The sequence below is a fragment of the Companilactobacillus furfuricola genome, from assembly GCF_003946325.1.
GTDB classification, from domain to species: Bacteria; Bacillota; Bacilli; order Lactobacillales; family Lactobacillaceae; genus Companilactobacillus; species Companilactobacillus furfuricola.
This window is the reverse complement of sequence record NZ_RHNT01000001.1, coordinates 1-115,343: the sequence shown is the minus strand read 5'-3', so window position 1 is coordinate 115,343 and position 115,343 is coordinate 1. Positions and strand designations below refer to the sequence as shown.

At 38.5% G+C, this 115,343-nt stretch carries 106 protein-coding genes and 1 pseudogene; 18 read left to right on the top strand and 89 right to left on the bottom strand.

What is annotated here, in order from left to right; translation table 11 throughout:
* Nucleotides 1–569: 569 nt before the first annotated feature.
* The 10 genes and pseudogenes from scpB to EKM78_RS00470 all read right to left on the bottom strand — a co-directional run bounded on the left by scpB (nucleotide 570) and on the right by EKM78_RS00470 (nucleotide 9,574).
* Complete coding sequence (scpB, locus tag EKM78_RS00515; RefSeq protein ID WP_125768125.1) at nucleotides 570–1,112, bottom strand: SMC-Scp complex subunit ScpB; 543 nt, start codon at nucleotides 1,110–1,112, stop codon at nucleotides 570–572.
* Nucleotides 1,113–1,133: 21 nt separating this feature from the next.
* The gene (locus EKM78_RS00510; protein ID WP_125767899.1) at nucleotides 1,134–1,859 is read right to left on the bottom strand and encodes a segregation and condensation protein A; all 726 of its coding nucleotides are present in this window, start codon (nucleotides 1,857–1,859) and stop codon (nucleotides 1,134–1,136) included.
* Entirely contained in the window at nucleotides 1,859–2,236 is a 378-nt protein-coding gene (locus EKM78_RS00505; RefSeq protein WP_125767897.1) for a RibT protein, read from the bottom strand. Before EKM78_RS00505 ends, EKM78_RS00510 begins: the two co-directional genes overlap by 1 nt.
* Nucleotides 2,237–2,245: 9 nt before the next feature.
* Nucleotides 2,246–3,133 (bottom strand): site-specific tyrosine recombinase XerD, encoded by an 888-nt coding sequence (xerD, locus tag EKM78_RS00500; protein WP_125768123.1) that lies wholly within the window; start codon nucleotides 3,131–3,133, stop codon nucleotides 2,246–2,248.
* Between the two features lie 51 nt (nucleotides 3,134–3,184).
* The gene (locus EKM78_RS00495) at nucleotides 3,185–4,045 is read right to left on the bottom strand and encodes a CvfB family protein (RefSeq protein ID WP_125767895.1); all 861 of its coding nucleotides are present in this window, start codon (nucleotides 4,043–4,045) and stop codon (nucleotides 3,185–3,187) included.
* 242 nt (nucleotides 4,046–4,287) lie between these two features.
* Nucleotides 4,288–5,121: a rhamnulose-1-phosphate aldolase gene (gene rhaD, locus EKM78_RS00490; RefSeq protein WP_125767893.1), complete on the bottom strand. Its 834-nt coding sequence runs from the start codon at nucleotides 5,119–5,121 to the stop codon at nucleotides 4,288–4,290.
* 39 nt (nucleotides 5,122–5,160) lie between these two features.
* Complete coding sequence (locus tag EKM78_RS00485; protein WP_125767891.1) at nucleotides 5,161–6,444, bottom strand: L-rhamnose isomerase; 1,284 nt, start codon at nucleotides 6,442–6,444, stop codon at nucleotides 5,161–5,163.
* Nucleotides 6,445–6,464: 20 nt separating this feature from the next.
* Nucleotides 6,465–6,779: pseudogene (gene rhaM, locus EKM78_RS00480) on the bottom strand (L-rhamnose mutarotase).
* Nucleotides 6,776–8,248 carry a rhamnulokinase gene (rhaB, locus tag EKM78_RS00475; protein ID WP_125767889.1) on the bottom strand — a complete coding sequence of 491 codons (1,473 nt, stop codon included), beginning with the start codon at nucleotides 8,246–8,248 and terminating at the stop codon, nucleotides 6,776–6,778. Before rhaB ends, rhaM begins: the two are co-directional and overlap by 4 nt.
* 3 nt (nucleotides 8,249–8,251) lie before the next feature.
* Nucleotides 8,252–9,574, bottom strand: a complete 1,323-nt coding sequence (locus tag EKM78_RS00470; protein ID WP_125767887.1) for an MFS transporter — start codon at nucleotides 9,572–9,574, stop codon at nucleotides 8,252–8,254.
* Nucleotides 9,575–9,708: 134 nt separating this feature from the next.
* Between EKM78_RS00470 and EKM78_RS00465 the strand changes: the two genes are divergently transcribed.
* Nucleotides 9,709–10,677, top strand: coding sequence for an AraC family transcriptional regulator (locus EKM78_RS00465; protein ID WP_125767885.1), 969 nt, complete (start codon nucleotides 9,709–9,711; stop codon nucleotides 10,675–10,677).
* 95 nt (nucleotides 10,678–10,772) lie between these two features.
* Entirely contained in the window at nucleotides 10,773–11,894 is a 1,122-nt protein-coding gene (locus EKM78_RS00460; RefSeq protein ID WP_125767883.1) for an NAD(P)-dependent alcohol dehydrogenase, read from the top strand.
* A gap of 388 nt (nucleotides 11,895–12,282) precedes the next feature.
* Here the strand turns inward: EKM78_RS00460 and abc-f are convergent, their stop codons facing one another.
* The 5 genes from abc-f to dnaE form a co-directional block, all read right to left on the bottom strand.
* The gene (gene abc-f / locus EKM78_RS00455) at nucleotides 12,283–13,749 is read right to left on the bottom strand and encodes a ribosomal protection-like ABC-F family protein (protein WP_125767881.1); all 1,467 of its coding nucleotides are present in this window, start codon (nucleotides 13,747–13,749) and stop codon (nucleotides 12,283–12,285) included.
* 732 nt (nucleotides 13,750–14,481) lie between these two features.
* On the bottom strand, nucleotides 14,482–15,270 hold the full coding sequence (locus EKM78_RS00450; RefSeq protein ID WP_125767879.1) for a DUF4931 domain-containing protein: 789 nt from the start codon (nucleotides 15,268–15,270) through the stop codon (nucleotides 14,482–14,484).
* 156 nt (nucleotides 15,271–15,426) lie between these two features.
* Entirely contained in the window at nucleotides 15,427–17,196 is a 1,770-nt protein-coding gene (gene pyk, locus EKM78_RS00445) for a pyruvate kinase (protein ID WP_125767877.1), read from the bottom strand.
* A 45-nt stretch (nucleotides 17,197–17,241) separates the two neighbouring features.
* Nucleotides 17,242–18,201, bottom strand: coding sequence for a 6-phosphofructokinase (gene pfkA / locus EKM78_RS00440; RefSeq protein WP_125767875.1), 960 nt, complete (start codon nucleotides 18,199–18,201; stop codon nucleotides 17,242–17,244).
* Nucleotides 18,202–18,301: 100 nt separating this feature from the next.
* Entirely contained in the window at nucleotides 18,302–21,625 is a 3,324-nt protein-coding gene (dnaE, locus tag EKM78_RS00435; protein WP_125767873.1) for a DNA polymerase III subunit alpha, read from the bottom strand.
* Nucleotides 21,626–21,727: 102 nt separating this feature from the next.
* Here dnaE and EKM78_RS00430 point away from each other — a divergent pair, with 102 nt between their 5' ends.
* Nucleotides 21,728–21,922: a YjzD family protein gene (locus EKM78_RS00430; RefSeq protein ID WP_125767871.1), complete on the top strand. Its 195-nt coding sequence runs from the start codon at nucleotides 21,728–21,730 to the stop codon at nucleotides 21,920–21,922.
* Between the two features lie 66 nt (nucleotides 21,923–21,988).
* Here the strand turns inward: EKM78_RS00430 and EKM78_RS00425 are convergent, their stop codons facing one another.
* The 7 genes from EKM78_RS00425 to obgE form a co-directional block, all read right to left on the bottom strand.
* Nucleotides 21,989–22,720, bottom strand: a complete 732-nt coding sequence (locus tag EKM78_RS00425; RefSeq protein ID WP_125767869.1) for a hypothetical protein — start codon at nucleotides 22,718–22,720, stop codon at nucleotides 21,989–21,991.
* A gap of 59 nt (nucleotides 22,721–22,779) precedes the next feature.
* Nucleotides 22,780–22,968, bottom strand: a complete 189-nt coding sequence (gene rpmF / locus EKM78_RS00420) for a 50S ribosomal protein L32 (RefSeq protein WP_125767867.1) — start codon at nucleotides 22,966–22,968, stop codon at nucleotides 22,780–22,782.
* A gap of 89 nt (nucleotides 22,969–23,057) precedes the next feature.
* Nucleotides 23,058–23,381 (bottom strand): LapA family protein, encoded by a 324-nt coding sequence (locus tag EKM78_RS00415; protein ID WP_164507117.1) that lies wholly within the window; start codon nucleotides 23,379–23,381, stop codon nucleotides 23,058–23,060.
* A gap of 12 nt (nucleotides 23,382–23,393) precedes the next feature.
* Nucleotides 23,394–24,191: an SDR family NAD(P)-dependent oxidoreductase gene (locus EKM78_RS00410; RefSeq protein WP_125767863.1), complete on the bottom strand. Its 798-nt coding sequence runs from the start codon at nucleotides 24,189–24,191 to the stop codon at nucleotides 23,394–23,396.
* Nucleotides 24,192–24,212: 21 nt separating this feature from the next.
* Nucleotides 24,213–25,139, bottom strand: a complete 927-nt coding sequence (gene rnz / locus EKM78_RS00405; protein ID WP_125767861.1) for a ribonuclease Z — start codon at nucleotides 25,137–25,139, stop codon at nucleotides 24,213–24,215.
* 16 nt (nucleotides 25,140–25,155) lie between these two features.
* Nucleotides 25,156–27,075 (bottom strand): acyltransferase family protein, encoded by a 1,920-nt coding sequence (locus EKM78_RS00400; protein ID WP_125767859.1) that lies wholly within the window; start codon nucleotides 27,073–27,075, stop codon nucleotides 25,156–25,158.
* 21 nt (nucleotides 27,076–27,096) lie between these two features.
* Nucleotides 27,097–28,371, bottom strand: a complete 1,275-nt coding sequence (gene obgE / locus EKM78_RS00395; protein ID WP_125767857.1) for a GTPase ObgE — start codon at nucleotides 28,369–28,371, stop codon at nucleotides 27,097–27,099.
* Nucleotides 28,372–28,582: 211 nt separating this feature from the next.
* On the opposite strand from obgE, the gene EKM78_RS00390 reads away from it, so the two are divergent.
* Genes EKM78_RS00390 through EKM78_RS00380 form a run of 3 tightly spaced genes read left to right on the top strand, consistent with a single transcriptional unit; the run spans nucleotide 28,583 to nucleotide 32,233 of the window.
* On the top strand, nucleotides 28,583–29,335 hold the full coding sequence (locus tag EKM78_RS00390) for a DeoR/GlpR family DNA-binding transcription regulator (protein WP_125767855.1): 753 nt from the start codon (nucleotides 28,583–28,585) through the stop codon (nucleotides 29,333–29,335).
* Nucleotides 29,336–30,259, top strand: coding sequence for a 1-phosphofructokinase (pfkB, locus tag EKM78_RS00385; RefSeq protein WP_125767853.1), 924 nt, complete (start codon nucleotides 29,336–29,338; stop codon nucleotides 30,257–30,259).
* Between the two features lie 12 nt (nucleotides 30,260–30,271).
* Complete coding sequence (locus tag EKM78_RS00380) at nucleotides 30,272–32,233, top strand: PTS fructose transporter subunit IIABC (protein WP_125767851.1); 1,962 nt, start codon at nucleotides 30,272–30,274, stop codon at nucleotides 32,231–32,233.
* A 51-nt stretch (nucleotides 32,234–32,284) separates the two neighbouring features.
* On the opposite strand, the gene uvrC is transcribed toward EKM78_RS00380, so the two are convergent.
* Entirely contained in the window at nucleotides 32,285–34,102 is a 1,818-nt protein-coding gene (gene uvrC, locus EKM78_RS00375) for an excinuclease ABC subunit UvrC (protein ID WP_125767849.1), read from the bottom strand.
* Nucleotides 34,103–34,254: 152 nt separating this feature from the next.
* Here uvrC and EKM78_RS12355 point away from each other — a divergent pair, with 152 nt between their 5' ends.
* Together EKM78_RS12355 and EKM78_RS00370 are read left to right on the top strand one after the other, a co-directional pair.
* Nucleotides 34,255–34,407: an SPJ_0845 family protein gene (locus EKM78_RS12355; protein WP_164507116.1), complete on the top strand. Its 153-nt coding sequence runs from the start codon at nucleotides 34,255–34,257 to the stop codon at nucleotides 34,405–34,407.
* 185 nt (nucleotides 34,408–34,592) lie between these two features.
* On the top strand, nucleotides 34,593–35,420 hold the full coding sequence (locus EKM78_RS00370) for an alpha/beta hydrolase (RefSeq protein WP_125767847.1): 828 nt from the start codon (nucleotides 34,593–34,595) through the stop codon (nucleotides 35,418–35,420).
* Nucleotides 35,421–35,493: 73 nt separating this feature from the next.
* On the opposite strand, the gene EKM78_RS00365 is transcribed toward EKM78_RS00370, so the two are convergent.
* The 4 genes from EKM78_RS00365 to EKM78_RS00350 form a co-directional block, all read right to left on the bottom strand.
* On the bottom strand, nucleotides 35,494–36,069 hold the full coding sequence (locus EKM78_RS00365; RefSeq protein ID WP_125767845.1) for a hypothetical protein: 576 nt from the start codon (nucleotides 36,067–36,069) through the stop codon (nucleotides 35,494–35,496).
* 31 nt (nucleotides 36,070–36,100) lie between these two features.
* The gene (locus EKM78_RS00360; protein ID WP_125767843.1) at nucleotides 36,101–36,808 is read right to left on the bottom strand and encodes an MgtC/SapB family protein; all 708 of its coding nucleotides are present in this window, start codon (nucleotides 36,806–36,808) and stop codon (nucleotides 36,101–36,103) included.
* Between the two features lie 73 nt (nucleotides 36,809–36,881).
* Entirely contained in the window at nucleotides 36,882–37,334 is a 453-nt protein-coding gene (locus EKM78_RS00355; protein ID WP_125767841.1) for a low molecular weight protein-tyrosine-phosphatase, read from the bottom strand.
* Between the two features lie 11 nt (nucleotides 37,335–37,345).
* Nucleotides 37,346–37,693: a helix-turn-helix domain-containing protein gene (locus tag EKM78_RS00350; RefSeq protein WP_125767839.1), complete on the bottom strand. Its 348-nt coding sequence runs from the start codon at nucleotides 37,691–37,693 to the stop codon at nucleotides 37,346–37,348.
* A 658-nt stretch (nucleotides 37,694–38,351) separates the two neighbouring features.
* Between EKM78_RS00350 and EKM78_RS00345 the strand changes: the two genes are divergently transcribed.
* Nucleotides 38,352–39,272: a LysR family transcriptional regulator gene (locus tag EKM78_RS00345; RefSeq protein ID WP_125767837.1), complete on the top strand. Its 921-nt coding sequence runs from the start codon at nucleotides 38,352–38,354 to the stop codon at nucleotides 39,270–39,272.
* A 443-nt stretch (nucleotides 39,273–39,715) separates the two neighbouring features.
* Here the strand turns inward: EKM78_RS00345 and EKM78_RS00340 are convergent, their stop codons facing one another.
* A complete protein-coding gene (locus EKM78_RS00340; RefSeq protein WP_125767835.1) occupies nucleotides 39,716–40,603 on the bottom strand; it encodes a LysR family transcriptional regulator in 888 nt (295 codons plus the stop codon).
* A gap of 101 nt (nucleotides 40,604–40,704) precedes the next feature.
* Between EKM78_RS00340 and EKM78_RS00335 the strand changes: the two genes are divergently transcribed.
* Nucleotides 40,705–42,327, top strand: coding sequence for a malolactic enzyme (locus EKM78_RS00335; protein ID WP_125767833.1), 1,623 nt, complete (start codon nucleotides 40,705–40,707; stop codon nucleotides 42,325–42,327).
* 22 nt (nucleotides 42,328–42,349) lie between these two features.
* The gene (locus EKM78_RS00330) at nucleotides 42,350–43,312 is read left to right on the top strand and encodes an AEC family transporter (RefSeq protein WP_125767831.1); all 963 of its coding nucleotides are present in this window, start codon (nucleotides 42,350–42,352) and stop codon (nucleotides 43,310–43,312) included.
* Between the two features lie 305 nt (nucleotides 43,313–43,617).
* On the opposite strand, the gene EKM78_RS00325 is transcribed toward EKM78_RS00330, so the two are convergent.
* From EKM78_RS00325 to EKM78_RS00315, 3 genes are all read right to left on the bottom strand, one after another.
* Complete coding sequence (locus EKM78_RS00325) at nucleotides 43,618–43,821, bottom strand: helix-turn-helix domain-containing protein (RefSeq protein WP_125767830.1); 204 nt, start codon at nucleotides 43,819–43,821, stop codon at nucleotides 43,618–43,620.
* Nucleotides 43,818–44,291, bottom strand: a complete 474-nt coding sequence (locus EKM78_RS00320; RefSeq protein ID WP_164507115.1) for a DUF2975 domain-containing protein — start codon at nucleotides 44,289–44,291, stop codon at nucleotides 43,818–43,820. Before EKM78_RS00320 ends, EKM78_RS00325 begins: the two co-directional genes overlap by 4 nt.
* Before the next feature lie 106 nt (nucleotides 44,292–44,397).
* Nucleotides 44,398–44,724 (bottom strand): DUF1828 domain-containing protein, encoded by a 327-nt coding sequence (locus tag EKM78_RS00315; RefSeq protein ID WP_164507114.1) that lies wholly within the window; start codon nucleotides 44,722–44,724, stop codon nucleotides 44,398–44,400.
* A 25-nt stretch (nucleotides 44,725–44,749) separates the two neighbouring features.
* Between EKM78_RS00315 and EKM78_RS00310 the strand changes: the two genes are divergently transcribed.
* Nucleotides 44,750–45,472, top strand: coding sequence for an alpha/beta hydrolase (locus tag EKM78_RS00310; RefSeq protein ID WP_125767824.1), 723 nt, complete (start codon nucleotides 44,750–44,752; stop codon nucleotides 45,470–45,472).
* Between the two features lie 303 nt (nucleotides 45,473–45,775).
* On the opposite strand, the gene EKM78_RS13210 is transcribed toward EKM78_RS00310, so the two are convergent.
* From EKM78_RS13210 to tyrS, 23 genes are all read right to left on the bottom strand, one after another.
* A complete protein-coding gene (locus EKM78_RS13210; protein ID WP_281273568.1) occupies nucleotides 45,776–45,898 on the bottom strand; it encodes a hypothetical protein in 123 nt (40 codons plus the stop codon).
* A 143-nt stretch (nucleotides 45,899–46,041) separates the two neighbouring features.
* Nucleotides 46,042–47,247 carry a NupC/NupG family nucleoside CNT transporter gene (locus EKM78_RS00305; protein WP_125768121.1) on the bottom strand — a complete coding sequence of 402 codons (1,206 nt, stop codon included), beginning with the start codon at nucleotides 47,245–47,247 and terminating at the stop codon, nucleotides 46,042–46,044.
* A gap of 153 nt (nucleotides 47,248–47,400) precedes the next feature.
* Entirely contained in the window at nucleotides 47,401–47,937 is a 537-nt protein-coding gene (citX, locus tag EKM78_RS00300) for a citrate lyase holo-[acyl-carrier protein] synthase (RefSeq protein ID WP_125767822.1), read from the bottom strand.
* A gap of 250 nt (nucleotides 47,938–48,187) precedes the next feature.
* A complete protein-coding gene (locus EKM78_RS00295; protein WP_125767820.1) occupies nucleotides 48,188–49,411 on the bottom strand; it encodes a lipase-like domain-containing protein in 1,224 nt (407 codons plus the stop codon).
* Between the two features lie 181 nt (nucleotides 49,412–49,592).
* Nucleotides 49,593–49,961 carry a dihydroxyacetone kinase phosphoryl donor subunit DhaM gene (dhaM, locus tag EKM78_RS00290; protein WP_125767818.1) on the bottom strand — a complete coding sequence of 123 codons (369 nt, stop codon included), beginning with the start codon at nucleotides 49,959–49,961 and terminating at the stop codon, nucleotides 49,593–49,595.
* 2 nt (nucleotides 49,962–49,963) lie between these two features.
* Entirely contained in the window at nucleotides 49,964–50,548 is a 585-nt protein-coding gene (gene dhaL / locus EKM78_RS00285; RefSeq protein WP_125767816.1) for a dihydroxyacetone kinase subunit DhaL, read from the bottom strand.
* A 7-nt stretch (nucleotides 50,549–50,555) separates the two neighbouring features.
* Nucleotides 50,556–51,548 (bottom strand): dihydroxyacetone kinase subunit DhaK, encoded by a 993-nt coding sequence (dhaK, locus tag EKM78_RS00280; RefSeq protein ID WP_125767814.1) that lies wholly within the window; start codon nucleotides 51,546–51,548, stop codon nucleotides 50,556–50,558.
* Nucleotides 51,549–51,666: 118 nt separating this feature from the next.
* Nucleotides 51,667–52,482, bottom strand: a complete 816-nt coding sequence (locus EKM78_RS00275; RefSeq protein ID WP_125767812.1) for a Cof-type HAD-IIB family hydrolase — start codon at nucleotides 52,480–52,482, stop codon at nucleotides 51,667–51,669.
* A gap of 68 nt (nucleotides 52,483–52,550) precedes the next feature.
* Entirely contained in the window at nucleotides 52,551–53,369 is an 819-nt protein-coding gene (gene menH / locus EKM78_RS00270; protein WP_125767810.1) for a 2-succinyl-6-hydroxy-2,4-cyclohexadiene-1-carboxylate synthase, read from the bottom strand.
* Nucleotides 53,344–55,038 carry a 2-succinyl-5-enolpyruvyl-6-hydroxy-3-cyclohexene-1-carboxylic-acid synthase gene (gene menD, locus EKM78_RS00265; protein ID WP_125767808.1) on the bottom strand — a complete coding sequence of 565 codons (1,695 nt, stop codon included), beginning with the start codon at nucleotides 55,036–55,038 and terminating at the stop codon, nucleotides 53,344–53,346. Before menD ends, menH begins: the two co-directional genes overlap by 26 nt.
* Nucleotides 55,038–56,330 carry an isochorismate synthase gene (locus EKM78_RS00260; protein ID WP_125767807.1) on the bottom strand — a complete coding sequence of 431 codons (1,293 nt, stop codon included), beginning with the start codon at nucleotides 56,328–56,330 and terminating at the stop codon, nucleotides 55,038–55,040. The genes menD and EKM78_RS00260 overlap by 1 nt, the downstream gene beginning before the upstream one ends.
* A gap of 106 nt (nucleotides 56,331–56,436) precedes the next feature.
* On the bottom strand, nucleotides 56,437–57,936 hold the full coding sequence (gene xylB, locus EKM78_RS00255; protein ID WP_125767805.1) for a xylulokinase: 1,500 nt from the start codon (nucleotides 57,934–57,936) through the stop codon (nucleotides 56,437–56,439).
* A 79-nt stretch (nucleotides 57,937–58,015) separates the two neighbouring features.
* Nucleotides 58,016–59,359, bottom strand: coding sequence for a Sapep family Mn(2+)-dependent dipeptidase (locus EKM78_RS00250; RefSeq protein WP_125767802.1), 1,344 nt, complete (start codon nucleotides 59,357–59,359; stop codon nucleotides 58,016–58,018).
* A 642-nt stretch (nucleotides 59,360–60,001) separates the two neighbouring features.
* Nucleotides 60,002–61,510, bottom strand: coding sequence for a YfcC family protein (locus EKM78_RS00245; protein WP_125767800.1), 1,509 nt, complete (start codon nucleotides 61,508–61,510; stop codon nucleotides 60,002–60,004).
* Nucleotides 61,511–61,683: 173 nt separating this feature from the next.
* On the bottom strand, nucleotides 61,684–62,184 hold the full coding sequence (locus EKM78_RS00240; protein ID WP_125767799.1) for an acyl-CoA thioesterase: 501 nt from the start codon (nucleotides 62,182–62,184) through the stop codon (nucleotides 61,684–61,686).
* A 4-nt stretch (nucleotides 62,185–62,188) separates the two neighbouring features.
* On the bottom strand, nucleotides 62,189–63,088 hold the full coding sequence (locus EKM78_RS00235; protein ID WP_125767797.1) for a DUF561 domain-containing protein: 900 nt from the start codon (nucleotides 63,086–63,088) through the stop codon (nucleotides 62,189–62,191).
* Nucleotides 63,089–63,497: 409 nt separating this feature from the next.
* Nucleotides 63,498–64,523, bottom strand: coding sequence for a quinone-dependent dihydroorotate dehydrogenase (locus EKM78_RS00230; RefSeq protein ID WP_125767795.1), 1,026 nt, complete (start codon nucleotides 64,521–64,523; stop codon nucleotides 63,498–63,500).
* On the bottom strand, nucleotides 64,523–65,161 hold the full coding sequence (gene pyrE, locus EKM78_RS00225) for an orotate phosphoribosyltransferase (protein ID WP_125767793.1): 639 nt from the start codon (nucleotides 65,159–65,161) through the stop codon (nucleotides 64,523–64,525). Before pyrE ends, EKM78_RS00230 begins: the two co-directional genes overlap by 1 nt.
* Nucleotides 65,161–65,850 (bottom strand): orotidine-5'-phosphate decarboxylase, encoded by a 690-nt coding sequence (gene pyrF / locus EKM78_RS00220; RefSeq protein ID WP_125767791.1) that lies wholly within the window; start codon nucleotides 65,848–65,850, stop codon nucleotides 65,161–65,163. Before pyrF ends, pyrE begins: the two co-directional genes overlap by 1 nt.
* 24 nt (nucleotides 65,851–65,874) lie before the next feature.
* The gene (locus EKM78_RS00215) at nucleotides 65,875–67,140 is read right to left on the bottom strand and encodes a dihydroorotase (RefSeq protein ID WP_125767789.1); all 1,266 of its coding nucleotides are present in this window, start codon (nucleotides 67,138–67,140) and stop codon (nucleotides 65,875–65,877) included.
* On the bottom strand, nucleotides 67,100–68,044 hold the full coding sequence (locus tag EKM78_RS00210) for an aspartate carbamoyltransferase catalytic subunit (RefSeq protein WP_125767787.1): 945 nt from the start codon (nucleotides 68,042–68,044) through the stop codon (nucleotides 67,100–67,102). The genes EKM78_RS00215 and EKM78_RS00210 overlap by 41 nt, the downstream gene beginning before the upstream one ends.
* Before the next feature lie 253 nt (nucleotides 68,045–68,297).
* Nucleotides 68,298–69,722: a Na+/H+ antiporter NhaC gene (gene nhaC, locus EKM78_RS00205; RefSeq protein WP_245994688.1), complete on the bottom strand. Its 1,425-nt coding sequence runs from the start codon at nucleotides 69,720–69,722 to the stop codon at nucleotides 68,298–68,300.
* Nucleotides 69,723–69,731: 9 nt separating this feature from the next.
* The gene (tyrS, locus tag EKM78_RS00200; RefSeq protein ID WP_125768119.1) at nucleotides 69,732–70,976 is read right to left on the bottom strand and encodes a tyrosine--tRNA ligase; all 1,245 of its coding nucleotides are present in this window, start codon (nucleotides 70,974–70,976) and stop codon (nucleotides 69,732–69,734) included.
* Between the two features lie 563 nt (nucleotides 70,977–71,539).
* Between tyrS and EKM78_RS12350 the strand changes: the two genes are divergently transcribed.
* Entirely contained in the window at nucleotides 71,540–71,713 is a 174-nt protein-coding gene (locus EKM78_RS12350) for a hypothetical protein (RefSeq protein ID WP_164507113.1), read from the top strand.
* 513 nt (nucleotides 71,714–72,226) lie between these two features.
* On the opposite strand, the gene EKM78_RS13015 is transcribed toward EKM78_RS12350, so the two are convergent.
* The 14 genes from EKM78_RS13015 to rpsO form a co-directional block, all read right to left on the bottom strand.
* Nucleotides 72,227–72,643 carry a C40 family peptidase gene (locus tag EKM78_RS13015; RefSeq protein WP_245994687.1) on the bottom strand — a complete coding sequence of 139 codons (417 nt, stop codon included), beginning with the start codon at nucleotides 72,641–72,643 and terminating at the stop codon, nucleotides 72,227–72,229.
* Nucleotides 72,644–72,723: 80 nt separating this feature from the next.
* Nucleotides 72,724–73,383, bottom strand: coding sequence for an SLAP domain-containing protein (locus EKM78_RS13010; protein WP_245994686.1), 660 nt, complete (start codon nucleotides 73,381–73,383; stop codon nucleotides 72,724–72,726).
* Nucleotides 73,384–73,553: 170 nt separating this feature from the next.
* Nucleotides 73,554–74,996: a Fe-S cluster assembly protein SufB gene (gene sufB, locus EKM78_RS00190; RefSeq protein WP_125767783.1), complete on the bottom strand. Its 1,443-nt coding sequence runs from the start codon at nucleotides 74,994–74,996 to the stop codon at nucleotides 73,554–73,556.
* A gap of 13 nt (nucleotides 74,997–75,009) precedes the next feature.
* Nucleotides 75,010–75,441 (bottom strand): Fe-S cluster assembly sulfur transfer protein SufU, encoded by a 432-nt coding sequence (gene sufU / locus EKM78_RS00185; RefSeq protein WP_125767781.1) that lies wholly within the window; start codon nucleotides 75,439–75,441, stop codon nucleotides 75,010–75,012.
* A complete protein-coding gene (locus tag EKM78_RS00180; RefSeq protein ID WP_125767779.1) occupies nucleotides 75,428–76,666 on the bottom strand; it encodes a cysteine desulfurase in 1,239 nt (412 codons plus the stop codon). The genes sufU and EKM78_RS00180 overlap by 14 nt, the downstream gene beginning before the upstream one ends.
* Complete coding sequence (gene sufD / locus EKM78_RS00175) at nucleotides 76,650–77,939, bottom strand: Fe-S cluster assembly protein SufD (RefSeq protein WP_125767777.1); 1,290 nt, start codon at nucleotides 77,937–77,939, stop codon at nucleotides 76,650–76,652. Before sufD ends, EKM78_RS00180 begins: the two co-directional genes overlap by 17 nt.
* 11 nt (nucleotides 77,940–77,950) lie before the next feature.
* Entirely contained in the window at nucleotides 77,951–78,748 is a 798-nt protein-coding gene (gene sufC, locus EKM78_RS00170) for a Fe-S cluster assembly ATPase SufC (protein WP_125767775.1), read from the bottom strand.
* Nucleotides 78,749–79,100: 352 nt separating this feature from the next.
* A complete protein-coding gene (yihA, locus tag EKM78_RS00165) occupies nucleotides 79,101–79,685 on the bottom strand; it encodes a ribosome biogenesis GTP-binding protein YihA/YsxC (protein WP_125767773.1) in 585 nt (194 codons plus the stop codon).
* A 56-nt stretch (nucleotides 79,686–79,741) separates the two neighbouring features.
* Entirely contained in the window at nucleotides 79,742–80,989 is a 1,248-nt protein-coding gene (clpX, locus tag EKM78_RS00160; protein ID WP_125767771.1) for an ATP-dependent Clp protease ATP-binding subunit ClpX, read from the bottom strand.
* A gap of 244 nt (nucleotides 80,990–81,233) precedes the next feature.
* Entirely contained in the window at nucleotides 81,234–82,520 is a 1,287-nt protein-coding gene (gene tig / locus EKM78_RS00155) for a trigger factor (protein ID WP_125767769.1), read from the bottom strand.
* A 174-nt stretch (nucleotides 82,521–82,694) separates the two neighbouring features.
* Nucleotides 82,695–83,885, bottom strand: a complete 1,191-nt coding sequence (gene tuf / locus EKM78_RS00150; RefSeq protein WP_125767767.1) for an elongation factor Tu — start codon at nucleotides 83,883–83,885, stop codon at nucleotides 82,695–82,697.
* Between the two features lie 200 nt (nucleotides 83,886–84,085).
* Nucleotides 84,086–85,036: a tetratricopeptide repeat protein gene (locus EKM78_RS00145; protein ID WP_125767765.1), complete on the bottom strand. Its 951-nt coding sequence runs from the start codon at nucleotides 85,034–85,036 to the stop codon at nucleotides 84,086–84,088.
* Between the two features lie 39 nt (nucleotides 85,037–85,075).
* Nucleotides 85,076–86,773 carry a ribonuclease J gene (locus tag EKM78_RS00140; protein ID WP_125767763.1) on the bottom strand — a complete coding sequence of 566 codons (1,698 nt, stop codon included), beginning with the start codon at nucleotides 86,771–86,773 and terminating at the stop codon, nucleotides 85,076–85,078.
* A gap of 990 nt (nucleotides 86,774–87,763) precedes the next feature.
* Entirely contained in the window at nucleotides 87,764–88,033 is a 270-nt protein-coding gene (gene rpsO, locus EKM78_RS00135; protein ID WP_125767761.1) for a 30S ribosomal protein S15, read from the bottom strand.
* Between the two features lie 214 nt (nucleotides 88,034–88,247).
* Here rpsO and rpsT point away from each other — a divergent pair, with 214 nt between their 5' ends.
* Entirely contained in the window at nucleotides 88,248–88,499 is a 252-nt protein-coding gene (rpsT, locus tag EKM78_RS00130) for a 30S ribosomal protein S20 (protein WP_125767759.1), read from the top strand.
* Between the two features lie 118 nt (nucleotides 88,500–88,617).
* Here the strand turns inward: rpsT and holA are convergent, their stop codons facing one another.
* From holA to EKM78_RS00040, 18 genes are all read right to left on the bottom strand, one after another.
* A complete protein-coding gene (holA, locus tag EKM78_RS00125) occupies nucleotides 88,618–89,631 on the bottom strand; it encodes a DNA polymerase III subunit delta (protein WP_125767757.1) in 1,014 nt (337 codons plus the stop codon).
* A gap of 5 nt (nucleotides 89,632–89,636) precedes the next feature.
* Complete coding sequence (locus EKM78_RS00120) at nucleotides 89,637–91,874, bottom strand: DNA internalization-related competence protein ComEC/Rec2 (RefSeq protein WP_125767755.1); 2,238 nt, start codon at nucleotides 91,872–91,874, stop codon at nucleotides 89,637–89,639.
* On the bottom strand, nucleotides 91,874–92,497 hold the full coding sequence (locus EKM78_RS00115; RefSeq protein ID WP_125767753.1) for a helix-hairpin-helix domain-containing protein: 624 nt from the start codon (nucleotides 92,495–92,497) through the stop codon (nucleotides 91,874–91,876). The genes EKM78_RS00120 and EKM78_RS00115 overlap by 1 nt, the downstream gene beginning before the upstream one ends.
* A gap of 63 nt (nucleotides 92,498–92,560) precedes the next feature.
* Complete coding sequence (locus EKM78_RS00110) at nucleotides 92,561–93,601, bottom strand: SepM family pheromone-processing serine protease (RefSeq protein WP_125767751.1); 1,041 nt, start codon at nucleotides 93,599–93,601, stop codon at nucleotides 92,561–92,563.
* Between the two features lie 4 nt (nucleotides 93,602–93,605).
* Nucleotides 93,606–94,100 (bottom strand): pantetheine-phosphate adenylyltransferase, encoded by a 495-nt coding sequence (gene coaD, locus EKM78_RS00105; RefSeq protein ID WP_125767749.1) that lies wholly within the window; start codon nucleotides 94,098–94,100, stop codon nucleotides 93,606–93,608.
* Entirely contained in the window at nucleotides 94,100–94,654 is a 555-nt protein-coding gene (gene rsmD / locus EKM78_RS00100; protein ID WP_125767748.1) for a 16S rRNA (guanine(966)-N(2))-methyltransferase RsmD, read from the bottom strand. Before rsmD ends, coaD begins: the two co-directional genes overlap by 1 nt.
* Nucleotides 94,651–94,923 (bottom strand): DUF2129 domain-containing protein, encoded by a 273-nt coding sequence (locus tag EKM78_RS00095; RefSeq protein WP_125767746.1) that lies wholly within the window; start codon nucleotides 94,921–94,923, stop codon nucleotides 94,651–94,653. Before EKM78_RS00095 ends, rsmD begins: the two co-directional genes overlap by 4 nt.
* Before the next feature lie 4 nt (nucleotides 94,924–94,927).
* Entirely contained in the window at nucleotides 94,928–96,103 is a 1,176-nt protein-coding gene (locus tag EKM78_RS00090; protein ID WP_125767744.1) for an FtsW/RodA/SpoVE family cell cycle protein, read from the bottom strand.
* Nucleotides 96,104–96,311: 208 nt separating this feature from the next.
* Entirely contained in the window at nucleotides 96,312–98,177 is a 1,866-nt protein-coding gene (typA, locus tag EKM78_RS00085) for a translational GTPase TypA (RefSeq protein WP_125767741.1), read from the bottom strand.
* Nucleotides 98,178–98,230: 53 nt separating this feature from the next.
* A complete protein-coding gene (locus tag EKM78_RS00080; protein WP_125767739.1) occupies nucleotides 98,231–99,013 on the bottom strand; it encodes an inositol monophosphatase family protein in 783 nt (260 codons plus the stop codon).
* A complete protein-coding gene (locus EKM78_RS00075; protein ID WP_125767737.1) occupies nucleotides 98,985–99,290 on the bottom strand; it encodes a UPF0223 family protein in 306 nt (101 codons plus the stop codon). The genes EKM78_RS00080 and EKM78_RS00075 overlap by 29 nt, the downstream gene beginning before the upstream one ends.
* A gap of 75 nt (nucleotides 99,291–99,365) precedes the next feature.
* Nucleotides 99,366–100,793 carry a dihydrolipoyl dehydrogenase gene (lpdA, locus tag EKM78_RS00070; protein WP_125767736.1) on the bottom strand — a complete coding sequence of 476 codons (1,428 nt, stop codon included), beginning with the start codon at nucleotides 100,791–100,793 and terminating at the stop codon, nucleotides 99,366–99,368.
* A gap of 7 nt (nucleotides 100,794–100,800) precedes the next feature.
* Nucleotides 100,801–102,099, bottom strand: coding sequence for a 2-oxo acid dehydrogenase subunit E2 (locus EKM78_RS00065; RefSeq protein ID WP_125767734.1), 1,299 nt, complete (start codon nucleotides 102,097–102,099; stop codon nucleotides 100,801–100,803).
* Between the two features lie 33 nt (nucleotides 102,100–102,132).
* Complete coding sequence (locus EKM78_RS00060; protein ID WP_125767732.1) at nucleotides 102,133–103,110, bottom strand: alpha-ketoacid dehydrogenase subunit beta; 978 nt, start codon at nucleotides 103,108–103,110, stop codon at nucleotides 102,133–102,135.
* Nucleotides 103,110–104,216, bottom strand: a complete 1,107-nt coding sequence (locus EKM78_RS00055; RefSeq protein ID WP_125767730.1) for a thiamine pyrophosphate-dependent dehydrogenase E1 component subunit alpha — start codon at nucleotides 104,214–104,216, stop codon at nucleotides 103,110–103,112. The genes EKM78_RS00060 and EKM78_RS00055 overlap by 1 nt, the downstream gene beginning before the upstream one ends.
* Before the next feature lie 121 nt (nucleotides 104,217–104,337).
* A complete protein-coding gene (locus tag EKM78_RS00050) occupies nucleotides 104,338–105,333 on the bottom strand; it encodes a D-2-hydroxyacid dehydrogenase (RefSeq protein ID WP_125767728.1) in 996 nt (331 codons plus the stop codon).
* 55 nt (nucleotides 105,334–105,388) lie between these two features.
* Nucleotides 105,389–106,138, bottom strand: coding sequence for an LrgB family protein (locus EKM78_RS00045; protein ID WP_125767726.1), 750 nt, complete (start codon nucleotides 106,136–106,138; stop codon nucleotides 105,389–105,391).
* Nucleotides 106,122–106,586 carry a CidA/LrgA family protein gene (locus EKM78_RS00040; RefSeq protein ID WP_125767724.1) on the bottom strand — a complete coding sequence of 155 codons (465 nt, stop codon included), beginning with the start codon at nucleotides 106,584–106,586 and terminating at the stop codon, nucleotides 106,122–106,124. The genes EKM78_RS00045 and EKM78_RS00040 overlap by 17 nt, the downstream gene beginning before the upstream one ends.
* A 190-nt stretch (nucleotides 106,587–106,776) precedes the next feature.
* Here EKM78_RS00040 and def point away from each other — a divergent pair, with 190 nt between their 5' ends.
* The 4 genes from def to EKM78_RS00020 all read left to right on the top strand — a co-directional run bounded on the left by def (nucleotide 106,777) and on the right by EKM78_RS00020 (nucleotide 110,653).
* On the top strand, nucleotides 106,777–107,337 hold the full coding sequence (gene def, locus EKM78_RS00035; RefSeq protein ID WP_125767722.1) for a peptide deformylase: 561 nt from the start codon (nucleotides 106,777–106,779) through the stop codon (nucleotides 107,335–107,337).
* Nucleotides 107,338–107,490: 153 nt separating this feature from the next.
* The gene (locus tag EKM78_RS00030; RefSeq protein ID WP_125767720.1) at nucleotides 107,491–107,703 is read left to right on the top strand and encodes a DNA-directed RNA polymerase subunit epsilon; all 213 of its coding nucleotides are present in this window, start codon (nucleotides 107,491–107,493) and stop codon (nucleotides 107,701–107,703) included.
* 3 nt (nucleotides 107,704–107,706) lie between these two features.
* Nucleotides 107,707–109,398 carry a ribonuclease J1 gene (rnjA, locus tag EKM78_RS00025; protein WP_125767718.1) on the top strand — a complete coding sequence of 564 codons (1,692 nt, stop codon included), beginning with the start codon at nucleotides 107,707–107,709 and terminating at the stop codon, nucleotides 109,396–109,398.
* Nucleotides 109,399–109,693: 295 nt separating this feature from the next.
* Nucleotides 109,694–110,653: a diacylglycerol/lipid kinase family protein gene (locus EKM78_RS00020; RefSeq protein ID WP_125767716.1), complete on the top strand. Its 960-nt coding sequence runs from the start codon at nucleotides 109,694–109,696 to the stop codon at nucleotides 110,651–110,653.
* Nucleotides 110,654–110,859: 206 nt separating this feature from the next.
* Here EKM78_RS00020 and recD2 read toward each other — a convergent pair whose 3' ends face one another.
* The 3 genes from recD2 to EKM78_RS00005 are packed head-to-tail and all read right to left on the bottom strand — an operon-like array spanning nucleotide 110,860 to nucleotide 114,600.
* Nucleotides 110,860–113,301 carry an SF1B family DNA helicase RecD2 gene (gene recD2, locus EKM78_RS00015; RefSeq protein WP_125767714.1) on the bottom strand — a complete coding sequence of 814 codons (2,442 nt, stop codon included), beginning with the start codon at nucleotides 113,299–113,301 and terminating at the stop codon, nucleotides 110,860–110,862.
* On the bottom strand, nucleotides 113,285–113,938 hold the full coding sequence (locus EKM78_RS00010; protein ID WP_125767712.1) for a tetratricopeptide repeat protein: 654 nt from the start codon (nucleotides 113,936–113,938) through the stop codon (nucleotides 113,285–113,287). The genes recD2 and EKM78_RS00010 overlap by 17 nt, the downstream gene beginning before the upstream one ends.
* 8 nt (nucleotides 113,939–113,946) lie before the next feature.
* The gene (locus EKM78_RS00005; RefSeq protein ID WP_164507112.1) at nucleotides 113,947–114,600 is read right to left on the bottom strand and encodes a histidine phosphatase family protein; all 654 of its coding nucleotides are present in this window, start codon (nucleotides 114,598–114,600) and stop codon (nucleotides 113,947–113,949) included.
* Nucleotides 114,601–115,343 lie beyond the last annotated feature (743 nt).

Genomic DNA, 115,343 nt, shown 5'->3' with positions numbered 1-115,343 from the left:
ACTGATCATTTGTACATTTACAAATGCGAGTACACGAGCAACGAGTGTTCGAGCAAGAAGGTAATTAAAAATTGCCAAAAAATCAAGGAGAAAGTATGAGGAACGAATAAGTGAGCCAGAAAAAAGAAATAGAAAACGGCAACTTATTTCTTATATAACAAAAAAAGAAACAAATAGTCACAACACCAATGTAAGCCGGGAAACAAAATGAGCGGAGCAAAGTCCCGCGAACCGAGAAAAATATTGGTGATCAAAACAGATAAAATAGAAGAACAAAGTAAGAAAACTCCTACTCCCCACCAGAACAGATGGAGCCTGAGATAGACATGTGAGAAATAGGACGAGCAAAAAGTGCCAACTTGATCAAAATAAATCGGTAAAGCTCAAAAAAATAGAGAAGAATCGATTACTATATAGACGGAGGGGCCCGGAGTCGGCATTGAACCTCAACACAAACTACTACCTCTATCCCACTAACTAAACTAACAGACCTCCAGCAAAGGAAAACGCTTCTGTCTGCCATAGCTCTCTCACATCAACAAAAAAAGCGTCGCCAAAATGGCAAAACGCTAAGCATCCCCCATAGAAACATCATCAAACAAATCAATATTCCCTTCAGGAGTTTCAAAATCTTCGATCTTAGGCAATTCCTTAAGATCCTTGATCCCAAAATAATCATAAAAATAATCAGTAACCACATACAAGTTAGGATGCCCAGGAACGTCTTTCTTCCCAGCTTCCTTGATAAGCTTGCGAGCGATCAAAGTATTAACGCTACCAGAACTCTGCACTCCACGAATATCATCGATCTCGATCCGAGTGATCGGCTGCTTATAAGCAACGATCGACAACACCTCAAGTGCCGCCTGCGAAAGCTTAGTACCCAAACCAGACTTAAAATATCTAGTCAAAACATCAGAAAACTCACTCTTAGTAACTAGTTTGAAGATCTTATCAAACCTAACCAGTTGCAATCCAGAATCTTTATCTGCTTGTAATTTAATTTCTAATTGTTCAATATTTTGTCGTATTGCTGACTTTTCAATACCTAATAAAGTAGAAAGGTCAGCTTCAGTGATCCCCTGATCACCAGCAACGAATAATAAGGCCATAATTTCTGCTTGATACAATCTTTAATTCCTCAATTCAATGAAAAGTTCACTTTGAAAATCCTCTTGGTGGGCAAGTACTTGTTGATTACGGACCATTTCCAAAATCGCCATAAAATCAGTAACGACCTCTTCGATACCATGACCCACTTTTAAAAGCGACTTAAAAGTAATGATCTTGTGTTTCTTAAGTTTAGATAAAATTGTCTCTTGGGCCATTTCGATCGAAATTTCTTCATCTTCGATCATTTCGGTCTTAGGACCATGTTTGATCTGATTTTGCAAGATCTCTGTATATACACTGGCAAGATCTGATAATACGACCGAACCTGGTAATAAAAACTGTTCCAGCTGTTTGCTGGAAACGCTAGGCTCCTTGTCGAATGAACGAGCCCGTTGTTTTTCTTTATCGCTAAAGTAATCGGCAACACGTTTAAATGTTTGGTAGGTCAAAAGCTGCGAAACTAGCTCATCCCGCGGATCTTCCTCAAAAACATCATCTTCCATTTCATCAGGTGCTTTAGGAAGGAGCATTTTACTCTTGATCGACATCAAAGTAGAAGCCATTACTAAATAATCCCCAGCAATATCTAACTGCAATACCTTCATATTATTCAAATAATCCAAATATTGCTGAGTAATGTCAGCGATGGGAATATCATAAATATCGATCTTTGACTCCTTGATCAAATGAAGCAAGAGATCGATCGGTCCTTGAAAATCCGTCAGGACTAATTTTAATTTTTCCATTAATTATCTTCCACTTCGTTATGGTCACTTTCACTCCAGGTCCGCAGATCATCCACTAGATCAAAACTTCCCAAAATAGTGTACTCAGGAAATTTCCGGGCGATATCGTCAAATATCTTAAAACGATTAGTTTGTGAACGATACGAAGGTGAAAGTGAGATATATTCAATAAAAACTGTTTTTTTAGAAAAAGACAAAGCTACGACACCAGAAAAATCTTCAACATTACTCTTCCATAAATAAAGTTGTCGACTCTCATCTTCGTCGTAAAGCTTTAATTCTGATTCTAAATTCGACATATCTTTTAAATCGGAGATGTAGGACAGAAAACCCATCGTGATCTTTTGATTTTCTTCCTTATTATATTTAGTTAACACAATAACCTCCTATGCTCGTGGATGAGCTTGCTCATAAACTTGTTTCATATGAGTTTGATTAATATGAGTATAAATCTGAGTTGTCGAAATATCCGAGTGTCCCAATAACTCTTGAACGACTCTTAGATCGGCACCATTGGCCAATAAATTAGTTGCAAATGAATGCCGCAGCGTATGAGGTGTGACATCTTTCTTAATGCCGACTTTTGCAATATATTTCTTGATCATCCGCCAAATCGATTGACGAGTCAGTTGTTGGCCACGGAAATTCAAAAAGACAAACGGCTTTTGTCCGTACTTATTCACCAGATCATTGCGAGTATCATGGAAATACTTGTTCAACCATTCAATGGCCGTTTTGCCAATAGGTAAAAGCCTTTCTTTATCACCTTTACCCATTGTCTTGATCAACCCTAATTCTAAGTGTAAATCATCCATGGACAAGTTGATCAATTCACTGACCCGCAAGCCCGTAGCATACATCACTTCAAAAATGGCCCGATCTCTAACACCTAATGGTTTCTCCACATTGGGAGATTCGATCAACGAGACCACTTCATCCATCGACAAAACAACTGGCAAATGTTGTGACTTCTTAGGGGCGTCCAATTGCGACATAGGATTAGTCTGAATATTGCCAATGAGTTCCATCCACTGATAAAACTTCTTTAACGTAGAAAAAATCCGGATCTGTGAAGTCTTTGATTTGCCCAGTTCATCTTGTGATGCAAAAAAATTTGTGATCTGAAAGTGATCTTCTGGATATTTCTCTATTTTGTTTTTCTCTAAATAGTGGCTGAATTCCAAAAGATCTTGTCGATAAGATAAAATCGTATTTTGAGATAAACCGCGGTCAAGTCTCAAATATCGAGAATAATCATTAATAATATCTTTCATGTACTGGTTTTCCACTTTAACCTTGTCGCTCACTCAAAACACTCCTAGCTCTTACTTCAAATATGTGTAGCCATCCTTTTGTTCGATCTTACCCTGTTTCATCAAATTACCTAACGCACGCTTAAAACTACCTTTGCTTATACCAAAATATTCTTTGATATCATCAGGAGCACTCTTGTCGGTGTATGGGATTCTTTTATCCCGAGCATGTTCCAACACTGCCATGATCATTTCTGCATCCGGAGTGATCTCTTCGAAGGCACGGGGACGCATGGACAAGTTAAGTCGTCTGTGACTTGAACCGATCACACGAGCTGTAAGTTCTTGACCGATACGTAAAGGCCCATCTTGTTCGTTTGCATGGATGAAACCAATGTAATAACTGTCAGTCATCACAAATGTCCCCGAATTGCGGATAGCAATAACGCGACATTTCTCATCCCGATTCTTCTCTTTATCACTAGCACTTCTGGCCAACTGCATATACAAGTTAAGATCAGCCAACTTGCCCCAAAGGCGACCTTTGTGGTCAACTGTAAGCTCAACCATGACCTTGTCACCCTTCTTGGGCCATTCAGAATGTTCTAATGGTAGATCATCTAAAGAAACTACAATATCTTTATCCTTTAAACCAGAGTCAACAAAGACACCTAGATCTGTCCGAACAACTTTAACCTCGGCATAATCCCAAATACCTTGCATGACTTTTGGCATGATGGTTGTGATCTTGTTCTTATGACTCTGAGTCTCGTAAACAAAACCAGCCAGTTCATCACCGATTTCTGGGATCTCATCGAGTTCAGATAAATCCATTGCAAAAGTGATCCCAGAGATCTGAACAAAAGCTTCATCTTTATTTAAGTCTGTAACTGTACCTGAAAGCACGTTACCATACATAGCTGCCGTTTCCATAATTCACCAATTTTCTTTTATTTGCTATTTCATTTTAACAGTAAAATTGCGGATTTTAACAATTTAACAAAAATGTTAAAAGATATTAATATTGTAACCTTATTCAGGGCCAAAAATAAAATCTGATCATAAATAATTTTTGCAGCAAAAAAACAACCAAGTGGTTGGCTTGGTTGCTTGCAAAAGCTTTTTGGTCTATGACGGAACCAAATATTTTTAAAGGGATAATACTTATAGAGCGCTTAGTTATTTACAGTGTCCATCGATAAGAAATCAGGATTTGGTGTGACACCAAATGACTTAGCAAGATCTCTTAAATCGTCATCAGTAATACTTTGTTCAATATTACCGCCTTGGCTCTTGATAGCTGTGTAGATCTGGCAAGCTTTTTCAACTGTCTCGATCAATCCGTATACTTCGTCCATGCTATCACCACAGGCAAAGATACCATGATGTGGCCACATAACGACACGATATTCACTCATCTTATCGGCTGTTGCTTGACCGATTTCATTTGTTCCTGGTGTCATGTATGGAATAATACCAACACCTTCTGGGAATACAACAAGCGATTCAGCTTGCATCTTCCACAAGAGACGAGAAACAGAAGCTTCATCAAGATCATGCGTAAATGATAGAGCAATCAAATTAGTTGGATGACAGTGCATAACCACACGTTGATTTGAGTCGATCTTTTGACGTTGGATATGTGTCATTAAGTGTGATGGGAATTCACTTGTAGGTTGTCCGCCATCATTGAAGCCCCACAAAAGATCAACTGAATTTCCTTCATCAGTGATCCGAACTAATCCAGCATCACGTTCTGGATAGTTATGAACATTCTTGAAGTAGCGTCCTGTCCCGGTTACTAAATAATATTGTCCAGCTAGAGGGGATGCATCAAATTTGATTGGAATATTTCTGATAGTCTTACCTAAATCGTCGAACTGGTCGACTTCTTCTTGAGTCAAACGAAGACTGACATTTCCTCCGTTTCTTTCATCCCATCCGTGTTTGTATAACTCATTAGTTATTTCAGACATCTTTTCAACAAATTTTGAATCAATAAACTTCATAATATAATAGCTTCCCTTCTAAACTTTCCCAATTATTTTTTAGTCATTTACTAAGTTAGTATCACGTTTGAATTGAACGTCTTTTTCATATTGATGAATGTTGTTCAACCAGTCTGTTCCAACAGGTACGTTGTTTTGGAAGCAGAATTCATCACAAACAGCACCGAATGGATATGACTTGAGTTCTTCTGTTTCGGCCAATCTTGTCGTAAAGTCGAAATTCAATTCAGCTTTCTTCAATTGATCGATAGGTTCGAGCATTGCTTGCAAGATAGCCTTTTGTGTAGCACGTGCACCAACGACCCAAGCAGCAACACGGTTGATCGTAGCATCAAAGAAGTCAAGTCCGATATTTGTCTTACTCAATTCGTTATCACGAACTAATGAACGAGCAATACGTACTAATGCTTCATCAAAGATAACTACGTGGTCAGAATCCCAACGAACAGGACGTGAAACGTGTAGCATCAAACCTTTACCAAATGGTAAAAAGGCTGAGAACTTATCAGAAACATCTTCTGTTGGGTGCCAGTGTCCAGCATCGATTGTCCATAGCTTGTTTCTACTGATAGCATAGTTGTTGTAGAACAAGTGTGAACCAACTGTGTATGATTCGATTCCTGTACCGAACAGCTTACCTTCAAAGGCTTCAATCGTATTCTTTTCATCGTATTTCTTCTCGATGATTTGATCTAATGAATCGATCAGACGTTCACGAGGAGTAGCCTTATCAATAGGGTTATCTTTGAAGCCATCTGGGATCCAGAAGTTATTAACTGACTGTTGACCTAATTCTTTACCAAAGTAGTTTGAAATTTCACGGCTGATCTTACCATGTTGGATCCAGAAATCACGGACATCTTTGTCAGGACTTGCCAAGGTGAAATTATCTTTAACCATTGGATGTGAGAAGAAGGTTCCATTCATATCAAGACCAACGCCTTCTTTTTTAGCCCAGTCTACCCAATAGCTGAAGTCTTCAGGTTCTAGCTCATCAAGATCTTTCTTCTTGTCAGTTACAGCATAAATTGCGTGCAATTGAACTTTATGATCACCAGGGATCAATGATAATGCTTCACTTAAATCACCTGATAATTCGTCAGGGGTTCCAGCGATTCCTGGATAATTACCACTAACACCAATACCACCTGTTAATTCTTGGTTAGGGAATAAGAATCCATGAATATCATCACCTTGCCAGCAATGAACTGAAAGTTTAACTTTCTTTAGATCCTTTAATACTTTATCTGTATCAACGCCAAGTTCAGCATAACGTTCTTTGGCAACTTGGTAAGCTTTTTCAACAGTTTCTGATTTTGTCATTTTGTAACTCTCCTCCATTTTTAATCTAAGTGAAATACTTCATCCAAATCGACAGTAACGGGACTTTTATCTGGATTAGTATCCATCAAAGGTTACATATATGCCCACCACTTTTTGGCAGCATCCGTCTTGGCAATATCGTTATATTTCTCGATATTGTCAACTTCCAAATAAGCAAACAACTCACCATTTTCTTTGTTTAAGAAAATCGAATAATTGTGGGCTCCAGCTTCCTTCAATGCCTTTCTCATCTCTGGGAAAAGATTGTTGTGGCGTTTAGCATATTCTTCATATGCATCTTTATGTAAATACATGATTTGACCTAATCTTTTCATTTCACCGTCTCCCTTTCTCCATTATTAAGAAATTCTTGATAGCGCTTTAGTACATCGCCGTATTTATTAGTTTCTGGATGGAATGTCTTCAATCCGAATGAATCTCTGATCAATTTACGACCTTCAGCGATATTGTTGACGTCATTCATGGTGATCATTTGCACGATCAAATTTCCAATAGCGGTAGCTTCGCTAGGTCCAGCGTAAACATCAATGTTGGCGAGTGTTGCTGTCAATTGATTCATCAATTTCACATTTGAACCTCCACCAACAATGTTCAAGGCTTCTAACTTACAACCCAAGATCTTGTTGAGTTCTTGGATCTCGTTAGCATAGTACAAAGCTAAGTTTGAATAAATTGCCATTGCTAACTCACCAGGAGTTTCTGGGACTTTCTGACCTGATTGACGACAGTAGGTCTGGATTTCATCGACCATACTATCTGGATTAGTGAACCGATCATCGTTAACATTGATAAATTGCTGGAATGGTGTGACTTCACCAGCTAATTTAGCTAGATCAGCAAAACTATATTCGTCATTTAATTCACGCTTGAGACATTGAACCATCCATAGTCCCATAATGTTCTTTAAGAAACGATAAGTTCCATAGGCACCCCATTCATTGGTGTAATTGCCTTTGAAAGCTAGCTCGCCGTTTTCGGGAACATTTAATTCTGTTCCTAACAATGACCAAGTACCTGAACTCAAGAAAGCCCAGTTCTCACCTTCACCAGGAGTTCCCAAAACAGCTGAAGCAGTGTCGTGTGTTGCCACGGTGATCACTTGTGTTTCCGGAAGATCGTACAACGTATGCCACTTGTGACGAATGTTTCCTAAAACTGTCCCTGACTCGACCAAACGTGGGAATTGATCTTGCGAAACATTGACCTTGTTCAAAAGATTTTTGTCGAACAAGCCCTCACGTAAGTTCAGCATTTGTGTTGTTGAAGCATTAGTTACTTCTGTAACAGCGTTGCCCGTTAACACATAACCAATATAATCAGGGATCATCATAATCTTGTCAGTCTTTTCAAGATCTTTCTTACTCTCTTCATACAGTTGATACAACGTATTGAAGTTTAAGAATTGGATACCAGTTTTCTTGTAAATGTAACTCTTAGGAAGATCTGAAGTTAATTCTTTCATAGCATTCTTAGTTCTTGCATCACGATAGCTAATTGGATTTTGAATCTTTTCACCATCCATGCCAACAAGAACATAGTCAACTGCCCAAGTATCGATCCCTAAGGTTACTTCGTCATAACCGGCGGCCTTGATTTTTTCCAATCCTTTGAAAATTTCATTCAGGATCGAATCAATTGCCCATCTGTCATGACCATTTTCTTTTGAAAAACCATTTTTGAAACGGTGCATTTCTTGAAGCTCTAATTTATGATCGTTAATGGTACCTAACATCAAACGTCCACTTGAAGCACCAATATCGACAGCTACATATGCTTTTGCCATTAATTAGACCCTCTTTTCCTCTGATGAACTACTCATTGATGAAGTAGTTGTTGTTTTTTCAACTGATTCCTTGCCATATCTTTCTTCAGTGATCTCATCCAATGACTTGCCACGTGTTTGTGGTGTCCAAATTGTACCGATGACCAATGATACTAATAGTAAGCCGATCATGAACAATCCGGCTGTCTTGAAGCCCATTGTTGAAAGGATGGTTGGGAAAATAATTGACCAAACACCAGCTGAGGCACGAACAACGAAGAACATAACACCTTGTGATCCAGCACGATATTTAGTTGGGAACAATTCTGTTGCCCATAATGCGTACCAAGCTTGTGCACCGATTCCGGCTGAAACACCCCAAAGGATTACGAAGAACCAGAGACTTGACCAACCCATGCCGGTGAAAGTCAAGATGATCCATGAGGCAGCACCCATAGCGGCTCCAACAAAATAAAAGATTCTGTGATTTGCTTTGTCACCATATTTGGCAAAACCAAAGTATGTTGCCAAGGCTGTGAAGATCCAAAGAATAGCTTGCAATAAGTTAGCTTGCATATTGGACAAGCCACCAGCTGTTTCGTATACGTAAGGCATAAAGAAGCCCATTGCTCCGGCTACTAAGTTCCAGAACATGTAAACGCCAATCAAGAACAAGAGTGATTTAACACTAACTTTGCTGGAGAACAAATCTTTATAAGGATGTGGTTTTTCACCAGTAAGTTTCTCCTTAGCTTTTTGCTCTTCCCACTCTTCTGATTCGTGAAGCTTTCTTTGTAAGCTCCATGCGATAAATGCAATAACGAACAAAATTCCAAATAAGATCCGGTTACCTAATAATCCAAGTGGTGATAAGACAACACCTAGGATAAAGATGATCGCTGGTCCCATTGACCAAGCAAATTGTGAAATACGAATATTCTTTGCCCGATCATTACTTCCAGAAGTTTCTGAAATGTAAGTCCATGAAGCTGGAACACCAGCACCAACAGCAACACCAGTAACGGTGAATCCTAATAGCAACATTGGGAAATTCATTGAGAACATAACGATCAATGCTCCCAACATGTAAACTAACATGTCATATGTATAAATGATTTTACGTCCAAACTTATCTGATAGATGTCCACCAAATAAAGCACCAATAGCAGCACCGAATGCGTTAGCACTTAATGCTCCTAATAATCCAACTTGAAAACTGCTGAGGTTCAATTCGCTTGTCCAAAGCGTCAATCCACTCGCTCCGGCAACGATACAGCCAGAATCCAAGAAATTAGTCAATGAAACTGTAAACGTTGATTTCAATGACCCTTTTTTTGAATCACTCATAAGTACACCCCTTAATTCTTATTTTTGAAGAAAGCGCTATCACCAAATTGCAATTCCAATATAACCGCTTACAGGTTAGTGATACAATGTCAGTTGAACAGATTCTTAGTAACAATTTTACAGGGGGAATGCTCATGGATTCACGAATCATCGCACGTTTGAAGCAACATGAACTAATTGAAAATAAACAATTAGAAACCGGTCATCACGTCGATGACCTTCCTAACAAAGCCATCAGTAAAGAGAAATCAACTACTAAGATCAAAGTTTTGAATAATTATTTCTTTCGAAACCGTGAAGTCTACATCAGCAAACATGATCGCTTCGCTGACTACCCAGAACACTCGCATCAATTTCTAGAGATGAACTACATGCTTAGTGGCAGCTGCGATCAAATAGTTAACGGTAAACATATTCATTTGAATAAAGGGGACCTTTTATTGATCGATGTGGGATGCCCTCATTCAATCAAAAAATTAAACGAAAATGATTTATTGATAAATTTATTGTTCCGTGATCAGTCGATCAATATCGATATGTTAGATGATATGAGACGCTCAAATTCCGTCTTATACGAATTTTTGATCAATCGTGTTTCCGGCGAAGGTAACAGTTTACCATATATCGTTTTTCCAAATAATATCGATCACGATATCAGATATACCATGGAAGATATCATCACTGAATACTATTCCAAGCGTGAATTTTCTGATTCGATCATTAAATCTTATCTATCGATCTTATTGACCAAACTCGTGCGGCATTACCACGTTCCTATCAACAAAAAAGATCCCAAGCAATTACTGATCATCAAAATACTAAAGGACATTTCTGTATACTACAAAACCATCGATCTACCTACTTTAGCGAAAAAGTACGGCTACAATAAAAACTATCTCAGTAATTTCATCAAAAAAGAATCCGGCAAATCATTCAGTGAATTAGTGATGAATCAACGACTGATCCAAGCACATTCTTTGATCACTACCACTACGATGCCGATTTCTGAAATTATTTACGCCATTGGCATGAAAAATAAAACTAGTTTTTATAAAAAATATAAATCATACTACTTAATGATGCCTGGGGATGAAAGAAAATAACGAAAATGGGTTTGCATTTTCTGAATAAACGTGAAATAATTAACAACCGAAGAAAGCGATACCATATTAATTTTAATTTGAGGTGGAATTATATTATGAAAATCAAAGCAGCAGTTGTTGATAAAGTTAACGATCCATTCGTTATCAAAGATGACGTTGAGTTAGCAGATATACAAGACGACGGTTTACAAGTTAAACTAGTTGCCTCAGGAATTTGTCATTCTGATGAAGCTTTAAGAAAAGGTGACGCAGCTTTCAGTTTCCCAGTAATCCTTGGACACGAAGGTTCAGGTATTGTTGAAAAAGTTGGTAAGAACGTTAAAAACTTCAAACCTGGCGATCACATTATCATGTCATTTTATTCATGTGGTGAATGTGATAACTGTCTAAAAGGTAAACCAACACAATGCCGTAATTATGCAGCATCAAATTTGAGTGGTACACGTCCTGATGGATCAGATCATTTCACAGAAGACGGTCATCATGTCAGTGATATGTTCAACCAATCATCGTTCACGACTCACACAGTTATCAGCCAAAGAAATGCTGTTAAAGTTCCTAAGGACCTTGACTTAAGAAAACTTGGACCTCTTGGCTGTGGTTACGTTACAGGTAGTGGTACTGTCTTTAACACACTCCAACCAAAACCTGGTGACACAATTGCCGTCTTCGGTACAGGTGCCGTTGGTCTTGCAGCTATGATGTCAGGTAAAATTTCTGGATGTGTCAATGTTATCGCTGTCGACATCGTTGAATCACGTCTAGAATTGGCTAAGAAGTTAGGTGCTACTGACGTTGTAAACAGTTCAAAAGAAGATGCTGTTGAAGCTATCAAGAAAATCACAGGTGGCTTAGGTGTTGACTGGGCCGTTGATACAACAGGTGTTTCAAAAGTCATGATGGACTCGATCACTGCCCTAACACAAGGTGGTACATCAGCTACTATTGCTGTAACACCACACAATATCGATTTGAGCACATGGAATGACCTTTGTGTTGACGACAAAAAAGTCGTTGGTGTCAACATGGGTGACTCAATTCCACAAATTGATATCCCTCGTTTGATCAAGTTCTATCAAATGGGTCTCTTCCCATTCGATCTAACTGAAAAATTCTTTGACTTTGATCAAATCAACGAAGCTGACGCAGAATCAGTTAGTGGTAAGACAATCAAACCTGTCTTGATTATTGACAAAGACTACGAACCAGGCAAATAATTTTAAATACCGTTTTTAGAATACATCGATAGTTAAAAATATGGCTCCAACTCTTTTGACGAGTTGAAGCTTTTTTGTTTGGAAACGAGTTCCAGACGACAACGGCTTCCGATTTAGCAATTGTCAGCAGGCACGGATTTTGAATTAGTGGAGCTATAAATGTTTAGTCACAAAAATTTGCGGCAAATTTAATAGTGGTTGTAATTTTTATCCTCAAGGATGTGAAAACGAGTTCCAGTGCACAGCGGCCTCCGGTTAACACGGGTGGTCGAGGCACGACTTCGTCGCACCTGGTTCGACCACCCGCGTTAATCCTCAGCAGCTACCCGTGCACCTCCACTCTCTTATTACAAAAAAAGCCTCACGACTGTGAGACTTTTACAAATAGTTAATCTTTAATCAATTTAACTTTATTATCTTTCATCTGATAGATTTTTGTGGCCACCGATTCAACGAAATATCGGTCATGTGAGGTAAAAATCACCATCCCAGGATAGTCTTTGATAAATTTTTGCAGAGCAATGACCGTATTCAAGTCAATGAAACTAGTAGGTTCATCCAAAATCAAAACATTGGCTGGTCGCAAAAAAACTAACGCTAAAGCAATTTTGGTAGCTTCCCCACCACTTAGCTTTTTCACTGGTTCTAAGGCCTGCTGATAAGTAAAGTCTAAATTATGCAAGACACTACGAATGATCGGTTCTTGATAATCACTTCGTTTCTCAATGAATCGTAATAAACTCAAATCACTCTTTAACTGATAAGCAAATTGCTGATAACTTGAAAATTTTACCTTCGGAGATAAGGTAATACCTGCTCCGCTTTCTTGAATATAATTTAAAAGCGTTGTTTTTCCAATAGCATTTTCACCTGTAATAGCGATCTTTTGCCCATTAGGAAATTGAAAACTGGTATCTTTTAAAATAGATTTATTCCCACGTTTTATGGTGAGTTCTTCAGCCATAACTGGATAAGGGTTGTGCATCAGTAAGGACTTTGGCAGCGTAAAGCGAATTTTTGTTTCTTTTTCTGGCATTGAAACTGATTCCAAACGCGTGAGTTTGCCTTCGAGGACTTTAGCAGTTTTTTGAAAATTCTTTTGAACGGTATCTTTTTGTTTTGACGAAGAATAACGATCAGGCTTAATGTTTCGTTTGCGCTGCTTGGCTGAAACTTTTGACATGCGTGATACTTGAGCTTGCTTCTTTGCAAGAGATTCCGTTAATTGTTGTTTATCTCTTTGATAATTTTCAAATTTTCGTTCTTGTTCGATAGTTTCAGCTTTTTTCAGTTGTAAATAATTTGAATAATTCCCGGGATATTCAATAATTTTTCCGTCAGAAATTTCCCAGATCTTCGTTGCTAATTGATCTAAGAAATAGCGATCATGAGAGACAAATAATAAAGTCGCATAATAATAACGTAATTCTTCAATTAAAATCTCAACACCAGAAGAATCAATATGAGTAGTGGGCTCGTCTAAGAGTATTCCTGGAGAATAATTAGACAAGGTTTGCGTGAGACGATATTTAGCAGCTTCACCGCCACTTAAATCATGGCGCCCTACTTGGGGCACATTAAAGCGGGAAAGTAAACCACCATCCAGCTTAGGATCATCTGAATTCAAATTTGCTACTTGTTGGTAATAAGTAAAATCCACTTGATTTTGAATATGTCCTGTATCAGGTAACAATTCTTTGCTGATCAATTTAAGCAAAGTAGATTTACCAACACCATTTTTACCAATAATGCCAATTCGATCATTTTCGTAAACAGTTAAATTAGGGATCGATAATACTTTCCGAGATCCCAAAGTCTTACTAACATCTTGAAATTTAATAATTAAGTTTTCCATAGTTTTAACCACTCCCATTGGAGTCGGCAAACCAAAAACAAAGTAGAGAGTGGAGGTGCACGGGTAGCTGCTGAGGATTAACGCAGGTGGTCGAACCAGGTGCGACGAAGTCGTGCCTCGACCACCTGTGTTAACCGGAGGCCGCTGTGCACCGAAACTCGTTTTCAAATCCTTGAGGATAACAATTACAACTACTATTTAATTTGCTGCAAATTTTTGTTAGTAAAGATTTAAAGCTCCACTAATTCAAAATCCGTGCCTGCTGACAGTTCCAAAAAAGTCCCCCCACCGTCCACCTAGGCCTTGTTTCATTTCCATGAGAATACAAATATTCAGCATTATCTGATCATGAGAAAATTACTCAACATCAGATAATATGCAGTACCATCAAGACTTACATCCAATAGCCCACCGCGATTCATTGCAACAAAAAAGAGCAGTCGATGACTGCCCTTGACATTTTATTTGATTAATAAAAAAGGATAGACTTCACCCCTGAAATTGTCTCGGTTCACCGAACTTTCTAAATTTTATTTAATTAATGATTTAAAAAGTTAAGACGTAATTTCATTGATGCAGTCATTAGATAAAAGTCCTCTTTTCATAATTATTGTAGATATACAATATCATATTAATAATACAGATTCAACTTTAACTAAACAGTCGATAAATTATAAAGCATTATAGTGTTTTTACAGAAAACCTCACACTATTTTCTGTAAAATACAAAATTTAATCCAACATTCCATTACTATTTAATTTTTCTCGCAGAACATCACGAATACCACTTACTTGTTTATCGCCATCTCTTTGTGATAGACGATAACCAACAAAATACGGCGAAACAACATATCTAGGCACGACTTTGCAGATGATCTTAGAATATTCCTTATAGAAGAAGATATTATAGGAATCAAACTTGCCTCCATAAAAATCATCCAAAGTATACTGAACAGTGGTTTGAACAAAATCGGCCAGTTTATCAATTTTCTTTGGATCCGTAATTACAATATTAAATTCTACAAACCCCATGATCGGTTTTTCCGATATATTTAATTCAATCTCATCGTCCTGATAAACCTCCATCCCAGTAAAATTCTCAGCTTCAACATGTTTATACCCATTTACTTTTTCAAGCCCAATGATTTGAAAATGAGGATGTTTCAAACTGCCACCAGAAAGCGGGCCCACATTCTTATACATTAAGACACTCGTATATTTACCAGATTTGATCATTTGATTCCAGCATTGATAAATATATTCAAAAACTTGTCGGTTCTTACTTTGCGCATAAGTCGAAATATCACCATTATGATCACTTAATTCGATAAGAACGGTTTGATAAGTATCCTGTAATGTCCTAAATTTATTGTCCAGCCAGATCATATCGTCTTTTTGGTCAATGATGTTGACTAAATGATCGGTATCACAGAAGGGACAGTAGCCGTCTGGATGTTTGATATTTTCTGGTTTTCCTTTAGCTTGTTCAATTTCAAAAACTAATACATCTTTATTTGACAAAATTTCACCTCAGTTTGATCACAATGAAAATTATCATTGTTTTACCTAAAAATAATAACTCAATTATCATTGGAAAGCGAAAACATTTATTTCAATATTGATATTTTTGCATAAAAAAAAGAGGCTCGTCAGCCTCTTTTTGTGTTTCATTAAATATTAAAGTGAACGTGAAGCACCCTTGTATACAACACCACGTCTTGAATCAACAGTAATTGTTTCATTATCTGTGATTGACTTAGTAGCGTCTGCAGCACCAACAACAACAGGTAGACCCATTGCGATACCAACAACAGCTGCGTGTGAAGTTAGACCACCGTTTTCAACAACAACGGCACTAGCTTTTTCAAGAGCTGGTAAGTAATCCTTGTCTGTTGTTTCTGTTACAAGAATATCTCCTTCTTCGACCTTCTTGTTAGCTTCATTTGCTGAGTGAGCAACAACTGCTTTACCAACAACTGATTCTTCGCCAACACCTTGGCCCTTAACTAGTTGTGAACCGATCAATTGAACCTTCATAACGTTTGTAGCACCTGATTCACCAACAGGAACACCAGCAACGATAAGGATCAAGTCGCCTTCTTTAGCAAATCCTAGTTCTTGAGCTTTGTTTGCTGCCAAGTCGAACATTTCATCAGTACTTTGTGGCTTTTCAGTAACGATAGGATCTACACCCCAGTTAACTGTTAATCCACGTTGTGTCTTTTCGTCAAATGTGATAGCTAAGATATCAGCACTTGGACGGTATTTTGAGATCATACGTGCAGTATAACCTGAAGCAGTTGCAGTAACGATTGTGCTGATATTTAATTCTTCAGCAGTTCTAACAACTGATTCACCGATTGATTCTGTAACGTTTGAACCTTTGTATTCTTCGAAACGTTGGATAGCTAATTGGTTCTTTTCATCCAATTGTTTTTCTGTACGTTCGTCAATGTTAGCCATTGCAGCAACAGATTCAACTGGGTAATCACCATTAGCACTTTCACCAGAAAGCATTGTTGCATCTGTACCATCAAGAACAGAGTTAGCAACGTCAGTAACTTCGGCACGTGTAGGACGTGGGTTTTCTTGCATTGAATCAAGCATTTGTGTAGCTGTGATAACTGGTTTACCTAAAGCATTACACTTCTTGATCAAATCTTTTTGTACGAAAGGTACGTTTTCAAATGGAATCTCAACACCCATGTCACCACGAGCAATCATCAAACCATCTGAAACTTGCATGATTGAATCGATGTTGTCGATACCTTCTTGTGATTCGATCTTAGGGAAGATTTGAACATATTCGCAATGTTTTTCTTCAAGAATTTCACGAATATCAAGAACGTCTTGGGCTTTACGAACGAATGAAGCTGAAATGAAGTTGATTCCGTTGTCACAACCAAAACGAATATCTGAAGCATCTTTTTCAGTGATACCTGGTAGGCGGATCTCAACACCAGGTGCGTTAACACCTTTTCTTGAGCCGATCATACCTTCGTTTTGAACTTCTGTAACTAATTCACGATGTTCGTCGTCTTTTTCTGTGATCTTCAAGTCAACAAGACCATCATCGATCAATACGTGACCACCAACATGTGTATCATCATATAGTCCTGGGTAAGTAACAGCGATCTTTTCAGGGTTACCTGTAAGTGAATCATCCATTGAAATACGGATAACGTCACCGATCTTAGCTTCAAACTTGCCACCTTCTTGAGGTGTTGTACGGATCTCAGCACCCTTAGTATCAAGAACGATACCAACAGTCTTACCTGTGATCTTTTCTGCTTCGTGAACCATCTTCATACGTGAAAGGTGTTCTTCGTGATCACCGTGTGAGAAGTTGAAACGGAAAATGTTTGCGCCAGCTTCGATCAATTTTGTAATTGTTTCAACGTCGTTACTAGCAGGTCCAAGTGTACTTACAATTTTTGTTCTTTTCATTAGAATCCTCTTTCCAATTATTATTAGATGAAATATTTAATTACTTTATCTACTCAATGACTTGTTCAAATCATATAAATCAAGATCAGGTTTGTGCTTACCGTCGAATAAATCAAGCATGTTATGGTATGTCAATTGGTTATTTTCGATACCAATAGCAACGCCACCCTTGCCATCTTCAAGCAAATCAACAGCATAAGCACCCATTTTACTTGCTAAGACACGATCTCTGGCAGTTGGTGAACCACCACGTTGAACGTGACCTAACACAGTTGCACGGGCTTGGAAATCACCATATTGATTAAGCTTGTCCATGAACTCATCAGCATGCATAACACCTTCAGCTAAAACAACTAGCATGTGTTTCTTGCCTTTTTCACGGCCACGTTTAATTCTATCAGCGATCTCTGAAACGTCAAATTCTCTTTCAGGAACGACGATTTCTTCAGCACCACCAGCAACACCGGCCCAAAGTGCGATATCTCCAGCACCACGACCCATTACTTCAATGACGAAAGTTCTTTCGTGAGAAGTAGCTGTATCTCTGATCTTATCGATCGATTCAATAACTGTCGAAACAGCTGTATCAAAACCGATAGTAAAGTCTGTATATGGAATATCATTGTCGATAGTTCCAGGTAAACCAACTGCATTATAACCGTGCTCAGTTAAACGCAAGGCACCATGGTAAGAACCGTCACCACCGATAACAACTAACGCATCAATTCCGAATTTCTTAAGTTGTTCGATACCCTTAAGTTGACCTTCTTCTTTGGCGAATTCTGGATATCTTGCTGAATACAAGAAAGTTCCACCACGTTGAATACGGTCAGATACGTCTGAAGCAGTTAAAGGAAAAATATCTCCAGCAACTAATCCAGCATATCCATAATTGATACCAAACACTTCTAAGCCCTTATCTAGAGCTCTACGTGTGACTGCTCTAATAGCAGCGTTCATGCCAGGGGCGTCTCCACCACTGGTCAATATACCAATACGCTTCATTTATTCACACTCCAAATTTATTTGATTCTAAAACAAAACCTTATAAAATATAACATTTTTTTCACATTCTTTGTAGCATTGAAAACGTTTTAAACAAAAATTAGTTACCTTTTTTAAGAAAAACGTTCTTTTGCCCCAAAAATTGGATCAATTTTGCCTGAATTTCCTTATTAAAATCGATCCAGCGATTATTTTTTAATAAAACTGCCCGTTTCTTGGTTTCCCGATAAACAATGACTGGAACTTTACCACGTGATGTCTCGATCAGATTATACAAATCCGTTAGTTTCTGCGGACTATCTAATTGCTTTGGGACTTTAAGGTATAAGACTTGATCCGGTAATGTACGAAGATATTGTTTAGGATCATTTACCCGATCAGCAATAACTTCTAGATCACCGCGCCGGCCAACATTAGGCTTTCCGACGACCACCTTGATCTGGTTCATCAAATCTAAATCTTGGATCTGACTAAAGAGTTGAGGAAAGATCGTGACCGAGATAGATCCTGTTTCATCCTCCAAAGTAGCAAAAGCCATCTGCTGTCCTTTTTTAGTACGGATAACTCGCATGTTTCTGATCAGACCGATCATATAAAGATTTTGACCAAGGTGTTGGTCAAGTTGATTGATTTTAGTCGTGCTCAAATTCAGCAACTTTTGGCGGATCTTCTCGACCGGATGTCCGGAGACGTAAATTCCAAGAAATTCCTTTTCCTGGTTAAGTTTCTCCGTCAATGTATAATCATCAACTTCATGCTTTTTCGGCTCCAAGGTATCAAACAACGAAATACTATTACCCGCCAGTTTGATGCTATCGACTAGATCTCTTACGTCCAACAAAGTTTCTTTACGATTGCGATTGAATTGATCAAATGCTCCAGTAAAAACTAATGGCTCAATATAATCTGCCTTGACAAAACGGGTGTCGATCCGCTGCAAAAAATTCAAGATACTATTGAATTGCCCTTTTTGGCTCCGCTCATTGATGATCGCTTGTGAGAAATCACGACGCATCCCTTTGATACTCAAAAAGCCAAAACGAATACTTGAATCTTCAACTTGAAATTCATAGCCACTCAAATTAAGATCAACATTTAAAATCTTGATCTGACGATCCTTAGCTGCCTGAATGTAGTTGGCCGTCTTCGTCTCATTATTCAAATTGGAATTCATCAAACAAGTAAAAAACACACTGGGAAAATGTACTTTAATGTAAGCTAGCCAAAAAGCGATCATCGAATAAGCCACTGAATGTGACTTATTAAAGCCATAATTACCAAAAGTTTCAATATAATCGTACACATTTTCAGCTGCTTGCCGATCATGCCCTAATTTAACTGCACCTTCGACAAACTTTTGATGGTTTTCGTTCATCAATTTTTCATTTTTCTTGCTGATCGCCCGACGTAATAAGTCCGCATCAGCCAATGAGAATCCAGCCATCTTTGATGATGCCTGCATGACTTGCTCTTGATATACTAAGACTCCATAAGTTGGCTTAAGAATCTCTTCCAGAGAAGGGTCAGGATATTCAACCGGTTCATCACCATGCTTACGTTTGATAAAGATATCGATATTTTGCATTGGTCCTGGACGATACAAGGCATTTGTTGCCACGATATCATTAAATGCGGTGGGTTTTAATCTACGTAAAACACTCTTGATACCATCAGATTCAAATTGAAAAACTCCATCCGTGTCTGCCCGCTGAAATAGCTGTAACGTTGGCTGGTCATCCAAAGGGATCTGCTCCGGATGAAAATTCTTGCCTGTCATATTCGAGATCATCTGGATCGACTTATCGAGGATGGTCAAATTCTTCAACCCTAAAAAGTCCATCTTCAAAAGTCCTAGGTTTTCAACGTTATTCTTCGTTTGCTGCGTTAAATTGATCCCGTCATCTTCCAATTGAACAGCGACGATTTCCGTCATCGGTTTCTTACTGAGGACGATCCCAGCAGCATGAGTCGAATAATGTCTCGGGATCCCCTCGATCTGTTTGGCGATCTCAAAAATCAGTTTATTCTCTTTCGACTCATTTATCAATTGACGCAAGGATTCGGATTCATCAAATGAAGCTTTTAGAGTGACATTTAGTACTTTGGGAATTGCATTTGACCACTTCGATAATTGAAAAGTTGACTGTCCAAAAGTTCTGGCAATATCTCGAAGAGCCATCTTAGCACCTAATGTTCCAAAAGTAATGATCTGCGCCATGTGGTCAGCTCCATACTTGTCATGCATGTATTGCACCATTTCGTCCCTACGGTCGTCAGGTAAGTCCAAGTCGATATCTGGCATATTTACCCGTTGAGGATTCAAAAAGCGCTCAAACAGCAAATCATACTTGATTGGGTCAACTTGCGTGATGCCTAACGTGTAAGAAACTAAAGAACCAGCAGCTGATCCTCTTCCGGGGCCAGTTTTGATATCAACGTCATGAGCATGCTTGATCACATCCCAAACGATCAAAAAGTAATCAGAAAAGCCCATTTCATCGATAACATTTAATTCGTAAGTTAGACGATCGACATATTGCTGCGAAACTTGACCATTCATTCTTTTTGCCAAGCCTCTCGTAGCCAATTGTTTCAAGAAACTAGCCGAAGAAATGTTATTGGGCGTCTGAAACTCTGGTAACTCGGTTGACTTAAACTCAATCTTAACATTGCAAAGGTCAGCAATTTTATCAGCGTTTTGGATCGGTTCATCCAAGTCATAATTATCAAACTCAGCGGCCACTTCTTCTGGAGGTCGTAAATACAGTTGCCCTGACTGATCAGAAGCTTCAATGTCGATCTTCTCGCCAGTTCTAATGTGGTTCAAAACCTGGTACGGCAAGACATCATCCGGCGCCAAATAACGTACATCGTTAACAGAAACTAAGGGAGTAGTGGTCTCTTTTGCAACTCGACGGATCCTAGCGACATTTGCAATTTGTTTCGAAAATAAATTGATCCCTAGATAGAGGGAATCGGCGTCTAGTAAATGCTTGATATTTTGAACAAACCCAACGCCAAATTCTTCATTTAACAATTCAGCATCATCGCCTGGGGTAATTACGAAAAGATCGTGCAAATAATCAGTTAGATCTGCAAGTTTAAGATGATCCTTGCTTGATAAAACTAACGATGAGATTTTGATCAAATGATGATAACCTAAATCTGATTTAGCCAACAAGATCAAGGGATAGACCGACTCGTCATCCATTAATCCTAAGGTATGGATCGTTATTCCGATGATCGGCTTGACCCCTACTTTGCGACAGTAAGTATAAAAATCGATAGATCCATACAAATTGTCGTTATCTGTCAAAGCCAATGAAGAATAGCCTAATTGCTTGGCACGATCCACTAGTTCATAAAGTTTAATGGGACTTTGCAGTAAACTATAACTGCTCATAACTTGTAATTGTGTTTGCAATATGAGGCCCCCTTCAGTTAAAATTATAACAAAATTAATTCAAAGTTTATTGGGCAAAGTCTTAATTTATGCTAAACTATCATAGAAAGCGAGATGGACAAAATGAAATATATAGCAGCTATATTCTGGGCAATTGTCTTAGGTCAAGTTGCTGGTTTCATTGGTGGAGCTTTAAACCAACAAACCTACAATTTCCAAATGACATTGATTGTTTCAATCGTATTTGCCGTAATATTTATGATCGTGCCACTAATGTTAAAAGATAACAGTAAAGATGTACAAAAAAAGGATGCTTAAAATCGAACGATTTTAAACATCCTTTTTTATTTTGGTCAAAATAAAAAGCCAAGAACACGGCTTTCATTATTCTTTTGTTACATATACATAAAAGTCTTCACTCGACAAATTGATATCAAATTTCACGCCATGCGACTTGATCGGTTTTAAATTAGTCTTATTGCCATCTTTAGCGTTCTTGAGCTGTTTTTGCAAATTAGACATAACCTTTTTCCCGTTAGCTTCAGTTAAATTAGAGATCGAATATAATGTCTGTCCAAAGCTTTTGATGCCATCTTTCGTCTTAAATGATGTCAAAGAATCTTGAATGGCGATCCCCATTAAGGCTGAATTTTGCACATTAAAATGAAGAATGGTGTTCTCATTCTTCTTATAATTAAATATCCCATTTTGGGCTACCAATGGAATTTGATCCGTCGGCTGTCCAGCTAACAAAGTAAAATAATTATACATTTGAGCGAATTGAGTATAATCAGCTAGACGCTTAGCTTTCTTGATCGTGACGATCTTCGTTGCTGACTCGTTCCCGTCAGAAGCTACGATTTTAACATCTTGGTTCCGATCAGAAACCGGGATCGACAAAGCAAACTCATGATTGTGCATTTTGATATTATGCTTTTGCCCATTTAGCGTGTAAACCAACTTAGTAGCTTTAGTAGCTTTCCCTTTGATCACGGCGACTAAGCCAGATGCTTGATATTGGTCCTTAGTAGTTGTTAAAGATAGTTTTGAACAACCACTCAGCACCATGAAGAAAATTGGAATCAGTAAAATCAGAAAGTATTTTATCTTTTTCATAGTAATTCCCCATTAATTTATACAAAAAAAGCCAAGCCATATAGACTCGACTTCTTTAATTAAGCTTGTGCATCATTTTTAGTATCGACAACTTTGTTGCCTTTGTACATACCTGATGGTGAAACGTGGTGACTCAAACGATATTCACCTGTTGATACGTCAAATTGCATGTTAGGAACATTCAACTTGATATGTCCACGTCTTTGACGCTTCTTTTGTTTTGATGTTTTTCTTGCTGGTACTGCCATATTTAAAAAGCTCCTTTATATTTATATTACTTAATCAAATCTAACGTTTAATATAATACTATCATAATACCGTTACGGCAAGCAAAAATCTAATTTTGTTTGTTTTTTGTTTGATTATCTTTCAAGGCATTCGCTATTTGGTTATCATTTGAAATCTTAACATTAGATAATTCCTTCTTAGCTGAACGAGTCAACTTCTGATCGTCTTTTTTCTTTGAACCAGTATTTGCTAACAAAACTGTGATCAAAGCTCCTAATAACAAGGTCACGATGATCAAGACGATCAACGGTAATTTAACACGTGTAAATCCAAAACTGATCGTTACTGGATCAATATTCAAAATAGCAAAAATTACCACGATCAAAGCAATGATCAGACCTATAACAAATCTCCATTGTCTTTTCTTATCCATAATGAAAATCCCCTATTTTCGATTTCCTAGCGTCCCTGCTAAATAGTCTCCCACACTTGGTGCCATTTTGTAAAGCACACTGGCTAATTCCATGTAACGTGGTCGATTGATCTCGCGTTTCTTTTTGTTGAAAGTTGAGACGATATCACTCGCAAGTTTTTCAGGATCGATAATGAATCGTTTCACTGAATTGATATAGCTTCCCGTGTGATCAGCAATATCAAAAAAGTTGGTTGCAACTGGTCCTGGATTAACAGTCGTGACTAAGACATTGAATGGTTTGAGTTCGAGTCTTAAACCATCTGAAAAGCCAATAACAGCAGCCTTAGTAGCTGAATAAGCAGCCGACTTAGGTGTTGTGATCTTTCCTGCCATTGAACCGATATTGAAAATGTGTCCTGAGCCATTCTCGATCATTTTACTAGCAACTAGTCTAGTCATCAACATCAAGCCAAGCACATTTACCCGAAACATCTTTTCGACAGTCGAAAAGTCAGTATCTAAATAATTTGAAAAATCTCCAAAACCGGCTGCATTGACTAAAACGTCAACTTTTTCGAAATTATCGTAGACTGTTTCTACACCTTGTTCGATAGCTTCTGGATCACTCATATCGATGGATAAATAAAAATGGTTCGAATACTCACTTCCCACGGCAACGCATTCCTGCTTGACTTTTGCTAGCTTTTCAGTGTTCCTAGCGACCAAAATCAAATTTGCTCCGGCTGATGCAGCCTGAATGGCAACATCCTTACCAATACCGGAAGAAGCTCCAGTGACTAAAACTGTTTTTTCTAATAAATTAACCATGACAAATCCTCATTTCTGTGATTAGTTGAATGGCACCTCATAAATATCAAAATCATTGACGACTCGACTATTGTCAAAAATCTTTCTAGCTTCATTTTGCAAGGCTAAGGCCGACTTTCCCGTATAACGAGCGGAAATGTGAGTCAGTAATAAACCTTTGGCATGACACTTCTTCGCCACTCGAGCAGCTTGAGAAGCAGTTGAGTGGAAATAATTATAAGCCATCTTCTTCTCTTCTTCAGAAAAAGTTGACTCATGAACGATCACATCAGCGTGATCGACTAATTTATCGATTTCTGGCGTATATCTAGTATCGGAGATCACAGCAACCGTTTTTCCTGGCTTGTCAGGACCGATAAAGTCCGCACCATTAAGTTTTGTACCATCTTCCAAGGTAACTTCTTGGCCAGCTTTGAGCTTGCCGTAGATCGGTCCGTTAGGAATATGATACTGTTTCAATTTATCGACCAACAATTCACCAGTCCGCGGTTTCTCCACGATCCGATAGCCAAAACAAGTGATCCGATGCTCAAGTTTTCCAGCATAGACTGAGAAAGTCTTGTCATTAAAAATTTCTCCACCGTTTTTCATTTCGATATATTTGATCTTGTAACCTAATTTTGTACCTGTCACTGCCAAAGATGTCTCAACAAAGCTTTTTAGGCCTACGGGACCATATAGTTCCAACGGACTTTCTCCGCCTTGATTAGCACGACTAGACAATAAACCAGGTAAACCAAAAATATGATCTCCGTGCAAATGCGTGATAAAAATCTTTGTGATCTTTCTTGGCCGAATTGTCGTTTGTAGTATTTGATGTTGCGTTGCTTCACCGACGTCAAATAGCCAAACTTCATTTCGTTCATCAAGTAATTTCAAAGCTGTACTTGAAACGTTTCTTCCTTTGGAAGGAACTCCAGCTCCTGTTCCTAAAAATTCTAATTCCATAAAAAAATCCTATCTATTATTTATCTAAGTCGGCCAATATCTCTTTGACTACAAATGAAGAATAATACATTGAACCATCCGGATTTGGATGAACTTGGTCATCATAGAACCAATCAGGATGTCCTTTAGCATAACCATTCCAGTCAATGACTGAAAGGTTCTTATACTTCTTCTGTGATTTCGCCAAGAGCTCATTAACTGGTTTTTCCCATGGCTTAGTTGGTACGAAAACATTGATCCAGAAGACATGTGTCTTCGGTCCAACTAACTTCATAACTTCGTCCAATTGCTCATCAGTGAAAGGTCCATTAGTTCCCAGTCCTACTAAGACGTTAGGAGCTAAGACGCCTTGATCTTTGTATTGACGTAAAATATCAACACTAGCCGACAGTTGACGGCTAACTTCAGCATTGATGACCACTTTGTCATCACTAAACAGCTTATTAAAGTTGTCCAAGCCATCAGCCATGACGGAATCTCCGACACCGGTAAGTTTGAGATCTTTTAGGCGTTGAAGATCAAATTGAGAAAGTCCATACTTCTCAAATTCTTCATTGACTGGATGAGTCTTAGCCAATTTCTTATATTTAGCTTTTTGCTCAGAAGTGAGTTCACCAGTACTACCCTTATCTTTGTTCTTCTTAAGATTCTCGATAGCTTTCTTGTTGCGCTTATCATTTTTCTTAGTATTCTTATTGATCGTCTTAGCCAACTTACTATTATTAGCATCTGGTTTTGGTGCTGACGTAGCTTTGACGACCCCATAGCCACCAGTAGCTACGATCAAGGCAATGACGATCGCCAAAACGCGGCTAGTAGCTGTTGATGAGGTGAAGAAACGTTTAACATCTTGCCAACTAGCTTTGGCAAGTGGTCTTTCAACGAAACGATAAGAAAATTCAGTAATAAGGAAAATCAAGATCACTTCAATGACTGGATAGAGGACCGGATGATCAGCGATATTCTTGAATTTTGATTCAAAGAAAATCATTACTGGAAATTGATACAAATAAAGGCCATAACTTCTAGCTCCAATATAATGGAAAAGCTTATTAGATAATAGCTTATCCCAAATAGCACTTGGATGAGCAATCACTGCAATAAAGATACTTGTGACCACAGAGAAAATAAACATACCGCCACGATACAAGAAGGCAGATGAATCCTTGACTGTAAAAATCATGAATACCATCAAAGCAAACGACAGTAAGCCAATAATATTCAATATAGCCTTATCACCCTTCATAACGCCAACCTTCAGTTTCTCAGCTGGCCAAATGATAGCTAATCCACAACCTAACAAGATGGAGAACAATCTAGTATCGGTTCCGTAATAAACACGACTAGGATCAACACCAGGTTGATATAAAATAGCCATCCAAATAGCTGAGATAACTGACACGATCATTGCAAACCAAAAAATACGACTCTTCTTCATTCCTAGTTTGATGAAAAGTAATAAAAGCAAAGGCCAAACAATGTAGAATTGACCTTCGATCGATAAAGTCCACAAATGAGTAAATGGTGACTCATTGTTAGCAAATCTTTCAAAATATGATTGACCATTGAAAATTTGCCACCAATTGTAAACATTGAGGACGTTCGTTACAAAAATTTGATCCAAATGATAGAGCAAATTCTTCAGGAACAAGACAATGTATGCTCCTGATGCCAATAGAACGAATAACAATCCCGGATACAAGCGGCGGACACGTTTAATGTAAAAGTTACTCAAAGAAAATTTCTCACCCGCATCGACGGTGTTAAAGAAATGATCTGTGATCAAATAACCTGAAATTAAGAAAAAGATAGGTACACCCAAGTACCCACCAGAAAAGACAGTTGGATTCAAATGGTACATAATGACGCCAATTACACCTAATGTCCGTAGTCCATCAAATCCACCAATGAATCTTCTTTTTGGTGATTTATTCATAATATAATTACCCCTAAATAACTAAATAAACTCGAAAGTAAAGTCGAGTATCGTGACAGAATCTCCTGTTTGAGCGCCAGCATCGATCAAGGCTTCTTCGATGCCCATACCCTTAAGCTTTCTAGCAAATCTCATAATTCCATCTTGATGATCCAAATTACTGATTTGTAGAAGTCTCTCAACTTCGTCACCAGTAACTTCAAAGTCATGTTCACCAGTCCGGTGTACCTTAAACTTATCAGCCTTAGGTTGATAATTATACTCAACGGTTTCATCGCTTTGAACATCAAAATGAATTGGTGCTGTCTTGGACAATACTTCACTAGTGTGATCAAGTAATGCTTTGATCCCGATATGTTGAATACTAGAAATAGCAAAAATATCACTATCCTCAGGTAACTTTTGCTCAAATTCAGCTAATCTTTCATCAGCACCTGAAACATCTAATTTAGTAGGAACGATTATTTCTGGCCGACTTAAAATATTCTCATCGTAAGTCCCTAGTTCTTTACGGATCGCCAAGTAATCAGTGTATGGATCTCGACCGTTTTCTGGATCCATATCTACTAGATGCAAAATAACTCGAGTTCTCTCTACGTGCCGTAAAAATTGGATTCCTAATCCAACTCCATTGGAAGCTCCTTCGATCAATCCTGGAAGATCAGCAATAACGAAGTCATTACCATTATCTAGTTTAACCATTCCTAAGTTAGGATTTAACGTTGTGAAACGATATGCAGCAATTTTAGGCTTAGCTGAAGTTGCAACTGACAATAGCGTTGATTTACCAACAGAAGGAAAACCAACAAGACCGACATCAGCAATCAATCTTAATTCTAAGCGGATTTGTTTTTCTTGTCCTGGTTCACCATTTTCGGCGATCTCAGGAGCACGATTCTTGGAATTGGCAAAGTGAATGTTTCCACGTCCACCTTTTCCACCTTTTGCAACAACTAATTCTTGCTTATTATCAACCAAGTCTCCGATCAATTGACCAGTTTCTTCGTCAAATACTGCGGTACCAGTCGGTACAGCAATATAAACAGGATCAGCTTTACGTCCATACATCCCTTTGATCTGACCATTTTGACCAGGATCAGCCTTAAAGATACGTTTGTATCTAAAGTCCATTAAAGTATTCATGCCTTCATCAGCACGTAAGATAATGTCACCGCCGCGGCCTCCATCGCCACCAGCAGGTCCACCAAGGGGAACATATTTTTCATGTCGAAAAGCGACCGAACCGTCGCCACCTTTACCGGAACGAACGGTAATTTTTACATTATCAACAAACATCTGACCCCTCCTTTCTACCTATTGTTATTAATTTGATTATCATTTTTAAATTCTAGCACAAAAACACTATTCATAATACTTCAAAACACAAATGCCTGTCTACAATTTTAATTTATTCGTGAAGGTATTTGAAATACTTTGAATGTTTTTGAAAGATTATGATTGATTTTGAACGAATTTGATGTATTATTATTTCAGGAGGTGTGTGTAAGTGCTTACCGAAGAAAGACATCAAATTATTCTTCAACAACTACAGCTTCATAATATTGTGAAGCTGCAAGATTTAATCCCGTTGACTGGTGCATCAGAGTCTACCTTGCGAAGAGATTTACAAGATCTTGAGGAATGCCATAAGTTGCTCCGCATTTATGGCGGTGCTCAAAGTATTGTCTCGTTACATGATGAACCCGCTCTATCGCAAAAGATCGCAGCTCACCCAGATGAAAAAGCTCAGATCGGCCGACTCGCTGGTGAACTAGTACAAAGTAACGAAATTATTTTTCTCGATGCCGGTACTACTGTGCAAGCTCTTATCCCATACCTGGCAAAGGCGTCTAATTTGTTAGTCGTCACTAACAGTGTCGATAATGCCTCGACATTAGCTGATTACCAAGTTGAGACCTTTGTTCCTGGCGGCCGTCTCAAAGCTAGCACGAAGGCGCTAGTTGGCTCTAGTATGACCAAGGCTTTAGGAAACTACCACTTTGATAAAGCCTTTATCGGAACTAACGGTTTCTCGATCAAAGACGGTTTTACGACTCCAGATCCCGAGGAATCAGCGACTAAAGAAATTGCTTTACAAAATTCTCACGAGCAGTTCATCGTAGCAGATAGCTCCAAATGTGGCCAAGTCAGTTTCAGTCGTTTTGCAAATTTGAATGAAGCGACCTTGATCACCAATGAATTGCCAAGCAATACTTTAGAAAAAATCAAAAAATACACCAAAGTTTTGGAGGCTAAATAATTGATTTACACTATCACAGCTAACCCATCTATCGACTATGTTTTGCAACTCGACAAGATGAACGTTGGCGAAGTCAATCGCACGAAAAGCGATGTGAAATTACCTGGAGGAAAAGGCGTTAACGTTTCTCGTATCTTAAACGAACTAGCACTTCAATCAACCGCCTTAGGCTTTGTTGGTGGCGCAACTGGTCAAATGTTTGAAAATCTGTTGCAGCAGCATCAATTGAAAACCAGCTTCACTCAAGTCAAAGACGATACACGGATCAACGTGAAAATTAATGCTGTGAAGCAAAATGAAGAAACTGAGATCAACGGTACTGGTCCAGAAATCACAGATTTAGAAAAAGAACAATTCCTCAATCAACTTAAATCAGTTGGTCAAGGTGACGTGGTGATCATGTCAGGCAGTTTGCCAAAAAACGTTGAAACTACTTTTTACTTGGATATCGCCAAAATGATTCAAGAACAAGGCGCCGATTTCGTGATCGATACTACTGGTCAAGCGTTGCTCGACACTCTGCCACTTCATCCCCTAGTAGTTAAACCTAACAATCATGAATTAGCAGACTTATTCAATACTACCTTTAAAGACGAACAAGATATCGTTGAAAATGCTCGAAAACTTCTTGATAAGGGCGCAAAACACGTGCTCGTTTCAATGGCTGGAGATGGAGCTTTGTTAGTTACAAACGATAAAGTCTTCAAAGCTAACGCACCTAAAGGAACAGTCATCAATTCAGTTGGTGCCGGAGATTCGATGATTGCTGGTTTTGTGGGTACATTTATGAAAACTAACGATCCGATCGAAAGTTTCCACATTGGAGCTGCTTGCGGATCTGCTACAGCATTCAGTCAAGATATTGCAATAAAATCAAAAATTGACGAAGTTTATCAAGCTATTAATATAACTGAAGTTAATTAGGAGGAGAAATCGATGGATCTTAAGGAATTACTTCTAAAAGATGCTATGATCATGGATCTTAAGGCTACCACTAAAGAAGAAGCTATAGATGAAATGGTCAGCAAATATTATGACGTTGGGGTCATTGATGATAAAGAATTATACAAAAGCGACATTTTAAAACGTGAAGCACAAACTAGTACCGGTATTGGTGATGGGATCGCCATGCCCCATGCTCGTGATAAAGCAGTTAAACGTGCAACAGTACTTTTTGCCAAAAGTCAAGCTGGGATCGACTATCAATCACTGGATGGACAGCCAACTTTCTTATTCTTCATGATTGCCGCACCAGATGGCGCCGACAACTTGCATTTGCAAGCTTTGGCCGCTCTCTCATCACTACTGATCAATCCTGACCTCGTAGCTAACTTAAAAAAGGCTACCACTGCTGATGAAGTTCAAAAATTATTCAGCGACGCTATGGATGAAAAAGAAGCCAAGGAAAAAGCCAAAGAAGAAAAAGAAAAAGCTAAACAAGCAGCTGCAGCTAAAGCAGCCCAAGAAACAGCAAACTCAGCCGATAAAAAGCCTTTTATTGTCGCTGTTACCGCCTGCCCTACCGGAATCGCTCACACGTACATGGCGGAAGCCGCTTTGAAAGAACATGCCGAAAAATTAGGCGTTGACATCAAAGTTGAAACCAACGGTTCAGAAGGTGTTAAACATCTGTTGACCGCTGATGATATCAAACGGGCAGATGGTGTTATCATTGCTGCTGATAAGAAAGTTGACATGCCAAGATTTGATGGCAAGCATTTAGTCAATCGTCCGGTAACTGATGGTATCAACAAATCTGATGAATTGATCAACCTTGCCGTTGAACAAAAAGCTCCTGTTTTCCATTCAGAAGGTGGTAGTAGCGAAACAGAACAATCAACCGAGAAGAAGTCGCTCTGGTCTAAGATCTATGCCGATCTAATGAATGGTATTTCTAATATGCTTCCATTCGTTGTCGGTGGTGGTATTTTAATGGCACTTTCGTTCTTGCTTGAACCTGCCGTTGGTTCTAATTCACAGTGGTTCTTATTCTTTAATCACGTTGGTAACTATGCATTTAGCTTCTTGATCCCTGTTTTAGCAGCTTACATCGCCGAGTCGATCGGTGATCGTCCTGCCCTCCTACCAGGTTTTGTAGGTGGATATATGGCTTCTCAAGTTAGTGCTTCAGTTGTTGCTTCAAAGAGTCCTGCCGGATTCATCGGTGGTCTTTTAGCTGGTTTTATTGCTGGTTGGATCGTCGTTTTACTAAAGAAGTTGCTGAAGAACTTGCCTAAGTCACTGGATGGCCTTAAACCTATCTTGCTTTATCCAGTGCTTGGTCTACTAGCTACCGGTGCTATTATGTACTTCGCTGTTGACCCAGTCTTTGCTATCGTCAACCATGCAATTACTAGTTTCCTTGAATCTATGGGTACTGGAAATGCCGTTATCCTCGGTGCATTGCTTGCCGGAATGATGTCGGTTGATATGGGTGGTCCTTTCAATAAAGCTGCTTATACTTTTGCGATCGGTACATTTACTGCTACACAAGATGGTGCACTAATGGCCGCCGTAATGGTTGGTGGTATGATCCCACCTCTTGCAATTGCGATCGCAACAACTTTCTGGAAGAATAAATTTACTGAACAAGAAAGACAAGCTGGTCTTTCTAACTACGTATTGGGTATTTCCTTCATCACTGAAGGTGCTATCCCATTTGCTGCTGCTGATCCACTTCACGTTATCGTCTCAAGTGTGATCGGTTCAGCCATCGGTGGTGGCTTGACGCAATTATGGCACGTAAATGTCCCAGCTCCACATGGTGGTATTTTCGTAACCTTGTTAGCAAATCACCCACTACTTTATGTCGTTGCAGTCTTGATCGGTGCTATTATCGCCGGTGTTATCTATGGAATTTGGAAACCTGCCAAAAATCCTGCAACAGCAAACAAATAATCTATCATGTTAAAAAAAGTCAGCGATCTCATTTTGAGAAAGCTGACTTTTTTACATTTTTTTGTACTTCTTATGTGTCTCAATATTACTCAAAGTGATCTTAATAGTTTGAGCAGTGGTTTGTGGGATACCGAGATCAATAATATCTTGTAAGGGAGCTTCTTTGATTTTTTTGACGGAACCATACTTCTTCAACAATTTAGTCCGCGTCTTTGGACCTACTCCTTGGATATTATCAAGTTGTGATGATAAAGCATTTTTGCTGCGTGTCTTTCTTTGGAAGGTAATGGCAAAACGATGGACTTCATCTTGGATCCGTTGTAACAAGTAAAATCCTTGGCTCTTTTGGTCTAAAGTAACAGCATGGCCTTCCTCACCATAAATCAAATGCGAAGTATTATGGTGGTTATCTTTGACCATCCCGGCAACCGGAATGTTGATCCCGAGTTCATTGTTCAAGACATCCATGACTGCCCGTAATTCGATGATACCACCATCCATCAAAATGAGGTCAGGCAAATTCTTCTCTTCTTTCAAGAGACGTGAATATCGACGATAAATGACCTCACGCGTATTGGCAGCTTCATCGGCCCCAGAATGGTCTTCTAATTCATCCTTGATCTTATATTTTCGGTACATACTCTTCTCAGGGCGACCATCCTGAAAAACGACCATCGCTGAAACAGGATTAGTTCCTTGAATGTGTGAGTGGTCAAATGATTCGATCACATGACCATAAGGTAATCCTAAAGCTTGAAAAATTTGTTCTTGAGCTCCGTACGTTTGGCGATTGTCTAATTCCATCAAGCGGAACTTCTCTTGTAAAACTAATTTAGAATTATCGGCTGCCATATCCATCAAGGCTTTCTTTTGACCACGCTGTGGAGTTCTAAAAGGAACGTCTAGAACTTCTGACAGCGTATCTTTATCAATATTGTCAGGGACTAAGATCTCTCTAGGCAAAACTTGATTTTTACGGTTATAAAACTGCAGGATGAAAGTCGACAATTCTTCTTCAGGTGAATTAACACACGCAAAGATACGTTTCTCTCGTTTCATTAAACGTGCTTGGCGAATGAAAAATACTTGGATCGAGATCCAGCCTTTTTCCACGTAATAATTAAATATATCTCTTGGTGTCGAATCATTAGAGATGATCTTCTGCTTTTCAACCGTGGCTTCGATATACTGTATTTGATCGCGTAATTCGGCTGCCCGTTCATATTCACGGTTCTTAGCTGCTGTCATCATCTTTTGCTTCAAGGAAGCCTTCACTTCACCGACATTGCCATCGAGAAATCGTTTGATCTTTTCAATTTGTTTCTGGTATTTTTCTTCAGGAACTTCTTTAAAACAAGCTCCTAAACATTGTCCCATGTGATAATAAAGGCACGGACGTCCCAGATGACCTTGACATCTTCTTAATGGATAAACTTTTTGTAAGAAATTCAAAGTTCCTGATGCTGCATAAACATTAGGATATGGTCCAAAATAATAAGCTCCGTCCTTTTTGATCTGACCGGTGATCTCCATCTTCGGATCACGCTCATTAGTTATCTTAATGTATGGATAACCAGTTCCCTTTTTCAAACGAATATTGTAATAAGGTTGGTGTTTTTGGATCAAAGTGATTTCTAGCAAAAACGCTTCTTTATCGTTTGAAGTAATGATGGTTTCAAAATCTCTGATCTCTGAAACTAATTTTGCTGTCTTTCCCTCGTGTGAGCTCTTAAAATATGAGCGGACACGATTCTTGAGATTTTTAGCCTTTCCAACATAAATGATCTTGGAATTGATATCCTTCATCAGGTAACAACCGGGACGAGCGGGCAAGAGACTTAATTTGTGTTCAAGATATTCAGTTGCCAATTTGTTCCCTCATTTCATAATTAACTTAAATACGCTTATATTATTTTAATCTTATCTAAGATAGTTGCAAGCAATTGAGATTTTTCGCCAAACGGTCTATAATGACTTTAAAGATAAAGAAAAGCTAATAAACCTGAAAGGGGCTGATACCGATGGGCTTAACAGTGAAACGTGAAAATGATTTTGGAAGTTTATTTGATAAATTTGCCTCACTTCCCGATGATGTTAAAGAAAATGTAGAACGTGTAGATTCTGCAGATAAGAAATCTTCTAAAAAAACAAAAGATTCAAAAGAAAAAGAATAATTTTGAAAACACTGCAACCTGCCTGAATTGCACTGTATTTCAATAATTACACTAATTCTAAACACAAAACCCTTTTGATAGTTTTCAAGGACACCATTCAATTTTTGAACGGTGTTTTGTTTTGCCTAAATCTGGAGTACCATTGACTTGAGGTAGAAGTAAAACGATTTCAAGGGAGTGTAATTATGGATTTTGTAGATAGAAATTTAAGCAGGCATTTTGAAGAGATGGTTAAATCATCAACTAAAGGCATCAATTTGTATCAACATACTGACTTAACAGACTTTCCCTACGCAAATATCGTTATCGCGCACGGATTAGCCGAACATTCGGGAAGATATGAGACTTTGGCAAATTTCTTCTTGACTCATCACATGAATGTCTTCCGGTATGATCAAAGAGGACACGGTAAATCAGAAGGCAAACGTGGCGACTTGACCTCCACTGAGGAATTGCCCGACGATTGCAAGATCATTGTCGACATCGCCAAAGAACAATTCCCTGACCTACCAACGTTTCTTCTCGGCCACAGTATGGGAGGATATACAGTTTTAAAATTTGCTGCTAAATATCCTGGAGTTGTCGATGGCATTATCGCTACTGATCCACTATCGATCGAGTTTGGCGAAAAATTGCCAGGCGATCCTGACACATACGTTAAAAATCAATTGGGCGACGGCGTGAACTCAGATCCGACCGTAACTAAGAAGTACAATGAGGATCCACGTAATTTGAAAGAATATACCGTCAGATTGATGAATACCTTGATCGACAGCTCAAAACAACTTAAAAGTGATCTAGGAAAGATCACTGATCCGATTTTACTATTGCATGGTTTAAACGATGGGATCATCCCTATGACTGATTCTTTATCGATCTATCCACAATTTGGATCAACCGATAAAGAATTGCACGTCTACCCACATTTAATGCATGAAATTTTGAATGAACCCAGCCGCAAGTGGGAAATTTATGAAGAAATATTATATTGGATCAAAAAACACAGCAATTAAAAGGCTAAATAAAAAAGTACCCGATTAAGGGGTACTTTTTTTATTTAGCGACTTCACATACATGAAGTCATGATTATTCATATTTGATGAAGTGAGCATTTATTACCGGCTTGCCATTACCATTTTCCTGTGAAGAGCCTTCACCGAAAACTTTGATGCGATCATTCACTTTCACATTCGGTATGCCTTTAGCTAAATCGCTCAAGTGATAATCAACCAGGATCAAACTGGATGAATTCGATTCATCTAGATCTAATACTAGTTCACGACCAACATGATTATTAGCAATAACCTTCTTGACTCTACCCCACTGGTTGATCATTTTCCCTTGATAGAGCGAATTATTTTGACTTAACTCAGTGTAAGTAACGTAATCATAATCTTTGGCACTCTCTTTAAAATCATCAACCGACAATTGGACTTTTTTATCATTCAGATCTGCCTTGACAGTGTCTATTTTCTCGACATATGGAAAAGTCGAAGTGAATTGGATCATAGTTGGATTGATAGTGTAATAAGCGGCAAAGAAGAAGCTCAATACTATCAAAACAAAAGCTGTAACTTGGATCCACTTTATTTTGATGACCAATACTAGTAACAATAATATCGAAATAATTAGTAATTCCCCGAATAAAACCGTGAGTAACATAAAATCCCCTAATCTAAAAGTCTAAAAATATTTAACCAGGTGTAACTGCGTTGACCCTCGTAATATTGTTGTTCATTGACAAATCTTCAACAACTTTAACATAAGTTAATTTACGGGGCAATTTTACTTCAAAGGTACTGGTGTATAAATAGCGTTCATCATGCTTATTAGCTTTAAAGCTGACATTGTTAACGACAATATCTTGCTCAGCAAAATATGTTTTGATAAATTGCTTGAACTCCGCTTTGTCCAAATATTGGATCTCCAAATTACGAACAGGACTCACACGAACGATCCTTTTTAAAAAAGCGATCACGCCATAGACTACGACAAAACTAGCTATGGCAATGATATAGTTACCCATACCCACTGCCAATCCTAAGCAGGCTACGACCCAAAGACTTGCTGCAGTTGTTAAACCCTTGATCGAATGATGTTCAACGATAATAGTACCTGCACCCAAAAAGCCAATACCACTGACTACTTGAGCTATCAGACGAGCATCATCTGCACGGACTATTCCTTTATATTGAGGATATTGCTTGGCAATTTCCAATGCATTGAAGCCAATTTCTTTTTGGATCAAAGCAATAATACAAGCCCCTAGACAAACTAGGATATGGGTTCTGATCCCGGCTGGACGATGTTTCTGAGCCCGATCATATCCGATCACTCCAGAAATAATCGTTGCTAACACTAAACGAGCGATAACAGTTATTGCATCTAATTGAAATGACAATGTACAATCGCCTCTTTCGTTAAAAATCTCCAACAAAAAAATTCAATAAAAATTTCTATTGAATTTCTCGATTTTATTTAGTCAATTCTTTTAGCCAAGCTGGTAAAACTTCTGATAACTCAGCATATGTTCGATCAAATTTATGATCGTACCATGGATCTTTGATAGCTTTGTGGAAGCCAAGAACATCGTAAGCCATTTTGATCTTGTCCTCAGTTCCAGCAGGTGCCATGTGTTTCAGATCGGTAATATTTTGCTCATCCATGCCAATTATAATATCAGCATCTAAAAAATCCTGCTTACTGATTTGAGCACCGACATGATCAATTAAGGGAACTTGTTGCTTATTCAATTCAGCGATCGCTCCCTCATGTGGTGGATTACCGATCTCGTAATTGGAAGTAGCCATTGATGAAATATCAAACTGGTCGCTTAATCCGGCTTGATCGACCATATCAGTAAACATCATTTCTGCCATCGGTGAACGGCAGATATTTCCAAGACAAACAAAAATAACTTTCACCATATTATCCACCTTTATTTAATCAATCCCAAACGTCGCTTGACGTCTTCTAATTGTTTTTCTAGTACTGGATCTCGACGACTCAAAACATCCAATGTCGATGTCTTTTCTTCAGTCTCGGTTGGTTCATCATCCACTTTTGAAGGTCTTTTAACTGATGATTTCTGAGATTTCTTAGCACTCTTTACTGACTTCTTCTTAGTCGGATCCTTGGTCTTTTGGGCTGAAGGGTCGTATATTCTGACCCAGGCTGCGACTTGTTGGTAAGAAATATCATACTTTTTGCCAGTTGCTTTAAAATCACGTTCATGATCAATTGCATACTGGGCTATTTCTTGTTGTTGTTCAGTAGTGTATTTCATTTAATTAATGCTCCTAATTGCTTTGTAGTGAAAATTATACCATAACCAAATAAATAATTAGTTAGCAAATCAAATACCATGAATATATGATAATAGATTTTGCGTGACTAAGAAATGAATATTTGAAAATACGATGAAAATGATTAAACGATAACAACTTATTGATCATTTTCAATTTATCATCGTTATTTAAAAGTAGAATTTTTTTATCTTAAAATGTAATAAATGCTGACATACGATCACCATTTGTTTGAAAAGTATCCAATAAAATATCTTTAAATTATCATGATCTTCCATCTATATTTCACAAAGTTTTGTTGATCTATAAATTGAACTATCGTTTAAATTTCATTCACATTTGCACTGTACTGACAAATGTAATATGATTGTCGTGTATCAAGTTTCATTTGATTTTTTAGTGTAAAATCCTTGTATATCAGCTAGTTATGGCTGTAATAACTAATTGTAATACGCCGTAATTCATTTTACTCTTTGATTATATTTATCGACATCCATATTTGCAATTTATCATTTATTTTTGATGTTATTTATGAAATTTCACAAATCAACCTTGTCCTTAATATCCAACAATGAGACTATATTACAAGATTAAAATTATATTTTTTAAACAACCGTTTGATTATTGAAGGGGTCATACATGGATATCCATCAAATTAAATATTTAATTACTATTGTTAATAACGATTTCAACTTAACACGAAGCGCCAGGATCTTAGGTGTCTCGCAACCCGCACTTAGCAAGCTGATCAATGAAGTAGAAAAATCCGAACAAATTCAAATTTTTACTCACGGTAAAGGCCGTATCACTGGCTTAACCCCTTTAGGTGACGATTTGATCGCTAATGGACGTCAAGTAAGTGCCGACTTTGATAAAATGATCCAAAGTATGCGCGATAATTCCAATTTAAAACGGGGGACCGTAAAGATCGGGATCCCTTCTATTGTTTTATCAACAATTTTTAACGAAGCGATCCCTAAATTCATTCAAGTAAATCCCGATATCAATCTACAGATTGTTGAACGTGGTGGCTTCGAATTAAAGAAATTGTTGATTAGTCAAGAAATAGATTTGGCAATCATCCCTTCTCCAATATCAGATCCAGCCATCGAATCTCACGAGATCTATCAAGATACAGTTTCTGTCTGGTTCAACGAAAATTACCGCTTTAATCAGACCAAGAATCCTATTTCGATCGAAGATATCAGTAATGAGAAAATCGTTACCTTTAACGATGATTTTATCCTAGCTCACGAACTACGTAATATCCTTCAACAACATCACATCCACAAAGAATTTTATTTCCAAACTAGCGCCTGGGATCTGATACTAAACATGTGCAAGGAGTGTAAGGACTCTATCGGGATCGTGCCCTCGCCGATTATTAATAATTATTCTGGAAAAATCGGTCATCATAATTTACAGCCAACGTATCCGTGGACCATTAATATTTGTAATTTAAATAATACGTATTCTAGTAATATTGTTAAATATACCAAAAATTGGTTTGTTGATTTTTTCAAGGGTAATGAAATAATTAAATCACCGGTTAAAAATTAAAAATATTTCCTATTAATAATAAAAGCCAGCATTCAATTGATTGAATGCTGGCTTATTTTCTGGCATCGCATGTAATTTGTAATAGTTATCCCATTCAAAACTGATCTCGTAATGAAAATTTGATAGCGATGCCTATCCAAATGATCATAGTACCCACAGTATAGTTTATAGTCTTACGAACAGACTCATGATCACTAGGTCTATACCAGTATATTATTTATAAACAATTTTGTATAGAGTGAATAAAGAATATCTTATAATTTATATATTTATAAAAACAAAAAACCGTCATCTTTCGATGGCGGCTAAACGGTCTGTTATCTGATATTGATTATGAAATAGATTATATAGGAGTTAGTATTGTTTTCTATATCTGTAATGTAGTCATCTCTGACTACATCTATATAGTACAAGCATTGTTTGCTGTTATCAAACAATTAGATTTAGTTATTAGCACTATCTGTAACCGTATCAAAGATGTCGATCAATTTGTGAAACATTGGACCTTTATTAGTTGAGGCTCGATAAACCAGCATCAAATAAAATGGCGGGAAATCCACATCAGAGAGCTCCAATTGCTGGATCCCGCTCTCCCCATGTAAAGCTGTTTCCGTGATCAAACTGATCCCTTTATTTTGGCGAACCAAATCGATCAAGAGCTTATAGTCGCTCGTTTGATAAATAACATTCGTGAAGACACTGTAGCGCTCGATCATACCATTAATGATCGTTTGGTGGACCGAACTACTATCTAAGATCAGAAAATCTTCATCCTTTAATGCCGAAACCGATAACGGCTGCTCAAACTTGCGTTTATCGCTAGCAATAATTTTGAATTGATGCGTCTTTAATATTTTAAAATCAAAATTGGCCACATTAGGAAAACTGGTCGTTCCTAACAAGGAAATATCGATTTTGCCATCATAAAGTTGATCTAACAATTCCTTAGAGCCTGACCTAACAGGCGTGATCTGTGGCAATAAATGGGAATCATTCAATTGATCAAAAATCTGCGGAATCAAATAGTCACTAATAATTGGTGGAAAGCCCATTTTGATCTTGTCGGTTTTAATTCGTAATAGATCCTTTTGCATCAAATCATTTTCACGCAGGATTTTTCGAGCATGGATCAAAAATTGTTCTCCAGCAGAAGTTAAAGTGATCGAATTCGCATAACTTTTTCGAATGATCAGTTCAGAATCAAATTCACGCTCAAGTCTTTTGACAGCATAAGTAATGGTCGGTTGACTAACTGAAAAGTAAAGAGCTGTATCAGAATAACTTTTCAACTGAGTCAATTTGACAAAGTATTGGATATCTTTAATATTCATGTTCTCACCTATAAATACTTTTTATTGATTATACCATATTTGACTATATTTTTTATAGGGGTGTATAGTCACTTACGTAATCTAATTGGAGGCATTAATAAATGGTTGAAAAAGGTTTTAATGTTTTAAATAACCCCTTTTTAAATAAGGGTACTGCTTTTACTGAACAAGAAAGAATCAATTTAGGACTTGAAGGATTATTACCTCCTTTTGTCCAAACACTCGATGAGCAAGTTGAACAAACTTATGCACAATATCAAGACAGAGACTCTGCCTTAGCAAAACGTTTGTTCCTAATGGATGTATTTAATGAGAACCGGGTTTTATTTTATAAGTTATTCAGCGAACATGTGAATGAATTTATGCCAGTTGTTTATGACCCAACAATTGCTGACACGATCGAAAACTATAGTCGATTATTCATTGACCCACAAAATGCGGCCTACTTATCAATTGATAAACCAGAAGAGATCAGAAGTACTTTGGAAAACGCTGCTGGTGGTCGTGAGATCAAATTGATCGTTGTTACTGATGGCGAAGGTATCCTCGGAATTGGTGACTGGGGAACACAAGGTGTCGATATTTCCGTTGGTAAATTAATGGTTTACACTGCCGCTGCCGGTATCGATCCTCAAAATGTCTTACCAGTAGTCCTTGATGTCGGTACTAATAATAAAGATTTATTAGCTGATAAATTATATCTTGGAAATCATCACGAACGTGTTACTGGCGACAATTATTATGACTTCGTTGATCAATTCGTTGGCACAGCTGAAGAATTCTTCCCTAATATGTATCTTCATTTTGAAGATTTTGGTCGTAGCAATGCTGCCAACATCTTGAACAAATATAAAGATAAGATCTTAACATTTAATGATGATATCCAAGGAACAGGTATTATCACTCTAGCAGGTATCTTAGGTGCCTTGAACATTTCTCATCAAAAATTAAGTGACCAAGTTTACTTATCATTTGGTGCTGGTACTGCCGGTGCTGGTATTTTGAAACGTATCTACGACGCAATGGTCGAAGATGGTTTAAGTCCAAAAGAAGCTAAGAAACGCTTCTACATGGTCGACAAGCAAGGACTACTCTTCACTGATACAAAAGGATTAACACCTGAACAAAAACCATTTGCTAGAGATCGTAGCGAATTTGATAATGCTGATGAGCTAACTAACTTAGAAGCCGTAATGAAGGCAGTTCATCCAACGATCATGGTCGGAACTTCAACTCAACCTAAGAGCTTTACTAAAGAGATCATTCAAGAAATGGCTGCTCATACTGAACGTCCAATCATTTTCCCACTTTCAAATCCTACTAAATTAGCTGAAGCTTCAGCAGAAGATTTGATCAAATGGACTGATGGTAAAGCATTAGTTGCCACAGGTGTTCCTGCTGGTCCAGTTGAATATAACGGCGTTCAATACCACATTGGTCAAGCTAATAACGCTTTAGTTTACCCAGGTCTTGGTCTCGGTGCTTTAGCCGTCAATGCTAAATTATTGTCTGACGGAATGATCAATCGTGCTGCCCATTCATTAGGCGGTATCGTTGATCCTAGCCAACCAGGTGCTGCAGTCTTACCTCCTGTTACTAAATTGGACAAATTTAGTATGACAGTTGCTGAAGGCGTCGCTGATGAAGCTATCAAAGAAAAATTAAGTGATGCCAAAGATGCCCATGAAGCAGTGATCAACATGAAATGGGAACCAAAATACTAATATATAAGTAAGAGGGATATTTATGAGTGCTTTTATTACATCAGTCGAAAGTGTAGCCGAAATTGTGATCGTTATCGCATTGGGGTTCTGGCTACGTAACTCCGGCCGTTTAGGCGATGAATTCAAAGGAAACATTTCCTTTATCATCATGAACATCGCCCTACCAGCTTCAATCTTCGTTTCAGTTTTGAAATATTTAACTCGAGACACTTTAGCAAGCTTGTCTGGTGGACTAGTTTTCGCCTTTGGAAGTTTTGCTATTAGTTACATTATTGCTTGGCTTATGACTAAGATTTTGAAAATTAGAAAAGGCCGTCGTGGTACCTTTATTAACATGTTTGCCAACGCAAATACAATTTTTATCGGACTACCACTCAACATGGCCTTGTTTGGAACTAAGAGTTTGCCATACTTCTTGGTTTACTATGTTATGAATACTATTTCTACATGGGCTATCGGTGTCTTCTTCATTTCCAGCGATGATCCAACCGTTGATAAAAGTGAAAAGAAAGATTTCAATTGGAAAAAACTTTTACCAGCTCCCTTAGTTGGTTTCTTAGTTTCACTAGTTTTCTTACTACTAGCTATTCCTATTCCCGACTGGATCACTAAAACATTAGATATGGTCGGTGGGATCGTTACTCCGATGTCATTGATCTACATTGGTATTATTTTAGCCGATGCTGGCTTGAAGTCGATCAGATTTGATCGTGATACTATCTGGGCTTTGATCGGTAGATTCATCTTTGCTCCAGCAATTATGATCGGTTTAGTTTCATTAGGTGCTTCAGCTGGTCATGGTCTACCTAACTTGGAAGCAAGTACTTTGATCATCCAAGCCGCCGCCCCTGGTTTAGCCATATTGCCAATCTTAGTTGACCAATCGCATGGTGATGTCGACTACGCTACTAACTTAGTTACAACTTCAACAGTATTATTCGTTGTCGTGGTACCTATCTTGATGCAAGTTATCAACTTTATTTAACTATTAAAAAGCTTCGAATTAACCGAAGCTTTTTTATTTTGCATTCAATTTGGGTACAGCTCTAATTTTATTTCTGCATAAATTATAACGAATGTTTAGTGATCACGTTTGCAGTCTCCATTTTAATCAAATACTGAATATGCGTCCGATGCAACGAGAAATATTTCCCTGAGAGTATCAATTTCCAACTGATACTCTTTCTATAATTATTTAAAAAAGGATGTCATATGAGAATTTTCCTTCCCAGAATGACACCCTTTTTTGGTAATTTTTGTAATTGTCATTTTTCGATTTATTAATTGATTTTATTTATCGATGTATTCTATGATGTCTCCAGGTTGACACTTTAAAACTTCACAGATTTTCTCGAGCGTTGAAAATCTGATTGCCTTTGCTTTGTTATTTTTTAAGATGGAGATATTAGCTTGAGTGATGCCTACTTTTTCAGCCAGTTCGGTCACCGTCATTTGGTGTTTAAGGAGCAAGAGGTCTAAATTAATTTTGATCATATTGTTAAATCGTTTTCGGCTTTCATATTGATAGCTTTGATCAAGATTTGTTGCATTGCTGAAATAAAGGCTGAGATTGCCAATGGCAGGAATACGACTGCGCCGACGATAATTATTATTCCTGGTGCATCCCCATCATCAGCTAAATAATATACAAATGGCATGATTCCTAACAAGTCAACAAACTCCCCTATGAATAAATTTCTGATCATCTTAACAGCGTGTAAAGACGTTTGGGTGAAAAATTGTTGTTTATCCATGAGGTGGAATACTTTGAACAAATAATAGCTAATCACGAAGACGATCAAGGCACCGATGAATAAAAATCCAGCCGTTATTAATTGTAGCTTAAAAACTGATCCTTTGATTATCGATGAAATAACGCCCCAACCTAAGATGAAAACAAAAAAGAGCACGAATAAATCTAAAATAGCTGTAACTATTTTTAAAAAGGTAGTATTTATTTTCATATGCATGGCTCCAATCGATTATTACAGATAATATAACACTTTTCATATCGATTAACAATATGTGTTTATCGATTATCAATATACTATCATCAAAAATGGTGTTCATTTATCTGGTAGCCAACAGTAGCATCGTTTGTAAAATTTTGTCTTTAGCCATTTTTACATGGTCAATATCAGTTGTAATCGTCAATGTTTGATTATCAAAATCTACACCAAATTTGGTGGCACATTCTTGGACTTGATTCAAACCGATCCCTGCTAAAATCAATTCCCGGACTACTTTGCCATCATCCGTCAATGAAATTTGATCACCGGAAATGATCTTTCTGATTTTTATTTCTTTTAAAGTCCCCATTTCAAATGGGAATGTTAAATAACTATCATTGTCCATCTTGCTTTCCCTCTTTTTCTTGTCATTTGCTATACTGGTCATGAACATATTTCAGGAGGTTTTCCTATTGTCATTAATAAACTTAAGCTATCGTACAAATTATTTACATACCTATTTTAAAACTACAATCGTCATTCCGGATACAAATGAAACATCTTATAAAAATCTTTGGCTTTTACACGGTTACACTGGTGACGACTCAGCTTGGATAAGGCATAAAAATATCGAAAAGTTAGCCCGAACATACAATATCGCTGTCATCATGCCCGAAGCAAGAAACGCTTTTTACACTGACTCTGATTTTATTCCATACTACACCTACTTCGTAGAAGAATTGATACCCAAAGTACGTTCCCTCTTCCCCATTTCCAACCAGGCTGAAGACACCTTCATCGCCGGCTCAAGCATGGGAGGCTATGGCGCCTTAAAAATTGGACTAAAGAATCCACAAACCTTCAGCAAAGTAGCGGCCCTTTCACCAATAACCGACATACTCCACTTCCGCAACAATCCCGACGCCCCAATGGCGCACAACACATTCGACACAATCTTTGACAGCCCCCAAAAGATCAAAGAAAATCAATTACCAAACCTAGTAACATCCAAAAACGACCAACAAAAATTCATGACCATCTGTGGACACGACGACTACATGTTCCAAGACAATGTAGACTTCGCAAACTACATGACCGAAAAATTCAGCCACAACTTCACCTTCGACAAAGTATCCGGCAACCACTCCTGGGACACCTGGACAGCCAACGTCGAAAAAATCTTCAAATGGCTATAAGTACCAATCAAAAGTATCTTTAAAATTAATCCACCCTACCCAAATGCAATTCTAAATAATATTTAAAATTAACTCGACACTATATCTCAAGAAAATTTAAGTAAGTTTCTACCTACTTAAGATTAATATACTCAGCAACAGAATCTGAGAAAGACATGTGAGAAATAGGACGCGCAAACAGTGCCAACTTGCTCAAAATTAGTCGGTAAATCTCACCACAAGGGGGGATATTGTCTCCATCTAGACGGAGGGGCCCAGGGATACAGCCCTCAGCCGCCAAATTTCTCTTGGCGACAAAGGAGCTTAGAGAAAGACCGAGTTTTGAGATGCCTGGGCGAGCTTCCCAGGTAGCTCAAAATCGCGTCGAGTCGGCAGCGTTCCAGTGGCTGTATCCCCGGGCCCCGGAGTCGGCATTGAACGTAACAATCAAAATTCTACCTCCACACCCAACCACTAAAAATCACAAACTCCAGCACAAGAAAAACGCTTCTGTCTGCCATAGCTCTCTTACATTTTTATTAGAAATAAAAAAAACGATGCCCAATAAGCATCGTTTTTCATATACAAAATTACCAAACGAACAATCCCACGAATCCTGCTGATAGGAGTGATACTAGGATCCCTGAAAGTAGCATATAACCTACATTCTTAGAGATAATATCGTTCTTTTCTTTATCCACGATCCCCTTGAAACAGCCAATGATCATCCCTAAAGTTGAGAAGTTAGCGAATGATGTGACGAAGACCGTCAAGACAGCCTTAAAGTGAGGATCGAATTTGTTGATGATACTTGTAACCTTACCCATAACAACAAATTCATTTGTTACTAATTTAGTACCCATGTATTGAGCCATTTGGAATGAATCATGACTATTAAGACCTAACAACCAAGCAAATGGATACATGATAATACCTAAAATATGTTCAAGTGTTAACCAAGGGTTAACTAATTGCAACACTTTATCGATCAAGGCTGCTAATGCAACGAAAGCGATAACGTTAGCTGCAATGATCAAAATTAATCTTCCTGCTCCTAGGATCGAATCACCTAAGAATGAGAAGAATGGTTCTTTTTTGCCATCGTCTGCTGTACTACTGATCGTAGCAACAGTATCTTCTTCAGGTTCAACTGTGACGGGATTTATTAAACTAGTTACGATAATGGCGTTAATAATATTAATAGGTATAGCAGTTAAGATGAATTGTCCCGGCATCATTTGGATATAAGCACCGATGATCGAAGCTGTAACACAACTCATTGACATCATCGCGAGCGTTACATTACGTTCTGCTTTCATCTTTTTCAATTGTAAACTTGAAACAGCTAATGCTTCAGTATTTCCTAAAAACATCATTTCAACCGCGAAGAAAGATTCAAACTTTGGCTGACCGGTGATGAATGATAAACCTTTTCCGATCCATTTAATAATAAATGGTAAAACACCGATATAAGTTAAAATATCGAATAGTGGAACGATCAATAAAATTGGCAATAAAGCACTAGTTACAAAGTCCATGCTCTTAACGTGGACCCAACTAGGTAATGCAAATTCAATTCCAACATAAGCTACTTGGACTAACCAATCAAAACCAGCAGCGGCACCTGAAACGATGTCTCTACCAATACTCATGCTAGTCAAGAACCATGCAAGAACTAAATTTAGTACAACCATGATCAAAATCGATTTCCATTGGATCTTTTTACGGTTCTTAGAGAACAAGACACCGATGGCTAAAAAGACAACCAAACCGATAATGTTGACAAGTAAATACATACTCATAATATTTAATCTCCTTTTTTACCCCTCCAGCTATATAAATGATATCATCAAATGCCTGCAAAATTGACTTAATTGTACATTTAAATTTAAATAGCATGATATAAATTTATTGTAAAAAAAATACTAGTCAGCAAACTAGTATTTTATTTAAAATTCTACGTTATCATTAATGATCTTATCGATTTTTTGGTACATCTCTGCTAATGAATGATTTTGATCCTTTTTACATTCTTTAGCTGATTTGTCGTCGATAATACATTTTCTATCCGGCAAGCCTAACTCCTTTCGAGTGATCGGCGAAACCTGATCATCTTCCACAGCAAAGACGTTCACATCACTAATCAAACCTAGTGGGTCAGAAGCTTCATATTCGATCGTCTCCTGTTTCAGGATCCCAGGATCTTTTTCAATGATCAAAAAAGCTTGTGGACCAGTTGAGAGGTCCCACAATACTTCCTTAATTATCTTGTATTTTTGTCGAAATCTCTCAACTACCAAGTTAAAAACTCGACTAATGTAACGATTATTTTTGATTTGTCCCGGAATCCGCATTGTAATATTGACCAATGAACAGTTCTCAGGAATTTCATCGATCAAATAATTTTCTTCCTCAAGAGCTGATTGCTGGGCGCTCTTTATTTCTTCAGCAGTTTTCTTGTATCCTTCAGAAAATACATCAACCATATTAAGACTCCCGTTTTTATTTGGATTATAAGCATTATTATTCTAAAATCATTAACATTATTTTACCACGAATGAAAAGTCATTCCTGACCAACCTGCCTATATTTACAGATATTTAAATATCCTGCAATCATTCAGTCATATTTGACGTATTAAAAAATGTCTCGTTGATAAGGGGTGGTTTATCAGCGAGACATTTTATTATTTTTGGGGTTGAAACATCGAAATACGTATAAAAGTGATTAAAGTGATTAATTTAATGAATGTAATTTTTGAATAATATCAGAGTAGAACGAAATCATAGGTTGTTTGAGACTTGCAGCTTGGTCTGGATCGGCCAAAATGAAGTCTTTATGATCCCAACCTTGTTGAGGATCATTGTATTGCCAAATACCGGTTTGATTATCGGGGGCACCATCATCACGTGTTGCTTGTTGATTTAATGGATACTGTGCTGAAATAACAGGTACCTCACCATCATTAGGCCACCATCTTGGATCATTTCCATGAGAGCCGATGAAAGCTGAACCGACTACATCGACCGAGTTCATGGTTGAAATTGGTCTGTAATGACCTAGTGAATCTGGTTTAGATGCTAAACCTGAATACGTGAAATAATGTTCATCAGGAGCTAGATCTGTCCTAGCATTAATAGCATTTGCTCCTTTGGTCGTTAGATCATAAAGAGAGTTATCAGTAGTCTTCCAAACCTTACTATTAACAGCTGACTTCAAATAGCTCAGAGTTGATTGTCCTTGCTGACGTGTTAGTCCCCATTGATCGAGTTTGTAATCATTAGAAATAACGATCTTTGGAACTTTCACACCCATAATGGCACCAGTGTAAAGCAAGTTTCTAACGACTTTTAGATTACCAACGTCGGTAGCAGTTGGGGTACCATTTGATGGAGCAGCGACTGTAACGACTGAGTTGACCCAATCTTTACCGCCTTGGAATAATGAACTCGTATCTGCACCAGTTGCTTGCACTTCCTCGGGACTTCCATTACGGAGCAAAGTATCAAGCTCACGTACTGTCTGGCCACCCATGGAGTGTCCTAGTAAATGAACCTTGTTAGTAGAATCCCATTTTGGATAAATACCTGGGAAAGTTCTACCGTAACGGGCATGACCATATTTTTCAGAGTGAACTTTACCATAGTCGACGGTACCACCTTTGATATAGTAGTAAAGTTCGACGGCGCGATCATAGTTTGAACTAAAGGGACTGACCGTACCTTCTAAGGCATTAGGCTGGTCTGCCGGAGCCTCGGTATTCAAATCACTGACTAGATCAGTTTCTGTACCTCCCCAGTACAGGTTATTACCGTCTTCGCCACGGCCCCAACCAGTAAGACCATTCACGAAAACAACGGGATAGTCATTTGATGCATTGATCGTATTAGTCGTACTAGCAAAACCGATCGTTGCAAAAAACAGACCAAATAATAACGCAATTATTGATTTTCGTTTCATTGTGAAATCATCTCCTTCCCTATGTACCTTAGAATACCGCATGTAAGCGGTTTCTACAAGAGTTTTCACAATTTTTTTCGTTTCCATTTTACAAATAATATTTTCTATTTTTTGGTCCTCTACTACTTGCCCAGTTTTAAAAAAATTTATGACAGCAAAAAAGCCTCATCGCTGAGGTTTTTTATTTTATCTTTAATTTTGCCAAGCTTTGTTCGATCGATGCCAGTGGTGACTCGATTTCGGCTAAAGTTGCCGCGGTATAAGCTCCTTCAACCAATGCCACATCGTACTTATGGATATTTAGATCCGTCATCTCCATATACATTTCCAAGTTCATTTTTGAACTGCCTAAATCATAAAATGCTAAGAGTTGATCTCCCTGGTTATCTTCAAATGCTTTTTGGATCTTTTCTAAAGATGAACCAATTTCATTATCTTCAGTACCTCCGGCAAACGTTATCGAGATGCTAGGAGCAGCTTGTTCGATCAGATCGTGGACTCCTGCGGCAATTTTTGGTGAATGCGATAATATGACGATTCCGTATTTCATAATTATGCCCCCATCGCTTCTAATAAGGCATCAAATAAATAAGCACTAGATTGTGAGCCCGGGTCCAAATGTCCCTTTGATTTTTGTTCTAAATAACTAGCACGGCCTTTAGTTGCTACCATATCTTTAGTTGAATTCAAATAATTATTTACATCTTCTTTGGTCAGTTGACCATTTGCCAGGGCTTGACTAGTTGGATCCCAAACGTCGATCATCGTTTTCATTTTCACATCCGATTGACCGCGGCGCTTAATTCCGTCACTACCCACGCCGATCAATTTAGCCAAGTCTGATTCACTTTTTGCTTCCTTGGACATGTCTAAAAAGGCAGTCCCGTAAAGTGGTCCTGATGCTCCGCCAACTTTTTGAATGATCGCAAAAGCTACCGTTTTGAATAATTCAGATAGATCTGCTGGTGTTTTTTTGGCCAGTGCTTCCTTGATAGCTTTAGCCCCGCGGTCCATATTAGTTCCATGATCACCGTCGCCAATTGCCGTATCTAATTCATTCAATGTTGAGCGGTTTTGTTCCAATTTCTCTATAAATAAATTGATCCATTTGGTTGCCTGTTCTAATGTTATTGTCATATTTTATCTACCATCCAATCGTTTCAACTGGTTCGTTCAGCCATTTGATCCATTCGTTGTCCACTTTCGTGATCGTCAATGAAACACCCAACATATCCAGTGATGTTACTAAATTACCAACTTTGCTGAAGTCGACTGTGACGTTCTTTTCTTTTAATAGATCAAGGACATCATTGGCAAAAATGTATTGCTCCATCAAAGGCGTACTACCCATACCATTAACTAAAACAGCATACTTACCTTCAGTTTCGTCAAAATCTCCCATGATTTTGTCGACTAATTGTTGAGCAAGTTGTTTGGACGGAGCAATTTTCTCAATTGAATAGCCCCGTTCGTTGTGGATCCCGATCCCAAATTCGATTTCATCATCTTTTAATTCAAAACCTGGGTGACCAACTGCTGGCACAGTTGCGGCCCGCAATGAAATACCGATCGTTTTCGTATTAGCAATAACTTGCTGACCTAGTTTGACCAATTCCTCTAAGCTTTTACCCTCACGTGCAGCCGCACCAAGGATCTTTTCAACAAAAACAGTCCCAGCAACGCCACGTTTTCCTTGCGTAAATTCACTGTTCTCAACGGCAATGTCATCGTCTACTAAAACTGATTCTACTTTAATGTCATCAGCTTCAGCCATTTCCTTTGCCATGTCAAAATTCATGACATCACCAGAATAATTCTTCACGATCAAAAGGACACCTTCACCACTATCAACAGCTTTGATGGCTTCATAAATTTGATCAGGTGTTGGTGAAGTAAATATTTGTCCGGCCACAGCAGCACTCAACATACCATCACCAACAAAACCTGCATGAAGCGGTTCATGGCCACTACCACCACCAGATACGATACCAACTTGCTTTTCCTCAGAAAATTTAGCATCATTTCTGACAACTGCAGTAGTATCAGGAATTTGTCTGACTAAATTTGAATTAGTTCTGACTAATCCAGAAATCATTTCTGGAACAATATTATCAACATTATTAATTATTTTTTTCATGCCATCCTCCTCGATACATTTACAACAATTTCATTATAACGTAAACGCTTTATTTTTTTATTTGGAAATAAAAAAACTCAGGAATTATCCCGAGTTTTTTCAATAAAATTGTCTTCAGTTATCTAATTTCACCGCGTAAAACTTTATTTATCATTAAGGAGACTCCGTGCTGATTGTTCGTTTTCGTAATATAATCAGCGACATTCTTGATCTCTTCACGTGCATTATCTACTGCAACACCATAGCCAACGCGGTCAATCATTTCCAGATCATTACCATAGTCACCAAAACACATAAAAGACGTTAACGGCAGCTTGGTGATTGCTGAAATACGTTGTAGTGCCGCTAATTTGGTGCAATCTAAGGCATTTATTTCATAATAATTTTCCCCTGAACGAGTGATGACGATAGGCAATGACGTAATCCGTTCCATTTTCTTCATCAATTTAGCATTGTCATCCGTGCTGAAACTGATCTTGTAAAAAATATTGCGTGGATCATCGTTGATCTTGCGTAAATCCTTTATCGAAGAGACAATCACATTCTTTGGGTCCTCCCCTTCGTAGTATGTGGTGCCACTTCGTTGTTGATCATAAACGAAAGTTTGATCCATTGAGTCTACTACCACTTTAAAATCCGTTTGCTCTACGCTCATTAAAATATGCTCGATGGTAGCTTTTGCGAGCGGACGATCTGAGATCTTGCGGTTATTAGGATCTAAGACGATAGCTCCATTAAGGACCATTTTATATCCAGGAACTTGTAAAATATCATCCAAATAATGACTAACTGATCTCAAAGAGCGTCCGGAACAAATGCCAAATCTGATCCCTTGAGAAACGGCCATTTTAATAGCACGACTATTTTCAAGCGATATCTCTTGGTTGCTGTTTAATAAAGTACCATCTAAATCAGTTCCAAGAAAGCTGATCATGTTAATTCCTCTATTCTTCATATCCGCAAGCGGTGTGTTGTACTATTAATTGTATATTCAAATATATTTTAGTCAATATCTAGCAATATTTTTTTAAAAATATCTGGTTTTTCAAAATGAATATTATGACCTACATTCTGAACGACCAGAAGCTTGCTCCCCCTGATCTTTTGATGTAGCTTTGAGCCAATTTTAACAAATTTTTTATCCTCATCACCAGCAATAACTACCACAGACAATTTGCTAAGAGGATCGAGCTTGTCCCAATAATTTGGCTGTTTGCCAGTTCCCATCATCAATAGTGAATTCGCCGCATTTTGCGGATTTTGTTGAATTCTTTGTTGATGCATAAAGGAAATTTTAGCTGGTGAAGCAGTTTGCTGTGAAGCAAACAAAGGCAACTTTTCCCAATCGCTGACGAATTTTTCCATCCCTGAATTCATTAATTTCTCAGCCAGCTTTGCATCGTGCTGTTGTCTTTTTTGACGCAATTTTTCGTCACTGATCCCCGCTGTAGTGCTTTCTAATACTAAATGATCAAGCGTGTTAGGATATTTCAGCGCATAAGCTATAGCGATCCGTCCACCCATTGAATAACCAACTAAAATTATTTTTGAAAGATGTAGTCTTTGAAAAATTTGATGTAATTCATCAACTTGCTTAGTTTGAGTGAAGTCATCAGGTAAAACGTCACATGTCCGGTTTTCACCAAATCCTAGCAGATCTAATGCCAAATATTGCTGAGGGAAATCGGTCAACAACGGTTGATAATCCTCTTTACTGCCAAGGAAGCCATGCAAGAAAACATAGACTGTTTCCTTCGGGTCACTGATCGATGCTTGAAAATGATAAGTATTTTGATTAATGCTGATTTCTGACAAAATCATTCAATTCCTTTTGCAGTGTTTTTTCCAAATCTTGATGTTGTTGCAGATTGTTATTTCGGTCGCTAGTTACTTCAATGATCTTTTGCTGATTTTGGCTTGCTAGGGCCTGTTTAAACTTCTCCGATGTCGAACCGTCGAAGTAAGAGAAGTCGTAAAGATAAGCCATTTTTTCAATATTGATATCTTGCGGCGTACCAAACAGCATCTCAAAATAATCTTTCGCAGTAGCTTGAGGTAGAAATGAGAAAATCCCCCCACCATCATTATTCACGACAACGATGGTGATCGGTATTTGATAACGCTTAGCCATCATCAAGCCGTTCATATCATGAAACATTGCCAGATCACCGATCAACAAATAATTTTCTAAATGTCTCATAGCAGTTCCTAGTGCCGTCGAGACCACTCCGTCGATCCCGTTTGCACCGCGATTGCAATAAATAGATTGTCCAGCTTTAGCAGCAAAGTAATTTTCAAAATCTCTAACTGGCATACTGTTGCTGATGAAGAAATTCGCTTGATCACTACTGTGTTCTCCCATGATCTTTGGAAGCGACATTTCCGAAAATTGTTGGTCAACTATCTTCGTTTTCAAAGCAGAAGTTTCTTGATCTAATTGTTCCATCGCCTCAAAATACGCTTTTGATCCAATAACATCTGTCTCAAGCAATGAAGTAACGATCGTTTTGGGATCATCGAACAATACTTTATTTGAGCTTAATGTGTGGTCTGATAAACCATTATTACTACAGTTAACGATCGTAACTGCAGTCGGTAAATTTTTGAGCCAATTAGAAATATTGGCTGAGACTAAGGTTGCGCCGAATTTAAGGACCAAATCTGGTTGATAATTCGATATTGAATCACTATCCAGCAATTTAGTAGTTAAGTCAAAATTTTCAATAACCTCAAAACCTCTAGTATTAGATAAAATATCACTCACTAATGGCCAATTTTTATGATGACTCAATTGAACTAATTCATCTGCAATAGTTGTATTAGTTGGGCCAGCTATAAGCATGACTTTTTTATTTTGAAATTGTTTTAACCATGAAAAATCAATTTTCGTTGGATTTGAAAGATCTTCCAGCTTTTGAAAAGTTGGATCAGGTGTTTCAAATTCAGGCATTAGTGGCTTTCTTAAAGGAAGATTGATCTGGACTGGAGCTTTTGGATCTTGTTTAGCTAACAAAACAATTCTTTGCGACTCAAAGCTAATAAAGTCTGAGACACTTTCGGCGTTATCTTGAACTTGCAGCTGTGTAAAGTACTTAGTATTATTTCCGTACAAATCAACTTGATCGATTGCTTGTGGAGCACCAATATTAGTCAATTCCATTGGTCGATCAGTCGTAATTACGATCAGTGGCAAGTTGGACAATTTGGCCTCAGCAACAGCAGAACTGTATTCAGTTGCTGCCGTCCCAGAAGTACAGATCAATGCAACTGGCTGATGAGAATCTTTCGCCAATCCTAGTCCAAAAAAACTAGCACTGCGTTCATCGACGTCAACAAATAATTTAACGTTTGCCTTCTTTTTGGCTAATTCTGCCAATATTAAAACGACGGGAGTCGAGCGGGAACCTGGTGAGATCACAAATTGTTCAACGCCTTGTTGGATCAGTCCCAATAACAGCAATTTGATGTTCTTCGTCATGACGCCTGACATTACTTATCCTCCAAATAATTTAATAATTTAATCATCGGTTGAAATTTCAGTTCAGTCTCGGTTTGTTCAGCTTTACCGATCGAATCTGGCATGATCCCCGCACCGGCAAACATCAATATTTGTGACTGATTCAAGTACAGTGAACGAATACCGACAATCATTTCCGAATCACCATCAAAGCTCAAATAGCCGATCGGTGCCCCAAATAACCCCCGAGAACGTGACTCTGTTCGAGCAATTATTTGCATTGCTTCATTTTTAGGCATCCCTCCCAAAGCTGGAGTTGGATGCATCTTTTCAATCAACGAACAAATATCGACCGTTTGTTTCAAGGTCCCTTTGATCGGCGTGAACAAATGTTGAACCGTCTGATTCTTTAATATCATGGGCTCTTTTTCATTTTGTAAATTATCGGTCAACGACTTAAGTTGATCAGTTATTTGCTGAACGACGATTTGATGCTCGCGCCGATTCTTCTTATCTCCAAAAAGTTCCAGGGCGAGATGATTATCTTCGCTATTAGTGGCCCCTCTTTTGATCGTACCCGCAATGGCTGCCGTTGAAAATTGTTTTTCTTCAACTTTAAATAACCGTTCGGGGGTAGCGCTAATGAACATTTGGTCATGATATTTGAGCATGAAATGATAGGTTGTTTTATTCAACGAACGAAGAGCTTTCAAAGCCAAAGATGGATCAATGTCACCAGTTATCTCACCTTGTTTAAAACGCCCTAATACTACCTTTTGTAAAGTCTGGGAAACTTTGATTTTCTTTGCAACTTGATCAACTTTCTTAGACCAATCAGTGTCTAGATCAGTTAGTTTTACTTTGGTCCAGCTGATTTTCTCAGTCGATAGATCGATCAACTGCTCGATTGTTTCCTCTAATGAAACTTCGGTGAAACGATGTTTCTTGATCTCGGTTATGGCCACTTGGTGACCAGTTATTTTAAAAACCAGTCTTGGCAAGAAGAAAAAACCATTTGACCAGTCTCCAAATAAATCATCGTCAACTGTTTGATCAAAAGAAAAGCCTCCCATGATTGAAACAACGCTCAGGTCGGTTTTTTGCGGTAGTTTTTGCTTGATCTGCTTGAACCATGAATCAACTTGTTTAAATCGGTTACCTTGTTCGCTGGGATTTATCTTATCGGTACAGCCGATGCCGACCCAGGTAGTTGTCCTATCAGATGATTCAAAAAAGCTAAAAATCTCTTGTTTCAATGCCACCTTCAATAAAGCTTCGATCCGCTCGTCATTGAAAGATGTCTTAATTTGACGCACATTTAACATGATCCCACTCCATTTGATTACTGTAATTTGCTCAATTAAAAACCGGCAAATTCACAGCGTGAGTTTGTCGGTCTTTGATTGAAATTAAGCTATTATCTTACCAGCATTAATTATCATTTCTAAAATCGATCAATTCATGATTCATCTCTTTAGTTTGGCCATAAACTTTAGAATAAATGCTATAAAGCTTTTGATATTGTTCGACCTTTTCTGGCTCTGGCCAGTAACTCTTGCCTTTTTGAACGAATTGCTCAGCACAACTCTTGAAATCATCGAACCATTTTACACCAACAGCAGCGATCATAGCTGCTCCGATACCTGTTTCTTGATCATTCTTGATCGTTGAGACTTTAGTATTAAACACATTAGCTTGGATCTGTAACCATTCTGGACTTCTTGCTCCCCCACCGATCGAATAAACTGTATCGAAATGTTTACCGTATTCATGGTAGATCTTCAAAATATCAGCGTAAGAGAAAATCACACCTTCAAGAACTGCCCGCACAAAATCGGCCTTAGTATTCAAACTTGAAACACCAATGAAACTACCACGGATCTTACTATCAGCATATGGTGTTCTTTCACCAACTATATAAGGCGTAAATAGCAAACCGTGTGCACCAACAGGTGCCTCATTAGCACGCTTCACAAAATCTTGTAAAGGCTCATTTTCTCCGAAGGTATAATAAAGCCACTTAAAACTATGTCCAGCAGCTAAAGTGACCCCCATGGAATAATATTTATCTGGGATCGCATGGTTAAAGAAATGCAACTGTCCATCATAAGCCTTAGTATCATTCTCAAATTTCAAGACCACTCCAGAAGTACCGGTACTGATCATTACTTGATCCTCTTCCAGAATACCTGCTCCAATAGCGCCGGCAGCATTGTCAGCAGCTCCAGCGAACACCTTAGTATCTTCTGACATTCCTGAATATTCCGCATAACGGCTACTAATAGTACCGATTTGATCGATCGATCTAACTAGTGGTGGGCAAAGATCAATATCTATCCCTAACTTATCGCAGATCTCCTGACTCCATTTTTGATTCACTACATCTAATAAAACTGTACCCGCGGCATCAGAATATTCCATATTAATGACTCCAGTCATCTGATAACGCAAATAATCCTTTGGTAATAAGAAAGTCTTAGCTTGTTTAAAGATCTCAGGCTCATTTTCTTTCACCCACATGATCTTCGGCAAAGTAAAGCCTTCTAGAGGTCTATTCTTAGTGATCTTAACAAAATCATCACCGCAAATATCCATGATCTCTTGGCATTGCTTAGTCGTTCGTGTGTCATCCCACAAAATTGCTGGACGAAGCACTTGATTCTCAGCTCCTAAAAGTACTAATCCGTGCATTTGACCGGAATAGCTGATCCCTTCGATTTGATTAAGGTCAACGTGGTCCTTTAGTGCAAGATTGACAATAGCCACTGTCGTGGCTGTCACCCAATCTTCAGGATTTTGTTCACTATAACCTGGTTGCTCTTGGATCAATGAAAGACTCGCGCTTTCCTGTGATACTATCTGACCAGTTTTGTCTACAACAGAAACTTTAACAGAACTAGTTCCAAGATCGACGCCCATTACATAACTCATTTATTTAATTAACTCCTCAAAAAAAACTAGGTTTCTACCTAGTTTTATATCTTTATAACGTTAAGTGTATAACATATAACTATTTAACACAAAGGCGATATACTGCTTCAGCCAAAATTTTCATAGAAAGTTTCATATCAGCCAAACTCCAACGTTCATCAACTTGGTGCATATGATCTGGTGTAGTCGGCAGCATCGCTCCAAAAGCCACCGTATTCGGCATTGTTCTAGCAAAAGTTGCTCCACCAGAAATTTGGGGTTTAGATGTCATATCTTTTGAAACAGCTTGATAGCTCGCCATTAAAGTTTTGACTAAATAACTATCAGTTTTGACATACAAAGGCTTCAAGTAGTCAAAATCAACATACTTCAAATTAAACGGTGCAACCACCCGCGATAGTTTAGCGATCAACTCATCATGATCGACCGTCACCGGGATCCGCAGATCAATTTGAATCTTGGACTCAGCAGGATCGATCTGCAAACTAGAAATATTAAAAGTCAGCTGCCCAGATACTTCATCAGAAACGTCACCTAATAGATTAAATCCATGAGCTTCCTCACCATATTTTTTAAAAAATTGTAGCACCGAAACTTCAGGAAAAACATCAGCCAACGCAATAGCCAAACGATCAATAGCATTGACCCCGAACGGTGCATTCATCGCATGAACAGATCTGCCTACCACCGTCAATCCCGGATCATCATCCAAAAAATCAAAATCATGTTCCTTCAGCGCCTGCTTAACTCCAGCTAATTTAGGGCCGTCATAAAAAGCCGCACTAGGCACAGCATTAAATGAATCAACCACATCCACAAACAGCTCACTCGAACCTTCACCAACTAAATACGACTGCTGCAAACCTTTTTCAGCATAAATCAGTGGAAATTCAGCATCTGGGGCGATCCCCAAATCGATCGGAACTTCCTTCTTATTATACTCAGCTAAACAACGCCACAAAATCTCTTCATCAGTCCCAAAAATAAAGCGGATCTTACGGTCAAACGAAAAGCCAGCATCCAAAATAGCCTTAACTGCAAACAAAGCAGCCACCGTAGGCCCCTTATCATCTTGGACACCACGTCCATATAAAACCCCAGCAGATCGATGCAATTCAAATGGAGGAAACGACCAAGCTGAAGCATCGCCAGCAGGAACCGTATCAACATGGCAAACAATCCCAAAAATCGAATCACCAGAACCAACATCAGCATAACCATAATAGCCATCTGGATCACAAAAAGTAGCAAATCCCAAATCAGCAGCAATCTCCAAAACAGAATCCAAAGCAGCCCGGGGCCCAGCACCAAAAGGAGCCCCGGAAAAACCAGAATCCTCAGTATTAAACGATGGAACAGCCACCAACTTCTCCAAAGAAGCAACCGCAGAATCCAACACAGAATCAGATATAAAATCAATCATAACAGACCCACCCAACTTTATAGATAAGTACTATTTTAATGAAGGAGGATCCGATAATCAAAAATAAATGCACTATCCATTCAAGAACAATAGACAAAAGTCATCATACTCTACCTAACAGATAAAGCACCTGTAAAGAACAAAATGAGGTAGAATTCGAGGAACAAGAATTTAAGAAAGAATCAGACAAAAAGAGAAAAAAATCATGGCAAGAGTGCAAGGAACGAGCACGCGAGCAAGAAGCGAAGGCTAGATAAGAAAAAAGAATATTAGCTCTTATCTAACAAGCAAAACAAAGAAAAACCAAAACAGCAATATAAGTCAGGAAACAAAAATGAGCGGAGCAAAGTCCCGCGAACCGAGAAAAGGGTCAGTAATCAAGAAAGAGAATATATCTAAACAAGAAAAGGAAGCCCCTACTCCCACCAGAATAGATGGAGCCTGAGATAGACATGTGAGAAATAGGACGAGCAAACAGTGCCAATTTCAACAAAATAAATCGGTAAAACTCAAACCAAGGGGGGATTATGTCACTATTTAGACGGAGGGGCCCGGGGAGTCGGCATTGAACGTACCAACCAAACTACTACACCCCCACAAAAAAAACAATAAAAAAAGCCCGCAAAAAGCGGACAAAAAAACTCAAAGCTTCAAATAAGAACAAACCACCAAAAACAAAATAGTAAACAAAAACAAAATCAACATCAACTTCCACATATACTTCAACCAAGTAACAATAGAAACATGCCCAACAGCCAAAGACCCCATCACAATAGCAGAAGTAGGCGTAATCAAATTAACAAAGCCAGAAGCCGACTGATAAGCAGTAACAATCAAAGAACCACTAACACCGGAAAAATGGCCCAGAGGTCCCATAATACCCATCGTAGCAGCAGCACAACCTGAACTAGATGGGATCAAAAATGACATCGGGATATAGAAAATGTAAGTCAAGACAATAAACACAGCCGATGACAAACCATGTAAACCAACTTCACCAGCATGGAGAACCGTTGCAGTAATATTACCATCGTTCATCACTACTTGAATACCACGAGCAACAGCAACAATAATCGCAACATTGAGCAGATCACTCATGCCACCCATGAAACTATTAATAAAGTCAGTTTCACTCATCTTATAAATAAATTTGATCAAAATTGAACCGATCAAGAAAAGCGTAGTAATTTCAGTGAAGTACCAATTACCTAATGGTAAAAGACTTTTACCCACAAACGAGCCGACAAATGGGATATGTGTTAGCCATTTTGTGAAATCAACGAAGAAAGTAAAATTCTTATTCAAACTAGTCCAAGGGATCAAACTGAAAATCATGACCACGAAAATCAAGATAAAAGCCACAAAGACATGTTTTTGTTTTTTCGATAATCCTTCAACTATTTCTTGTTGACCATTCATAAATTCTTCTAGATCACGTTGACGGCGTTCAAAAACATATGAATTCTTAGGATCTTTTTTAACTTTGACTGCATAATGCATGACATACACAATTGCAATGATCAAAATCATAACGAAAAAGATCAAACGGGGAATGATCCCATCACCAGGAGAAATTCCAATTGTCTCTGATGCGACACCAGTAGCAAACGGGTTAACCGTTGATGCAATACAACCGATCTGCGAGCCGATCAATGAGATCGAAATTGCAGTAATACTGTCGTACCCTACTCGAACCATTATTGGTACCAAAATTGGAACAAAGGCAATCGTTTCTTCACCCATACCAAAGGTCGTTCCACCAATGGCGAATAATGTCATTAAAAATGGAATCAGGATTTTTTCTCGGCCAGCATATTTTTTAACAACGGAACCGATCCCGTTATCAAGCATTTTAGTCTTAGTGGTAACTCCTAAAAATCCACCGATGACCATGATGAATAACGATACGGAGATGGCCCCGTCCGTCGATTTAGTACCGATCATACCATTGATCGGTGCTTCGAAAATATTCCATAATCCTTGCGGAGAACTGGCACGTCTTTGATAAGTACCTGCAATAACATTTCCAGCCTTAGTAGTCTCATACTGACCAGCAGGAATGATCCAGGTCAAGATGGCAACTAAGATAATTAATATGAATAAAATTGTAAATGCCGACGGCATCCGCAATCTCTTATTTAGATTAAGCATAAGCAAATCCCCTATTCTACAATGTTTCCATGATACGAGTTATTGCCCTAAAATACAATAACAATATTAGATAATTTCTAATAAACTCAAGTATCCTTAGTTGGATGCTAATTGTTATTACATCTTAGCAAAGTAATCCTTCAATTTTCAATCCATTGTAAAAATTTGCAAGATTACTTATCTAACGATAAATGACCGACAAAATCCTTAGCCTCACTCAATTGTGACCGACGTTTTTCCAATCGTTCACCATATCCAGACAATAAGAACTTTGCTTCTTCATCTGGTGCCAACAATTTGGGAAAATCAATTTGGCCAAACTGTCTCAAAGTTACTAAGGTACAAAAACTGGTAAAAGCCAATTTCGTTTCATTAGTTTTCAAATCAGTCTTCAGGATCTTCGTAAAAACTTCGATGGAACGACCTGAAGCACCAGTAACTATTGATTCTATTTTGATCGAATCTTTTGTCGTGATCGGGTTCCAAAAATTCATATGGTCATAATTTGCGGTAGCAAACTTTACGTTGACGTATTTAAATGCTGCCAAGCCAGCGTTTTCATCCAATAAACTTAAAATTTTTCCGCCGAACAACGTCCCCTTGTCATTCAGATCACCGTCAAAGACTAGTCGTTCGCTGATGGCACGAGTTTGATCCACATTTATTTCTTTCATAAATTTACTCCTTTGTAAATATTTCTTCTATTATATTTGTAGCAGATTTAATTTCATGGATTTTTCCAGCAATTTGTCCAGCCATAAATGAACCTTGTTCAACATTACCGTCAAAAACTGCTTTTTCCAGTGCTCCACTTAGTTGCTCTTTGATTTCAGTCGGATCGATTTTCTTTGCCTCCATTGCTAAGACCTTATTAGTCAATGGGCTCTTCAAACCTCTGACTGGATCTTTAAAAGTCATCCCGGTGACAACCGTATCAGTATCACTGGCTGCCAGTACCATATTCTTATATTCAGCTGAAATCGGTGTTTCCTTAGCAGCCAAAAATGCCGTACCCACTTGCACACCACTAGCTCCTAAAACAAAACTAGCAGCCACAGCTCTTTTATCAGCGATACCTCCGGCAGCAATGACAGGAATATTCACAGCGTCGACGACTTGAGGAACTAAACTCATCGTCGTTGTTTGGCCAATGTGCCCACCGGATTCCATTCCTTCAGCAACGACGGCATCGACACCTAATAGTTCCATTTTTTTGGCGATCGAAACATTTGGGATAACTGGTATTACCTTGATTCCTGCTTGGTGCAACTGTTTAAAGTAAGGCTTAGGAGTCCCTGCTCCTGTCGTGACTGCCGCGATTTGCTTACTGACGATAACGTTAACTAATTCTGGGATATTATTTTGCTGAAGCATCAAATTGACGGCAAAAGGCTTAGTTGTCTCAGTTTTAACTAGATCGATCTGACGACTCAATTCAGCAGCATCCATCCCTACTGATGTTAATACCCCCAAACCTCCAGCATTTGAGACCGCCGAAACTAACTGATGTCTAGAGATCCTTGCCATTGATCCTTGGATAAGTGGATATTTGATATTTAATAAATTTGTGATATTCATCGGTTCATCCTCTTTAATAAATTAATTTAAGAATATCACAAATATGGTAATGTTACCGGCCAGCATTCTTGAAAATAAGAGAGCGTAGCGAGGTTGGTCAGCTGCTGAGGATTAACGCGGGTGGTCGCACAAGGGTGCTGCGAAGCAGTGCCGCGACCACCCGTGTTAACCGGAGGCCGCTACCTCGCGGAGCTCGTTTCAACATCCTTGAGGATAAATATAAAAAGCACCATCCAAATTGCAGCAAGTTTAGCTACACAAAATGGATAGTACAATCTTTTATCTTTAAATCACCTTTCCGACGGTTGCTAAACCGGAGGCCGCTGTCGTCTGAAACTAGTTTTCAAAGACACAAAAAAAATCATGTCGGATAAGGATCGACATGAGATTTTCTTTTTTCTCAATAAGTTTATTCGTTTTTAAAATCTGAAATTACTCTAGTTTCAGATAGATGACGATTAATATTTTCAATTTGGCTCGGTCCATTATAAATAAATCCTGTGTAGACCTGAACTAAACTAGCTCCAGCATCCAACGCTTGTTCAGCATCGTGATAGTCAAAAATACCACCAGAAAAAATGATCGGCAGATCGGTTCCATATTTAGCAAAGACCGCCTTTGTTAGCTTCAAAGAGCTGGCAAATAGTGGTTTGCCACTTAAACCACCTTTCTCATCTTTGTTGGCAGATGTTAATCCCTTTCGACGTAATGAAGTATTCGAAAGGATCACACCATCCATTAATGATTCCGTCTCAGCCAAAATATCTAGCACTTGGTCAACCGTTAAATCGGAACTGAATTTGCAAAAAACAGGTTCGTCGATCATTAAGTCTTTAATTTTGGTCAACAATTCTAACAAGACTTCAGTCTTTTGCAAAGATACAACACCAGCTTGGTTGGGACAACTTAAATTTAAGGCAATATAATCTGCAGAATCGTGCGATAGCTTCACGTCCTCAACTAATTCATCGATCATTTGCTGAGTGTCTAAACCATGACTAGGAGCCAGACTTAAACCGACTTTAGTATGATGCTGACCTTGCAAATTGGAAATTGCTTTTTTTAGGCCAATATTGTTTAAACCCATACGATTAATGATTGCTTGATCTTCTGGCAAACGGAAGACCCGCTTCTTTGGATTACCTGCTTGGGGAGATTTGGTGATCGATCCCACTTCAACAAAGCCAGCACCCAATCCACCTAAGCTATTGTAAAATTCAGCATTCTTATCAAATCCAGCAGCGATGCCGATCGGTGAGTCAAAAGTGATTCCCTTGATAGTTGTTTGTAAATTTTGTCTTTTCTTAGCATAAAAAAGCTTTTGTAACACCTGGGGTGTTTTGTTAAATAGCTTTAAACCATTAGCAACGATATGATGATCAACCTCTGGATCAATGGCAAAAATCGCCGGACGAGCTAAATGATACCAATCCACTATTTACACCAGCTCTCTGGATCTTTGTACCATTGATGGAGGAGCTCCGTATCTTCTGCTTCAACATAGCCGAGTTTCTGTGCTTGTTCGATCATGACGGGATAGTTCGTTAATGTTTTTAAGGTAGTTTGATGCTTAGCGACATTTTCATCTGCTTCAGGCAAATTATAAGTGAAAATTGCGGCTGTACCTACAACTTCTGCTCCGGCATTACGTACTACATCAACTGCTTCTAAAACACTGCCACCTGTAGAGATCAAGTCGTCAATGACTACGACTTTGTCGCCTTTTTGTAAGCGACCTTCGATCTGTCTTTTCGTTCCGTGCCCTTTTGGCTTAGAACGCACATAATTCATTGGCAAATTCAAAATATTGGCCACGCCGGCAGCGTGTGGGATACCTGCTGTGGCAACCCCGCTGATGACATTTGCTTCAGGATAATTTTCTTTGATCAAATCAGCCAGATCCTGAGCAATTTGTTGACGGAATTCTGGATATGCTATTGTCATACGATTATCAGTATAAATTGGCGACTTAATACCGCTGATCCAAGTAAAAGGTTCCTTGGGACTTAACTTTACAGCTTTGATCTTTAATAAATGACTAGCAATATTTTCGGCAACTTTTGTATTTTCCATTATTTCCACTCCTGATAAATATCTTTATATGCAAAAAATCCGTCTGATGCTTGGGTGATCGGACGACCAACGACGATCGCATCACTACCTAGTTCACGTGCCTGGCTAGGCGTAGCTACACGTTTTTGATCACCAATTTGAGCTGATTTTGGACGAATACCTGGTGTTACGCAGAGAAAATCTGGTGAAGTAACTTCTTTGATCATCGGAACTTCCAAGGCTGAAGAAATGACACCATCGGCACCATTGTCAAAAGCCAATTTGGCCAAATGCGTTACGTAATCTTGTGAACGCAATGGAATCTGGAGTTCATCTTTTAATTCGGATTGACCTAAAGAAGTCAATTGAGTTACAGCAAGCAATTTTGTGTTGCTGGAAGCTAAGCCTTGTTTGGCAGCAGCGATCATTTCGGAACCACCACTAGCATGGACAGTCAACATTTGGACATCCCACTTCGCGATCATTTCACAAGTTCTTCGAACTGTATTCGGAATGTCATGTAATTTTAAGTCTAAGAAAATCTTATAGCCACGGTTTCTCAAACTGCGGACGAATGGATAGCCGAATTGGCAAAACATTTCTAGACCGATCTTCAAAAACAGATCGGTATCCTTAGGAAATTGACTTAAAAATTGGATACATTCAAAGTCATCTGCAAAATCTAACGCTACTATTACTGGTTTATTCATATGTTCCCCCATCTTCTTAATCTTCTAATATACTTGTTTGCCTGCTACAAAGGTCTTCAAAATCTTTCCACGAACTAGATCTCCCATGAATGGACTATTGGTGCCTTTAGAAATGAAATCATTTTTTGCGATTTCAAAAGGCTGATTCAGATCAATGATCGTAAAGTCAGCTGGCTTATTGAAGTCGATTTCACCAGCGTTTTGTAAGCCAAAGAGCTTAGCCGGCTTAATACACATCACTTGCAACAAACCTTCCAAAGTCATAACCCCTTGTTCAACTAAGTTGGTGTACATCAATGGAAATGACGTTTCGATACCAGTGATACCAAAAGCACTGTTCAAAAATCCTTGATTCTTTTCATTAGCTGCATGTGGAGCATGGTCCGTGGCAATCATATCGATGGTGCCATCTTGCAAACCTTCGATCAATGCCGTTCGGTCTTTCTGACTCCGTAGCGGTGGATTCATTTTGAAGTTGGCATCATCGTCAACAATATCTGCATCGCTAAGTAATAAATGGTGTGGTGTTACTTCAGCCGTAACGTTGATACCTGCATCTTTAGCAAGGCGAACTAAGTTGACACTATCAGCTGTCGAGATATGGCAAACATGATAATGGACACCTGTATCTTTGGCCAACAATAAATCACGAGCGAGTTGAGAAGTCTCAGCCGCTTGATTGATCGCCGGTAAGCCTAATCTAGTGGCCGTCTTCCCTGAGTTGATCACCCCATGATCAAACAGATCTTGATCTTCCACATGCGCTGCTAACGTTGATTTTATCGAGGCAATTTCAGACATTGCATCAAACATTGACTTAGCATTTTGGATCCCATGACCATCATTTGAAAAAGCAAAAGCACCGTTTTTGGCCAAATCAGTGATAGATACTACTTCAGTGCCAGTTTCTTCCTTAGTTACGGGTGCGTATTGCAAAGTGTTGATAACTGATTCGGTTTTATTCAATTCCATTTGATGTTGGAATTTTTCAACAGTATCAGGAACTGGCGTGACGTTGGGCATGGCACCGACTGTGGTAAAGCCACCGTGCGCCGAAGCCTTCGATCCAGTTTGAATAGTTTCTTTATGCGTTTGACCAGGTTCACGGAAGTGCACGTGTACATCTACCAATCCTGGTATGACCAAATTACCGCAAGCGTCGATCACATCTGAATCGAGTGGCTCTAATTTGTCTTGAACTTGATCGAACTTCCCATCCTTGATCAATAGATCTTTGTTTTGAATTTTATTATCGTAAAATAATTTGGCGTTTTTTATTAATAAGCTCATCTGAAGTTTTCTCCCCACTTAATACAGCTTCGATCATCGCCATTCTCATAAATACACCATTTTGCATTTGCTTGAAAATATATGATTTGTCGCACTCAACAACATCATCGGCAATTTCTACCCCGCGATTTACCGGAGCTGGATGCATGATCATTGCATCTTCTTTCATCATATCGACACGACGCATATCTAATCCATATTCCTTAAAATAATCTTCTTTTGAAAAATTCTTATTCTCATCGGCAGAAAGACGCTCATGTTGTACTCTGAGCAACATTACAACATCCATTTCTCGGCATAGATCATCGACCGGCATATGTGGTCCGATTTGAGCAAATTCAGGGCTATACCATGAATCTAAGCCACCAAAACTTACTTCAGCACCTAAGCGAGTTAAAATTTCAGCGTTTGAGTGTGCCACACGTGAATGTGACAAATCGCCGATAATCCCCACTTTTAATCCTTCAAATTGACCAAAATGTTCTGAGATAGTCATCAGGTCTAAAAGCGATTGTGATGGATGTTGTCCAGCGCCATCTCCGGCATTGATGATCGGAATATTGATATTCTTGTTGAGTAATTCGTTATAGTAAGCATCTTGACTATGACGGATCACTGCAACGCTTGCGCCAATGCTTTCAACAGTTCTAACTGTATCATACAACGATTCTCCCTTAGTTGTAGAGGAAGTTTTGGCATCAAACATGATTTCTTTCATACCTAAGTTCATTTCAGCAACTTGGAAACTAGATTTGGTGCGAGTACTATTTTCAAAAAATAAATTAATTGCATATTTGTTAGCACCGACGGTTGACTTTTCGCCCTCTTTAAAAGCGATGGCACGATCGATCAGATCGTAGACTTCTTGATTCGAAAATTGTGACATAGAAAGTATATTTTTCATTGTTTTCCTCCAAATAAAAAGGACCCTAGTTTTCACCAGCGTCCTCAGGTAGAGTTTACCCCTACAAAAATCTTTGAGACCTCACTGGATCTGATTAAAAATTCCTTTTATTTTATTTTTAGTAAACAAAAAACTTCCTATCCCACAAGGTTAGGAAGTTTACACTTTTAGCACAAATGTATTTTAATCTTCCAAGCCTCACAGGACTTGCTTAAAAGTTTTCGTTGCAATTAATATAATAAACTTTAACTGTTTAGTCAAGGTTTTTTGCCAGTTTTTCGCTAGGTATTGCCTGATTATCTTTCTGGTAATTTTTACCAAAAATGAATCCAAAGATAACGGTCAATAGTGGATTTAGCCAAACATAAAAAGCGAATGGGATAAATACTAAGGGACTGACGCCTAATACTCCGGAAATAAAAATACCACTAACGCCCCATGGTACTAAGGCATTGATATCAGCTCCGCCGGTCGCAAGCACTCGGGACAAATATTGCCCCTTGATATTTTGCTCTTCGAAATTCTTTCTAAAAGTCGTTCCTGGCAAAATAATCGAAATGTATTGTTCACCGACCAAAAAATTAACACCAATAGCTGACAGGATCGAAGTTAAGATAACTTTTCCTGGAGTATTCACTTGTTGTTGAAGTTTACCGATCAAATTATCGACAACTCCTAGTTTTAACAAAACACCACCAAGCGTTAAGGCTACCAAGATCAAAGAGATACTATCAAGCATACTTGAAACACCGCCACCAGAAACAATGGCATTGATTTTCTTATCTGATGAATGCAAAGTGTATCCCTGCATAATTTGATTACTGATCTCGGAAAATTTAGGATGGTCAATAAAAATATGCATCACGATCGCCGTGATCGATCCCGCCAATAATGTTGGAATAGCAGGTACTTGTAAAGCGGCACATAAAATCAATATTGCAATCGGGATCAACATCCAAGCTGAAACGAAAAAGTTACTCTGTAAGGAATTGATAATGTGCTGAACTAAAGACATGTCAGGATCAGCACCAGTATGGCCAGCAACTAAGAAGATGATAGCTGCGATCGCTGCTGATGGTAACGCAGTGTGTGAAATAGTTTTGATGTGATCAAACACATTATCGACCCCTGCGATACCAGTCGATAAATTAGTCGTTCCTGATAATGGCGAAATATTGTTACCAAATAGTGATCCCGAAACGATCGAACCAGCTGTTAAAGCAGTGTTAATATCCATTACTTGACCAATTCCCATAAAGACAATTCCTAATGTACTGATCGTAGTAAACGAACTACCAACGATCACACCGACCAAACAGCAAGAAACAAAGACTGTAAAAAGAAAGAAGCGAACATTCAACAGTTCCAATCCATAAACCATGATCGTCGGGATCACGCCTGACATTAACCATGAGGATACTAAGACCCCGATCATGACGAAAATTATCATCGGCACTATACCAGGTTTGACCCCATCGATGATCCCTTGCTGCAATTCATTCCAAGAAAAGCCTCGGGATTTTCCATAAAACAGAAGCAAAGTAAACGTTAATAAAATTGGAATTTGGGGAGTCATTTTGTATTTGATCATCATCGTCCCTAGAAGACCAAACATCACTAACATGATTATCAAACTTTCCCAAAATGTTAATCGACTTTCTTTTTTCATATCTGCCATCGCCTATATCTATTTAATTTTAGCTAGGAAGTACTTTTTCTTACCGCGTCGAATGACGATATATTTACCATCGAATGAAGCCTTAGGATCGATATCTAACGAAGTATCTGTTAGTTTTTCACCATTGATCCGAATGGCTCCATTTTGAATATCTTCACGTGCTTGACGTTTTGATTTATCTACATTAGCAGCAATCAATAGATCGACCAAGTTGATCTTCTCATTTGCAATTTCAGCACTTGGTACGCCATTGAATGCTTGTGAAACTTCTTCAGTAGTCAATTCTTTGATCTCACCAGAGAACAATACTTCAGTAATCTTTTGAGCCACTGCAAGAGCTTCTTTTCCGTGGACAAAGGTAGTAACTTCTACAGCTAATTTCTTTTGTGCCTCACGTTTTTCAGGTTGAGTCTTGACCTTTTCTGCTAATTCATCGATCTCTTCTTTAGTTAAGAAAGTAAATTTCTTGAGAAGATTGATGACATCCTTATCGTCTTGGTTGAACCAGAATTGATAAAATTCATAAGGTGAAGTCTTGTCGGCATCGAGCCAAACAGCACCACCAGCAGTTTTACCAAATTTAGTTCCATCTGCTTTAAGCAACAGTGGGATCGTCAAAGCATAAACATCAGCATCTTGACCTTCAGCTTTATGGATCAAAACAAGACCAGCTGTCAAATTACCCCATTGATCGCCACCACCAACTTGCAATTTCACATTATGCTTACGATAAAGTGTCAAGAAATCAAGTGATTGTAAAATCTGATAAGTAAATTCTGTAAAGGAGATCCCCGTCTCCAAACGACTGGAAACGATCTCCTTATTGAGCATTGTGTTAACGTTAAATAACTTTCCGTAATCACGAAGAAAGTCCAGAATACCAATTTGAGCGATCCAGTCATAATTGTTGACCATTGTAAAACTAGGGAAAATCCGTTTAGCCTGTGAACTTAAAGCATCAACATTATGTTGGACTTGCTCCATCGTTTGCATAGGACGCTCAGCCTTTTTACCACTAGGATCACCGATCGAACCAGTAGCGCCACCAATAACGATATAGGGATGATTACCTGCATTTGCAAAACGTTGCAAAGTCATAAATGGCAACAAATGACCAATATGCATAGAATCACCAGTAGGATCCATACCACAATAAAGAGAAATAGCCTCTTCATCAGTCAACTTCTTCAAACCTTCTTCATCGGAAGTCTGGTTGACCAAACCTCGCCATTTGAGTTCATCAATAATGTTCATCAAAAAAATCCTCCTAAAATAATCGTCCCGAATATAAAAGTAAAGAATAAATCGGAAAGCACAGCTACCAAAAGCTTAACCGTTGAATTAATTTCAATAAAAAAAGCGCCCCTGCAAAAAATGCAGGGACGCCAATGCGCGGTACCACCCAAAATTCGAATGAAAAAATCATTCGCTCTTCACTCCCATAACGTAGGACACGAGATTCTAATCTAGTATTTCAAAAATTTATCCTGCATGGCTCGCACCAACCGCCAATTCTCTTAACACCCAGATAAATCATTACTTCGTCAAAGATTAAAATCATTTAATAAATTAATAATAGCAAAAAAAAATAAAAATGCAAGAAAAAAAGAAAACATAATATGCGCACGATCATTCACCGAAAAACACTGAATAACTGGGCCTGTACTCATTAGCAAGTGAAAAACATTTGGAAAAAATGAAACAACTTTGGGATCAACAAAATATTTCCTTTGCTCATTTAACCAGTAAAATTCGAGGCAAATGTGCGAGAAAAGAACCAGGAAGCAAAAAAGATACCTTAGAACAACGAGGAACGAGTGCGCAAGCAAGAAGTGAAAGCAAAAGAAGAAAAAATGTATCAACTCTTATCTAACCAACAAAACAAAAGAAAGCATCAACAACAATGTAAGTCAGGAAGCAAAATGAGCGGAGCAAAGTCCCGCGAACTGAGAAAGAAATCAGTGATCCGAATAGAGAAAACAGAAGAATAAAACCAGGAAGCCCCTACTCCCACCAAAATAGATAAAACCTGAGATAGACATGTTGGAAATAGGACGCGCAAACAGTGCCAATCTGTACAAAATAAATCGGTAAATCTCAACATAAAAGGGGGATATTGTCCCTATCTAGACGGAGGGGCCCGGGGATACAGACCTCAGTACCCAAATTCCTCTTGGCGACTAAGGAGCTTAGAGGAAGACCGAGTTTTGAGATGCCTGGGTGAACTTCCCAGGTAGCTCAAAATCGCGTCGGGTACGTTCCCGACCCTAGTTGTTCGGTGGCGTAGCCACCACCATAACCGGTTGCGCAAGTGCGTTAGCACTTACGTTCCTTTAGTGTATCCCCGGGCCCCGGAGTCGGCATTGAACGTACAAACAAAATACCACCTCAACCCAACCACCAAAAATCCCAAACATCCATCCAAGAAAAACGCCACTGTCTGCCATAGCTCACTTACATCTATATAAAAAAAGCGATGTTCAAAATGAACAACGCAAAACAAATTAAAACACCCGAACTCCAAAAGAAGGAGCAAACGAACTAGAAATACTATCAATTTTAACATTAGTTCCAGGACGCAAAGCATTCAAGTATTGATTATCACCGATATACAATCCAACATGATAAGTTGCACCTGGATCGCCCCAGAATACTAGATCACCGGGCTGAAGGTCACTGATGGCTACATGAGAGCCAATGGATTCCTGAGGAACAGTCCAGCCACCAATGTTTTGTCCGGTTACTTGCTTAAATACATACTGCATTAAGCCTGAACAATCAAAATTATCAGGACCTTTACCGTTCCAAACATAAGGTTTCCCTAATTGTTCTTTTGCGACTGAGATCAGTTCACTAACAACTTGATCTTTTGACTTTCCATTCAAACTAACTGGATTACGTTTGACAGATATTTCACTCACATCAGTCGAAGGTAACCAGCCTCAATCACTGATCTCATACCAAATTGTATTGCCATTTAGGACCGTTGAAACGACCTGGACTAATTTGCCAGAAGGTAGACTTTGGTTTGTGGCAGTATTGAAGTTACTGTCTGAATAAACTGGTGTATCCCCATTAACACGAACAGCAGCATAGTTAGGATCCCATACTGAGGCAGCTGTCTCATCAAACGATTCATTCGAGATCTTTGAGTGGCACCATTTAACCATTGATTTTGACCAACTTCATACCAAGCATCACCATTGGTATCAATTACCTTCAAATCAAATTTCCAGCTAGTTCCGTTAGAAAGTTTATCTCCAGTAACATTTCCATTGGGTGCATCATATACATCTGCCCCATAATCGGATGCATAAGTAACATGGGCAACGCCAGTATTATTTACGGTAGTTCCGTCATAAACTTTATCCTGCTTAACGGTAACGTCGCTAGCCTTTACGAATTCATTAGTTGAAACACGATATACAGGCCCAACATTATCCATTTGAACATATTGATCAGTATACCAATCCGAATTCTCAGCTAAAGCACGATTGGAAACTAGTTTACCTTTATTGTCATATAATTTTGAAAGATTTTTAGTGGTTATTACACTTTTAATATTTGTGACATTTGCGGCATCAGTTGTTTGGGCACTAAACCCCAATGAAGCTAAAACTCCAGCACTAACTGATACTAAAGCAATTAATTTCTTTTTCATATTTTTCCCTCGTCAATTAACAATTCATTGATAATTCTAGAGGTAAATCTTTAACGTGACAAGATAATTACGTCATGTTACATAAACTTAATAAATCAGTAAATAAGATTATAGAAATAAAAACATAAAAAAAGCAATCCAGTCATAAAAACTAGATTGCAAAATATTATTTAACCAACTGTGCCTTCCATTTCGTAGCTGATCAAACGGTTAAGCTCAACCGCATATTCCATTGGAAGTTCTTTCGTAAATGGTTCCACGAATCCCATGATGATCATCTCAGTTGCCTTAGCTTCGCTAAGACCACGACTCATCAAGTAATAAAGTTGTTCCTCGGAAACTTTGGAAACTTTAGCTTCATGTTCCATCGAGACGTTCCCATTTAAAATTTGGTTATAAGGGATCGTATCTGAACTGGATTCTTCATCCATGATGATCGTATCACACTCAACGTGAGCTTTTGAGCCATCAGAGTTACGTTCAAAACGAACAGTCCCACGATAGTCAACTGCTCCACCATCTTTAGAGATCGACTTAGAAACGATCGATGAAGAGGTATTTTTGGCATTGTGGATCATTCTAGCACCAGCGTCTTGATCGACGTTATGCCCAGCAACCGCGATCGAAAGCATAGTTCCCCGTGCACCTTCACCATCAAGGTAAACACTTGGATATTTCATTGTGATCTTGGAACCTAAATTACCATCGACCCACTCCATCGTGGCATTTTCCATGGCTTGAGCACGTTTTGTCTCAAGACTGTAAACATTATTCGACCAGTTTTGAATCGTCGTGTAGCGCACATAAGCGTCTTTTTGAGCATATACTTCAACGACGGCAGCATGCAAACTGTCTGATGAGTAATTTGGTGCTGTACATCCCTCAACGTATTGAATGCTAGCGCCTTCGTCAACAATGATCAAAGTTCTTTCGAATTGACCAGTATTTTCAGCATTCAATCTGAAATAAGACTGAATCGGAATGTCAAGCTTAACACCCTTTGGTACGTAGATGAACGAACCACCTGACCAAACAGCACCATTCAAAGCAGCAAATTTATTGTCATTGGGATGGACTAATTTACCGAACCACTTCTTAAATAATTCTGGATACTCCTTTAAAGCTGAATCCGTGTCAGTAAAAATGATCCCTAGTTTGTCGAATTCTTTTTTCATATTGTGGTAAACCACTTCTGACTCATACTGAGCTGACGATCCAGCTAAATACTTGCGCTCAGCTTCGGGAACACCGAGACGATCAAACGTGTTCTTGATATCTTCTGGAACGTCTTCCCAGTCTCGATATTTCTTGTCAGTTGGTTTTTGATAATACAACATGTTCTTTAGATCCAACCCAGAAAGATCAGGTCCAAAATCTGGCATTGGCATTCGTTTGTATGTTTCATAACATTTTAAACGGAAATCCAACATCCATTGAGGTTCGCCCTTCTCTTTGGAAATTTGACGAACGACATCTTCAGTCAAACCTCTACCCGTAGAAAAAACTGGTTTAACGTCATCATGAAAACCAAAATCGTAATCTTTATCTAAATCTAACGCTTCAACTGAAGAAGCAGCTTCTTCGTTATTTTTCGTATTTTCTGTTTCCGGCATAATTAACCTCCCACTATTGTTTATTATTTAAAGCTTTATGTAATGCTTTCCAGGCAAGTGTGGCACATTTTATCCGTGCAGGAAATTGTGAGACACCCTTTAAAATTGCGGCATCCTGCAAAATGCCTGTATCCGTTTTTTCACCTAAAATCATATTTGAAAAATCCTCAACCATATCTTCTGCTACCGAAACATCTTTATTGAGTACAGCGTCAGTCATCATACTTGCTGAAGCTTGACTGATCGTACAGCCGTATCCACTAAAAGCAATGTCTGTGATCTTGTTATCTTCGACTTTGACATCAAGTTGCAAGACGTCTCCACAAGTGGGATTTTTCAATTCGATTTGATTAGTTGAGTCATCTAGTTGCCCGTGATGATGCGGATGGGCTGAATGATCAAGGATCACTTGTCGATATAAGTTGTCCAATTTAGATAGTGCCATTTTGAAAGAACTCCTTTGTTGCGACAATTGAATTAACTAAAGTATCAGCGTCTTCTTTAGTATTGTAAAAATAAAAACTAGCTCTTGCTGTGGCTTTGATACCGAGATATTCCATCAAAGGCTGTGCACAGTGGTGCCCCGCTCTTACGGCAACGCCTTCCATATCTAAGCCTGTTGCTAGATCATGAGGATGAAGTCCCTTAAGGTTAAAGGAAATGACACTCGTGTGCTTTTGAGGATCACGGGGACCATAAATGATCAGGTCATCAATAGCCTGCAGCTTTGGCAAGACGTAGTCGACTAGCTGGTTTTCATAATCAAGGATCTTATCCATACCAATGCTGTTCAAATAATCCACTGCATGACCTAAAGCAATCGCTCCGGCAATATTTGGCGTCCCAGCCTCAAATTTCCAAGGCAAGTCATTCCAAGTAGTATCGAATAGATGAACGAAACTGATCATTTCACCACCGTAATCAACTGGTGGCATTGAATTTAGCAAATCTTCTTTACCATATAAAATACCGAGCCCCGTTGGTCCTAACATTTTGTGTCCGGAAAAAGCCAAAAAATCGCAATCTAGGTCTTGAACATCTACTGGCATGTAGGGAACAGATTGTGCTCCATCGACAACCATGACGGCACCATGTTGATGTGCCAACTTAGCTAATTGCTTGATAGGATTAATAACACCCAAAACGTTAGACACGTGAGCTATCGATACGATTTTTGTCTTGTCAGTGATCTTTTTCTTAGCATCATTAAGATCAACGAAACCATCTTCGTCTAAATCAATGTACTTTAATGTGGCATGTTTTTTTAATGCGAGTTGTTGCCATGGGATCAGATTGCTGTGATGTTCCAAATAAGAGATCACGATCTCATCACCAGCTTGAATATTTTGTTCGCCATAGCTTCGAGCAATGATATTCAATGAATCGGTGGTGCCTTTAGTATAAATGATCTCGTCACTGTGTTTAGCATTAATAAATTGTTGGATCTTACTACGAGCTTCTTCAAACTGCTCAGTTGACCGTTCCGCCAAAGTATGGACCCCTCGGTGAACATTGGCGTTATCGTTTTGATAAAAAGCCATAATGTCATCAATAATTTGTTGTGGTTTTTGAGTCGTGGCTGCATTGTCAAGATAAACTAACTGCTCATCATTAACAACTTGATCAAGGATGGGAAAATCTTTTCTCCATTGATTATTTTTGTTGTCCATTGATCAATTTCCTTTCGATCATATTGGTCAATCTGACACGAACTTCTTTTTCAGGGATCTCGGTGATCACTGAACTCAAGAATCCTCGAATAACCAAACGTTGAGCGGTTGGCTTATCGATCCCACGACTCATTAAATAGTACATTTGTTCTTCATTTACCCGGCCAACACTAGCAGCATGTCCGGCAGTAACGTCATTTTCATCGATCAATAAGATTGGGTTAGCATCGCCACGAGCAGTTCTTGAGAGCATTAAAACACGACTTTCTTGCTGAGCATCAGAACCTCGAGCACCTTTGACGATGTGTCCGACACCATTGAAGGTTAATGATGAAGACTGCAAAATAACTCCGTGTTGTAAAATATGCCCAATTGAATGTTGACCATAATTGGTGATCTTCGTATCGATACCGCTTACTTGCTCACCAGTAGTAATTGCCACGACTTTGGCTTCTGAATGTGATCCTTCACCACGTAAGTCGGTTCCAAAGTCACCAACGACTTGGTTATCATTCATTAAGCCGATGGCCCAATCAAGTCGAGCATTATCCCCCACATAACCGTGACGATTAATGTAAGTAGAAACATGTTCACCAAATTGATCCAAGGCCGAAAAATGGACGCGACTATTAGCGCAAGCCACTACCTCAACTACAATATTAGCAATATTGTCGGCCGAGTCTCCTTGGCTCAAAAAATTCTCCAAATACGTCACTTCACTACCTTGGTCTGCTACGACAAGGACGTGATGAACATAATCTTTCTTTTGATTGTTGTCTTGCAAATAAATCGATTGAATTGACGAGTCAACTTTGACATTCTTTGGCACATATAAAAAGGCTCCACCATTCATCAAAGCTAAATTCAAAGCAACTAATCTATTATCTGTAGGCTTGATCGATGTTGATAATAAATATTTCTGGACTAGCTTTGGATATTCTTTCATAGCTGTCCAAATATCAGTGAAAATGACTCCTTGTTCACTCAATTTAGGATCTAATTTGTTAGTCAGTGTCTGATCGCCGTTTTGAATCAACAAGTTATCAGTATCTGGCACATCAAAATTATTATCTCTAGTAGCAGTTGCGAATGGATCTTTAGGACGGTCCAATCTCCAACCACGATAATTTATTTTCTCAAATACAGGTAATTCTAATTCGCTGGCATGACTTAATGCTTCTTCACGCATTTTTTGAAACCATAAGGGTTCTTCATGATTTTTTGAAAAAGCTATCGTGTCATCCATAAAATCATCTTTTATACTTGGTCGCATAATAATCCCCCTTAAATTTCGTCCGTTAATTTAACATCTAAGCCTAAATCGTCACGTAGTCCGGCATAACCTTCATCTTCTAGTTTCTTAGCTAAATCTGGTCCACCACTCTTAACGATCCGTCCATCCATCATGACATGAACTTGATCAGGAATAATATAGTTCAAAAGTCTTTGATAGTGAGTAATGATCAATGAGCCAAAGTTATCTCCACGCATTGAATTGACTCCACGAGAAACAACTTTCAAGGCATCGATATCAAGTCCTGAATCGATCTCATCTAAAATGGCAAATTTTGGCTCGATCATTAACAATTGCAGGATCTCGTTACGTTTCTTTTCACCACCAGAAAAGCCTTCGTTTAAGTATCTTTCGGACATTTCATCAGTCATATCTAAAATTGCTTGTTTATCATCGAGTTTCTTCATAAATTCCATTACCGGGATCTGATCATTTTCATCACGACGAGCATTGATTGCCGCACGCATGAATTCAATATTAGTTACACCGGCAATTTCAGCTGGATATTGCATTGCTAAAAACAATCCCGCACGAGCTCTTTCATCAACCGGCATGTCCAAGATGCTCTTACCATCCAATAGAACATCCCCTTGTGTCACTTTATAAGCTGAGTTGCCCATGATTGCTTGTGATAATGTTGATTTACCAGTACCATTGGGTCCCATGATCGCATGAATCTCACCTGTGCTCATCTTCAAATTGACCCCTTTTAGGATCTCTTGACCTTTTGCTTCATCATCATCATCAACGACTGAAACGTGTAAATCTTTAACTTCTAATGTTGACATCATTTTCCCTCCGTTACTAATAAATAGTTATGGTTTCATTATGCGCTTTCATTCACAAAAATAACAATTGGATATAAAAAATATTCCCTAATTAAATTTTCCATATTCAAAGATTATATTCATCATAAAAATGAAATTACTTACATTCTATACCAAAACTTACTGAACATTAAGTGCAGTAATTAATTTTGTTTAACAGTAATAACCTGAATGTAACAATTCAAGGGTCTCATCCTATTTTTCATTCTTAACAAACTTCCATTTACGAAAAAAAAGCAAATCCAAACTTGCGGATTTGCCCTTTTTGACTTATAGACGGTTTATTATCTAATTCTTACACCCATCTGCAACATTACTTCATATGTTGTTCGATCCAATCCCAAACTTGTTCTTTGCCGGCTTTAGTCTCAGCGCTGAAAAGTTGCAATTGATCAGTTTGATTGATGTTCATTGCTTTGTTCACTTGACTAGTTGTTTTATTCCATTGATTCTTTTTCACTTTATCCATCTTAGTTGCAACGATCAGTGTCGGCAAATGATAATAGCTTACGAATTGATACATAGAAATATCATCATCACTAGGGGCGTGTCGCCCATCAACTAAAATGATCACACCCTTGAGAACTTTTCTCGTCGTCAAATATTCCTCGATCATGACACCAAACTCTTCACGTTGCTTCTTAGAGACTTTGGCAAAACCATAACCAGGAACATCAACTAAATATAGGAGATCTTCAATATTGTAAAAATTCAAAGTTTGGGTCTTTCCTGGAGTACTCGACGTCCGGGCAAAACTCTTGCGATTGATCAAAGCATTGATCAACGATGACTTACCAACATTGGAGCGACCAAGTAGAGCAATTTCCGGATAACCTTCATCCGGATATTGTTTCGAGCTTACAGCACTTAAATTCATCGATACGTTGTTTACTTGCATAATTCACCTCAGTGCAATTATTTTATCATCACTCGGGCAATAAAAAAAGGCTACCATTAGGCAACCTTTCCATCTTTCAAGATCAGATCTGGCTTTTTCAGTTTACGAACAGCATCTTTCGTTACTTTAACGCCCTTGACGTCGTCACGGCCGGGCACTTCATACATTGTATCCAACATAGTCTCTTCGACGATTGAACGCAATCCACGAGCCCCAGTATTTCGTTCGATCGACATCTTAGCAATTTCTTGAAGTGCCCCAGCAGTAAACTCAAGATCGACATCATCGATGCCCATCAATTCCTTATACTGCTTGATCAGAGCATTCTTAGGCTTAGTTAAGATGTTAACGAGGTCATCTTCTGTCAATTTATCCAATGCTGTTACGATCGGAATACGACCGATAAATTCAGGAATAATACCGAATTTCATCAAGTCTTCAGGAATGATCTGTTGCATCAAACTCTTTTGTTCGTCAATTGATTCTTGTTGTTCGGCACCGAAACCGATCGTCTTATCGCCGAGACGATTCTTTACGATCGTTTCAATACCGTCAAAAGCACCACCGACGACAAAAAGGATGTTAGTCGTATCGATCTGGATCAACTCTTGTTGAGGGTGTTTTCTACCACCTTGTGGTGGCACACTAGCGACTGTTCCTTCAAGGATCTTCAACAATGCTTGCTGAACACCTTCACCTGAAACGTCACGTGTGATCGAAACATTTTCACTCTTCTTAGCGATCTTATCGATCTCATCAATATAAACGATACCATGCTCAGCTTTCTCCACGTCAAAATCAGCATTTTGCAAAAGCTTAAGCAAAATATTTTCAACGTCTTCACCAACATAACCTGCTTCAGTCAAAGTTGTAGCGTCTGCAATAGCAAATGGCACTTTCAAAATACGAGCCAACGTTTGAGCTAAGAAAGTCTTACCTGAACCAGTAGGACCGATCAAAGCAATATTACTCTTTTGGAGTTCTGTTTCTCCATCTTTTGAATGTTCCATCTTATTAATTCGTTTATAGTGATTATAAACGGCCACCGACAATGATCTCTTTGCATTGTACTGACCAATTACATATTCATCAAGGATCTTCTTGATCTCAATAGGTGTGGGAATGTTTTCAAGATCTAATGGAGTATCTTCTCCAAGCTCTTCATCGATAATTTCTTTGCATAAATCGATACATTCGTTACAGATGTACACACCAGGTCCAGCCACGATCTTTTTAACTTGATCTTGTGTCTTTCCGCAGAAAGAACAACTTATTGTACCTGTAGTTTCTGTACTATCAAACATTTATTCATTTCTCCTTAAGTAGTTCCAATACTTTGAAAAGCTTAGCATTGACGGCGATAAGAGTAAAGTATTTAGCCCAAATCAGAGATTACAAAGACGCAAATAGCTGCTGAAGATCAACTAAGATTATCGAACAAGGGGCTGCGAAATTTGGCCACACCCATTCGTATTGATCAAAGACCGCTATCGCCTATAACTCATTACCATAAAAAAATAAGAAGCATATTAGCTTCTTATTTATTAATTATTTTTCAACAGCTGAATCAACGATCAATTCAATAGCCTTCTTAGCAGCAATATCATGAGCAAGCATGTCATCAGTTAAAGCACCGCGAACAGCTTTTTCATCCATGTTGTATTCGTCAGCCAATGACTTGATTTCGTCTTTGATTTCATCTTCTGTTGGTTTGATATCTTCTTTAGCAACAATTGCTTCGATAACTAAGTCAGTTTTAACACGTTCTTCAGCATCTTTAGCAAATTGTTTCTTAAGATCTTCTTCGTTTGTACCTGTCATTTGATAGTACAACTTAGGATCGATTCCTTGACGACGTAAGTTAGCCAAGTATTGGTTCATTTGGTTATCAACTTCTGTGTCGATCATTGCTTGAGGAATTTCGTCGATCTTAGCATTCTTAACTGCACCAGAAATAGCTTCTTCTTGAATGTTTTCTTCAGCAGTTTCTTTCTTTTGTTCCTTGATCTCGTCGTGGATCTTCTTCTTCAAGTCGTCAAGTGTGTCAACATTTTCGTCAACATCCTTAGCAAAGTCGTCATCTAACTTAGGAAGTTCCTTTGATTTGATTTCATGAACAGTTGTCTTGAAAATAGCATCCTTACCAGCTAGATCTTTAGCTTGGTAGTCTTCAGGGAATGTAACTTTAACATCAACAACATCACCCTTACTTGCACCGATCAAACCATCTTCAAAGCCAGGAATGAATGTCTTTGAACCTAACTCAAGTGAGTAGTTTTGGGCGCTGCCACCTTCAAATTCTTTGCCATCAACTGTACCAACGTAGTCGATAACAACTGTGTCGCCTTCTTCAGCCTTACCATCTTTAAGAACTAATTCAGCTTGTTGCTTTTGTAATTCTTCAAGTCTCTTCTCAGTATCAGCCTTCAAAACGTTACGTTTTTGTTTTTTAACTTCAATTCCTGTGTAGTCACCAAGTTCAACTTCTGGCTTAACAGTAATTGTAGCCGAAATTGCCCAAGGTTGGCCCTTTTCCATTGATTTAACAGAAATTTGTGGTTGATCAACAGGATCAACCTTTGCTTCATTAACAGCCTTTTCGTAAGCTGTTGGTAATACAGCATTCAAAGCATCTTCATAAAGAGCTTCTTCACCATACATACGGTTGAAAATTTGACGAGGAACTTTTCCTTTTCTAAAGCCAGGAACGTTCAAGCTCTTCTTAACACGGTTAAAAGCAGTGTCTAATCCTTGCTTGATAGTGTCTTGGTCAATTTCAAATTTTAATTCACCTGTATTTTTTTCTTTTTTTGTAAATTTAGCCTTAGCAGACATTTTATCCCTCCGGTATTTCACGATCTCATACTTTGTAATGTTACCCTAAAAAGCCTATCTTGTAAATATTTTAGGGTATATTCGTGAGTTTTGGGTCCATTTTTTAAGATTTTTATCGTAAAAAAAAGACGAGACTAAAGTCTCGTCTTTTTAAAATACAAGTTTAATCTCAGATTAGTCCATGATTTCTGTAACGACTCCGGCACCAACAGTACGGCCACCTTCACGAACAGTAAATCTTGTACCTTCTTCAATAGCAACTGGAGCGATCAAGTCAACTTCAAATGTAACTTGGTCACCAGGCATAACCATTTCAACGCCATCTGGCAATTCGATAACACCTGTAACATCAGTTGTATGGAAGTAGAATTGAGGACGATAGTTTGAGAAGAATGGAGTATGACGTCCACCTTCTTCTTTTGTCAAGATATAAACTTCACCCTTGAATTTTGTATGTGTTTGGATTGAACCTGGCTTAGCAAGAACTTGTCCACGTTCGATTTGATCACGGTTGATACCACGTAGAAGTGCACCAACGTTATCTCCAGCTTCACCAAGATCCAATGTCTTACGGAACATTTCAAGACCTGTAACAGTTGTCTTTTCGATATCTTCCTTCAAACCAACGATTTCAACTTCATCACCGACTTTAACTTCACCACGGTCGATACGACCAGAAGCAACAGTACCACGTCCTGTGATTGTAAATACGTCTTCAACAGGCATCAAGAAAGGCTTGTCGTTTTCACGTTTTGGTGTTGGGATGTATTCGTCAATAATATCAAGCAATTCTTCGATATTCTTGATTTGTTCTGCATCACCTTCAAGAGCTTTCAAAGCTGAACCACGGACTACAGGAATGTCATCCCCTGGGTAATCGTATTCTGAAAGTAATTCACGAACTTCCATCTCAACCAAGTCAACCAATTCAGGGTCATCAACAAGGTCAGTCTTGTTTAAGAAGACAACGATGTATTCAACACCAACTTGGTGAGCAAGCAAGATATGTTCACGTGTTTGTGGCATAGGACCATCAGTAGCAGCAACAACAAGGATAGCACCATCCATTTGAGCAGCACCAGTGATCATATTCTTAACGTAGTCAGCATGTCCTGGAGCATCAATATGTGCATAGTGACGCTTATCAGTTTCATACTCAACGTGAGCAGTATTGATTGTGATCCCACGTTCTTTTTCTTCTGGGGCCTTATCAATATCAGCGTAATCTTCAGCTTTAGCTAAACCTTTGTCAGCTAAAACCTTTGTAATTGCGGCTGTAAGTGTTGTTTTACCGTGGTCAACGTGACCAATTGTCCCAATATTTACATGGGGCTTAGTTCTCTCATAATGTTCTTTTTCTGCCATTACAAAGAATCCTCCTAAAATTTCATTTCATAAGATTATCCAAAGAAAATGTTCTCTAGACGGCTCTTTACTGAAAAATTATACTACTTTCAGAGGTGAAAGCAAAGGTATTCAGCTCAAATCACCAACTAAAAATATACTCTTTGGATTATACTGGGCGAGTTTTGAATTGTAAACACCCTTTTTGCAAAAACTCTTAATTATTGTTGAAAAGAGTTTATTAACGAATCAAATCGTTCGATCCAGTTGTCGACTTCTTTACGTTCTAAACTATCTCCTACTTGTGATTCGTCCAATAAACCATACCGCAACAGGAACACTTTTGTCCATAGTATTGGCGTTTTTATTATTTCAGAACCAAAAGGATAAACCAATGCGGCGTACAAGGATAACTCGCTTCTCAAGTTTTCAAGCTGAACTTGATTTTCAGTATCAACTAAGATCTTTTCAAGTTCATCGCACATTTCCAAGTATACATCCGTTGACATGATAGGCTTAAGCTTAGTTGGGTCCACTACTTTGTTTTCACCATAAAATGAAATTTGCAATTTTTCAGTCGTACCTAACTTAAAGACATTCTCCAGCACTTCACTTTTCAACAGTGGATGCAATAACGGGTTCTCTAACAATATCTTAACGCATTGTAAATAATGATCTCGATCGAATTCACGTAAAGATCTGATCAATTGGATCTGATCAACAACGCTCATAGTGACGATCGAGTTCAATTCTTTGATTATTTTCGACATTTTTGGTTTGAATGAACGATTGTGTCGTTCTTCTGATAATTTCACCCGCGCTTTAAAGTCATCAATGAATTCTTGTTTGATCGTTGATAGTTTGTTTTCTTCATAAAAATGAAGCATCTGATTTGCTAGCAAATAATCATTATTTTCAACGACGATATCTACTGCTAGCTTAGCAGCTTCAGGATCGCTCAAATAATAGTTGAAATAGTCTAGGATGACTGCTTCAGCTTGATCAGCATTCTTTTGATTCAAAAGTGCGGAAGCTAGACCTTGATTGATCGAGAACGTCTGCTTGATACTGTACGCTTGCGAATACAGATCGATTGCATCTTCCCAATCTCCCTTTTCAAAGGCATCGTCAGCTTGTTCTAAAATCCTTTTTAAGTTGTTTGATTCATCCATTTTCTACCTCGTTATAATAAAAGACCGTTCATTGACGGTCTATTTCTTTGCCTTACGATGTCTATTTTGGTTAACTTCCATGATCACCGGCAAAATAACTGGGTGACGATTAGTTTGTTCATATAAGAAATGATTTAACTTATCACGAACTCCTTGTTTCAAGTCAGACCAATCAAAGTCTTTACTGTTTTGTAAATAATCAGTGATCTCTTTAACGATTAAATCAGAACTCTCGCTGAGCAAGTCACGGCTAGTTCTCATATAAACGAATCCACGTGCGGTGATCTTTGGTTTAGCAACTACCTTTTTCTTCTTACGGTCGATAGTAGCTACCGCGATAAACACACCATCTTCAGCCAACAATTCACGGTCACGTAGTACGATACTTCCAATATCACCAATACCGATACCATCGATCATAGTATCTCCCGCATCGATACCCTTACCGATATAAAATTGACCATTTTCATAGTTTAATACGTCACCTTTTTTAGTCAAAAAGATATTTTGATAAGGTAGACCAGTTTCGTGGGCAATGCGTGCATGCGAATCTAAAAGTCGGTATTCACCTTGAACAGGGATCAAATTCTTTGGTTTCAATAAATTGATCATCAGTTGTAGATCACGCTTATTGGCATTACCAGAAGGATGCATATCATCACCCAAAGCCTTCACTTCGGCATCTGTCCGATAGATCATGTCACGTGTCTTAGCAAAAGTAGTATCAAGTGAATGTGATGGAGTTGTAGCAATAAAGACTAAATCGCCTTTTTCAACGTTAAATTTGGTCTTAGTAGCTGGATTAGCCATTTTTTGTAGCAATTTAATAGGCTCGCCCATTTTTCCAGTTTCAATGATCACAAGATCCTTTGGATCGACCTTGCTAAGTTCCTTGTTAGTGACTAATAATTCCTTATCATCAATTTCCAAGTAACCCAACTTCATAGCCGTCTTCAGGATCTTTTCAGCATCCATTCCCGATAAATAAACACGACGATGAGTCTTTTCTGAGGCATCTAAGATCTGTTGCATTCTCTGAATATTGGAAGCAACCTGTGCAACAATGATCCGACCATCATGATACATAAAAGTATCCAAGATATAATCATAAATATCCGTTTCATTTGAATTCTCATATGGAGATTCCGCATTAGCAGAATCACTCAGCAAAGCAATAACATTATCATTACCGATCTCAGCGATCCGACCCAGATCAGTCTTATACAATGGCAAAGCAGCTTGATCAAATTTAAAATCACCAGTATAGACAATAGAACCTTCTTGAGTCTTAATAACAGTTCCTAATGAATCTGGCACAGAGTGCGTAGTCTTAAAAAATGAAACCGTAGCTTCATTAAAGTCGATCGCAGTCTTCTCATCAATAACATGGAAATTATTAAACTTCTTACTCCGCTTATCGTTAGAACAAACGATCTTAGCAAGTTCGATCGTCATCTTGGCACCAAAGACAGGAATATCATAATCCCCCACCAAATAAGGCAAAGCACCAATAGCATCAGCATGTCCGTGTGACAAGAAAATACCAACAACTTTATCAATATTGTCCTTCAAATAAGTCATATCAGGAACAACAACATCAATACCATACAAATCGTTATCAGGATACTGCAAACCAATATCCAAAATAAAAATCTCGTCATTCACTTCAACAGCATACATATTCTTACCGGTTTCACGAACACCACTAAGAATCATTATTTTAATTTTCTGGCTCATATTTTCATCTCTCATTTCATAAAAATAGCATAGATCACAATGTAAATTGCGTTATTTTAAGTCCAAAGTGGACTACTTGAGCTATACCTGATTTTCATTTTATCACAATGTAATAGAAGAATAAAACAAGAGCCTGTCCAGAGACCATATAAGAGATAAAAAAGAATCATGCAAAAATTTTGATTAAAATTCAAAAGCAAATTCAAATCAATGAAAGGAAAAAATAATTGGTGAGGCAGGCTTAAAAATAAGAAAAAAGAGAAAAAGCCAAGCAAGAGCACGAGGAACGAGAGCGCGAGCAAGAAATAAATAGATAGACCAGAAAGAAAAATTCAGAATCAAGCAAGAGCATGAGGAACGAGTACGCGAGCATGAAGCGAAAGCAAAGGAAGCAAACATATACTTCTTCTTATCTAACCAAGAAATAATGAAAAATTACAACAGCAATGTAAGTCAGGAAACAAAATGAGCGGAGCAAAGTCCCGCGAACCGAGCAAAGAGTCAGTAATCTAGAAAGAGAACATATCCTAACAGGAAAAGGAAGCTCCTACTCCCCACCAGAATAGATAAATCCTGAGATAGACATGTGAGAAATAGGACGAGCAAAAAGTGCCAATTTGTACAAAATAAATCGGTAAATCTCACCAAAAAGGGGGGATATTGTCTCCATCTAGACGGAGGGGCCCGGGGATACAGACCTCAGTACCCAAATTCCTCTTGGCGACGAAGGAGCTTAGAGGAAGACCGAGTTTTGAGATGCCTGGGCGAATTTCCCAGGTAGCTCAAAATCGCGTCGGGTACGTTCCAGCGTCTGTATCCCCGGGCCCCGGAGTCGGCATTGAACGTAGCACCAAAATACTACCTCCATCCCAGCTAACCAAACAAACTATCAACCTCCAGCAAAATAAAACGCTTCTGTCTGCCATAGCTCTCTTACATCTAGACAAAAAAAGACCCCCAACAAAATGGGAGTCCATAAATATCCAAATATTAACGACGCAAACCAAGTGACTTGATCAACTCACGGTAACGTTGAACATCCTTGTTTCTCAAGTATGATAACAAGTTACGACGGTGACCGATCTTCTTCAACAAACCAACATATGAATGGTGGTCTTTCTTGTTAGCCTTCAAATGTTCGTTCAAAGCGTTGATGTCATAAGTTAAAACAGCAACTTGAACTTCTGGAGAACCTGTGTCTCCATCTTTACGAGCGTATTGTTTGATAATTTCGTTCTTTTTCTCTTTTGAAATAGCCATGCTTTTCACCTTTTCCTTTATAATTTAGCCGTACTATGCAGAACGTTGGTGATTCGTTCAACAGAGCAACGGTTAACACAGCTATTAAGGTTACTATATAAATGCATTTTTTTCAAGTGAAGTTTTTTTAGAACAATGCATTGCAATGACGATAAACGTTAGGTATAATATGCGTATTGTGTTTATAACAAACAATTAATCGGAGGTGAAATCAATGCCACAAATCAAATCAGCTATCAAACGTGTAAAGACTGCCGAAAAAGCTAACCTTCGCAACAATTCACAAAGAAGTGCTATGCGTTCTGCAATCAAGGACTTCGAAACAGTTGTTGCAAACAATGGTGATAACAAAGAAGCTTCATACAAGAACGCTGCTCGCGCAATTGACATGGCCAAATCAAAAGGCTTGATCAAAGCAAATAAAGCTGCACGTGACAAGTCACGTCTTTCAAAGAAACTTAAATAAAAATTTCTTAAGCAACTCAGGTTGCTTATTTTTTTTACCCAAAATTTCAATCGCTAATACAAAAAGAGGCCAAGACAGACATCTTGACCTCTTTTTATGTTGCTCAAAACACAAATAATTAAGCAAATTTAGCAATGAATAGATCAAACAACAGTTCCTTATCACCCTGCCCTGATTTAACTTGAAAATCTAGATCGACAATCTCTTGAAACATCTTAGACAATGACGAAAGTTTCAAATTACGAGATTGTTTGAGTGACATTTTCACCCGATAAGGATGGATCTTCAATTGTTTGGCAATGGTTGCTTCACTCAAACCCTTTTTGCTTAAAATCTTCGTTTGGATCAAAGACCTTAACTGCGACGTAAAAATAGCCGTTAGTAAAATTGGATCGATCTTCTGAAGTGAAAATTGATGATACAGTTCTTCTGCCTGGTAAATATTGCGATTGAGAATTTGATTCATTAAATCAAACACATTATCATCCAAGCTTTGTGGAACTAGTTCATTTACAGCTTGACTATCGATCATTTTAGTTTTCATCGCATAAAGTTTTAACTTATCTAATTGATTCAATGCTAGCGAATAGCTGCCCTTGGTTTTATTGACCAACAATTCCATTGCACCTTGATCTATATTAAATCCCTCATCATTTAACTGCTTAGACAATGCTTTAGCCAATAAATGACTGTCTAATTTACCGGCATCGATTTCTGTGGCAGTTTTCTTCAACTGCTTAGTAATTTTCTTTCGTTGATCCAACTTCTCATAAGTAGCAAAAATTACCAAAATAGTAGATGGAGCTGGATCTTTTAAATATTCGACTAGCAAATCAACATTTTGTTCAACTGAATGCTTGATCTTTTCACCAGTCAAAAAGTAAGGATCTTCGGCAAATACGAGACGACGTTCCCCAAAAAACGGTGCGGAAATGGCTTCACCGATCATATCTTCCAAAGAAACATTCGTTAAGTCAAAACTAGCAAAATTCATCTCCGCTTCTTCGGGAGTTAATAACGCTTTGAAAAGCTTTTGGACTGATTGAATAAATGCTGTCTCTTGCCCAGTAACATAATAGACATTATCGATTTTACCAGCATTTAGTTGTTTTTTTAGTTCATTTATCTTCAATTACTTCACCTTAAAAAAGTCTCTAACTTCTGATAGTTACTAAATGGAAAATAGTACCAAGTAATCATACCATAATCTGCCGTATTAAGATGTGGTATTCGGTGGTCATCAAGTCGTTGGATAGTTTCTTTATTTGGATGTCCGTAACGATTATTAATACCTGCTGAAATCAAAGCCAGATCCGGCTTAGTTTTATCTAGTAGCTCATTACTAGTTGAAGTTTTAGATCCATGATGGCCGGCTTTTAACATATCCACCTTAAATGAATGATCCTGTAAGATCTTTTTCTCACTAGATTGATCGAGATCACCAGTAAATAACCAATTAGTTTGACCAATGTGCGCTAAAAGTGTCAATGAGTCTTGGTTTTCACCAATACTAACTTTTTTCGGCCAAAGAACTTGCCAGTTGATCGGCCAAGTCGAAAAATTATCCCCCTGTTTCAAGTGAGTAAAAATGGTGTGCGGATTATCTTTGACCAAATCACTGATCTGTTTATTTTGCTCCAAACCGATCCCAAAATTTACTTGTGCAACCGGAAATTTGGCTAATAAAGTTTCGATATTACCGATATGATCAGAATCCTTGTGAGACAAGAACACTTGATCTATTTGACTAACCCCCAGCGATTTCAAATATGGTATTGTTGATTTTTCTACTTGAGTCACTATCTTTTTCTTTTGCCAAGGTTGCTTAGGAAAAGTCAGCATCCCCCCAGTATCGATCAAAATTACTTTGCGAATCAAAGGAGTAGTAACTAGAATACTATCCCCCTGCCCGACATCAATAATCGAAACACTACCAAAGAGCGGCACTTTTACGAAAACTAATGAAACAGCAAAAATTAGCAGATACTTATAAAAATACGAATTGAGTAACTTTGGATGCTCAATATTAAACAGTGCCAAATAAACTAACAATAATATAGAAATAACTGGAAATTTTCCCACGATCACATTTAATTGAGACATTTTTGCCAGACCATCTAAAATATTATACATACTATCAAATACTTGATTAATGATTTGCCACATCCCAGGAAAATAATTCAAGAACAAGGTCGATACGACTACTGTTGGAATGATCAAGTAATTAAATATCGGAACAAAGATCAAATTCATCAAGATGATCAACAGATTCAGTTGAAAAGCATTAAAAACAATGATCGGTAAACTCAACAAATTCATTTTGACAGTCGTCAAGATAAGCTTTGTTGACTTCAAAAACAATAAAGCCCCTGACAAAACAAAACTTAGTTGGCCTCCCATCTCGATCAAACAAAAAGGATCGAGCAGCAGGCAGATCATTACAGTAATACTAAATAAATCTAGCCCAGTGATTTTGATCTTCAATTTATTAAATATGATCACTAATAAAGCCAGGACTATCGCTCGACTGATCCCGGTCTTTAACCCGACAAAAGCACCATACAGCGGCAGTATCCCTAGCAAAAGCCAATCGATCCACTCCTTAGGTATTCGCAAAAATGAACTCATTTTATACAACACCGTGATCAAGATAAAGACGTGCAGCCCCGATAAACTAAATAAATGGATCACCCCGAGCACACTCAAAGTTTGATACAGCAAGCGCGCATCTTGACTAGTATAACCAACTAATAATCCTTGAGCATGGATCTTGAGCCACTTAGGTAAATGTCCCAGATAGTTCAAAAAATCGATCTTAGCCAAGTGGATCTGATCAGCGATGTTTGAAGCCCGATGGCGTGTTATCGATTTAATATCTTTGGCCTTGACCATCTCAAAAATGCCGCGATGATTAAGATATCGCTTAAAATCAAACTCACCAGGATTGCGTGGACCCCTAACAAAATCAATTCCACCATTACCGATCTGACAATCAATAGGATGCTCTAAGTTTTGCCAAAATTTTTGCGTCCTTTGATCTTTGATCCTCGAAAAAAATTGATAACGTTTACCATTAGAAATTAATTGGCCACTCAAACTATCGCCCTCAACATGGATCTCATCCGGATAAATACTGGCTGTTTTAAGTGATCGGCTGACCTCTGGATGCTCAATTTTTTGCTCTGCTATAAAAAAGAAGCTCCCAAAACAGATAGCGATAACTATTGTTCCGATCATCATGGGCAAATTTTTCAAATAATAGATCCTGATAAAGAAAGCCAACAAAATCAAACTACTTAAAAAAATGTGTTGCGTAAATATTAAAAAAGACATCCCACTGGCAATGATCGCAAAAAATACTAACTTATCGCGCATCAGACAGTTAATGAATCACGCAAAGAATCAATTGTCTTCGGACCAAATCCCCCAACTTTAGAAAGATCGTCAATTTTTTGAAATGGCCCATTTTTCTCTCGATAAGCAATTATTTTCTCAGCCTTTTTAGGTCCGATCCCTTTGACATCTTTAAAATCTTCAACCACAGCCGAATTCAAATTAACGACAGAGTTATTAGCACCTTTGTCCGCAGATTTATTAGACGACACCGTCTTTATTTCACCAACTCTAGGCACATAGATCTGCATTGCATCAGTTAATTTCTGAGCACGATTTATTTGTTTGACATCCGCATCATCTTTCATACCACCAGCAGTTTGAATGACATCAAAAACGATTGATTTATCTTTCATATGATAGACACCAGGTTTATTGACTGCACCTTGAATATCAACGACCACTTCTTTGCTAGAAGCTCGACCTTCTGGATGTTTTTCTCTGTTAGCAGTCTTCTGACTGACTTTTTCAGAGTGCACAACATTATTGTTATTAATAGCTTGATGAGCCTGCATACTATGATAAATAAATATCCCACTCAGTAGCAGCACAAGCGCCAGAATAGCAAATTTGAACTGTTTGATTTTTTCCAAAATATTATCCATTATTATCACCTCAAACTAAAGTACGCAAAAAAAAGCCATTCTCACGTCGAATGTGAAAATGACTTATTTATTAAGATAGTTGATCGCATCGTCTAAAGTTTTGACTGGTACGATCTTCATCTTTGTATTGATCTTCTTAGCAGCTTTTTTGGCTAAATGATAATTATTGACGTAATTTGGATCATACTTCTTGATCTCCTTAGTAACTGGATCATCTGGCGCAAAGAAAATCGTGGCCCCTTCTGCAGAAGCAGCGACTACTTTCTTATCTATCCCTCCGATCGGTCCAACTGTTCCATCAGGACTGATCGTGCCGGTCCCGGCAATTGTACGACCTTGCTTTAGATCTTTGTGTGCCACTTGAGAATATACTTGCAATGTGAACATCAATCCAGCAGAAGGACCACCAATATCGCCGGCATCGATCGAAGCCTTAGGAGTACCAGTAGCCACAGTATCGTCGATCAAAGTGATACCTAGTCCGTAACGTTTAGTTTGCTCAAGCTTGACTAAACTACCCGTGGCCGATTTCTGTTTACCGTTATGCAAAAAGTCGATCGTCACTTTTGCATCCTTGTCCAATTTCTTAACGTAATTGATGAATTGCGTCGAACTCTTAAACTTGTAGCCATTGATAGAATGAATCGTATCTCCAACACTCAGTTTACCTTTGAAGTCTGAATTATCCATCAGCTCCATAACGTAAACACCTTTGTATACTTTCTTAAAGGGCTTCTTAGCTTTATCATATGCTGCCTGGATAGCACTGTTAGTAGCTGATCTCATGTAGTATTGTTGCACCTGAAAGTATTGACTAGTACTTTCATCACCCATCAGCTCTTCACGAGGATAGATCGTCTCAAAATCATTCCCCAACGATTTTACTAACAAAAATGGTGTCGCCTGTTCAATACCAACAGTCGTCAACAACAGGTTTCCTTTGGATTTATCTTGTTTACCGTCAACCTTGACATACTGAGCAGTAGATTCCGCACTACCGGGAACTTCTAAGAAGTAATTTGTTGGTAAAAAGAAAAATAACAATACCAGTATAAATAGAAAAATCCCGCCAAGTAGCTTATTTCTGGATTTATTGAATTTCAAGCGTTTAATTTCCCTTCTGCAATCGTTTTATCAATTCAGGAGCTACCGAACTTGGTACGAATTTAGAAATATTGCCATTGAATTTAGCAACTTCTTTGATCATTGACGAAGAAATTGTACTGTACTTACTATCAGATATCAAAAATACTGTTTCGATATCTTCATCTAGTGCTTTGTTGATGGAAGATACTCCCGACTCATAGCCAAAATCATCAGCATTACGCATCGATCTTACTAAAAATGTTGCATGATGTTTCTTTGCTAGCTCTGTCGATAACATGTTTTCTCCATCGACTACGATGACATTCTTTAAGTCTGACACTTCATCTTCGATAAAGGACTTTTTTTCTTCATACGAAAATAAGTATTTTTTTGATGTATTCGTCATAGGTGCAACGATCAATTTATCAAAAAGTTTAGCGGCCCGCCGAATAATATCAATATGTCCATTAGTAATAGGATCAAAACTACCTGCATAAAGTCCGATTTTCTCTGACATTATTTACCTCCATATTGGTAAAGTGCAACTTGGGTATCTTTATAATCTTTTTGCTTGATCAATCGTAATGACGTCAAACTACTGAGATCGATCTCGTAATCAGTTTCATCCACAATTATTGCTCCATCTACCAACAATCCGTGGTCGATCATATCTTTGATCAACGTCTCAGTGATCTTCATTCGGTATGGAGGATCAAGAAAGACTAGTCCAAACTGGACTTGGTCGTCAACGAACTTATTAAGAGCCTCAGTTGCAGCCATTTTTAAAATAGTGAATTCAGCTTCACTTTTGGTCTTCTCGACATTTTCTTTGATAATATTGACGGCTTTGTATGCTTTATCAACTAAATACGCATGATCGTAGCCACGAGAGATAGCTTCGATACCTAATGAGCCAGTACCTGCGAAGAGATCCAAAACATTTCCGCCATTGAAATAAGGTGTGATCATACTAAACATCGCTTCTTTTACTTTACCAGAAGTTGGTCGGGTATTCTTACCCGGTACCGGCTTGAGATTCAAGCCACGAAATGTTCCAGATATTACTTTCATTTTTCCTCTTCCTCAGTATCTTTATTCGATACTTTCATTTCAAAATGTTCATCTAATTCTTTACGATGGGCCATAGAAATGCGTTTAACGAATTTCTTCGAAAGCAATTCCTTTTTTACCTCTGGAGCACGTGTCGAATTGAAGTATAACATTACATATTTCATCTTGGGTGAAGTGTAATAAATCGTTCCATAATGTTGCAACTTCTTCTTCCACTTCATTGAATAAAGCCAAACGTACATCGCTTGACGTTGAGTTTCTTTAAACATTGAATCACCTTGATTTAATTGATTGATATTTTTCGGATGCTTCGAGATTCAACACGATCCCCAAACCTAACGACAGCACTATCATACTTGAACCACCATAACTGATAAATGGGAGTGTAACACCGGTCAACGGAATGAATCCTAGCAATCCACCTACGTTCAAAATAGTCTGCGTTAGCATCATAGTTGCCACACCATAATATACTAGTGATGAATAAGTATTCTTTGACCGTAATCCAACTAAAAGCATTCGTAATATCATGGCCATGATTAATCCCAGTACTACGACAACGCCGATCAAACCTAGTTCCTCACTAATGATCGATAAAATAAAGTCTGTATGCGGTTCAGGTAAATAGCCCCGTTTTTGGATACTATTTCCTAGCCCAACACCAAACACTCCCCCATTACTGATCGCATAAAATGAATTAACGATCTGTGCACCAGCTTCTTTTTCTAACTGGAAGGGATGTTGCATCGCTAAAAATCGCTGATACTGATAACTATGGACGAATAGTGGCGGTTTTAAAGTAAATAACAAAATCAATGCGGTAGTGACCGTTACAACGATCAATGAATCCATAATGATCATCATTCTACTAGGGATCGATGAAGCCGAGATCAAAACAATACAGAGGACTGCTAAAATCAAAGCACCACCAATATCAGGTTGAGCTGCGACCATCAAGATGATCGAACCGAGGAAAAACAACTGAGCTTTGTTGTCCCGATACATCCCTCCAACAGTCATCTCATTAAGACGATCCTTCTTAGAAGTCAAAACTAAAGCTAAATATAAAATAAAAACGATCTTAGCTAGTTCCAGCGGTTGAAAGTTGAAAAACTTAAGATCGATCCATCCCGAAGCACCATTGACCCTACTACTAGGACTGACGAATCCTTTGACAATTAGGAATAACAAAGAACCCCAGGTGATGATCCCAAGAAAACTAAGTACACCACGACTCTTTAATATTTGTTCTTTTAACATAAAAACTAAATAACAAATACCTAGCCCAACGAGAGCAAAAATCGCTTGTTTAATCAAATATGAGGTAGTATTACCACCATGTACTAACGAATTGTAGAAACTGGCCGAGTATACCATTACCACGCCGATCCCTAGCAAAACGATATATGGAATTACGATCCATAAATCGATCAGTTTTATTTTTTTCACGTTAAAACTCCCAAAATCTAATAATAAGATTATACCACCAAACAATATCTTGTTGGAAACTAGGATGAACTATCAAACTGTAATTAAAATAAGCTCACTTATTAATGATAAAGAAATACCATCTATCGTGCAATTATCAATTCTTGATCAACGATCCAAGATACAAAAAAAGCCAGGAAAATATCCTGACTTTTATTTCGATTAATAATTAAGCTTTCTTTGACATTTTACGTTGTTTGTCATACTTCTTACGTTCGTTAGTGTTTAAGATCTTCTTACGAAGTCTAACACTTGTTGGTGTTACTTCACAAAGTTCATCTTCATTCAAGAACTCGATCGATTGTTCTAGAGACATATCTTTAGGAGTCTTGATAGCAGCAGCATGGTCTTTACCAGAAGCACGTGTGTTAGTAAGGTTCTTACCTTTAGTAACAGTAACAGCGATATCTTGATCACGACTACTTTCACCAACGATCATACCTTCATAAACATCAACACCGGCACCGATGAACAATGTTCCACGATCTTCAACTGATTGAAGTGAATATGTAGTTGAAGGACCTTGGTTGATTGAAACCAAAGCACCAGTTCTTCTACCTGGTTCCCAGTTCTTAACAACTGGTTTGTATTCTGAGAATGTGTGGTTCAAAATACCGTATCCACCAGTCATTGAAAGGAATTCAGTTGAGAATCCGATCAAACCACGTGATGGGGCTGAGAATACTAGACGAGTTTGACTGTTACCGGTACTCTCCATGTTTTCCATGTCACCTTTACGTTGTGACATAGCATCGATAACTGATCCCACATATTCGTCAGGAGTATCGATAGTTACCTCTTCAAATGGCTCTGAGTTAACGCCATCGATATTCTTGTAAATAACTTCAGGACGAGAAAGTTGCAATTCAAAACCTTCACGACGCATTTCTTCAACAAGAATAGATAGATGAAGTTCACCACGACCAGATACTAACCATTGACCAGCTTGATCTGTGTCCTCAACTTTAAGAGAAACGTCAGTATGCAATTGTCTTCTTAAACGATCATCGATCTTTCTAGCAGTAACTTCTGTACCTTCACGACCAGCAAATGGTGAGTTGTTTTGAAGGAATGTCATTTGTAGTGTTGGTTCATCAATACGTAGCAATGGAAGTGCTTCTTGGTGATCAACAGGAGTAACTGTTTCACCAACATAAATGTCTTCCATACCAGAAACGGCAATCAAATCACCAGCTTTGGCAGTTTGGATCTCAACACGATCAAGTCCCATGAAACCAAATAACTTAGTAACACGGAAATTCTTCGTTGACCCATCTAGCTTCATAACCGTAACACTATCACCTACAGAGATCGTACCTCGGAAAATACGTCCAATACCAATACGACCAACATAATCGTTGTAGTCTAGTAAAGCAACTTGGAATTGTAATGGTTCTTCTGAATTGTCTACTGGAGCTGGGATAGTCTTTAGGATAGTGTCAAACAATGGTTTCATTGTGTGTTCTTGGTCATCAGGATTTGATGAATAACTTGATGTTCCGTTGATAGCTGAAGCATAAACAACTGGGAAATCTAGTTGATCATCATTGGCACCTAATTCGATAAATAGTTCAAGCACTTCATCAACTACCTCTTCAGGACGAGCACCTGGTCTATCGATCTTGTTGATTACCACGATAGGTGTCAAGTGTTGTTCAAGGGCTTTCTTAAGAACAAAACGAGTTTGTGGCATTGTTCCTTCGTAAGCATCAACAACTAGCAATACACCGTCAACCATCTTCATGATACGTTCAACTTCACCACCGAAGTCGGCGTGTCCTGGTGTATCCAAAATATTGATCTTCTTGCCATCATAATCAACCGCTGTGTTTTTGGAAAGGATTGTGATACCACGTTCTCTTTCAATTGCGTTTGAATCAAGGGCACGATCTTGAATTTGATAATGCTCCCCTAATGTGTCTGATTGCTTTAGCATTTCGTTAACTAAAGTTGTTTTACCGTGGTCAACGTGGGCGATAATAGCAATATTTCTAATATCTTCTCTTCTTTTAGTCAAATTACTTCTTCCTTCCATATAACATGCGTTGAATAACTTGCAATAAAAAAACTGTGATTGTAATTCACAGTTTATTTTGAATTTTTAACTGTCTTAAGTACATCGGAAACAGCGTTCTTTGTACCAGCTATTACGACTTGTGATTGTAGCATATTAACGGGTTGTCCGTCAACTCCGACAACTGCTAAGCCCAATGTCTCACAAAGTACACGACCGGCTGCCAGATCCCAAGGACGCAAATAAGACATATAAATAACTTCCTGTCCTTTGAGCAAATGTTCAAAGACTAAACCAGCACAGCCTAAGACTCTTAGACCGCTACTCTTACCTACGACCTCTTGAGTATTATCGTAGTCAGCTAAAACCATTGGCGCACTGATTATGACCAGACCATCCTTTAATGTCTGGTCGATCGGAGCTGCCAATTTCCGTTCATTTTCAAAAACGCCCAGTTCCGGTCCACCATGAAAAATCTTATTCTCCATAACATTAATGATTGCACCAACAAAAGGTTTACCATCTAAATAGACACCGATCATTGATGCAAAACTATCATGGCATTTGACGAAATTCATTGTGCCGTCGATCGGATCAACAAAAAAAACTAACCCTTTCATTGACGTTACGTCATCACCGTAGCCTTCTTCACTAACGATCGTCGCATCCGGATATTGTTCCTTGATAATACCAACAACGTTCTTTTCAGTAGACTTATCAAAGTTAGTTACTAAATCATTGGGCCCTGATTTAGTGTCAATATTTTTGTTCTTGTTAACATCTTCACGAAGACTTTGGCCAACTTTTGACAACAGATCTACCAAAAAATTATCTATTTCTTGACTTGTCTCTTTCATAATGTAGCCTTACTTTCTCATTACTTGGTGTAGATTGACTTTGCTTGAATACCCGATAAATCGAATAACCTGACTCTTGCTCAAATTCTTTGTCGAGTCGACGCTGGTCCATTTTCATAGGAACTACTTTACAAAATAAACGGTACTTCTGCAGAAAATCTTCTCTATTGATCCCGTGCTCGTAAGCAGCTTCAACTGCATTGTACAAGTCGATGACTTTAACTATGTCGTCATCGCTCCATTCAGGCTCTAATGGATAACTGTAGTTTTCACGCATCGTCATACTCCCCCATTCTTATTACACTTCTAATGATACAAAAAAAGCGATGCAATTGCATCGCTTTTGCGTAATTTAAACGTGTGTAGGGTAACCGATAAGAATATCAGCTGCTTCTTGAACAGGTTCGCCCAATGTTGGATGTGGATGAATCGTTAATGCAACGTCCTCCGCATTCAATTGACAATTAACCGCCAAGCTTAATTCAGAAATCAATTCACTAGCACCAGGTCCGACAACTTGTGCACCAATGATTGTATTTGATTCTTTTTCAGCAACGATTCTTACGAATCCTTCAGCTTCATCCAATGAAACGGCACGTGCGTTTCCGGCAAATGGGAACTTAGCAACGTTTGTTTCGATTCCTTTGTCTTTAGCTTCTTCTTTAGTTAAACCAACTGAAGCAAGTTCAGGGTCAGTAAAGCAGACAGCTGGAACACCGATAAAGTCATTAGCAGTATTCTTACCTGAGATTGCACCTGCAGCAACTTTAGCTTCAAAGAAAGCTTTGTGGGCTAGAGCTGGACCAGGAACGATATCACCAACGGCATAAATGTTAGGAACTGATGTACGACCTTTTTCGTCGACTTCGATCAAACCACGATCATTAGTCTTAACGTCTGTCATTTCAATTCCGAAGTTATCTGTGTTAGGACGTCTACCAACTGTTACCATGCAGTAATCTGCAGTAACTGTTTGTTCCTTACCATCAACTTCATAAGTTACAGTAACGTCTTTGTCAGTTTCATCGGCCTTTTTAGCCATTGCGTTTGTGATAATATCTACGCCTTTAGATTCAAGGTTCTTCTTGACGATAGAAACCATGTCTTTTTCAAAGTTAGGAATGATTTGTTTTGTACCTTCAAGGATAGTTACATGTGCACCAAGGTCAGCATAAGCACCAGCTAACTCTGATCCAACATATCCACCACCGATGACAACGAATTCCTTAGGAATTTCTGGAAGGTTCAAACCACCAGTTGAGTCAATGATACGGTCGCTAAACTTAAATCCTCTGATTTCAACGGGACGGCTTCCTGTTGCCAAAATCAAGTTCTTGAACTTGATAGTTTGGCCTCCACCATTATCCATAAATTGACGAGGACCACTTGGCATTACACGTAATTGTGTATTGCTATCTAAGTAAGCTTCACCATTGATCAATTCAACTTTGTGTTTCTTAAGAAGCATGTTAACACCACTTGTCATACGATCAACAACTTGTGTTTGTTTCCATTCTTGTGTCTTTGAAAAATCAATTTCAGCACCTTGTGTTGTAATACCATAAATCGATGAATCTTTGTCTTGTTTTAATCTGTTACCTGCGGCAATAAGTGCCTTTGAAGGAACACATCCAACGTTTAGACAAACGCCACCAACTGTGTCTGATTTTTCAATAACTGCGACTGTTTGGCCATATTCTGCTGCACGAATAGCTGCAACATATCCACCAGGACCTGAACCAATAATTACTGTATCTTTTTCAACAACATTTTCTGCCATGTTTTATCTATCCCTCCATTAACAACATATCTGGATCATGTAGAAGTTTCTTCATTAAGTTCAATGCATTTTGTGCCAAAGCACCATCGATCAATCTGTGATCATAACTTAATGAAAGCTTGAGCATCTTACCAACTTGGATGTTGCCCTCTTCGTCAACATATGGTTCGTTAGCAATCTTACCAACACCTAAAATAGCACTTTCAGGTTGGTTGATAACTGGTGTAAACCAGCCACCACCGATTGAACCAACATTACTGATAGTAATTGAACCACCAGACATCTTGTCCATGCTTAGTTTGTTATCATAAGCAAGTTGTGAGTTTTCTGTGATCTCTTTGGCAATTTCAAACATGCCCTTCGAATCAGCGTTCTTGACATTTGGAACGTATAGACCATGGTCAGTGTTTGTTGCAATACCAACATTAAAGTAATGTTTGTAAACAATTTCTTGTGTAGTATCATCGATCGAAGCATTGAATTCTGGATATTCTTTCATAACAGCAACTAATGCTTTAACGATGTATGGCAAGAATGTTAGATGGATATCCTTGTCAGCAGCAATTTGTTTGTACTTCTTACGGTTAGCCATCAATGCTGAAACTTCAACATCATCGAAACTTGTAACGTGAGGAGTTCTATGTTTACTTTCAGACATTGCCTTAGCAATTGCCTTTCTAGTCATAGACATCTTTTCACGAGTTTCAAGTTCTGGTTGATCTGACTTGTAAGGTTTGATTGGTGTAGCTGTTTCTGCTGGAGCATCTGCAGCTGCAGGAGCTGCAGCTGCAGATGCAGCTGGTGCGGCTGCACCTGAGCCTGCTGCGTCGACATCAGCTTGTGTGATTTGTCCGTGCTTACCTGATGGTGTAACTGTTGAAAGGTCCACACCTTTATCACGAGCATATTGACGAACTGATGGCATTGCTAAATAGTTTTCATTAGCTGAACCAGTGGCTTCTGCTGGTGCTGCGGCAGCAGGAGCGGCTGTGTCATCTGCTGCTGGTGCAGCTTCATCAGCCTTAGCATCGTCAGCTGCAGGAGCGTCATCATCACCTGTATCAGCAGAACCGTCATCGATAACGATCAAAGTGTCACCAATTTCTACAGTATCTCCTTCTTGAGCCACGATTTGTTTAACGGTACCAGAAACTGGAGAAGGTAGTTCCTCAACTGATTTATCATTTTGGATTTCAACTAAAGAGTCATCTTCTTTAACTTCGTCTCCTTCTTTAACAAGCCAGCTAGCAACTTCACCTTCGGCCATTCCTTCACCTAATTCAGGTAGTTTAAATTTAAAGGCCATGTTTAGAACCCTTCCCTTCTATGCTTTAAAAAATTAGTAGTTTAAAATTTCGTTTGCTTTCTCGACAATTTCATCTGCGCCTGGGATCCAGTAATCTTCGGCCTGAGCAAATGGATAAACACTATTTGGAGCGGCAACTCTACCAATTGGTGCATCGAGTGAAAGGATGGCATCTTCAGCGATTGCAGATGCAACTGTAGCACCAACACCAGCCATCTTTTGAGCTTCTTGAACGATAACAACTTTGTGTGTCTTTTCAATTGACTTGAAGATTGTTTCTGTATCAATAGGTGAAACTGTTCTAAGGTCGATGACTTCAGCAGAAACTCCGTCCTTAGCTAATGTTTCAGCAGCTTTCTTAGCTTCATTAACTTCAGCACCGTAAGCTACGATAGTAATATCTGTACCTTCTTGGACAACGTTTGCTTTGTCTAATGGAACAGTATATTTACCTTCTGGAATATCATCCTTCATTGAACGATATAACTTAAGGTTTTCCATGAATAGCACTGGGTCATTGTTTTCAATTGATGAAATCAATAGTCCCTTTGCATCATATGGGTTACTTGGCATAACAACACGTAAACCTGGTGTTGATGCGAAGTAGTTTTCTAAGTTATCAGCATGCATTTCAGCCGTATGTGTACCACCACCATAAGGTGTACGGATCGTTACAGGTGATGTTTGCTTACCGTTGAAACGGAAACGCATTCTAGCTTCTTGACCAACGATTTGGTCCATAGCTTCAAATGAGAATCCCATAAATTGAATTTCAGGAATAGGACGGAATCCTTTAACACCTAAACCTGTTGCTAAACCTAAGATTCCTGATTCAGCTAATGGTGTATCGAAGACACGGTCTTCACCATATTTTTCTTGTAACCCTTGAGTTGTTCTGAAGACACCACCGTTTTTACCAACGTCTTCACCGAAGATCAATGTTTTGGGATCATCTTCTAGCATGATGTCCAAAGCATCAGTGATAGCCTTAATATAAGTCATTTTTGCCATTATTCTTTAGACTCCTTTGCTTCGAATTTTTCGATTTCTTTTCTCAATTCTGGAGTTGGAATTTCAAATGTACGTTTCAACATGTCTGAAACTTTGTCTTTAGCGACAGCATCTGCTTCCTTGATAGCGTCCTTGAATGAGTTCTTATATTCTTCAACAAGTTTGTCTTCTTGTTCATCTGACCAAAGTCCCTTGTCTTCAAGAACCTTTCTCAAACGAATGAGAGGATCCTTTTCATGCCAAGGTTTCACGTCTTCTTCAGTTCTGTAACGTGATGGGTCATCACCAGCACTTGAGTGAGCACCGTAACGATATGTTAATGTTTCGATCATTACAGGACCATTTCCAGCAACAATATAATCACGAGCTGCTTTAGCAACTGTGTAACATGCCAAGATATCCATACCATCTACTTGAACACTTGGGATACCAGCAGCAACTGCTTTTTGAGCTAACGATGGAGCAGCTGTTTGCTTATGTCTTGGTGTAGAAATAGCGAAACCATTATTTTGAACAATGAATAAAGTTGGTGTTTGGAATGCACCAGCGAAGTTCATTCCTTCGTAACTATCACCTTGTGAAGTACCACCATCACCAGTATAAGTAAAGGCAATTGTGTCTTCTTCTTTGTTCTTCTTGATACCAAGACCAACACCGGCAGCTTCATCAAATGCAGCACCGATAATGATTTGTGGCATCATTGCATTAGCGTTGTACTCGTTACCAACAACATGTCCTCTTGACCACAAGTAAGCTTCAGTTACTGTAGCACCATGTTGAATTAGTTGAGGAAGATCACGATAAGCAGGTAATAGGTAGTCTTGCTTCTTCATAGCTAAGACTGTACCCATTTCTGATGCTTCCTCACCTTCAGTAGGAGCATAAAATCCCATACGTCCTTGACGTGAGAAGTTCATAGTTTGTTCGTGCAATGCACGTTCCCAAACCATCTTCTTCATAAATTCAACTAAGTCATCATCAGAGAATGAGTCAAAAGCTGCTTGATCTACAACTTTTGAATTTTCATCCAAAATCTGAATTGGCTTAGGCAAATTTGCCAAGTCTTTCTTAATTGCTTCAAAATCAACAACTGATTTATTTGCCATTATTCACATTCCTTCCATAAAAAGCTAAAACACTCACAGAAAAACTGTAAGGGTTTTCAATACCTTTAGTTTATCATTTTTAAACGAAAACACAAGGTAATTTCTGTAACCTTTTCATTTTTTAATTTAAGTCTATTTCGTTATCAGATTTTCCATTTTGTAATTCATCGAGCATGGAGTCCAACGAAATGGTTGCCATGTTCTTTACAGCCGTAGTTGTGTAAAAAGCAATATGTGGTGAAATAATGAACTTAGGATTATCGATCATATTTGATAAAAGTTCGTCATTTAGTGGTTCACCACTATGATCTGCGTTGAAAATACCCACTTCGTTTTCATAAACATCCAACACTGCACCAGCTAGTTTTCCTGAAACTACAGCATCGTAAAGGTCGGCAGTCTTGATCAAGTCACCACGACCTGTATTTACAACGATGGCATTGTCTTTCATATTGGCAATAGTATCTTTATTGATAACAGTATTGCCTTTACCCAAGCTAGGCAGATGAAGTGTTACAACATCTGATTGTTTGAGTAATTCTTCTAGTGAATCAACGTAAAGTCCTTGTTTTTCGATATCCTCATTATGGAACTTATCAAAAGCAATCACTTTAGCGCCAAATCCTTGATAGATCTTGATCGCTGCACGACCAATACGACCAGTTCCTGCAACACCAACAGTCAGTTCATTCAGTTCACGGCCGATGTCAGGAGCCCACAAGAAGTTATGCTTGTCGACTTTTCTGATCATTGATTTCATACTTCTTAACAAAATCATTAAGCCAGTCACTGAATATTCGGCAATTGCCGTTGGCGAATAACTTGGTACGTTAGTTAACTTGATATCATTTTTCTTAAGTGCATCAAAAGGTACATTGTCGACACCAACGTTTCTCAACGACATGACGTGAATTCCGAATTCATTCATCTTGTCAAAAATTGCTGGATCATAAGGTAATTGTTGATAACAAACTACCCCGTCATAACCTTTTGCTTGTTCAATTGTTTCAGGATTCAATAAATCAGATACGATCTTAACTTCAATGTTATTGTTCTTCGACCATTCCTCAATGTAAGGTCTTTCATCTTCTCTAACACCATAGTCAATAAGCTTCATAAATTAATGCCTCCAAGAATCAATTTTTTAATACAACTTAATAATAATCAGTTTCTTAGACTAATCCAACCCACTTTGCGAATATTGGCACAACTAAGTCAGTTACGACGCCAATTACCACTAGTGAGATCGATGCCATTGCACCTTGGATCGAACCTAGTTGAACTGCCTTAGCAGAACCAACTGTTTTTCCGGAAGTACCTAGACCTAAACCAACTCCGATGGGATCTTTTTGAAGCCGGAATAATTTAACTAGTTGATCACCTAATGCTAAGATGATCACGGCATTCAAGATACATGTCATCGCTGTGATGGCAGGTTCTCCGCCGATACCGGCAGCCAGTGGCATAGCGATAGCCGTTGTAGCTGATGATGGCAGTAGTGATGCGATAACTTTGTCAGACAAGCCCATGGCTTTAGTAGCTGCATAAATGACTGCAAGCGAAATAAATAGACCAATGATCAACGCTAACAACAACTCAAGCCAATATTTTTTAACCAGGTCATTACGTTTGTAAAGTGGAACTGCAAACGCAATCGTGGCTGGACTTAACATCCAAAACAAGAAATTAGCACCAATATGATTATTAGTACCTCCTTGCCAATAAGCATCATATACTGCGGCAGGCGATGCACCGGTTAAATGCTGGATCGTCCATAAAGTAAAAATCCCTAAGACCATTCCCACAAATAATGGTTGAAATAAGAAAAAGCCTTTGGATTTACGGAATAAAAATACACCGATCAAATAAACTACGATCGAAACAAAAATACCGAAAAACGAATTGTTAATTATTGCCATCATTGACCTCCTGAGTATCGCTAGCATTATTATTTCCTCGGATCTTGGAGCTGATCATAATAATGAACTTAGCGGTGTAAGATATTACGACTAATAACACGATCGTTGAGATGATAATGGCAAGGATCAACATCACGCCATCAGATTTAATAATTTCCAGATGGGTATACAGCTGGACTCCTGAAGGAACAAATAAGAATCCAATGATACTGATCAAGAAAGTAGACATTTGCTCAACCTGATGCAATTTGACGATCTTTGTTGTTAATAAAAAGTACAATATTAGCAATCCCCAGACAGGTGCTGGAACTGGGAATGATTCAGGCATGTACATTGCAAGAATATTAGAAACAAATAATACAGACACAAAAATTGCAATTTGAACCAAAATATTAGAAGGTTCCTTTTTCTCCTCCTTTCCTACAGCTGACTTTTTTTTCGAGTCATCCATAAAAGCCCTCTCCCTTTACTATGTATTTATGTAACCGCATACATTTGGCACATAAAAAGAGCTTATCATACATTCACAAGTTATGGGAACTAGAAATTCACAAATAAATCATATTTAAATTGTAAAAAAATTGGCAAACTATTTTATAATAGAGATACTATGTAATAACTAGACATTATTGGAGGTCAATATGTATTTAATGAAAGATATCGTCCGTGATGGCGATCCCGTATTAAGAAAAGTTAGTGAAAATGTGATCTTTCCACTTAGTGACGAAGATAAGCAACTTGCTCACGATATGATGGAGTACTTAGTTAACAGTCAGGATGAAAAAATCGCTGAAAAACATCAGCTCCGTGCCGGTGTCGGATTAGCTGCTCCGCAAGTTGGTGTTTCAAAGATGATGGCTAGCGTGCTAGTTCCTAATGAGGAAGATCCTGAAAAGCCACTTTTGAAAATCACCTTGATCAACCCAGTCATTGTTCGTAACTCAGTTCAAAATGCAGCTCTTGAACAAGGCGAAGGATGTTTGTCAGTTGATCAAGATGTCCCTGGCTTCGTGCCTCGTTCCGACCGTATTACCATCAAATATGACGACTTTGACGGAAATTCACAAACTCTGAGAGTCCGTGACTACCCTGCCATCGTTTGCCAACACGAAATCGATCATTTAAATGGTCATTTATACTACGACAAGATCAACAAAAAGAACCCATTTGAGATCGATCCTAGTACAGTAGTTATTTCCTAAGACAAGTCTTTCAGGTCAGTCGATTAAGTATACTTACAAATATTTATATGTTAAAATTGTGGTACTTGTTGATTACTCAACCAAATGGACTGAAAAAGGCCGGATCAAAGCCGTTTATACTTTGCCTGGCTGTACTCAAAAGGAGAATTTATAGTGATATACAAAGTTTTATATCAAGAAAAGAAACAAGATAACCCCCGTCGTGAATACACACATTCACTATACATGGATGCTGAATCAAGCATCGATGTACGTGAAACAGTTGAAAAAAAAACAAATTATGATATCGAATTGATTCAAGAGCTTGACGAAAAGCATCTTGAATATGAACAAAAGAGTCCTAATTTCAAATTAACGGAGTTTTAGTTAATGACTCTAAACGTTAAAAATAACGAAGTTTCAGTTTTTGCCATTGGGGGCCTTGGCGAAATCGGAAAGAATATGTATGGGGTTGAATACCAAGATGAATTGATCATCATTGATGCTGGTATTAAATTCCCTGAAGATGAACTACTAGGGATTGATTATGTCATTTCCGACTACAGTTACCTCGTAGAACATCAAGATAAAATTAAAGGTCTATTCATTACCCACGGACATGAAGACCACATTGGTGGGATTCCTTATTTGCTTAAGCAATTACCAAATATCCCAGTTTATGCTGGTCCTTTAGCCTGTGCGTTGATCAAAGGTAAGCTGGAAGAACATGGCTTATTACAATCAACCAAATTAAATGTTTTAAGTGAAGATTCAGTAATCAAATTTCCCAAAACAAGCGTAACATTCTTCAGAACTACTCACTCTATCCCTGATACTTTAGGCGTTGCGGTCCATACGCCTGAAGGAGTCATCGTTGAGACTGGAGATTTCAAGTTTGACTTAACCCCTGTTGCTGGCTTGCCATCACCTAACTTACAAAAGATGGCTGCCCTAGGCTCAGAAGGTGTCCTACTTTTGATGTCAGATAGTACTAACGCTGAGATTCCAACTTTTTCAAAATCTGAACGATCAGTTGGATTAACGATCCATCAAATATTTGAAACGCTCAAAGGACGAATCATTTTCGCTACTTTCGCTTCAAATATTTATCGTATTTCTCAAGCAGTCGATGCTGCTATGAAAGAAAACCGTAAAATTGCTGTCTTTGGACGTAGTATGGAACAAGCAATCGAAAATGGTCGTGAGTTAGGATACTTAAATATTCCTGACGATATGCTCATGGACGTACACGAATTGAATCATACTCCAGCAAATGAAACTCTGATCCTCTGTACTGGTTCTCAAGGTGAACCATTAGCAGCTCTGAGTAGAATTGCCAATGGCACTCACCGTCAGATCAGTATCCAACCTGGAGATACCGTTATTTTCTCAAGTAATCCTATCCCTGGTAATACGATCAGTGTTAACCATTTGATCAACCAACTTTCTGAAGCTGGTGCCGAAGTAATTCACGGTAAAGTTAATAACATTCACGCATCTGGTCACGGTGGTCAAACGGAACAAGAATTGATGCTTCGTTTAATGAAGCCTAAATTCTTTATGCCGATCCACGGTGAATATCGAATGCTCAAGATCCATACTGAACTAGCTCAATTGTGTGGAGTTCCGGAAGAGAATACTTTCATTCTCGAGAATGGTGATGTTCTCGCCTTGACCAAAGACTCATGTCGCCGGGCAGGTCACTTTCCTGCTGGTGACGTATATGTCGATGGTAAAGGTGTTGGTGATATTGGAAACGTCGTTATCCACGATCGTCAACTTCTTTCTGAGGAAGGTATGGTAGTTGTAGTCGCCACGATCGATTACAAGAAACATATCGTCTTGGCCGGTCCAGATATTTTATCTCGTGGTTTTGTATACATGCGTGAATCAGGCGAATTGATCAACCAAGCACAAAAGCGTGTTTTCCACTTGATCAAGAACGCTTTTGATGATGAAGAAGTCAAAGTATCTGAAGCACATCTGAAACGAATTATTATTGATGGACTTCAAGATTTCTTGTACAAACGTACAGCCAGAAATCCTGTCATCCTTCCAATGTTAATTTCAACTTCAACCTAGCAGATCATTTGATCTGCTTTTTTTATTGGAAACGAGTTGAAGAAGATAGCCGCCTCCGGTTTAGTTGCTTTCAGCGACCCCTGCTTCGCAGCGTTCTTTGCTGAAACCATCTAAATCCTCAGCAGCTGACCATCTCCTTCCACTCTCTTATCTGAAACGAGTTACAGAAGATAGCCGCCTCCGGTTTAGTTGCTTTCAGCGACCTCTGCTTCGCAGCGCTCTTTGCTGAAACCATCTAAATCCTCAGCAGCTGATCATCTTCTTCCACTCTCTTTTATTTTTTCGGGGGAAAATTATGGCTAAAGTCAAAAAGTTAGAAATACTCTTCAACCAAAAAGCTGGTAATGGTCAATCGAACACTACCTGCAAAAAGATTCAGGCATTTCTCGACAGAAAACAAATCAACTATCAAATTCATAAAACCATGGCCGACGGTGACGGCATCCGTATCGCTCGCGAATTAGCTGATGGACTATCTAACGATCAAATGATCTTAGTCATTGGTGGCGATGGCACGTTAAATCAGGCTCTTAACGGCGTCAAGATCTCGCAGTATCCGCAAACGCCGATTGCTTACATTCCTAGTGGTTCAGGTAATGACTTTAGTCGTGGTGTCAAGATCAAACGTGAAGACCCAACGATATTGTTACAAAGAATATTAGCAATGTCTCAACCAGTTGAGATCGATGTGGCAAAAGCTACTGATTTGAAAACCGACCGGATCAAATATTTTGTCAATAACATCGGCATGGGATTCGACGCTAGCGCTGTGTATTACACCAATCATTCAAAAAGAAAAAATGTGCTTAATTCTTTAAAATTAGGTACTTTAGCTTACGTTTCCAGTTTGGTCAAAGTGATACGGCTACAAAAAGGATTCGATATCGATGTCTTGATCAATGGTAAAACAAAACATTTCGATAATGCTTATATAGTTACTGCTACTAACCATCCCTACTTCGGTGGAGGCATTGCCATAGATCCCAAGGCAGACCCATTCGATCATAAACTGGATTTGGTAGTCGTCAACAAAATCACTGGAACTACCTTTGTAAAATTATTCGTCAAACTATTGACTGATGGTTCCCATTTGGATGATCAAAATGTCTGGCATATTCAACAACCAACATTTACTATTTATGATCATCAACCAGAACAAGGCCAAATGGATGGCGAAGAATTGGGTGAACATCGTTTTGAGTATAAATTTGAATCAGATAGTCACCTGTTCTGGTTACCTGTTACGGGTAACTAAAAAGACGATGATGAATTTCTTTATGATAAGAAATTCATCATCGTCTTTTTTATCTCAATAAACTTGGCAAATCCGAAATATCGATAAATTGTCCATTTGCCAACTTTATGGAGCAGCATCAAAAAAATCCGAGGATTGTTTGAAATAAATCCACTTTTTTTTAGATATACAACTATGTTTAATAATTAGTAATTCTTTTTACTGAATCATTTTGATTTGTTGATACTCTTCATAAAATCATAAGGCTTAACGCCATCCATCCCGATCATCGGATCAATTGAGTTAGCCATAATTTTATCCATCGTCAAATTGTCATCTTCTACCGACTGATCATTCTCGTCTTCCAATATTTGATCTGGCTCATCGTTAGAATCATCAATTTTGGGACTTGCAGCAGCTTTTGCCTGTACGATTGGCTTCTTGAAGACATTACTTAAGCGTTCTTTAAGTGAGGTATTTCGTTCACTCGATTTATCAGTTATGGCTCTAGAGAAGGCTGAGCGATCTCCGACCATGATCAATAATTTTTTAGAGCGGGTGATCGCAGTGTAAAGTAAATTCCTTCGCAGCATTCGCGATTCTTCGTTAACTAAAGGCAAAATCACTACTTCAAACTCTGAACCTTGTGCCTTGTGGATCGAAGTACAATAAGCCAAAGCAATGTTAGTCCAATCTTTCCGATCTAAAACAACTTCATTGCCATCAAAGTCGATCACTATTTGATCGACTTTTTCTTTATTTTCTTTTGCTAAAATGATCCCAACTATCATACCGATCTCGCCATTAAAGACATTGTCCTCTGGCGAATTGACCAAATAAACGACTTTATCTTTAATTCGATAATGAACATTCCCGATTGAAACTTCTTTACGCTTTTGCGTCATGGGATTGACCACATTTTGAATGGTGGCATTTAAATTGTCTATTCCCGCCATTCCACGATACATTGGCGCTAGGATCTGGACATCTGAGATGTTATAACCATTCTCGGCTGATTTAGTAATAATTTGCGAGACAGCATCAGGGATATCACGACTACTCCGAGCAACAAAACTACGATCAGCTTTTTTAGCAAAGATCTCATCGTCAACGATCCCTTGATTAATGTCATGTGCCAGTTGAATTATGGAGGAATCGTCGTCGACACGATGGATCTCAGTCAAAATCGTGCTGGCAAAAACATCACTAGCTATCATATCGGCAAAAATTTGACCGGGACCTACGGAAGGCAATTGATCTCTATCACCCACCAAAATAACTTGCGTTCCTGGTTGCACAGCATCGATCAACGTTCTGAATAATCGCGTATCGACCATTGACATCTCATCGATGATCAACAGCTTGCAATCTAATGTTGGTTCCGCATATTCATCGTCCTCAGTTCCTGTCAAACCCAACAAACGGTGGATCGTCATCGCTGGTAGACCAGTAGTCTCCCCCATATGCTTAGCAGCTCGACCAGTTGGAGCTGCCAAAGCAATCGAGTAATTTTCATCGGAAGGATCTAACGTTGCATCATTCAAGCGTGAATACATCGCAACTATCCCGTTAATGATCGTCGTCTTTCCAGTTCCTGGACCACCAGTTAGAAGAAAGACTGAATTATTTAAAGCTGATTGAATAGCTTTTTGCTGAGACTGATCATAAGTAACTTTGAATTTCTGTTGAACTTCTTTGAGGTTCTTCTGATATTCTTTATCGCTCCACTCACGGTCTTGGAAAGTATCACTGATCATCTTCAGTGATTGAGCGATCGACCATTCACTATCGTAAATAGCCTTTTCATAAATCTTAGAATCATCAACGATCAGCTGACCTGATTGGACTAATTCCTTCAGACAGCTCTCAATTTTATCCGGTAAATCGTCGCCAGTATTACGATTTCGCAAAGTTTTCATTGCTTCTCGAAACAAGACATCATGAACAACGAACGAATCTCCGGTCTCATTGACGATATTGTCGACAACTTGAACTAGAGCGCCTTTGATCCGTCGAGGGTCATCATCAGGTATTCCTAGCTGTCTAGCTAATTCGTCAGCTCGTTTAAAACCAATACCTTTGATCTCTAAAACGAGCTTATAAGGGTCTTCACTGATCTTATCTAAAGTATTAGCTCCATAATGCTGATAGATCCTAGCGGACAAAACATTCCCAAAACCATAGTTACTAAGTTGAAACAAAGTTTGTTCCGCCTGATTAGAATTAGAAATTTGATCAACGACTTGTTGAGTCTTCTCTTTACCCAATTTTAAAAAATCGAGCGCATGTGGATCATGCATGATCTTATCGATAGCATCATCACCCAATTTGTCAACGATCTTCTCAGCAGTCTTCTTACCAACGCCAGGAAATTCATCTCCAGAAAAAAAACTGATCAATTCTTTACGACCGCTAGGACGGCTGTGATGGTAAGTCTCAGCCTGGAATTGCTTACCATATTTAGGGTGGTCGACTAAATGACCAACAAATTTATATTCTTCCTCTTCAGAAATCTCACCAAAACTACCAGTAATTACAATATCTTTGCCATCCCAGTCAGTATTAGTCTTCTTGATCTTGATCGTGAAGATTTTAAAAAGATTCTCCGGATTTTCAAAAAAAATGGCTTTCACAGTCCCAATAAAATATTGACTATTTTCCTCGGTCATCGTTACCTCCATTTTCTCTTAAAAATTTTTGCAGATCAGACAATTTCTTCTCGTGTTCAACGAAATATTTCTCATCCAAAGATTTAGCCTTTTCTAAATAAAATTGGTAATCTTTTCCCAAATTCATCAAACAAATAGCAATATTGAAATAGTATTTAGCAACAGGCTTAAGTTTGAGAGCCTTCTGATAAAAATCGATCGAAGACTCAAAATTACCGTTGGTCATTAACAAATCGGCCAGCAGTTCATTGGACAGCGCATCCTTAGGTGCCTTCTCGACCGCCGTCAGCGCAAAAGCAATCGCCAAATTAGCATGACCTTGTTGATTCAGCGTCTTAGCTTTCATATAGTAAGCTTGAAAACCATAATCGGCACTGATCAAGCGATCAAAAATCTCACCAGCTCGATCAAACTTATCTGCTAAATAATAGACATTCCCCAAATTGTATAACAAGTCATTATTATCTGGAAATAAAGTCAAGGAGCGAGCCAACAATTCCTCAGCTTGCTCCAGATCATTCACATCAACCAAGCTAGCTGAAAGCTCCAAAATAACATCCAGCTGCCTATTATCTTTATTTAATTTAGCAACGAGCTCTTGAATATGGGCTCGCTTAACTTCTTCTTGACTACTCATTTACTACCTCAGATCGTATCAGTACTAGATAATTTCTTATTTAAAAATTTAGTCTCGTTCCATTTCACAAGTGAATAATGACCATTATCGTATTTCAAATGAGTCAAACTAGAATTAGACAAACCGCCATTCTTACGCAAATCAGCAATCGAAGTACCCAATAAAGCTTGGATCATAGCCACCAAAGCAGCACCATGACTCACCAACAACAAACAAGCATCATCATGATACTCCGAAACGATTTTATTGATAGCAGCATTCGACCGCTCAATAACAGACTCAAAAGATTCACCATGGATCTTAGCAGCATCATATTTCTCAGGTTCTTCACGAAAAGCATGAATAACATCAGGGATCTGCTTCTCCAAATCAACAAAACGCTGCCCTTCCATATCGCCCAAATCAAACTCTTTCAATCCATCAACTTCAGTCAAAGGAATCTTCTTACCAAGATCATCCAACAAAAGTTCAGCAGTCCGCTTAGCGCGCAAAATAGGACTAGTATAAGCATGCTGAAAAGGAATATCCTTCAACCGGTGAGCCAACAGCTTAATATCGTCAATACTCTCAGGTAACAAAGGAGAATCCCCATGACTACCTTGATACTTACCTTCCAAATTCCACTGCGTCTTACCATGTCGAACAAAATACAAATCCATCATCATACCTCTTATAGTTGTAATACTACAATTATGGAGATAATCACCCCATTTTTCAAGTCCAAGCCCCGTCAACAGAAAAGAAAGATACGCAACTAAACAACAATCATTGAATAAACGTAAGAAAAAGAAAAAAGACGAGCCAAAAGCAAGGGTACAAGTGAAACGAGTACGCGAGCAAGAAACGAATAAATAGAGAAAATAGAAAACAGAAGAACTAGGCAAGAGTGCAAGGAACGAGCACGCGAGCAAGAAGCGAAAGTAAGAGAAAAAAAGTTTTAACATATCTAACCAACCAAGAAAAGAAGAAATCAACAGCAATGTAAGCCAGGAAACAAAATGAGCGGAGCAAAGTCCCGCGAACCGAAAAAAGAGTAAGTAATCTAGAAAGAGAATATATCCTAATAAGAAAAGGAAGCACCTACTCCCACCAGAATAGATAAGGCCTGAGATAGACATGTGAGAAATAGGACGAGCAAACAGTGCCAATTTGTACAAAATAGATCTGTAAATCTCAACCAGGGGGGGATTATTTCACTATCTAGACGGAGGGGCCCGGGGATACAGCCCTCAGCCGCCAAATTCCTCTTGGCGACGCAGGAGCTTAGAGGAAGACTCGTATTTGAGATTGTTCGGGCGAACTTCCCGAATAAGCTCAAATCGACGTCGTGAGGCAGATTTTTCAACCGGACAGTTTAAATATAATAATTTCTTAAGCAGCCATTTCTGACTTTTCTCTCATTTCT

Bases quoted from the DNA above. Each gene is read 5' to 3' on its own strand.
- scpB (WP_125768125.1), bottom strand. From the start codon at position 1,112: ATGGCCTTATTATTCGTTGCTGGTGATCAGGGGATCACTGAAGCTGAC.
- EKM78_RS00510 (WP_125767899.1), bottom strand. From the start codon at position 1,859: ATGGAAAAATTAAAATTAGTCCTGACGGATTTTCAAGGACCGATCGAT.
- xerD (WP_125768123.1), bottom strand. From the start codon at position 3,133: ATGAAAGATATTATTAATGATTATTCTCGATATTTGAGACTTGACCGC.
- EKM78_RS00495 (WP_125767895.1), bottom strand. From the start codon at position 4,045: ATGGAAACGGCAGCTATGTATGGTAACGTGCTTTCAGGTACAGTTACA.
- rhaD (WP_125767893.1), bottom strand. From the start codon at position 5,121: ATGAAGTTTATTGATTCAAAATTTGTTGAAAAGATGTCTGAAATAACT.
- EKM78_RS00485 (WP_125767891.1), bottom strand. From the start codon at position 6,444: ATGACAAAATCAGAAACTGTTGAAAAAGCTTACCAAGTTGCCAAAGAA.
- rhaB (WP_125767889.1), bottom strand. From the start codon at position 8,248: ATGGCAAAAGCATATGTAGCTGTCGATATTGGTGCTTCAAGTGGACGT.
- EKM78_RS00470 (WP_125767887.1), bottom strand. From the start codon at position 9,574: ATGAGTGATTCAAAAAAAGGGTCATTGAAATCAACGTTTACAGTTTCA.
- EKM78_RS00465 (WP_125767885.1), top strand. From the start codon at position 9,709: ATGGATTCACGAATCATCGCACGTTTGAAGCAACATGAACTAATTGAA.
- EKM78_RS00460 (WP_125767883.1), top strand. From the start codon at position 10,773: ATGAAAATCAAAGCAGCAGTTGTTGATAAAGTTAACGATCCATTCGTT.
- abc-f (WP_125767881.1), bottom strand. From the start codon at position 13,749: ATGGAAAACTTAATTATTAAATTTCAAGATGTTAGTAAGACTTTGGGA.
- pyk (WP_125767877.1), bottom strand. From the start codon at position 17,196: ATGAAAAGAACAAAAATTGTAAGTACACTTGGACCTGCTAGTAACGAC.
- pfkA (WP_125767875.1), bottom strand. From the start codon at position 18,201: ATGAAGCGTATTGGTATATTGACCAGTGGTGGAGACGCCCCTGGCATG.
- EKM78_RS00430 (WP_125767871.1), top strand. From the start codon at position 21,728: ATGAAATATATAGCAGCTATATTCTGGGCAATTGTCTTAGGTCAAGTT.
- EKM78_RS00425 (WP_125767869.1), bottom strand. From the start codon at position 22,720: ATGAAAAAGATAAAATACTTTCTGATTTTACTGATTCCAATTTTCTTC.
- rpmF (WP_125767867.1), bottom strand. From the start codon at position 22,968: ATGGCAGTACCAGCAAGAAAAACATCAAAACAAAAGAAGCGTCAAAGA.
- EKM78_RS00415 (WP_164507117.1), bottom strand. From the start codon at position 23,381: ATGGATAAGAAAAGACAATGGAGATTTGTTATAGGTCTGATCATTGCT.
- EKM78_RS00410 (WP_125767863.1), bottom strand. From the start codon at position 24,191: ATGGTTAATTTATTAGAAAAAACAGTTTTAGTCACTGGAGCTTCTTCC.
- rnz (WP_125767861.1), bottom strand. From the start codon at position 25,139: ATGGAATTAGAATTTTTAGGAACAGGAGCTGGAGTTCCTTCCAAAGGA.
- EKM78_RS00400 (WP_125767859.1), bottom strand. From the start codon at position 27,075: ATGAATAAATCACCAAAAAGAAGATTCATTGGTGGATTTGATGGACTA.
- obgE (WP_125767857.1), bottom strand. From the start codon at position 28,371: ATGTTTGTTGATAATGTAAAAATTACCGTTCGTTCCGGTAAAGGTGGC.
- EKM78_RS00380 (WP_125767851.1), top strand. From the start codon at position 30,272: ATGGATCTTAAGGAATTACTTCTAAAAGATGCTATGATCATGGATCTT.
- EKM78_RS12355 (WP_164507116.1), top strand. From the start codon at position 34,255: ATGGGCTTAACAGTGAAACGTGAAAATGATTTTGGAAGTTTATTTGAT.
- EKM78_RS00370 (WP_125767847.1), top strand. From the start codon at position 34,593: ATGGATTTTGTAGATAGAAATTTAAGCAGGCATTTTGAAGAGATGGTT.
- EKM78_RS00365 (WP_125767845.1), bottom strand. From the start codon at position 36,069: ATGTTACTCACGGTTTTATTCGGGGAATTACTAATTATTTCGATATTA.
- EKM78_RS00355 (WP_125767841.1), bottom strand. From the start codon at position 37,334: ATGGTGAAAGTTATTTTTGTTTGTCTTGGAAATATCTGCCGTTCACCG.
- EKM78_RS00350 (WP_125767839.1), bottom strand. From the start codon at position 37,693: ATGAAATACACTACTGAACAACAACAAGAAATAGCCCAGTATGCAATT.
- EKM78_RS00345 (WP_125767837.1), top strand. From the start codon at position 38,352: ATGGATATCCATCAAATTAAATATTTAATTACTATTGTTAATAACGAT.
- EKM78_RS00340 (WP_125767835.1), bottom strand. From the start codon at position 40,603: ATGAATATTAAAGATATCCAATACTTTGTCAAATTGACTCAGTTGAAA.
- EKM78_RS00335 (WP_125767833.1), top strand. From the start codon at position 40,705: ATGGTTGAAAAAGGTTTTAATGTTTTAAATAACCCCTTTTTAAATAAG.
- EKM78_RS00330 (WP_125767831.1), top strand. From the start codon at position 42,350: ATGAGTGCTTTTATTACATCAGTCGAAAGTGTAGCCGAAATTGTGATC.
- EKM78_RS00325 (WP_125767830.1), bottom strand. From the start codon at position 43,821: ATGATCAAAATTAATTTAGACCTCTTGCTCCTTAAACACCAAATGACG.
- EKM78_RS00320 (WP_164507115.1), bottom strand. From the start codon at position 44,291: ATGAAAATAAATACTACCTTTTTAAAAATAGTTACAGCTATTTTAGAT.
- EKM78_RS00315 (WP_164507114.1), bottom strand. From the start codon at position 44,724: ATGACCAGTATAGCAAATGACAAGAAAAAGAGGGAAAGCAAGATGGAC.
- EKM78_RS00305 (WP_125768121.1), bottom strand. From the start codon at position 47,247: ATGTATTTACTTGTCAACATTATCGGTTTGGTTGTCTTTTTAGCCATC.
- citX (WP_125767822.1), bottom strand. From the start codon at position 47,937: ATGGTTGATGTATTTTCTGAAGGATACAAGAAAACTGCTGAAGAAATA.
- EKM78_RS00295 (WP_125767820.1), bottom strand. From the start codon at position 49,411: ATGAAACGAAAATCAATAATTGCGTTATTATTTGGTCTGTTTTTTGCA.
- dhaM (WP_125767818.1), bottom strand. From the start codon at position 49,961: ATGAAATACGGAATCGTCATATTATCGCATTCACCAAAAATTGCCGCA.
- dhaL (WP_125767816.1), bottom strand. From the start codon at position 50,548: ATGACAATAACATTAGAACAGGCAACCAAATGGATCAATTTATTTATA.
- dhaK (WP_125767814.1), bottom strand. From the start codon at position 51,548: ATGAAAAAAATAATTAATAATGTTGATAATATTGTTCCAGAAATGATT.
- EKM78_RS00275 (WP_125767812.1), bottom strand. From the start codon at position 52,482: ATGATCAGCTTTCTTGGAACTGATTTAGATGGTACTTTATTAAACAGC.
- menH (WP_125767810.1), bottom strand. From the start codon at position 53,369: ATGATTTTGTCAGAAATCAGCATTAATCAAAATACTTATCATTTTCAA.
- menD (WP_125767808.1), bottom strand. From the start codon at position 55,038: ATGTCAGGCGTCATGACGAAGAACATCAAATTGCTGTTATTGGGACTG.
- EKM78_RS00260 (WP_125767807.1), bottom strand. From the start codon at position 56,330: ATGTTAAATGTGCGTCAAATTAAGACATCTTTCAATGACGAGCGGATC.
- xylB (WP_125767805.1), bottom strand. From the start codon at position 57,936: ATGAGTTATGTAATGGGCGTCGATCTTGGAACTAGTTCTGTTAAAGTT.
- EKM78_RS00250 (WP_125767802.1), bottom strand. From the start codon at position 59,359: ATGATTGATTTTATATCTGATTCTGTGTTGGATTCTGCGGTTGCTTCT.
- EKM78_RS00245 (WP_125767800.1), bottom strand. From the start codon at position 61,510: ATGCTTAATCTAAATAAGAGATTGCGGATGCCGTCGGCATTTACAATT.
- EKM78_RS00240 (WP_125767799.1), bottom strand. From the start codon at position 62,184: ATGAAAGAAATAAATGTGGATCAAACTCGTGCCATCAGCGAACGACTA.
- EKM78_RS00235 (WP_125767797.1), bottom strand. From the start codon at position 63,088: ATGAATATCACAAATTTATTAAATATCAAATATCCACTTATCCAAGGA.
- pyrE (WP_125767793.1), bottom strand. From the start codon at position 65,161: ATGGAAAATACAAAAGTTGCCGAAAATATTGCTAGTCATTTATTAAAG.
- pyrF (WP_125767791.1), bottom strand. From the start codon at position 65,850: ATGAATAAACCAGTAATAGTAGCGTTAGATTTTGCAGATGACTTTGAA.
- EKM78_RS00215 (WP_125767789.1), bottom strand. From the start codon at position 67,140: ATGAGCTTATTAATAAAAAACGCCAAATTATTTTACGATAATAAAATT.
- EKM78_RS00210 (WP_125767787.1), bottom strand. From the start codon at position 68,044: ATGAAAAATATACTTTCTATGTCACAATTTTCGAATCAAGAAGTCTAC.
- nhaC (WP_245994688.1), bottom strand. From the start codon at position 69,722: ATGGCAGATATGAAAAAAGAAAGTCGATTAACATTTTGGGAAAGTTTG.
- tyrS (WP_125768119.1), bottom strand. From the start codon at position 70,976: ATGAACATTATTGATGAACTCAAATGGCGAGGTTTGGTCAACCAGACT.
- EKM78_RS13010 (WP_245994686.1), bottom strand. From the start codon at position 73,383: ATGAAAAAGAAATTAATTGCTTTAGTATCAGTTAGTGCTGGAGTTTTA.
- sufB (WP_125767783.1), bottom strand. From the start codon at position 74,996: ATGCCGGAAACAGAAAATACGAAAAATAACGAAGAAGCTGCTTCTTCA.
- sufU (WP_125767781.1), bottom strand. From the start codon at position 75,441: ATGGCACTATCTAAATTGGACAACTTATATCGACAAGTGATCCTTGAT.
- EKM78_RS00180 (WP_125767779.1), bottom strand. From the start codon at position 76,666: ATGGACAACAAAAATAATCAATGGAGAAAAGATTTTCCCATCCTTGAT.
- sufD (WP_125767777.1), bottom strand. From the start codon at position 77,939: ATGCGACCAAGTATAAAAGATGATTTTATGGATGACACGATAGCTTTT.
- sufC (WP_125767775.1), bottom strand. From the start codon at position 78,748: ATGTCAACATTAGAAGTTAAAGATTTACACGTTTCAGTCGTTGATGAT.
- yihA (WP_125767773.1), bottom strand. From the start codon at position 79,685: ATGCAAGTAAACAACGTATCGATGAATTTAAGTGCTGTAAGCTCGAAA.
- clpX (WP_125767771.1), bottom strand. From the start codon at position 80,989: ATGTTTGATAGTACAGAAACTACAGGTACAATAAGTTGTTCTTTCTGC.
- tig (WP_125767769.1), bottom strand. From the start codon at position 82,520: ATGTCTGCTAAGGCTAAATTTACAAAAAAAGAAAAAAATACAGGTGAA.
- tuf (WP_125767767.1), bottom strand. From the start codon at position 83,885: ATGGCAGAAAAAGAACATTATGAGAGAACTAAGCCCCATGTAAATATT.
- EKM78_RS00145 (WP_125767765.1), bottom strand. From the start codon at position 85,036: ATGGATGAATCAAACAACTTAAAAAGGATTTTAGAACAAGCTGACGAT.
- EKM78_RS00140 (WP_125767763.1), bottom strand. From the start codon at position 86,773: ATGAGCCAGAAAATTAAAATAATGATTCTTAGTGGTGTTCGTGAAACC.
- rpsO (WP_125767761.1), bottom strand. From the start codon at position 88,033: ATGGCTATTTCAAAAGAGAAAAAGAACGAAATTATCAAACAATACGCT.
- rpsT (WP_125767759.1), top strand. From the start codon at position 88,248: ATGCCACAAATCAAATCAGCTATCAAACGTGTAAAGACTGCCGAAAAA.
- EKM78_RS00120 (WP_125767755.1), bottom strand. From the start codon at position 91,874: ATGCGCGATAAGTTAGTATTTTTTGCGATCATTGCCAGTGGGATGTCT.
- EKM78_RS00115 (WP_125767753.1), bottom strand. From the start codon at position 92,497: ATGGATAATATTTTGGAAAAAATCAAACAGTTCAAATTTGCTATTCTG.
- coaD (WP_125767749.1), bottom strand. From the start codon at position 94,100: ATGTCAGAGAAAATCGGACTTTATGCAGGTAGTTTTGATCCTATTACT.
- rsmD (WP_125767748.1), bottom strand. From the start codon at position 94,654: ATGAAAGTAATATCTGGAACATTTCGTGGCTTGAATCTCAAGCCGGTA.
- EKM78_RS00095 (WP_125767746.1), bottom strand. From the start codon at position 94,923: ATGTTTAAAGAAACTCAACGTCAAGCGATGTACGTTTGGCTTTATTCA.
- typA (WP_125767741.1), bottom strand. From the start codon at position 98,177: ATGGAAGGAAGAAGTAATTTGACTAAAAGAAGAGAAGATATTAGAAAT.
- EKM78_RS00080 (WP_125767739.1), bottom strand. From the start codon at position 99,013: ATGAAAGAGACAAGTCAAGAAATAGATAATTTTTTGGTAGATCTGTTG.
- EKM78_RS00075 (WP_125767737.1), bottom strand. From the start codon at position 99,290: ATGCGTGAAAACTACAGTTATCCATTAGAGCCTGAATGGAGCGATGAC.
- lpdA (WP_125767736.1), bottom strand. From the start codon at position 100,793: ATGGCAGAAAATGTTGTTGAAAAAGATACAGTAATTATTGGTTCAGGT.
- EKM78_RS00065 (WP_125767734.1), bottom strand. From the start codon at position 102,099: ATGGCCTTTAAATTTAAACTACCTGAATTAGGTGAAGGAATGGCCGAA.
- EKM78_RS00060 (WP_125767732.1), bottom strand. From the start codon at position 103,110: ATGGCAAAAATGACTTATATTAAGGCTATCACTGATGCTTTGGACATC.
- EKM78_RS00055 (WP_125767730.1), bottom strand. From the start codon at position 104,216: ATGGCAAATAAATCAGTTGTTGATTTTGAAGCAATTAAGAAAGACTTG.
- EKM78_RS00050 (WP_125767728.1), bottom strand. From the start codon at position 105,333: ATGAAGCTTATTGACTATGGTGTTAGAGAAGATGAAAGACCTTACATT.
- EKM78_RS00045 (WP_125767726.1), bottom strand. From the start codon at position 106,138: ATGATGGCAATAATTAACAATTCGTTTTTCGGTATTTTTGTTTCGATC.
- EKM78_RS00040 (WP_125767724.1), bottom strand. From the start codon at position 106,586: ATGGATGACTCGAAAAAAAAGTCAGCTGTAGGAAAGGAGGAGAAAAAG.
- def (WP_125767722.1), top strand. From the start codon at position 106,777: ATGTATTTAATGAAAGATATCGTCCGTGATGGCGATCCCGTATTAAGA.
- rnjA (WP_125767718.1), top strand. From the start codon at position 107,707: ATGACTCTAAACGTTAAAAATAACGAAGTTTCAGTTTTTGCCATTGGG.
- EKM78_RS00020 (WP_125767716.1), top strand. From the start codon at position 109,694: ATGGCTAAAGTCAAAAAGTTAGAAATACTCTTCAACCAAAAAGCTGGT.
- recD2 (WP_125767714.1), bottom strand. From the start codon at position 113,301: ATGACCGAGGAAAATAGTCAATATTTTATTGGGACTGTGAAAGCCATT.
- EKM78_RS00010 (WP_125767712.1), bottom strand. From the start codon at position 113,938: ATGAGTAGTCAAGAAGAAGTTAAGCGAGCCCATATTCAAGAGCTCGTT.
- EKM78_RS00005 (WP_164507112.1), bottom strand. From the start codon at position 114,600: ATGATGGATTTGTATTTTGTTCGACATGGTAAGACGCAGTGGAATTTG.